Here is a 107,015-nt window from a genome sequence, read left to right as displayed (position 1 = left end):
GCGACAACCTCTATCTGAATTAAATCATTATACCTTGTGAATAGGTTTAATAATTTAAAACCAGAAAAAATCTGGTTAATAATAATATACGAGGGCACATTTGTTGAAGATCCAAAATAATCAAAGGCTGAAAATATGCAAGTTTTTATTCATTTCTTGCATGTTTTCGGCTTTTTTCTATTCAAAAAACATACTACCTTAAAAAGCAATTTTTATATGCTAAATACAATCTCTTCGATCTCTTGTTTTTATATGCAACCGTTATAGTGAATGCTAGGGTGCTATTTCCCTTTTTTTGGAGGGTGTGCAAAAACACCCTTAATGTACCTTTTCGGGGGGATGGGCAAAAAACCCCAAAATGTTTTATTTTTCTGTTATTTCACTCATTGACAAATAGAGATGCAGTAGCTTATTCTATATTTAATAAATTGAATAGTTCTCCTAAAGGGGAGTAGCTTTTACAGCAGAGTCGTCATTTCGGAGGAGTTTCTTCTCTCGGCTTTGTTGGCAACGATAATGTTGTTAGCAAGACCTTTACCTATTTGGTGAAGGTCTTTTATTGTTTTTTTAAAACCTTTACCATGTCGGGTAAAGGTTTTTTTAATGGTTAAGGATATTATAAAGTTCTTGTACTGTGGATAAGCGCTTTAACATCCAGCTCCAGCGCCTTATTCAGACTTATATGAACTTTCAATAATATGAATCTATTGAGAAATGGAGTTGAATAGAGGTGGATACAGACTTTGGTGCGTCATTTTGGTATGGAAAGCAAAATGAGATTGAATGAAGTTTGGTTATAAAAAGGAGAGAAACCTGAGGAGGGAAACATTAATTGGAACTATCACTTTTATTTGAATACGGTTGGGTATTGTTGTTATTAGTTGCTCTTGAAGGATTACTTGCAGCCGATAACGCACTTGTTTTGGCGATTATGGTTAAGCATCTTCCAGAAGAAGATAGGAAAAAGGCACTCTTCTATGGGTTGGCTGGAGCCTTTGTCTTCCGTTTTGCATCATTATTCATTATTTCCTTCCTTGTCGATGTGTGGCAAATACAGGCGCTTGGAGCGTTATACCTTCTATTCATTGCTATTAATCATATAGTAAGGAAACTCGTCTTTAAAAAGAAAGAAGAGAATGTGGAAGAAAAAGAGAAGAAAAAATCAGGTTTCTGGGGAACTGTTTTAAAGGTTGAACTAGCTGATATCGCGTTTGCTATTGACTCAATTCTTGCTGCGGTAGCCCTAGCAATGACTCTTCCGAATACAAATCTCCCACAAATTGGCGGAATGGATGGCGGGAAATTTCTCGTTATTTTTGCCGGCGGATTAATTGGTTTAATCATTATGCGTTTTGCTGCAAACTTGTTTGTTAAATTACTTCATTCTAGACCTGGTCTTGAAATTGCCGCATTTTCAATCGTTGGCTGGGTAGGGGTTAAGCTAGCTGTGTTAACGTTAGGACACCCTGATATTGGCATTCTGCCTTATGACTTTGCTCATTCTAAAGAGTGGAAACTATTTTTCTACACTGTTTTAATCGGTATAGCTGCAGCCGGCTGGTTCCTGACGAAAGGGAAGGAAGAAAAGCAAGAAAAGCAAGCTGGTTAATGAAGGAAAGGGACAGTTCCCTTGTCCCTTTCCTTCACGTTGACTTTTACCTCGTTAAGGATAATTTAATACAACACAACATCATTTGTGTTACGTTAAAACATTAGAACACCAATGAAAACGGCTGGTAATGCAACACAATTTATTGAAATGACCTACTTTTACATACAGCACAATTTAAACTTGGGCTAAAATGATCCAAAAATCCTTAGCGTGGTTTCTTTCCGTTTATCTTTACTATGAGAATCAGGAGTATTTAAAGTATTCTAAGAAGAAAAATTGAGCGAAAAGTTACTTTGAATACTTGATATCTTAACTCGATAAACAACGTATTCAAAGTATACAAGGTAGTGCTGTCTTGACAATGAGAAGGCATCAAATAACCTTGCTTGAGTAAACAGTGCTTTTCTTATGAGTTTGTTCCAGCCAAGAACGCCTTAAGGCGTTTTATATACCTTCAAGGTAACTATTATTACACATTAGGGCCATATTGTGAGAGGAACAGGAGGGGTGCTGTGAAACGAAATAAATCATCCATTGCTTTTCTTTGTATTATGTTATTTGCAACATATTTGGGATTGTTTGCTCAAAGTATAGCCTATTACTTAGCAAATCATTTATTTAATGCAACCCCCTTTAAAATGCTTAATATTGTGACCATAACAAGCGTTTTTTTTTTATATTTGTAGCAGGGATAATTTTATTGGATAGGAAACGATTTGGGCTAGAAGACTTCTCTGGTATATTACTAGCAAATGTCTTGATTGGTTTCTTCGTTTCGTGTTGGTCTTTGTTTGTTTTAGCTATGTGGTGGGGGTAATATACGATTCCGCAATCGGGCGCAATCCTGGAACAAGGAAATGCGCTCGTTTGTTAATTTTTTAGAAATTATCAATAATCAAATTGTCGTAAAGAAAATAAGAACTCACTTTCATTTATTTTTTTAATGTTATATTTACGTAATTGACTTTCAATTTTTTTCTGTTCATCATCTTTAGTGCTAAACAGATTAGCGAACTGATAAATACCTTCTGCTAAGATATTCACTAATCCAGCAGAACCTAATTCTAATCCTAACGTTTCATTATCTGAAAGTTGTGTTTTAGCTAACTCTTCCATTTGGGTTTTATATTCGCCTTTGATAGCAATATACGGTTCCTTATTATTAAGTGCTATTAGTAAATCTTCAGTATTAAAAACTTCAAATATAGCATTTTCGGTTTCTAATTTTAATAATTCATCAAGAACCATTCCTTCACTTTTATTTACTGTTTTAGCAATTGCTTGTATGGTTTTAACTGAATAACTGCTTACATTTTTTTTATTTACACTTGCGAGCATTTGCTGACTCAATCCAGTTTCTTTGAATACATCATACCTTTTCTTTTTGTTTCTTTGTAAATAAATATCTAAAAGGCTCATTTTTCTAACCCCTTCCATTTGATGAAATACATTTTGATAAATTTATTTTTACTAAATTATATTTTAGTATATGTGTAAAAAAATGTAAATCGTTTTCTGTTTTTTTGATCTAACTAATGTTTGAATTCAATACTAATCTTCAACAAAAGGGCGCTATTCCAAAGGAATTGGCGCTCATTTTCCATTTTAGGGCCAGGTTGTGGAGGGAATTATCTCTATTTAATTGGATATTTATGTTATGAGATAGTGAAGAAAGAAATACTCTTAAACTAACGATAGTGAAAGGAGAAATTTACGTAAATTATAAAAAATTAAAATATAAAGGGTGGGAGTAGAGTGTATAGGGAGAAAAATTTAAAACTGAAAGAAATATCAATTAGAATTGTTGCAATACTGATTTTAGGAATCATCATTTGGAATTTTATTTCTTACATTAGTGACACCTTTATGGGGCAAGAATATAGTCCTCTTATGCGCTTAATAAGTGCTCTACTCACAACTGTTTTAACTGTAACTATCGTACAATTGGCAATAAAATTTGACAAAATAACTTGGCGCCAACTTGGTCAATCAACTGTTAAAACAAATATTTTTTCATTTCTCCTTGGTATTTTTCTCTGGACAATACCTGCATCTATTGGATTTTTTATTTGTTTAATGCTTGGGTGGGTTGAAATAAAAGTTCATACTGATTTGAATTACCTATTACTTAGTATTTTGATTTTATTCATCACTGTATTTCTGATAGAAGCATTACCTGAAGAACTTATTTTTAGAGGATATATATATCGTTACTTAAATGCACAATTCCCCCATTGGGGTACAATCATTTTACAAGCATTGTTATTCTCATTATTTGCTTATTTTATAGGGGCAATGTATTCTGTAGAACAGATTCAATTTATCCCTGGTTTTGCAATTATTTTAGGTGTGATTAGAGCGATATCTGGAAGTATGTGGACATCAATTGGATTTCATGTGGTCTTTATGACTGCAACACAAATTTTAGGACCTATTCACGGACACTTTGATGTAAGTGGAATTTTCACACTTAAATTTTTTTCATTTATTTTGCTACCAAGTGCTGTTGGAGCGACTGTATTGTCATTTGTTTATTCAAACTATAAATGGAGTAGAAAAGAACCTTTAAATTAGAAGAAATAAGATGGATTTATTTTTGTGAAAATAGTTAGGGTGGAACGTTATTCACATATATTTAAACGAGGGCGTTAGTTCAAGAAGTTATTCCATAAAACGGGCGCTATCCCGGAACAAGGATTAGAGTTCATTTTTAGATTAATCTATCCAACCTTTGTGACATAGGAAATAATAAACTAAGACGCTAGAGTGGCTTATACAAGTTTATCATGGGGCATATGGAACACCATATTCACAATCATATCTTAATTGAAAATAAACGACTTATAAATTAGTTCTTATTCAAGTAAAGCTTACTTCAAGGCTGCTGACCATCAATTACTTTTTTAATCGCAGCCACTCATTAAGTTCCATCTTTTTGAATGGTTCATTTACATCTAACCTGAGTGGTGCAATAAGTTCAATTGAGTTGCCGTCAGGATCATTAAAATAAATAGCCGCATGAGCATGGGGGTTATTATCTAACACCAAAGGTTGTCTTTCTGGCTCAAATCCAAAGGCTTCTCTTACATCAATGTTTTTTGAAAGCAGCCATTCTCTTGCAGAAGAAATGTTTTCGAGATCAACTAAAAAAGCTATGTGGCGAATAGAAGGGTGGTAGGGAAGATTTACTTCTCCAGATTCCCATAAACCAATCCAACTTTTCCCTTTTTCAATCCACATAAAAGATACTTGTTCTCCATTGTGTGCCAAAGTAAGGCCTAACTTTTTGTAAAACTCTATAGAAACTTCCATATCACTGACAGGCAAATGTGCCTCATACAGTCCTTTAATCATTGTAACCACTCTCCTTTTAATAATTGAAGAATAACATATTTAGGAAAAAATTAGGATGACCTGCAGGAGTATTTTTACTACTACTTTGGAGGTAGATGGATTTGTTATTGCGCAGTACGAAGACACTACGTAGCTGCTTATTCAAGATAAGGCATGATTATGGAAAACATTTGAAAATGATTAAACTTTTTATAAAATCCAAGTTTAATTTTGCCGAAGAAGAATCCATTATGATCAAACTTTATCAAAACGGATGCTTTGTATGTATCGAAAAATATGGGTTTAAGAGGTGATTTTTCATCAAACTTTATTTCAAACCAGTACATCTCTTGTCAAGCCAGGTCGTTTTCCAATAGCAATTTCTTGAGCTTTTTTCGCACCCGGAATAGTTTTGCTTTAACCGTATTTTGGTTCATTTTTAGCATTTTAATGATTTCAAATTAAATACCCTTTTGTCGCTGAGAACAAAAGGGCATAGGATGCACATTAACTGCTGCAGCCTCCTCCACAGCTGGAGCAGCTCGATCCCCCCGAATCCCCCCCTGAATGATGATCAGAGGAACTGCTGCAAGCGAAGCCAGAACAAGATGATCCACTCCCGCTATGACTTGCTTTATAATATTCGCCGGGTAACAATTCACTCATATGATCCTGAAATTGATCTTCTTCATAAATAGAATAAAAAATGGCTGCTCCGAGAGCGTAATTATAAATTTGCGTTTCCGAAGTTGTACGAGGTATATCAACTGAATTTTTTCTAAGCTTAATATGATCTGATTGAGTGATTTCGAATTTCATTTTATTGATTAATCTTCTTTTTACTTCAAGCCAATCTTCACTTTTTCTAAAATATTTGCTGAGTAAATCTTCCTCTGATAGGTTTCTAAAATCGTCGAGGATCTCACGCTTAACAGGATTCTGCAAAAAAACTCCCCAAATTGATCGGCTGTTTGGTGTAGGTTCAAATAGGCTTAAATAAACCCAATCAAAAAACGCTCTTTCCCCAGGAATTGGCGTGCTGTCCATATTCGGAGTGTGGTGCAATATTTCGTGGTAGAACTCCTTTGAGAATTTCTCATATTCTCTTGTAAACATAAGCATCTCGTGCCAAATATCATCAACCCTTGCGCTGAACATTGGAACTGTTTTTAGTAAGCCATTCATAATAAAATATCGTTTCATTTCAAAAAATGTCCATTCAAACTCATGATCGGCCCATTTAGGGTGCTCCTTTAATACACGATTCTTCACATTATCAACGTATGAACTTGACAAAGCTTTATCTAAGGTTTGAACAATAGGCAGTTCACCCTCCATTTGGATGCCTAAATGGTCTGGGATAGGAAGATTTTTTAATCGTCGTTTCCGGTTTATGGGAGATAAAGCCATTTTAATTACTATTGTAACTACTATGAAAACAATGAATATGACAACTAAGAAACTAATAAAATCAAACATTCTCTCTCCCCCTTTTCTTTATTCAAATGATTATTGTTCAAATAATTAGAAAATCACTCTTTACAAATTTATACGTTTTAACCCCTATAAAGTTTCATCGAATCAGGATATGCCTGATCCGTTTCTATTAGTTGTTTTGCTTACATTTTTTGTTTGCGGCCTGGCCCTTATCTTTACGAAAAGTACACCTGTACAAATCCTCGAATATTGTGGTGGCGGGTTTTGGAGTTTATTAGGCTTCCTCGATGCAAATGATTTTAATTACTGGAACAGGGCATGTGATGGCTAGCAGTCCATTTTTCAAAAAACTATTAGGAGCATTAGCTAAAGTGCCAAAAACCTCTGGACAAGCTATTATTCTTGTAACAGTTGTAGCGCTTATAGCTTGCTGAATTAATTGGGGATTTGGATTGATTATCGGAGCATTTTTTGCTAGAGAGATTGCCGATAAAGTAAAGGGTGTCGATTACCGTTTATTAATCGCAAGTGCTTATAGTGGTTTTATCATTTGAAGCGGCGGCCTTTCAGGATCTGTTGCCCTCCGCTAAAAATTTGAACGTATCCTTGCCAAAAACTGCAATGGCGTTAGCATGGGGAGATGCATGGACAAATATGATCCAGCCATTCTATGCCCTGCCTGCCTTAGCAATTGCAGGATTAAAAGCAAAAGACATCATGGGTTATGAACTAGTTATCATGTTAATTACAGACGTGTTTATGTCAGCAGTGTTTTTATTTTTATAGCATAATGGAAAGCCGCATTCTTCAGTTAAAAATGCGGCTCGTTGTCTATGGATTAAGATTTTTCTTACCTTTTCTTGCTGTATTTGGAACTGCGTTAGTTACTGGGATTTTCTTTGCCTTTTTCAGCATTCATCATGAATGCACTATCTCGTCTGCCGACCGAGCAAGGGATTGCAGCCATGCAGTCAATTAACAGCTCAATACTCAACCAGTGGTTTGGCGTTAATAGCTTAGACTGAATAGGCCTCTCTATTAATACTCTATTTTGTCTTCTTTGTTTTTCCATCCCACAAACGGCCGCTTATCATCCGTTTTTATATGGATGAAAGGAATCTTCCGCTTTTCTTTAACCTGTGCGATTTCCTCATAGATAAATGCATCGTCAAATCCAATTTGTGCTGCCTCATGTTTGTTCATTGCATAATAAACTGCTTTCGGTCTAGCCCAATAAATCGCTCCAAGGCACATCGGACATGGCTCACAACTCGTATAAAGAATACATTGATCCAACTGAAATGTTCCAAGGTTTTTGCAGGCATCCCTGATAGCCATTACTTCCGCGTGAGCAGTTGGATCATTGTTTTTCGTTACTAAATTTACCCCTTGTCCAACAATGACTTCATCTTTTACAACAATTGCCGCAAACGGGCCGCCATCCTTTATCACATTTTCATACGCCAAATCAATCGCTTGAGTCATATATTGTTCGTGGTTCATGGTAGCCCTCCATTTATAAACATTGTCACACTCTATAACTTGAAAATTTTTTGTCCAGGATACAACTTTATTGTTTATAACAAGGTATCTCTATTCTAAAGGATATATATTTATAATAAACCATTTATTAACTGAAAAATCTTTTAAAACAAAAATAGAAAAAGAACTTTTTTCTTTCCTAACACAAAAACCTCTTTCGTAGCTCAAAAATCTGAATCCTTTTTTATTGCTAATCGTATGAACTTCTAACCTAGTGAAAGGACTGAGAAAATGAACAATCACGAAATTAGTTATAAATTATACGGAGACGATATGCAATTTGTAGAGGTTGAGCTTGATCCACAAGAAACCGTAATTGCGGAAGCGGGAAGCTTGATGATGATGGAGGATAACATCCAAATGGAAACTATTTTTGGGGATGGTTCTTCAAGTCAAGGAGGAATTATGGGGAAATTGTTCAGTGCGGGGAAACGAGTACTTACCGGGGAAAGCCTGTTCATGACTTCATTTACAAACGAGGGTCAAACGATAAAACATGTCTCATTTGCTGCACCGTATCCGGGGAAAATCATACCAGTTGATTTAAGTGAGTTAAACGGAAAATTAATCTGTCAAAAAGACTCATTCCTTGCAGCTGCAAAAGGAGTCTCTGTTGGGATTGAGTTCCAGAGAAAGCTTGGCACAGGATTCTTTGGCGGTGAGGGCTTTATTATGCAAAAGCTCGAAGGAGATGGAATGGCATTCGTCCATGCTGGGGGAACCTTACACAAAAAAGTGCTTATTTCCGGAGAAACCCTGCGCATCGATACAGGTTGTCTAGTTGCTATGACAGGGGATGTGGACTATAATATTGAGTTCGTTGGCGGTATAAAAACAGCATTATTTGGCGGAGAAGGGCTATTCTTTGCTACATTGCGCGGACCAGGGATGGTATGGATTCAGTCCCTTCCATTTAGCAGACTAGCAAGCCGTGTCTTCGCTGCTATGCCGGGAAAAGGCGGCTCTAAAGGCGAAGGCAGTATTGCCGGGGGTTTGTTTGATTTATTAGGCGGAGACGGAAAATAGTCATTCGAGCTAGTAACTATATTTAACTCGAATCGGTTGATGCTTTCATGCATTTTATCTTGATCTCCACAAGGGATTCAGGTGGATTTCAGTCGTTTTTTTAAATGAAAAATAGTCAACCTGAATATTCTGGCTGACTTCATACTACTTTGGGGGCCGGTAGTTGACGAATAAACACCGGCCTTATTTTAAAGGCAAACATTCTCTATGTTAATACCATATTGTTACAGCTTTTTTATATGCATCACTATTGGGGATCGCGTGTATTCCTTGGGCTTGAGCTTTGCGCGGGTCTAAGTCATATACCATTGGCGTATAACATGACCTTTGCCCCTTGTTAACAACCCCATTTCCCCCTGAGCTATTGCATGTATAGGCTTTCCCATCTGTGCTTCGAACAATTCTCGCGTCTGCTTCATGATTATATATTGCGGGCCTAGTAACCGTCACTTTCGCCCAAGCTGTTTTGCACTTAGTGCTGAATTTCAACTCTACATAAGAAACGGAATCAATCCATTTTTTATGCTTTGTTACAGCAGTGCTTGCACAACTATTGTAGTAGGGGCTTTTGCCATCATAAGAATGATTTTCTGCAGCTGCTTCGGTACTCCCAAATCCAAATGCACCAACCAAAGTTGACAAAGTCAGTATCATTGATAGACCAATTAGTTTAAGCTTTTTTTTCAAGGAATTCAACCTCTCTTCCCATATTTCAATATGAAAGCATGTAAATTAATACCAGCCGGTTTCCCCTGCTGTGTATGGCCAGAATCCTACTGCTTTTGCTTTTCGAGGATCTAGATCATATACCATCGGTGTATAACATGACGTTTGCCCTTTATTAATTTCTCCATTACCTCCAGGAGAGCTGCAACTAAATTGCTTATTATCTGTACTTCGGACAACTAATGCCGTTGCCTCTCCATTCGTTTTAGCTGGTCTGCTTAGAGTGATCTTTGCCCAGGCAGTTTTGCACATTGTACTAAATTTCAGCTCTAAATTTGCAGAAGCTCCGTCTCTATAAATTCTCACATTCTTCTTTGTGACGCCACTCGCAGCGCAGCTGTTATAGTAAGGGCTTTTGCCATCATAGGTGTGGTTTTCTGCTGAGGCCTTGCTCATGAAAAAACCAGGTGAGCCAAAAACACCAAAAAATGCCACAAAAACCAGTGAAATATACAAACCGATTCTCTTCATCTCAACTCATTCCTCTCACAAAAATTACCAAGCAACCTTAATGTTACAATTTTAATTTTATTTTGAAAGTGCAAAATTTCCTAAATATAAATCGGGTTCTTTAACACAGAACCTAAAGGTTTTAAGTAAAACACCAAAAAGCCAAACCCATACACACCAAGGGATTGACTTTTTGACTAGTTCCTCAAATTGGCTTATTAACTTTCCTTTTTATATGGTTGAATATAAAAACCTTTTTCTTTCAGCCATTCGGCGTAGAAAATATTATCAATGGCATAACCACGCTGTTTCATTTCGCTCTTCAATCATTCTTTATCCTGTTGAATTTCATCTAAGTTCTTGTCTCGGAGATTTCCTTCATCAATGAGCAGGTAGGATCTATCATTTGGTTCGGTCTGAATATTTAGATCTTTTTTAGTAACGGCGGTTTCATCAGATTTTTTTAACACGCTTAGCTGCCCACTGGTTTCTAAAACTGCAGTACTTACCTCTCTTAATGAAAAAATTCCCTTCATTCGCAGAAACGTACGAATTTGTTCCATCTCAAGCTTTGCCTTTTTCATTTCTTTTATATTTACTTCTCCGTTACTAATAATAATTGAAGTCCTCCCTTTTAAAGGGGTTCTCAATCTTTCAAACTTTTGAGTAAGTATTTCGACTATATAAATAAGGGAGCCCCATAATCATAGAGCATATAGAACGAACCATATACTAGTTTTCTCATCATAGAGACTTTCTTCAATTATTCCGCCCAAAATAAGTGCATAAACAAAATCAAAAGGGGTTACCTGTGACATTTCCTTTTTTCCAAGCACCCTCGTAATAATAACGATTCCTATTAAACCGACTATGAGTTTTATCGTAATAGAAAGAAGCATTCGACTCCTCCACCACCCTTAAGTTTAAGGGTGTATTTCCCTTTTTAAACTTGTTTCAATCAGTAATAGGGATGGAAAAAGGAGGAAACGGTTGTTAATTTACAATAAACGCTAGTTTAAAAACTAGGAAAATAAGAATTGATTGTTTCTCTTTTCGACACGTACCCGAATCCCATTTTGTGGTCGCAGGGTAATCGAAGGTTCTAGAACCACATCATGTTGATGATCAAGTTCAATATGAAACATTTGCATAATCGAAGCGAGCAATAACGTGGCCTCCATGATCGCAAAATTATTCCCAATACAAACTCGTGGGCCTGCACCAAAAGGAAAATAGACATAGGAGGGTAAGTTTTTTTCAAATTCACGGGACCAACGTTCGGGAACAAAAGAATCCGGATTTGTAAAATAATCCGGGTGTCGATGCATTACCCACTGACTTATAGCAACCTCACATCCAGCTGGTAAACAATATTCATCAATCCATACATCCTCAAGCGGTTCACGAGAAATAAGCCAAACGGGCGGATATAGACGCATCGATTCATTGATGATTGCTTTTGTATATGAAAGATGCGGAATATCGGATAAAGAAGGAAGCCTTCCTTGCAGGACATTTCTAAGCTCTGCAACTAGCTTCTTTTCTGTATCGGCATGTTGAGCAAGGAGATAGAGAGTCCACGATAAAACATTAGCCGTTGTTTCATGACCAGCAAGAAATAACGTCATCACTTCATCCCTTAATTGTGCAGGGGTCATCCCTTTCCCCTCATCATCTTGTGCTGTGATCAGCATAGAAAGAAGATCACCCCGATCCCGCTTCTCCTTTTTTCGATGCTCGATGATCTCATATATCACCTGATCCAATTGGCGAATGCTTTCCTTGAGTCGTTTATTTCCAGGAGTAGGCAGGGAGAAGGGGAGCCTTTCAAGTAACATACGAGTAATACTTGTATACTCATTGACGTATTCATGAAAAACTTGATCAAGTGCCTGACCCACTAGATTTGACCCCTTATATTGCGGATCCTGGATATCAATATCAAAAAGGGTTTTTGTGACAATTTCCATGGTACACTGCATCATCTCTTCATGGATATCAAGCAATTGGCCATTGTCCCAGTTATCAATCATTCTGCTCGCATATTGAGTCATTGTATCCGCATATTTCTCGATGCGATGTTGATGAAACGCGGGCTGCGATAATCTCCGTTGTCTCAACCAGAAATCTCCTTCACTCGTGACGAGACCATTGCCTAACACCATACTAAGGATTCGATCGCGATGATACCCTTTTGCAAATAACCGCTGTGAATTTTTAAGGACATACTGAATATCCTGTGGACGACTTAAAATATAAGTATCGCGATCTTTTTCTAACCGTACTCGAACAACGGGACCATACTTTTCTACACAAGTTTGAAAAAATTCATGTGGCTTTGAACCAACTTCCAACAAATTACCAATAAAGGGGATTTCTTTGGGTCCGGGGACTTTCTTTGTCAAGTTTCTTCACTCCTTTTCCATATGACTCATCATGTACGTACTCATCAAGATCTAAATGAATTCTTAGAGGAACTTCTTATTTTTTTACATTACAAATTTGCTTTTATCTATCGATATAATCCGGTAGAAATTAGGAAAGTATTTAGAGTACATATCTTATTGTTATATATTTAAGTACAGGGAAGTATTTTATAACAAAAACGGAGGCTGTGCGGAAAATGATAGATGTGTGGCTCTGACGTAAAGAAATCCCGACAAACACTGATTTATCGGTATTTGCCGAGTGATTTTACAATTCCGAGAACAAAAAATGTTCAGGGATTTGCTTATATTTTCCTAGCCGATACTAAAAGAAACATTGGCCTTCGCAGCTCATCCTTCATTTCAGAATTTGTTTTCAAAAGGTTTACATCGGGTTCCGGTTCAATTAGCTCTGTTATCTGAAAGCCGGACTTGATAAGGCTATTCACATAGGTTGTAAGTGTTTTATGGTATTTCAAAACTTCCTCACCTAAGAAATTGGTTTTGCGGATTCCTTCTTCAAAGTATTTATCAATCGGCCAATTCTTGCGATTGCCTTGTTCATCATAAGACCATTCCTGTTTTTCATTCGATGTAAAGACCGGATGTTCAACAGAAAAAATAAAAGCTCCCTTGCTCGACAAGCAATGATGAATTTTATGACAAATATCGCTAAATGATTTTATATAATGAAATGCCAAAGAGCTGAACACTACATCAAAAGTATTTGCTGGAAAATCAATATCTTCAATTGCCATATGAACATATTCTATAGAAGACGCTTTCGTATTTTTCTTGGCTTCATTGAGCATTCTTTCTGATATATCAACTCCTACTACAGACTTCGCACCTTGTTCGATTGCATATCGGCAATGCCAGCCGAAGCCGCATCCTAAATCCAAAACACGCTTATTCTTCAAATTTGGCAGCATCTTTTGAACTATATGCCATTCTCCTGCGGCTTTAAGACCTTCAATAGAACGAGGCATTTGGCTATATTGATTAAAAAAATTGATATTGTCGTATTTGTTTTCCTTCATGTCTTTTCTCCTTATATTTATAAAACGGTACTCACCTTCAAATAGAAAAAGACTGGGATCTACTATACCATTCGGATCTGCAATAAAATGGTCAGCAGACGTTGCCACATGATAAATTAACTCAGTCATATTCTTTTACTCCTTTTATAATGTAGTTTTGGGATTTCAGAAAATACATTCTTTGAGTTAACAGGAGTTTTTATTGTTCGACTATGTTCCTAGTTGTCTATCCGACTCTTTAATAAGTTAATACTTTAATTAGCTTATATATTCTAAACTAAAAAAACTCCTTATCCACTTCGGATAGGAGGCAGGAAGCACAGAAAAAGGACAGATAACCCCCTTTACGGTGTAGTCATCAACCTTTTTGTATTATAAAAGCCCGCACTAATCCTATCCAGAAAAATAAATTCATTCATTAAAATGAGTGTTTTTCTCGAAATGAGGATTAGTAGATCATTGGCCATGTCACCCTTTCATTTATCTAGCTCAAGATTATATGTTTAGTGCAAGGAATGTCAATAAAAATCTTTCCACGTTATGGTAATGAACTTGAGGTCTCTTTCGTATATAATTCCTCTCCTCGGTTTAAGCTAAATTTAAGAAAAGTAAGGAGCCTCTAAAAATGAACGAAATATTGGATCAATTAGATTTAAATTCAAAAGGACTATGGTTTCCGATCATTGTAAGTATTTTATTATTTATATCAGTTCTACTAATTCCTAAAAAAAATACTACTTGGAGAGAAATATATATAACGGTTGGTATTGTTGGATTTGCTACATGGCTAAGTGATTCTCTAGTCACTAGAGTATTTGACCTTATTGATTTAGGAGAACCGAAGATAACCGGACTAGGCGAAATACTCTGCTACACCCTTATACCAACTTCACTAGCAGCATTGTATTTAAATTATTTTACAAATAAAAATAAGTGGATATTGACAATACTATTCACCGTACTCTCCCTTTTAGTTGAATTTGGAATGCACTTCTCTGGGTATATGAAATACAATGGGTGGAATTTATATTATTCGATTTTATTTCTTCTTTTAACCTTTGGGTTTCTATTACCGCTTCACATCAGATTTATTAGAGGGAACTAATTACAATAGTGCAGTCCTCTTCGAAAATTTCGATATATCGATTATTCGACAAAAATTGAAAAAAACTGAATAAATGTACGGGTTTTTATCCTTTTTTATGAAACCACTAAAAAAGGATACCATATAAATTTTGAAACTAAGAAAAAAAGTAAATCCGCCTTTTGGGCGGACCTTTGAAGTGACTATTTAATGATTGTCGACCCTTGAAGTAATTCTGGCTTTGCCCCAAGAGCCAACAGAAATAATTTTGAGTCACTTACATTACGATGCCTTTTAATTGTTTCTTTTACTTCATTTATTTCAGGGTGATCTTTTAGTTTCTGAACTTCTTTTTGATAAAGGGATAAGATCGACTCTCTAATAAATTTTGGTCGATATTTCGTGAGATCCTCATCCATTAATAAGGATCCTACGTATCCATACTTGATTTGTAATTGTCTTGTCAGGCTAACAACATGAAGCAATAGTTCATATAACTCTGAGTGCTGTTGCTTTAATTCCTCTAGTCCTTCTTTTGCCTTGTATAATTCATTTAAATTAGCTAACATAGCGGACATTATATTAGCACCCCTTTTTCCCAAGGTTTCTCCAGGCCAATGATCTCTGTCAACTCTTTACTTTGTTTTCTTCGGATTCTACGGGTTTCGGCGCGTGCTTTTCCTGATTCATAAAGGAATTTCTCTTCTTCTGTTACAGGTACAATATCAGGAACTTTCATTGGTATTTTGTTTTCGTCTAAAGCTACAAAAGTTAGAAAAGCTGTCGCTGCCATACGACGTTCCCCTGTAATCATATCTTCGGCAATAACCTTACAAAAGACCTCCATTGATTTGTTTCCCGTGTAGGATACGAATGATTCTACACAAACAGAATCCGTTTGGTGGATCGGATATAAGAAGTCAATGGAATCAGTGGAGGCTGTCACACATTCTTTTACTCGGGCATGGCGACGTGCTGATAAGGTTGCATTGTTATCGAGTTTTTTCATCAAAACTCCGCCAAATAGTGTATTGTAATTGTTTAAATCGTTTATCATTACTTGATCGGTATTTACAATAAGGCTTTCTGAAGGATGCTTAGTTTTTATCATAAATTGATTCCCTTCCTTGTTTTTAGTTGTTTTCGATACAACAAGTGTAAGACCGTATTTACGATAAGTGAAATGGTTATTAATCATGAATATGATAGACGAAATCTATGCAACCGCTCACAGTTATGCTATACACGAATGAAATTTTCATAATTCTGTATGAAAAAAGCATCCCTATTCAGAGATGCTTTCCATCGTTAATCGGTCTTGTGTAAATTTCAGCCATTCTCTCGTGGCATACGATAAGTAATGATTTTTCCTCCAAATAATAGCCAGATCCCACTCGATCGTCGGCTTAACTACTTTAATGGTATGTACGTCTTCCTTTAAAAGCATAGATACACTGTGCGGCAATATGGATATCCCTAACTCAGCCGCGATCATTTTTCCAATGAAGTCCCATTGGGTGCTTTCGGAAATGACTTGAGGCAGGAAACCAGCCTCCTTACATGCACCCCTAATACGGTCGTTTAATGCGAAATCCTTGTTGAAAAGAATAAACTGTTCGTCCTTTAGTTCCTCAAGCTTGATTTGCTTTCTAGACGCAATTGAGTGGGAAGGTGGAACAACTACCCTTAATTCCTCCTTCATAAAAGAAAAATAGTGAAATTCTTCTTCCTCTGTTGGTAACACAGTAATGCCGACATCCAAATTATCCTTGTATATGTCATCTTCAATTTTCTTTGTCCCATTTTCCAATAGCTGAAATGTAATGCGAGGATACAACTGATGAAACTCTCCTAAAATTCGAATAAAATGATCTACATCCATAATCGGAGGCAAACCAATGCGAATATGCCCTTTTTGTAATCCTATTAAATCATCTAGTTCGGTTTGTAAGTTATCAAAAGCATGATCAATCTTTTGAGCTTGATCTAAAATGACCCTGCCCGCGTCTGTCAGCACGAGCTGTTTCCTAGAACGATCAAATAGCTCTACTCCGAGCTCAGACTCTAAGTTTTTAATCATTTTGCTAATGGTGGGCTGGGTCACAAACAAGTGATCCGCTGCCCGTGTAAAGCTGCTGAATCGCGAGACTTCTATAAAATACTTAAGGTGTCTTATGTCCATACTTTCACCATTCCTGTATTGAAAAGTTATCCTTCTATCTTATCTGTCACAGAATACTCTCACTATACCACATAGCATTAACTTAACAATAAAGGGACTTGTATTAAGCTAGTCTTTATTCTATGTTTGCCTATAAAGTCCAATTGATTAATAATCCACAATGGGCCAATCTGCCGCCAAATCCATATAATAGTATTTTATCACCAGATTTTATCTTTCCCTCGCGTACGCCCTTATCTAATCGAGTGGTCAGACCCCTTCTATTTCCACAGTAATAATGGTCCTAAAAAATAAAAGCAATCCTTATTTCAGGAAAGCGCTCTGGAAAATGGAATACAGAGCTATTACTAAATCAATACTATCATCCTTATATTAAGAACGAACTTGTTTCTCTAGTGCAGTTACTTTTTTATTGCTGGTAATGATACCTTTACTTCAGGAAATGGGGAAGACGGGAGGTCAAAAAGGGTGTCTGTTTTTCTTTTTAAATGTTTATCGAAAAAGTCTAGAGTATATGCATTAATGATGGTGTGCGCCTGACGTGGAGTCATTTGACGATTCCAAGAAAAAAATGGTGACAGCAAATACAGGTCAGTAAAACTCAGATGATCTATCTGGTCAATGATTACACTGTAACCACCGTTTTTCAGCAGATTGTTTTTGCGCATCAGAATTTCTTTGGCTATAAAGTTAAAATCCTCACGGGTCAACCCTATCTGCTCTAACTCTTCATCATTCGGTTCATCGGCGTTGTTAATATCTGCTGTTTTCACGTTCATCATGAGAAACGGCTGTTTAAGACCGTCTTTCAAATCTCCTTTTCCAAACAGCGTTCCATCCATATTCATCCCGGCTTTAAACCGCGAATCCGCTAGCAGCGTCTGTGCTGCGGCCGCCCCGCCGAAGGAGTGGCCAAACATGCCCACACTCGTAAGATTGATTTTCCCCTTCAAAATGCCATTCGGATCTTTGTCGTTTAGCTGCTCCATTTGGTCCAGCACAAAGATTGAATCTGGCACCCAGGTATCGGAGATGAGTTGATCCCAGCTCTCCCAATCGTTCAGCTCTGGTACGTTGTCGCTCAATAAAACAAGCTTTTTGTTAGGAAGCACAGTAGCTATAGAGTTATAGGAGTAATCGATACAAGCGATGATATAACCGTGACTGACTAGCTCCTCGACTTGTGACGTATTCGTATAGCGGGTACCCGGAAAACCGTGTGCAAACAGCAGCAGCGGATAGTTCGGCTGAGCTTGGGAAACTTTCGCTTTGATGCTGGCGTGAGTATTTAAGTTGCGAAGATAGTCTAGGAAAAAGCCAGGGATCCCGTACTCTTGTTGAACAGCCGTCTGCAAACCGGATATGTCTGGAATATAGGTTGATAGCTTTTCATCCCCGTCCGGTTCTGCTGGATACCAAATCTGCACCATCAGCTGCCTTTTGTCTGAAGGATCTTCGGTCAGCTTTTCCTCCCTTTCATCATCTATCCAATGGTAAGTGGCTGTTCCAATTGCATAAGGACCGCTTGGCTTGGCTGTTTCAAAAACAGGCAGTAACATAGGAAGCCCAATTGTAATAACAATGTATAACGCCCCAAGAATAACAACTGCAGCCTTTAAAGCGGGATGCCGTAACCTATGAGAATGACTTCGAAACTTTTTAACAGACCATAAAAACAAAAAAAACGTCAGCCCATAAGCAGGCACCATCTGCCAGCGGTAATGCTCAACGGCAAGCTGCAAAGCTAAGATAATCAGACCTGCTCCGCTCAATGCAAGGACCAGCTTTCTTGCCTTTCCCCTTTTCCATAGGAAAATAACAAGTATCAGTACATTGAGGCTGAGTAATAAAATTTCAAAGGTTCTCATCGGATTAGAGTTCTCTCCTTATACAACTGAATTTTTTGGAACAGTTTCTCTACCATTTCCTAGTTGCGTAAGATAGATCGTTGCTCATGTTGCGAAGATCTTGCGATTTACACGATCCTTAGTCAAAAAGTACTGTTAAAACTGTACAACATTTTCAATATATTTCCTGAATATTAACTTTTAATTACATTATTTTAAAATTGATGTAAATTTTAGGTATCGTTCATTTTAATGAAATTTTTATCCGTGTAGAATTAATCAAATTAATTTTTTAAATAGTATACAATTTGCTTTTGATAACTTTTACTCACGAGAAGGACTAAGAGGTATTCATGATGATCATAATTAGACCGCTTTGTGAAAACGGACAGCATACGACGGGGGTTATTACCTTAATCGCTTTCAAGGGTTTCTTGAGGCTTAATTAGATTGTCTGACCTCATTTATTAATATGGATTTGTTATTATTTTCTCGTCTGAGATTAAATCTATAAATACTTTTTCATCTGTTGATGAGGAACTTACTCTAGTAATGGAAAAGGAGTTTGCTTCAACAAAAAAATAATCTTTATTGTTAATTTGAAAATAAAAGTTTGTTGATGAGCTTATCGATTCGATTTCAGTCAATTCATCTTCCAAGCTTTCTACATTTATTTTACCTAATCCATTAGGATGATAACTGATTTCAGAAAGTAAAAATGGGTCTGTTTCTTTGTAATTATTTAATCGATAGGTTTCTACTTCTGCATCTTGATGCATGTACAATGACATAACTTGCTTAAACTTAATAAACGTTTTTAAAATCTCTTGTTCGTTAACACTCTCTAACTTTAGTGTAATGGTTTCTTTTAAGTAATTTATCTGTATATCACTAATGCTCCAAAATTCCGCATGCTCTCCTAATAAATTATTGATTTCTTCACATATTTCTTTTTTGTTTTGTGTCACTTGTCTCACCTTCTATTTTTTAAACTTTTACAGAAAAGGATCACCAAAGGAATTACCAAATATCTTCACCATAATGTTATCCTACTTTTTCTGCTGTCTACTTTGCAGTCTATGACAAGAACCCTGTCACTAGGCTTAATTCATCGAGTTGTTGCATGCAAGCTTTCTTAATTTACAAGGTCATTCTACGTCGATCACGCGACACATAAGGCGAATTTTTTTGTTGGTTAGCCATTCCCCTCCCCTCCTATGATTAGAGATTCAGGGGGGAGATCGCCTTCTCCTTTAAAAATGGGTACCCAATTCCAAGGGATTGGGTACCCTGTTATAACCCTTGCTTGTTCATCAAATCTTTGAATCAAAGCTTGATTAAACTGTTCTTGTTTTTAATTATGTTCTAATAAAGATTTGATCATTTCCTCTTGGCATTTAATTTTTTTTATATCAGATTGTACATTCGGTTCTTCAAGTTCTAATTCTTCTCTATTCAACCATTGTTGAACCATCTTATTCTTTTTAAAGTTTACCATCATAATAATAACAAATGCTGTTAAGGATAGTGTTAGACTTAGAATTCTCTTCATACTATTAGCCCATAAGCAGCATCTCCAGAAAGGAATTTCCCCTACCACTCCATTGCCCCCTTAAACAAGGAAACAAAGATTTATTCCTATATATTCCAACAAAAAACACCTAAAAGGTGACTCTCTTCATCTTGCATTCTTTACCCGATCAACATACTACTTAGCTTGTACTAATCCCAGATTTGTTTTTTCTCTAACAAACTTTATAATCTCTGTATCTGTTTTACGCTCATTAATCAAATTATTTATCTTGTTGTCTAGAGACACATTCTTTTGATCTGATAGATTCTTAAACTGTTGTCTTTCCAACTTTTTGACCTAACCATGCAAAACAAATATATACATTACTAAACCGATAGTAATTAACAATGATGTTATCTCAAATGTCATATCTCATCAGTACCTCCCTAGATTCTCAAGATCTATTTATTTGAGAAAAATATAAGTATTAAAGACCACAATCCTCTTTGACCTTCTTAAATCCTGATAATTCTGCTATTAAGAGACCTAAGGCCCCTACTATATCTCGCGATTAGCTTTTTTGAACCCTAGGGTTTTTATTTCTACAAAAAAAGGAGTATTAAATCTTTGCGATTCAACACTCCATTTGCTTTGATATTGGCCGAGCAGCCTCGTTCTTTATAATGCCTGCTTTTCATGAACCTTCATTTTTTCTTCAGTTTCTATATTTTTCTTCTGTGGAGAAAGGCGCAATTCTCCTTGAAGGCCTTTATACGTTGAATAACACATAATAAGCATTAACACCGCCAATGGTACGGCTGCTGCCACGAGTGAGGATTGCAAGCCTGACAGTCCTCCAGTCATAATCAGAACAACCGAGATCGCGGCAATAACAATTCCCCAAATGATTTTCGTCGGATGAGAAGGAAGCGGATTGCCATTTTCACTAATCATACCTAATACAAAAACAGCTGAGTTTGCAGAAGTAATAAAGAAAACGAGCACAAGTACCATCGCTAAAATACTTAAGAATGCAGACATCGGGAAATATTCAAAAAACTTAAACAAAGCAGATGTCACATCGGTTGAAACAGCGGTGGCAAGCGCCGTTTCCCCCATATTTTGAATGATATGAATGGCTGAACCACCCATTACAGCAAACCAGAGGAAAGAGCCAAGCACAGGGATAAATACGGCCCCCATCATAAATTCTTTAATCGTTCTGCCTTTTGATATTCTGGCTACGAAACTGCCGACAAGCGGAGCCCAGGCAATCCACCAGCCAAAATAAAACAACGTCCAGCTGGCAATCCAGGAACCATCGCTATAAGGCTCTGTCCTGAACGACATACTAACAAAGTTTTGAGCATAATCGCCCACTCCCTGAAAAAAGATCTTAAAAATCGTTTGTGTCGGTCCGAGAAAAAGAACAAAGCCCAATAAAGCAAAAGCGAGCAGCATGTTAAGGTTGGATAAATGTTTCATGGCTCCTTGCAGCCCTGAAACAGTAGAAGCTACATATATGAATGTTACCACAATGATAATAATCGCTTGGGTGTTCATATTCACTGGCAAACCCCAAAGAAAATTCATCCCACTATTGACTTGCAACGTTCCAAAGCCGAGTGACGTTGCAATTCCAATGACAATGGAGAGAATAACAATAACATCGATAGCCTTGCCGATAGGACCTCTGATTTTGTCCCCTATTAATGGATAAAAAACTGAACTCAATGAAGATGGGAGCTTTTTTCTAAACTGAAAGAATGCTAAGGAAACTCCTACAAGCGCATAACAAGCCCAAGCAGACACCCCCCAGTGCAGATAGACGAATTGCATGGCGAGCTTCGCTGATTCTTCTGAGGATGCTTTGCCAAATGGAGGATCAATATAATAGGATACAGGTTCTGCCACGCCCCAAAACACAAGGCTGATCCCGATAGATGAACTAAAAAGCATGCCAATCCACGTGGCTGTTTTATATTCAGGACGATCGGAATCGTCACCTAAACGGATATGCCCAAATTTCGATAGTCCCATATACATGCAGAATGCAAAGAAAATAAAGACGCTTCCGAGAATAAACCAGCCTAAATTATTATAAATAAAATGAAGCGATGAATTAGAAAAGGTTTCTAATTGTTTCGGCATAAATACTCCAATGCTTATTATGCCTAAGCTAATCGCTAATGATGTGTAAAAGACAGCTTTCTTGCTATTCACCCAATCACTCCTTATAAAATAGTTTCAAGCATGTTAAGAAATAACAGAAATACATGTAAGCGATTTCTTTTTTCTGAAGCAATATAGAAAGAAAATAACCTCAAGATAAGACCTTGAATCTAATACGAAATGACATACATTAAAACGGATATCGTATGAAGAAAGTGTTCTTCACACGATACTTATCAAATTCGTTATTTCACCGATACATCTTTAGATGAAATGATTGACGTAATAATATCCGTCACCCTGTTTCCCACTTCGAAAGTAGACGCTGTTCCATTCATATCGGGCGTCACAACTTGATCTTCTAGTAAAAGTTGCTCGATTGCCTCAAGAACAACTTTTCCATGCTCTTCATATCCGAAAAAGTCGAGCATTTGGCTAGCGGACCAAATCGATGCAAGCGGGTTGCCGATCCCTTTGCCTGCAATGTCAGGAGCTGATCCATGAATCGGCTCAAACATCGAAGGGAAGTTTCTTTCGGGATTAATATTCGCACCGGCAGCGAGGCCGATTCCACCAGCGATCGCCGCGCCCAGATCCGTTAAAATATCGCCGAACAAGTTCGATGTCACAACGACTTCAAAGCGTTTCGGATCTTTAATCATCAGCATCGCCGCAGCGTCGACGAGATAAGAAGCCGTTTCGACTTCAGGGTATTCTGCGCTCACTTCTTCAAATACTTGGTCCCAGAACACCATCGAGTAATTAAGGGCATTTGCTTTAGAAATGCTGGTCAGCGATCTGCCTTCTTTTTTCGCTGTTTCAAACGCATACCGAATGATGCGCTCCGTACCTTTACGGGAAAAAACGCCGTTTTGCAAAACGACCTCGTGTTCCTGACCTTTAAACAGCCATTCACCTGCGCCTGAATATTCGCCCTCACTGTTCTCGCGTATGAACAGCATATCAATATCCTCTCGTTTCACATCCACAAGCGGCAAGTGTGCACCTTTTAACAGCTTCACAGGACGAATATTAACATACTGGTCAAAGCTTTTGCGGATCTTTAATAATAAATCCCACAGTGAAATATGGTCAGGGACGCCGGGAAACCCGACTGCCCCTAAATAAATTGCGTCAAATTCTTTCAACTGCTCCATTCCATCATCATCCATCATCTTTCCGTTTTTTGTGTAAAATTCGCATCCCCATGGAAAGTAAGTGAAATCAAATTGAAAGCCAGAATCAAGTTCAGCCACTTTATTTAATACTTTAATCCCTTCATCAATAACCTCTGGACCAATGCCGTCGCCGGCGATAACTGCTACTTTAAAGTGTTTCACAATAATCTCCCTCGTTTTTTAGCTTTGGTTCCAAACGACCAATTTCATTTCAGTCATTTCTTCCACAGCGTATTTTATTCCTTCACGACCTGTCCCACTTTCTTTCACACCGCCGTAAGGCATTTGGTCGACACGATAGGTTGGCACATCGTTTATGATCACACCGCCCACATGCAATTCCTTTGAAGCGTACAAAGCATGTTTAACATTATTTGTGTAAATTCCGGCCTGTAATCCGAAGCGAGAGTTATTCACTTGCTCAATCGCTTCTTCAACTGAACTCACTTTATTCACGACGACAACTGGAGCAAATGCTTCCTGACAGGATACTTTTAAGAAATGATCCGCACCTGTAATAATTGTCGGCTCAAGAATGCCTTCCTGCAATTTGCCGCCTGCAGTGATCGTTGCTTTGCCTTCTTTCGTCTCTTCAATCCAGCCAAGTACACGTTCAGCTTCCCCTTTAGAAATTAAAGCGGAAATATATGTGTCGTGATTAAGAGGATCACCGATTTTCAGCTGCTTCGCCGCTTCGGTGAACTTTGTAACAAATTCTTCATACACTTCTTCATGTGCATACACGCGCTGAAGAGAAATACATACTTGCCCCTGGTTGGAGAAAGCACCCATGATGCAGCGGTCAATAATTTGATCGATGTCAATATCTTTGTCAATAATTAATGCCGAATTCGAACCGAGTTCAAGCGTCGTCTTTTTCAAGCCCGCCTTGTTGCGAATACCGATGCCGACACTCGGGCTGCCCGTGAATGTTACCATGCTTACGCGATCGTCTTCCACAATCGCTTCCCCGACCGTGCCGCCAGGACCAGTTACTACATTTAATGCACCTGCAGGAAGACCAGCTTCTTCAAAAATTTCCGCGATAAAGAGAGCAGACAGCGGAGTTTGTGACGCCGGCTTCAAGACAATTGTATTACCTGCTGCAATAGCTGGTCCGACTTTATGAGCGACAAGATTCATAGGGAAGTTAAACGGCGTAATCGCTCCAATAACCCCAATCGGCTCTCTTAACGTGTAACCGATTCGGCCGACGCCGCCTTCAGCTGCATCAAAAGGAATCGTTTCACCATGTATTCTTTTTGCTTCTTCGGCCGAAAACTTATACGTTTCAATCGTTCTTGCCACTTCTGCTTTTGCGAACATGATCGGCTTAGCGGATTCACGAGTGATAATTTCTGCTGCTTCGTCCGCTTTTTCTTTTAATAGCGCCCCAACCTTTTCCAAAATTTTTGCCCGCTCATACGCCGGCATTTTCGCCATTATTTCGCGTGCGTTGAAGGCAGCATCAATTGCCTGTACAGTCAGCTCTTTATCCGCCATCGCAATTTTAGCGATTTCTTCCCCGGAATAAGGAGAGTAAAGCGGGTCATATTTTGCTGTTTTTACTTTTTCTCCATTGATCATCAAAAACTGCTTCGTCGATTTTACTTCATTCACTAATTTACTCATTTAGGGCCTCCAATACCATTTCATGAAATTGTACGATCGCTTTTTCTGAAGATGAATATCTTCCTTTGTTAAATGCACGGGAGCGGAAACCGATTTGTTCTAACTCGACAAGTTCCACATCTTCCAGGCGTACTTGTTCAGCAAAAGTAACTAAGTCTTTTTCTTCCTGAGTCAAATTCTCATCACGGAAATAATAAGTGTAAACAATTAAAGTTGTTTCATGATCAATCGGCACCAATTGAATTGTCGCCATATTGCCGGGACCCGGATAAATGGTCAACATTAAGTTTGGCCACAGCCAGAAGAAAGACCCGCCTTGCATTTCTGCTTGATTTAAATCGACCGTCCCATAATTTTTATCTGGTTTAACAATTGATCCTTGAAGCGAATAATTTTCACATGTAATGATTTGATAATCATCCATGTCAAGTGCTGCAACAAAGCCTGGATGTGCTACATGGCAGTGGTCACACTCTAAATAATTGTCAATAAACGCTTTCCAGTTTGCTTTAATCACCCTTGATGTTTGGTTTGTTCTTTTTAACTCACTTAAAAACGAATATTTGCTCAAGCGGTCGAAGAAATCGCCGTAGGATTCTCTAAGCGGCTTTGCATGATCATCCAAGTTTACAAAGATTAAAGATTCCAAGATTTCCATGCGGACTGAGCGTAAACAAGCATCTTGTACACAAGCTGCATCTTCGCCGCTAAAGTTCGGCGCTTTGTTTAATTTTCCATCCAATTTGAACGTCCAGCCATGGTAGCTGCATTGTAAAATTTTCTTCTTGCCTGACTCATTTTTTTCAAGCTTTGTCGCACGATGCGGACAGACGTTATAAAAAGCGCGAATGACTTCATCCTGGCCGCGAGTCACAATAATCGGCTCGCCCGCAACTTCAGTCGTGAAGAAGGCACCTACTTTTTCCAATTGACTGACATGTCCCACTAGCTGCCAAGATTTAGAGAATACTAGATCCATTTCTTTTTCAAGTACTTTCGGATCTGTGTATTTGTCATATGTCAACGTTCTTTCAAATATCCGATTTGTTGCATTCTCTACTTTGTTATAAGTCATCATTCATTCTCCCCTTTAAAAAAATGATAATTGAGCAATTGCTGAAAGGCTAAAATTTTTTTTGGTAAACATCCTTATAATTATCCGGCTGCTCATTGAGTCATCCGGGTTGAACGGATTTGCATGTAAAAGGTTCAGCAGCCATTTTAATGGATCCTGTTGGACAACCGTCCATTGCATCCTCCAAATCCTCTTCCAGTTCGTCAGGGACTTCTATTATGCCTTTGTTGTCATCAAGGATGCCAAAAGCAATTCCTTCGTCATTGTAATCAAAAACTTCTGGCGCCGTTGCTCCACATGCCCCGCAAGCGATGCATGTTTCCTGGTCAACTATTGTAAATTTAGCCATGTGGATTCCTCCTGCGAATCATTAATATATGGAAACGCACAGGTCGACGAGCCTGTAAAGGCGAAGGCCTGGCATTCTTGGACCTGAGTTCATTCTTAATACATAAAATGGGTACTACAATGAAACACTTCGTTGCTGCCAATTTATCTTAATGTGTAAATTAAACGGCTGAGCCGCTTTTTTCTTTCTCTTCCATAATGCTTGTGCTGTGTAAAGGCTGAACTTTTGCACTCGGATCGATATATACTTTCGCATTGCTCACAGCTGTCGGTGCTTCGCCAAAACCGCTTGCAATTAGCTTCACTTTGCCTTCGTACGTGCAAATATCTCCTGCTGCGTATATACCCTCGATGTTCGTTTCCATTCTAGAGTCGACTTTGATGGAATTACTTTCGATTTCAAGACCCCAATCTTTAATTGGGCCGAGCGATGAAACAAATCCGTAATTGACAAGGACATCATCAACTTCAATTTCGATCGGTTCTCCGCTTTTCGCTTCTGTCACAATCACTTTTTCTATTTTTTCATCGCCGACCAATTGTGAAGGCACGTACGGCGTTAAAATTTCCACTTTTGACTGTTTCAACTGCTCAACACTATGCTCATGGGCTCGAAATTTGTCTCTTCGATGAATGATTGTCACTTTTTCAGCTATCGGTTCAAGCATGAGTGCCCAGTCAACCGCTGAATCACCACCGCCAAACACGACTACTTTTTTTCCGGTGAATTGATTTAAATCCTGTACGAAATAATGAAGGTTGACTTTTTCAAATTTGTCTTCTCCTTCAATTTTCATTTTTCGTGATTGGAATGCCCCGTTCCCAGCCGTGATAATAACCGCTTTCGTATAATGAGTTTCTTCGTTCGTTGTGATCGCAAATCTCCCGTCAGCTGTCCGAACGATGCTTTCCACCGATTGCTCGAGGCAAATTGTTGATTCAAACTGACTCATTTGTTCGATTAATTGATCAATGAGATCCTGTGCCCGTACTTTTGGGAATCCTGCAATATCATAAATAAATTTTTCTGGGTACAAAGCAGACAACTGTCCTCCGAGTTGAGGAAGACTTTCGATAATTTTCACCGACGCCTGGCGCATCCCAGCATAAAAAGCGGTAAACAGGCCAACTGGCCCTCCCCCGATTATAGTAATGTCAAATACCCTATCCCGTTTTTCCAAATTCATTCCTCCCTTGCTGTCTTTATTCCTAAAATCCAAATTTGCTAATGTTTCAAATAGTTCAGCAATTAACGACAGCTTTCTTTCTGCCTGTCAATTCTATATATGCAATTAGCGTGCCAATTTTTAAAAACAGCGTTAATATTGAATGTATGTCATTTTTTTGTGAAAACGCTGCCAATTTGAATTATAATTAACTCAATATGATAAAACATTAGTCAAAATTAACTCATTACCTTTTGAAATGAGAGGATGATTTTGTGAAAAGTCCAGATGCAACAGGAAATGTTGAGATGACGCTGCAAACTCTTTTAAAAATTCTCAATTATTCATCAGATGAAATTTTCGTCCTCGACGGCGAAAAGCGGATTCTTTACGTTAACCAGACATGTGAGCGCCATTATGGACTGAAGCCGACTGATGTCATTGGCAAATACAATGTCGAATTATTTGAAAAAGGTTACTGGAAACCGTCCATTGTGCCGGAAGTATATAAAAGAAAAAAGCCTTGCTACTTGAAGCAGCAAACTTATATTGGGGCTGAATTACTGACGTCAGCCATTCCAATCTTAAATGATGCGGGGGAAATCGAACTCGTCGTCATTACATCGACCCAATCACAAACATTTAAAATGATAAAAGCAAAAGAAACGGGAGATGAGTTAAAAACCACTCATGTTGAAGGTGAAACAGAGCAATTCATTACGAACAGCGGCAAAATCAACCGAATCTTAACCTTTTGCGAAAAAGTGGCACCAACTGATTCTACTATTTTAATTCAGGGAGAATCGGGAACAGGAAAGGGCGTGCTCGCCCACTACATCCACAGGATCAGCAAGCGGAAAAGCGGCCCGTTCTTGACGATTAACTGCGCAGCCATTCCAGAAGAGCTGCTTGAATCGGAGCTATTTGGTTATTCTAAAGGCGCATTTACCGGCGCAAGCAAATCAGGAAAAACAGGCTTGCTCGAAGCGGCAAATGGAGGCACCGTTTTTCTTGATGAAATCGGGGAAATGCCTCTTGCTTTACAAGCAAAGCTTTTACAAGTTATCCAGGATAAACAATTCATTCCCGTCGGCGGCAACGAAATGAAAAAAGTTGACATCCGCATCGTCGCCGCAACGAATCAAAACTTAATCGAAATGGTCAATGACAAAAGATTCAGGGAAGATTTATTTTACAGGCTGAATGTGATCGATATACACTTGCCGCCTCTACGTGAACGCAAAGAAGATATCATACCGCTCACGTACAATTTTTTAAATAAATTTAATCAAAAATACCATGAAAACAAAGTCATCTCGGAAGAATGCCTAAACATATTAATCTATTATTCATGGCCGGGCAATGTACGCCAGCTCGAAAATTTAATTGAACGGTTAGTCGTTATTAGCGACTCTATCATCAGCGTGGGCGATTTGCCGGATTTGATCACTGACAACGTTAAACAAATCACCCAACTCGCTCTCCCCACTTCACTTGATAAAGCGCTTGACGAAACAAAACGGATCTTAATTAGAAGATCTTACGAAACATACAAATCGTCCAGGAAGGTTGCAAAAGACCTCGACATCAGCCAGACGAAAGCCTCGAAACTGATCAGAGAATATTGCGAGGATTTGTTGAATGAAAGAAAATCTTGATCAGCAAAGAGCAAGACGCTAGTCCTTCGTCGACATGCACTCGGGCGAGCTGACCCTGGAGACTGCTCTTTAACCTCTGTGACAGATTCGCTAGGGACATCGAACAGATGGCGCTTTAGCTAGACACAAAAACTAATAAAAAGGACGGGGCAGTCCGAAAAGGGCAAATTCATAAAAAATTGAAAATAAAATGTTAATATATCAGAATTCTGAAACATGTAAAGGGGCTTCCAATAGCCGAATAATCGACTTATGGACAGCCCCGCCCGATTGTTCTTTTCTAAAAATCCCCAAAAGCTGAATAAAGACCCTCAAAGAAAAAGGAGGATAAAATGCAAACCAGTTTAACCTTTTCGCTAAGATAAAAAAATATGTCTCAGGAAGACAACAACGAAAATCCTGCTGTTTTCTCTACTCACATATTCTTTTTTAAAAAAGCTATTTGATCACTCGTTATCTTATCTCGAATACCTTCTCTATAAAAATCAAAATGGGCAACAGGATAGCTTTTTGTCTCACAATTAACCAGCTTAGCCACTAATTCTTTTGTAGTATCAGATGTAGTTTCTAAATCATGTTCTCCATAACATATTAAGACTGGAGCTTTAATGTTCGGTGCAGCATCACTTGGTTTATACTTCATCATCTCAAATAACGCTCGGGGGGCAATCTCATTCTTCCAGTTTTTGCTCGCCATAGCTTCGATTGTCTTATGAGCTTCAGAGCTGCTCATGACAGCTAACTCACCGATGTTACCAACCGCACGAATATAATAAGGATCTTTATGATATTTCTTTCTTATCAAATCCCTTATCATTGCCGCTAGTATTTTTATCGTAGTAATCGTTGATCGACCCTCTACTTTTCTAGGAAATCCGTTAAATGGAATCTGTGCTACAACTGCAGCAATCCTTGGATCTTGGGAAGCAGCCGAAATAACATGCCCCCCTCCTAGCAATGAACCCCATAATGCTATTCTTTCAGAATCCAAACCTTCATATTCTCGAGCATACTTAATAGCAGCATGGAAATCTTCAATCTGCCCCTGGATATCTACAACCTGCCTGGGAACGCCTTCACTTTCGCCAAAGCTTCTATAATCAAATGTCAGTACTAAAAATCTTCTGTGTTTGCAAGGATTGAAGAGGTATCTTGTGTACCACTAAAACCAACACCCTTAATAATGCATGGCAGTTTTCATTTTTTTCTGCAGGTAAATACAAGTGACCGACACACTTCACGCCATTAGATAAAAATGTTATGGTTTTGTTGATTTTTGTTTGGGGCATTTACTTCCCTCCACATATTTATTTCATAGGTATCATAGACCTGAAAACGAATTTGGCGGGCTGCTCCCATTTGTTGAATAACGGATTTTAGCCAAAATACTTAAACTAAGGCCATAATAGGTTTTGTGTCCATTTTTCTCCATCGTAGTTAAATTTTAGTCTAATATGCTTTCGTTCTTCATTCCCTTGCCAAAACTCAACCTCTTTGGCAACGACTCTGTACAATGTCCAAGAATTGGATACTGAAGCTGGATTTTCCTTTAACCTATTGAGCTGCTCAATTAAAGCTATGTCAAAATCACTTCTTTTTTCTAGGATAGAGCTTTGTTTGTCTAGTAGAGCAATTGCTCGTGCTACGATCCCTCTATTCAAAAAATCGTTAGTACTCCGTTCTTTCCCCATACCCATGACTTTTCCACGTACTCTCACTTGTCTTCCAATTAATGACCAATAAAAGGTTAAAGCTACATTTGGATTAACCTCTAATTGTTTTCCTTTCTTGCTTTTTGAACTTGATGCAAAATACCAGCCATTTTCGTCTATATCCTTTAAAATGAGAATACGTGCGTCAGGAAAGCCATAAGGATCTGTTGTGGAAAGAGTCATCGATTGAGGTTCGTGTTCTCCATTAGCAATTGCTGCTTGAAACCATTCTAAAAATAGTTCATGAGGGTATTCAAATCTTTTGTATGGGTTAAACGGTGGAAAAGGACCAACAAGGGTTTTGCGCTCTCCAATTAATTTGCTTGTGTCTTCCATATAGCCTCTCCAACTTTCTATTTAAATTGCCATTGAGCTAATTCAACAAACGTTTGTTTAAGAGTTGAAAAAATTCAATTCCTGCATGATCTTTTGCGGAATAAAAGAAAAGTGAAAGATTTTATTTAGCAGGTTTCCATTTATTATCACACAGCACTACTGATGTCTCGATTTGTCTTTCAGGTACGTTCCAATATTGATGCAGCAACTTTACCTTTTCTTCCTCAGGAACTACTTGAAAGCCATTCTTCATGTAAAAGTTAATTGCCCATTCAGCTGATTCCCACGTTCCAATCAGAATTGGTTTATTCGTCAAATGCATCAAATGAGACAGAAGCTTGGTCCCTATGCCGCTTTTCCGCTGGTTCGTTCTAACATAAGCGTGTCTGATTAAAGATACTTCCCCTTTATCCTGTATACCCATGACTCCGAGCAATTCATTGTTTTCATCAAATCCCCAAAATATAACTCCATCGTTCATTTCAAGTTTTAATTCTTCTAAAGACATGTACGGTTCATGATACCTATCCTGAGGAATAACTCCTTTATATGCCCGCGCAGCATCGTTGATAATCTGGTTGATTACCTCTGTATCCAGTTTATCGCACAATCTGATCATGATATAAAACTCCCCCTTCTCTTAAATAACAAAAGTTACTTCAAGCTTAATTGGTTTAAATCCCTACATTGTTTTCAGCAGTCAATTTGCCAATTGTTCCACCAGTATAGACCACTTTGTTTCCTCTAAATGCTAGCTGCTCCGAGAAACTATTCAATCTTTGCTTCCGAAAAAACTCTTCTTAGAATTACATCAACTGTCTCTTCTGGTGATAAGTTTGATGAATCAATCCACATACCTATCTTTGGGGTTTCTGTTTGCAAGACATTTTCAAGAGAAGGGATATCTATGGCACCATACCCTTTTTTCTGACGAGATGCTTCCCTAGCAGCGACAATTTCAGGACGAGGTGTTAAGACAATTACAAATAGGGGACGATTTTGAATATATTCAACCATTTCCTGCAGCATTGGTCCAATAATTACATCTTGTAAAACTACATTGAACCCTGATTGATAATACTCATCAGATACTTTAGCCGAAAGTTTATAACGCAGTCTTAATTGCTCTAACGCTTCAAGTGAAGGGGTGCCTGACATTTCGACTCTACCATTTACGATCATTTTTCTAAACACATCTCCACGAACATGGACACTTTTTTCCAAACGTTCTGATAGGAGTTGGGCAATTGTAGATTTACCTGCTGCCATTATCCCAGTGATTAAAAATATGCCCCTCTCATTTTTACTATTACTAGCAATCTGATTATTGTTTGTCATTCATTTATCTCCTATAATTGCAGTTTGCTATTAATTTTTAATTCTAGGAGGTTGATTCCTCTGCCTTTACCAGCATGCTCACCTGATACTAAGGATTTCTTGGCAGTTTTCCATGTGTGTTCATCAACTAACTTTTCAGATGATGAACAGGGGCTAGAGTCATAACTCTACCCCCGCAATTTAAAATCCTTAATAAATACTAACTGCATCAGATGGAAGACTTTGAACATGTTTTAAGTACTTTTTAACCCTTTCTGCTTCCTCATAACGATATTCAAAATTAAGCTTTTCAGACACATAGATTGCAGTTTGTTCAAAAATATCTGTCATACCAAAGAGTGCATTCCAACTATTCTCATAATCTCCGCTAGGGTATGTCATTAAAATCTTTCCCCACAATGGTTTATCTACATAGCGATCTAAATATTTTCCGTTTTTTCCAATAGATAGAGAAAAATTAGTATCTATTCCGACTTTCCATTCGACCATTTTTATTAGCATTGACCTAACCAAATTCAAATGATCATAAGCATAAAGAATTTCCCGCCTCCATAACCCCTTTGCTACATAAGTAGAAACCCACCAAAATTCATTGCAGCAATCTGCAAAGAATTCTGCAGAAGGTCTTTTTACCCAATATTCCTTGTCAGTAGGAGGCGGTATTAAAGGCAAGCTATTATCTTTATCCATTAAAATGACGGTTAGCCCATCCTCTTTGCAATATTCATCCTTTTCTTCAATCGGAGCAAGAATTAAATCAATTCTATTTCCATCTGTAAATAACATGAGATAAGAAAACCTTCCTCCCAGTTCAGCCGGGAACATCGCCATGTTTTCTGGCGTTTGCAGGATTATTCTATCTCCAAAAACATGAATCCAATTAGGGTCACTTATAAACGATTGCATATCATTGACAAGGTAAACGATATCATAATCTCTAAATGGATCTTTTGGAACATTGGGATTTACTCTTGAACCATTCATGCCAACAGCCCGAATCCTTTTATCTCTCATAGCTACATCTAAAACTAGATCCAATATTTCCTGCTCAGAACGCATTTTTCTACCTCCTATTTATTTTTATTTTGCGATAAAAATACTCATTACTTATTTAGGAGGTCCTCTAATAAAAATGGCTAAAAGTTATGTAAAATGCTCTAAAAACGTCACTGGAAATTACCTCCAGACCTTTTTCTTTATAATATGAAAATGAATCAAAAATTACAAGAATTTCTTATTGAATTATTTGGGTACCGTTTTTTAACGAAGATCGTTGCCTTACCTACTGTTGATCTATTAAAAAAACTCTCTTGTTATGAGCGGCCCAAAAAAGATCGAATTCTCGCCCTGCCCTGTTGGCTGCCATCAAGTTGAGTCTAATTCATAAAAAAAGCATAAAAAATCTACTCTATATGTAGACGTCTGTATGCTCCGGGAGCTACACCGTATTTCTTTTTAAATACCTTGTGAAAATAAGAATAAGTACCGAATCCACAGGTTTCGGCAATATGTTCGAGCGTCATCGTGGTGTAGTTCATCCGTTCGATTGCAACGGATAGCCGAATTTGCTGTGCGTATTCCATCATGGTTTTTCCAACACTTTTTTTAAAAAGGTGACTGGCTCGCGAGATGCTGAGGCCGGCATGCAAGGCAACCTCCTCAATCTTAAATACTTTCGTAGCATGTTCTTCAATGTATCGCATCATTCTCGTCACCGCATACGGGTGACTGAAGGAGAAGGTCGTTTCGTTGACGGCTCGCTCAAGAGATAAGCAGAGTGAGCGCAGCAAATAGTCAGTAAGCTCGGTATTTTCCTTGGACGATGGCCGGCGTTTTTCGATAATGATATGACGCCATAAGGCGAGCAGCTTTTCATCAAGGTCGATACGGGAGACAGCTGGCTTGGCTGAACGGCTCCACCATTCGTCAATCCAATCACCTTCGCAGCCTAAATAATAGTCACCGCTTTTTTGGTTCTCCCTGACCAGCAGTTCATAGTGGTCCCCTGGTTGAATCAACAGAAGATTTCCTTTCTCGAGCTCCATCTTTCTTCCTTTCACTACTACTTCACAGACCCCTTCTGTTTGGAGGCGGAAAAGATACCCCGGGAACCCAGATTTATGTTGGGAATGAAATCGTTGTGTGTGATATGAATAACTGCATAAAAAAATGTTCGTGCTCATGAGATCCCCCTGTTTTCGCAAAATAGCAAAATAGTAGATGTTTTAATTATATCGTTTATGTTCATTTGAAGGTATATCATATATGATGGAATCAAATCAGTAATATGAATGAAATTTGTAATTGTACTCGTGATAAAGAAACTGCATTCAACTAGAACTGATAAGTTGGTATCTATTTTTTTGTTAATCTGAGTAAGCGTTTTCAAATGAATGATATTAAATAAAAGAAATGGGGATGTAAGATGACAACAATTCCAGTAGCTTTACAAATGTATACGTTGCGTGAAGAAAGCCAGCAAGATTTTGCAGGTACATTGAAAAAAGTGGCAGAGCTTGGCTTCGATGGCGTTGAATTTGCGGGGTATGGCGGTTTATCAGCGCAAGAAGTGAGAGTGTTACTTGATGACCTTGGGTTAAAAGCCGCATCCAGCCATGTGCCGCTTGAACAATTAGAAAACAATTTGACGCAGGTTATTGAAGATCAGAAAATATTAGGGAGTAATTATGTGGTCTGTCCTTATTTAATGCCAGATCGCCGCAGTGAAAAAGATTACCAAGCGCTTATTTCTATATTAGATCAAGCAGGTGAAGCGTGCCGACGTGAAGGCATTACCCTTTGTTATCATAATCACGATTTTGAACTGGATCGCCTGGCTGACGGCAGAAAGGCTCTTGAATCCATTTTTGATGATACGAATGCAGACAATGTGAAAGCAGAGCTGGATATATACTGGCTGACAAAAGCAGGAGAGCATCCAGTCGAGTGGATCAACCGTTATCAAACTAGAACACCGCTCGTTCATTTGAAGGATATGACAACGGATGGAGAGCAATTTTTTGCGGAGCTTGGCACAGGCGGCGTTGATATTGAAGCCGTACTGAATATTGGAGAAGCAGCCGGTGTTCAGTGGTGGGTGGTCGAGCAGGATATGAGCCGTCGTACACCGTTCGAAAGTATTGAAATCAGTATCAACTACTTAAAAACAAAACTGCCGCATCTTGCAAATAAATAAAAGGGGCGTTAGCTATGGCATTGAAAGTAGGCGTTGTTGGCTGCGGGAATATTAGTGGCATTTATTTCGAGAACAGCCGCCGTTTTCCAGAGTTCGATATTGTTGCTTGCGCAGATTTGGACATTGCGAAAGCAGAAGAAGCCGCTGCAAAATACGGCATTGACCGCGTATTTACTGTAGAAGAAATGATGACTTCACCGGACATTGATATTGTACTAAATTTAACGATTCCTCACGCTCATGCAACGGTGGCGTTGCAGGCTATCAAACGAAATAAGCATGTATATTCAGAAAAACCGCTTGCCATTTCGTTTGAAGATGGAAAACGGGTTGTGGAGGCAGCACGCCTAAACCATGTCACAATCGGCTCGGCACCGGATACGTTTCTAGGAGGAAGCATTCAGCTTGCCGGTCAATTAATCGAAGCAGGAGTTATTGGAAGGCCAATCGGGGCGACAGCTTTTATGATGACACGCGGTCCGGAATCATGGCACCCAAATCCTGAATTTTTTTATCAGGCGGGTGGCGGTCCGATGTACGACATGGGTCCGTATTACATTACCGCTCTGGTCAGCTTAATGGGCCCGGTCAGCCGAATCACTGGTTCAGCTCGGATTACATTTCCGGAACGTACCATTACAAGCTCTGCGAAATACGGGGAGAAAATACCCGTTCAAGTACCGACACATGTGAATGGCATACTTGATTTCAAAAACGGGGCAACAGCAACGATTACAACAAGCTTTGACGTAACAGCTGCACGTACACCATTTATTGAAATATATGGGAAAGACGGCACAATCAGCTTGCCTGATCCAAATCATTTCAACCAGCCGCTTTTACTGAAACGGCATGATGAAGATGAATGGAAAGAAATGAAGCCTGCAGGAAACCCTCTTGATAACTTACGCGGCATCGGTCTTGCGGACATGGCGGAGGCGATTGAAACAGGAAAAACGCCGCGTGCAAATAGCAGGATGGCATTGCATGTACTCGAAATCATGCATGGTATTCACTGTTCATCCGAGCAGGGAAGCCATTATATGATGGAAAGCACGTGCGAAAAGCCTCCCTTATTAAATAAGGAACCTATTTAAAGACGGGGAGGAAATTAGATATGAGTACATTAAAAGTAGCAGTTTAATCGGCTGTGGAAGTATTTCAAAATATCGCATTTGCCGGAATATAAGGCAAATAAATAGGTAAACATTGCTGGAGTTTGTGACATTGACGTAGAACATGCTGAGAAAATGGCGGCACAGTAGGCGCTAAGGCATTTACTGATTATATGGAAGTTTAGGAGCTTGCTGACATCGATGCAATCAGCGTCTGCCTGCCAAACCCCATTAAAAATACTTAAACCATTTTTTGCACTTTTCATTTCTCCATTTGCATAGGCAACTTATAATATTATGAAAAATCGTTCGTTTCCCGTTCCTCAATCATATTTATTTAAACAGTTTTTATCTCCTTCATTTTTTAAATCTATATCTACTAAATTTTGTGGAGGCGCAGAAAGTTCTTGCAAGTGAGTAAATTATTTAAAATGACTATCTTTGTAGATTGAAAATAAGTGATTAGGTTTCTATAAACTAAAATTTCAACGATTCTTGTTCAACTTTTTGCATAAATGCATTCACCACATTATTATTGCTTTTTTGACTACCGAGCTTCAACATTGCTCTTCCTACAAAATTAACTCCTTTGTTTTGCCCTTCATAAATAAATTTCGTGTGTGTCTCATCGATTTTTAATAATGTAAAAGTAAGAGTAATTTCAAAAGCCTTTCCTAAAACAAAACTAATTTGCTTCAGCTTTTTGTCCTCAAAATCTTCAAACGCTAAAGTATCTACAATGTAGGTTTCCAAGCGCTTGCCTTCTCGATATTTTTGTTGATGCTTTGCACCCACTTCCTCTTCCTTTCCTTCAATTAATACATGCTCCTCCACCTTAGGCATGATTTTCTTGATATTTTTATCAAAAAATAAACTCCATACATCTTCAATATTAGTCTCAATCATCGTTTCTTCTTTCCAATGGATCACTCATTTTCCTCCTTCCCAGATGCAAGAAAATCATCAATCTCTTCAATTTTAAGACGAAGGTCTTCTATCTGGATCTGTATTTTATTTCTTTTTTGCATCAATAAATCTTCTAAATTTGAAAATGACTCTCCCTCCATCACAGAAATCATTTCTTGTATTGTAAAACCAAAACTTCTTAACTTCACTAAGAGAATAGCCAGAAAGTAACTTCCATCATCGTAATAGCGGTAGTTATTATTTGGATCAATGTAAGCAGGTTCGAGTAATTTAACTTCTGCATAATAACGCAAAGTGTCTTTACTTAATCCAGTCATCTCAGCAAAATCACTAATCTTGTACATTCTTCTCCTCCCACCTTTATAATAAACTGTGGGGTGCACTACAGGGTCAACATTTATTTTAACTCATTTATTTTTTATAAATGCGTTATATTGGCCTTACAAAAAGAAATTATATGGCCGTTTGCTGAAAAGGTAAGATTTTTATAAAGTGACAATAAAGTTATTAAATTTAAAGCCTCAAACACGCAAAACCCCGTTCTGATTTTTAAGACGGGGTTAAATAAAGTTGTTAAATTTTAATTTAAAACACTTCACTATACTTAAAAATATAACACTAAAATCGTTTAAATCTTACTAAGTACGTTTGATGCTGCCAGAACAGAAAAGGGATTACCTTTACAAAATGTTTGGGAAGATTAAACAATCTAGCAAGCCCTTTAAGGTAAAGTCAGTTATTTAAAAAAGCTTCTTCCCAGATTTTAAAATCAGTTCTCAATTCTGGTTATTTCATTAACATGCCCCTTCTTGAACAAGAAGGCGTTATACCTGAATCAGCTTAATTAATAAATTCATAAAGGTGACGTAGTGAGATGGTGACACCACTGCAGCAATGAGCTGTACGGCTGGCAAACTGGGGCTTTTGTTACAACGAACAAAAAGACAATTTTCCCCCTTAGTGTAGGAAAAATTGTCTTTTAAATTCAATAAAGTGTTTTAGCATGGGAATGTAATCATTTTTAAGATACCACTTTCACTGCATTTTCTTCATTGTCTTTTTCAAAAGTTTGTTCTACAATCGCCTCCATATCTGGCTCCTTCAAGAATAAGGTGCACAAGAAGCAAACAATCGCAGAACATGCAATTGTAATAAAGAAAGCCTTTGGACTAACAAAACTAAAAATGGTTAAAAATATCGTTGCACCAATATTCCCATAAGCTCCTACCATTCCCGCAACTTGTCCTGTCACTTTCTTTTTAACAAGCGGGACCATAGCATAGACAGCACCTTCACCTGCTTGAACGAAGAATGAGCAGCACATTGTAATTACGACTGCAAGCCATATAGGCCAACTAGAACCAATTTGTGCCATGGCAAAATATCCCATCGCCAAACCTAACATTAAAATGCTTAACGTCTTCTTTCGGCCAAATTTATCACTCAACCACCCACCACCTGGACGTGACATTAAGTTCATAAATGCAAAACTGCTTGCAATTAAACCAGCTTGGGCAATGCTTAATGTGAATGTTTGTTCGAAAAATAATGGGAGCATTGAAACAACAGCCAACTCAGAGCCAAATGTACAAAAATAAGCGAAGTCTAAAATGGCTACCTGCTTAAACGAATACTTCTCTTTTTCTGGAATGCCTTTTTTTAATGCTTTCTTGTTAACATCTATAATTTTTCGAATGTTTAGAATTAAAAGTCCGAGCAAAGCCGCAATAACGATATAAGCAACTCCATCACTAATGAAATTCAACTGCCACCCTAATCTATAAGTTAAAAACCCAAGGATTCCGTATACAGGTAACGTCATAATGATTAATCCAATCATGTCTTTATAACTCGTAACCTCTAATGCTCCACTTTTCTTAGGACGCTTATATTCAATTCCTTCAGGCGTGTCATTTACTATACGACTAAAGATAATACCGTAAATAAGAGAGATAAGACCTGTTAATCCAATTGCATATCTCCAGCCATCTTCACCACCAAAAATGATTGCTAATGTCGGTAAGACCATCGCGGCGGCGGCTGATCCAAAGTTACCCCAGCCTCCATAAATTCCTTCAGCGAAACCAACATGTTTAGGCGGGAACCATTCAGAGACAAGGCGAATCCCAACTACGAAACCGGCACCTATAATTGCAAGAAACATTCTTGAAATCATTAATTGGATAAATGAATTTGATAAGGCAAATGTAAAACACGGAATACTTAAAATAATCAATAATCCAGAATATACTTTTCTTGGACCAAACTTGTCAACAAGCATTCCAATTAATACACGAGCCGGAATTGTTAAAGCAACGTTTGCTACAGCCAAAATAGTTACCTCATCATTTGTGAGACCGAAAGTGCTTTTTAAAGTTGACATTAATGGAGCCATGTTAAACCATACGACAAAAGTAATGAAAAAAGCTAACGTTGTTAACATTAGAACATTTTTATTCCCCTTGTAATAGTTTGTTTCCATATTCTAACCACCTCTCCTTCATTGATACTATTATTTTTACATGAACAAACTATGTATTCATCAAACATGTTAAATAAACTAACATACCAAAAGGAGGGAGAATAGAATATTGTTAGAAAATCTAACATAAATGAAACGTTTACAACATTGACATAGCTAGTTTGGGTACCACAATCATTTTTGACATTAAACCAACGATGAGGAATTTTATATAAAGAAGAGAAATGCTTTTACCATTGTGCATTACGTCGATTTAAACTTTTTTATTTTTCTAACAACTTTACTAAAAAATATTGTAGCTTTGAAATAAAGCATACCTCTATCAAAGAAAAATGGGGCTTGAACAAGAAAAGTCCCCTTGGTATGATACAAGGTTTTCAATGTTGCACAACATAAGGACACTTAATGAAACCAAGGAATTGATCAAATTTTTGCACCTCTAATCTAATACCACCTCAGATACCTCTTTGACTGTCTTCTTTCGAAATAATAGGGAAATTATTTTTTAACTTTCTTCCTTTATATTCGTCATAGAGGTATATGAATCTGGGTTATACCAAGAAATTTCTTCAAGCCCCACATCTTTAGTTGTCTTTAGAATTTTGTTCTACAAACTCAAGTATTCTCTCATTAATCTCGTCCGGAAATTCCCCATTTATGGCGTGAGAAGCATTTGGCCAGTTTTCGATATCGATATCCTTGACATATTTCTTCCCTGTTTCTACTGCTTTTTCAGAATTATGCATTGTACTATTTTCAGCCATCAACGCGAGAACTGGGACATCGATATTTTTTAAGTCCTCTTTACTAAATTGATCAGGGGCTGGCACTTTAAGCTTATAATTACGCATACCCGATTCGATTAATTTAGCAATAGGTTCACTTTCATCTGCTTTTGCTCCACCGGAAATATAACTTAGCATCTTTTCTCTAATAGGCTTGGGTACAAGAGGGACAGAGGCTGGAATAGAGGCGAGAAGCATCTTTAAGGGTATTGGTTCAAATACAAAGACAGGGTCCAATAAACTAACTGAAGCGATATGCTCAGGATAATATCTTGCCAAATTCATTGTAGCCCATCCACCAATTGAAACACCCTTGACGTGCACTTTTTCTAAACCTAATCCGACAATTACTTCATTCAACCATTTCGCTTGTTCTTTTTGATTTTTAATCACTTTCGTTTGCACGCTCATACCAGGTTCACCAAGTAAATCGATCGTATAGACCGGTCTTTCCTTCATCAGCCCTTCCAAATTCGGTTCCCACATCGGGGTAGATGCAGACCGTCCCGGCAGTAAAAGAATTGGTTCCTTATGTTTGGTTTCTTCTTTTGCAAAATAATAAGCACGAACTGTACCATATTCAGTCTTTATATCAATCGTATCGTTAGGCTTTGGAAGAAGAACCATTGCTTCATCATAAGCGTTTTGAAAGTCTTTCTTTCCTTCCTCAGATGTAAAATGGCCAAGCGGGTTGTCATCTCTAAAAAAGAGGTATGCTCCATAGCATAAAATTGGTACCATTAAAATAATGAATATTATTTTTTTCATTCTATATTCTCCTTCTTACAATAAAATTGATGTGCTTTTTCAATAAAATCATCACAATAATCCATTAAAAATTTATCTTCTTTTGGCCATAAATCACTTTGATTTAACGATTTAGAATAAGCCTCTACCATATTTTGATTGTTATCTGTTGCGTGTTGAACAAACACATGCCATTTTTTACCGAGTTGGTAACCAGATTCACTTTCAGGATGAACTTGATTATGTTTTAGTGAGAACGCTTCTAAAAGTACCTTTTTCCATTTCCAATAGATATCAAAAACTTCAGCAGAATCTGGATACCTTTCATTAAACGCAGCGCTTGTCTCAGGATCAAACTCAATCGACATATAATCGAATATGGCCGTTTTATTCAAATTTAATGTTAATTTCATCATCGCTTCTAAATCGTAAGGACCATAAGTCTCCATTGTTGATAAAATTGCTTCTATGACGGCAATATTCGTTTTTATCTCCATCTCTTTTTTAAAGAGAATGTCTTTTTGCTGTTCTAAAATTTGTTTTAAATCATCTTGACTTTCATAGTTTAGGCAATGCTCTTTTATTTCTTTTAAAGACATACCTAACTTTTTGTAAAAAAGGATTTGTTGAAGTTTTACCAAGTCACCTTCAGTGTAGTACCTTAAATTGTTGACATCGTTTCGTTTAGCAACAAGTAATCCAATCTTGTCATAATACTGAATTGTCCTTATTGTCGCGCCGGAAACATCTGCTAATTCACCAACAGAATAAATAGCTCCTTTCATATCCTCACCTCCTATTTTGATTAAATCACGTGACGTAACGTCATATGCAAGGAATTATTTTTTTATTTTGGTATTCAATTAATTATGATACTTAAGTACCCATTAACAAGTTATAGACACTTTTAAAGAAGAGAATTTATTTACAAACCTTTTTGACGGATATAGGCAAAGAAAAAGATGCAAGGTTGTGGGAAATCCGTGTGAGAAATGGAGGATTACTTAGCTAGCATGCTTTCAGAAAACACACATGCTAATTTTATTGAACAGTAGAGGGGAATTAGAGAAAGATTAATTTAGAATATGGCCGTTTGCTGAACAAAAGAAAATCCTGCATATTAATACAGGATTTTTGATCAGACTTTTTTATGAATTATCTAAGCTTTATTATAAATGACCCGACTTTTCGTTTTAAATCTAAGTATGACGTTTTCCTATATAATGATATACGATTCAAATAGGTTTCAACTAACGGTATCAAGTTTGAATTAGCAAATCTTAGAAGAGGGATTAAGGATATCTTCAACCAAAAAAATCAGGCTGCCTCACTCCAAAAAATTTGGAACAATGGCAGCCTAAATGGTGTTTTTTATACGACATATTAGTTAAGTTCAAAGAACTTGATGCTTTTATTATGGATTTTTAAATTTTCCAGGTTCGTTACAAGATTCCTTAGTTTTCTTTGCTTGGCTCTTTGCTTGGCTCTTTGCTTGGCTCTTTGCTTGGCTCTTTGCTTGGTTGTTTGCTTGGCTCTTTGCTTGGTTCTTTGCTTGGTTCTTTGCTTGGCTCTTTGCTTGGTTCTTTGCTTGGTTCTTTGCTTGGCTCTTTGCTTGGCTCTTTGCTTGGTTCTTTGCTTGGCTCTTTGCTTGGTTCTTTGCTTGGCTCTTTGCTTGGCTCTTTGCTTGGCTCTTTGCTTGGCTCTTTGCTTGGCTCTTTGCTTGGTTCTTTGGCTGGTTCTTCAGCTTTTCCTGGACCTTTATCAGGCCCTTGTTCTTCACCTTCGCCTGCTCCCGGGCCTTCACCCGCTCCTGGGCCTTCACCTGCTCCTGGGCCTTCACCTGCTCCTGGACCCTCACCTGCTCCTGGGCCTTCGCCAGCTCCTGGACCTTCACCTGCTCCTGGACCTTCGCCTGCTCCCGGACCTTCACCTGCTCCTGGACCCTCACCTGCTCCTGGGCCTTCACCTGCTCCTGGACCCTCACCTGCTCCCGGACCTTCACCTGCTCCTGGACCCTCACCTGCTCCCGGGCCTTCACCTGCTCCTGGACCCTCACCTGCTCCCGGACCTTCACCTGCTCCTGGACCCTCACCTGCTCCCGGACCTTCACCTGCTCCTGGACCCTCACCTGCTCCTGGGCCTTCACCTGCTCCTGGACCCTCACCTGCTCCTGGGCCTTCACCTGCTCCTGGACCTTCACCTGCTCCTGGACCTTCACCTGCTCCTGGACCTTTTCCTTTTCCTGGGTCTTCGCCAGCTCCTGGACCCTTGCCTTTTCCACCAGGAGCCGAAGGGAACTTCAGATGTGAATAAGCATACATGATTGATTGAAACGTACGGCTATCTACTGAACCTGTACTACGTAATCCATTTTGTTTCTGAAAATATTTTACACCTTGAACAGTCGCCTTATCATAATGACCGTTAATTTTGCCTTCGTAACTACCAAGTGATTTTAACATTCCTTGAATGACATATACATCTGGTCCGCGGGCATCTTTGCCAACAGCAAAACCTACATTTGCCATCGATAGCAACAGCATAAGAGCTAGCACCAAAGTACCGATACCCTTTCCTAAATTCCATCCATTATTTGTTCCTTTTTTGGTAGAACGAATTATCGGATCCCATTTCTTCATTCAATACACCATCCTTTAAGCTAGTTTTACTTCGACAAACTTACTATTCCCAAATTTTTTTTATAATTACACAAAATATCAGTTAATTTCATAACAATCGTTTCTAAATAAAAACACAGATATCATAAACTCCCATTGCATTTATGTACGAACGAAAAAAACCAGATGAATGGTTTACAGTTGATGGGATCTTTAGCCTATGAAGTTGAAAATACGAATCATTACATTTTAAATAAAAGGAACAAAGACACCTTGGAGCTATCCATTGATGTAATGGATATAATGGGCAAAGTTAGAAATAAATAGGGAATAAAATATCCTTTTGTATAACTATGATTTATGTTTTAATCAAAACTAACCCTGTTACAGTCCCCTAATAATGACGTTCAATTTCAAACTTTCGATTACACATTTGTCATTTAATTTTTCTGAAAGCTATATCATTTCTGCGGGAGTATCCTTTTCACTAAAAGAATCAATTGTTACCTTCTAACTTTGGATAACAAATAAAATGCAAAAAAGGAACCATAAAACTGCATTTCCTGCAATTTTATGGTTCCTGTTATCATCATTGTGACTTAATCCATAAATCTGTATAAAGTTGATTAGCGTTTTTAAATAAATTGTTAACCAATTGTTGTTTTATACAAACGTTTGATTAAAAGGACATCTTATAGCGTTGGTTTATTAAATGAATAGTCGAACTCATAGAATTAAGTTGGTACTTGCTCTTCTCTTCTTTTAAAATTTATTTCATTTGTTTTGAATATCGTATTTACTAATACTAGGAGTTTCTGTACCAATTGGGATGACTATTAGATTGATAATTGCCACACTTTTCTCCTTGGGTAAGTTCACAATTGAAAACGTTCGATACAAAAATACAGTAATCATTTAGAATGAGTCCCAAAAATTTAAAAATCAAAATTATCTGGGTCTGGTCCTACTCGATGATTTTGGTTAAGAGAATTAATTTTTTTCATGTCCTCATTGGACAACTCAAAGTCGAAGAGGTCTGCATTTTCTACAATTCTGTGTTCCTTAATGGATTTTGGTATGATAACCACTTCGTTCTGCAAATGCCAGCGTAAAACGACCTGAGCAATTGATTTATTGTATTTTTTTGCTATTGATAAAAGCTCTTCATTATCGAATAACCCCCCTTGCATAAGAGGTGCCCATGCCTCAACCTGAATAGAATTTTCTTTTAAGAATTTTCTTAAATCCTTATGATTTAGGCGAGGGTGCAGCTCTACTTGATTTATCATCGGCATAATTTCTGCATTTTTCATCACCTCTTGTAAATGATGAACTTGGAAATTGCTCATTCCAATAGCTTTTACTCTTCCATCTTTGTACAATTTCTCAAGTGCTTTCCATGAGTCAACAAATTTCCCTTCAACTGGCCAATGAATTAGATATAAATCTAAGTAATCCAGTCCTAATTTTTTTAAACTATCTTCAAAAGCATTTAAAGTAGATTCATAACCTAAATCCGAATTCCATACTTTTGATGTAATAAATAAATCTTCTCGTTTGATTCCGGTTTCTGCAATCCCCTCTTTAATACCTTGCCCTACCCCTTCTTCATTTCCATAAATCGCTGCTGTATCAATACTGCGATAACCATTACGAATAGCAGCCTTCACGGAATCTACTACGATTTGACCGTTTTCAACCTGAAACACACCTAATCCAACCCATGGCATCTCAACACCGTTTGACAAGATTGCCTTATTATCCATTTTGTTTATCATTATTTTCATCTCCTGCTTTTTAATAGTTTTTCATATCCCTATAATCCCTCAATAGTTAAATGAAATTTACTGAGTAATTATTTAAATCTTTATACAAAATATTAGCTTCCCACATTTTTAGTTTGGCAGATGTACGATTTCTTCCAATTGCCATTTTGTTTATCTGATTAAACACACATTCCTCCTTCAGCTTGTTTCCGCTCTAAAGAAGAACTCCACAATGTAAGAAGGACAGCTCCTAATACCATTACACCACCAATCCAAGGTGTATGAATTAACCCGATAGAATCTACTATCAGTCCTCCAACAAAAGCACCTATTGCTATTCCGACGTTAAATGCAGCAATATTTAAAGCTGATGCGACATCTACAGTGGAAGGTACATATTTTTCAGCTAATTGAACGACATAAATTTGTAATCCTGGTACATTCATAAAGGCTAATAATCCTAAGAAGAAGATGGTAATTACACCCACAACTTTGAATGAAGCGGTGAACGATAAGATAACGAGTATAATGGCTTGAATTAAGAACATCCATAATAAAGCCTTTAATGGATTTTTATTAGCTGCTTTCCCGCCAATAGTATTTCCAATAGCTACTGCAACACCATATACAAGCAATATGACACTAACAGCACCTGGCGAGAATCCTGTGATATCTTCTAAAATTGGTGCAAGGTAGGTAAACGCTACAAAAGTACCGCCATATCCTAAAGCTGTAATCGCAAATGCTAAGAGTAATGGGCCGTTTGTTAAAATTTTGAAAGTATCACTAATTTTTGCTGGTGGTGCTTGTTTAAGGTTTTTAGGGACCAGAATTGCACTTGCCATAATAGCAATCACACCTAGAATGGCAACAGCCCAGAAGGTGGACCTCCATCCAAACGCTTGCCCAATAAATGTACCTAATGGAACACCTGTTACTGTAGCAACTGTTAATCCTGTAAACATAAAAGCGATGGCGCTGGCTCGTTTGTTTTCAGGTACGAGATCTGCTGCAATGGTTGAACCGATAGAGAAGAAAACCCCATGAGAAAATGCAGTAATGAATCTAGCAACTAGCAATAAGCCAAAACTTGTAGACATTGCAGCAACTGAGTTTCCGATAATAAATACAAGCATCAATAGCATTAATAATGATTTTCTGTTCATTCGGTTTGTTAAAGCAGTAAGGACCGGTGCTCCAACAGCCACACCCATTGCATAACCAGATATTAATAAACCAGCTAAAGTAATTGAAATGTTCAAATCACCAGCTAATGAAGAAAGTAATCCTACAGGTACAAATTCAGTCGTGCCAATCCCAAATGCACTAATGGCCAAAGCCATTAACGCTGGAATACCGCCTTGTTTCTCTTGAGTATTTATAGCAATGGAACTCATAGAAGAATCCTCCTTGTAAATTTCTTATGTTGGTCATGAATAGCGAAGCGTGATCAGGCGCCTTTCAAATTTTTCACTCGCTGCTACCACAAACAATATTATTAAACATACAAAACAGAAAAGATAGTACGTACTTAAAAGTAATGTAGGAACTTATTAGTACCTATGGTTATTTTCAACCTTTTATTCTCTGCTCGTGTATGTTATTATGAAATGAACATTACAAATTGAAAAGTACGCACTTTAAAGTAATGTAGGTACCTTAAAGTGCCTATAAGAAATAAAGGAGGAATAAATATGCCTTATAATATCCCTGTAGAAGCCACACTTGACGTTATCGGCGGAAAGTGGAAAGTCGTCATTATGTGTCACTTGATTAAAGGAGAAAAACGAACAAGTGAATTGAAAAAACTTATGCCTGGTATTACACAAAAAATGCTGACTCAGCAGCTTCGGGAACTTGAGGCAGATAGTGTGGTAAACCGCACCGTTTTTGATCAGGTTCCGCCGAAGGTCGTTTATTCTCTAACAGAGTATGGCTGGTCCCTGCGTCCGATTTTGGATGCCATGTGTAGTTGGGGAGAAGGGCATATCGCATTGACTGGGGAGGAAGCAGCAAATTAAATATCATAAGAAATACCCTACGTGTCTTTCTGAAGGTGTGAGGTCCGAGGTGGGAATTGATGAAATCAGCGAAAGAGCTGATTTTTTTTCTATAGTTCTTTAGGGTGCTCGCTTCATTTGGACCATATTTCAAACGATTTCTGTTTTTTATTCAATAACAGATAGCTTTTTGCTCTTGATCACCTACCGATCGTTTACTTATCTTCGATTTTTCCCCTTATATCTTCGAAATCTGAAATTTATCTACGAAATCGGCAGACTTATCTTCGAAAATTTCAAAATATCAATTATTCGACATAAATCATCAAAACTAAGCAGGGTACAGATTATATATATTGTTATTAAACCGCCAATAATGAGATAACATATAAATTCTGATATTAGAACGAAAAACGCAGAGCGATAGTCCTTTGACGACTTGACCCTGAAACCTAAGGGCCGATGGCGCTCGAAGCTGGACAATGATACCACTCTTTATCACGTTAATACTTTAATTAACTTAAACTTCCTTAACTGATAAAAAAACTCCAATGAATGTTGGAGTTTTAAATATGTATCACCCTTTATTTTTTTGACTTTTTACGATTTAGATATTGATCATACAAAACGATTTATAGGATGCACAAAATGAAGAGGACTCATTTGAATTTGACTTTGTCCATCCATATCCTGAATCAGCATTAACTAAGTTCTTCATTTTCTTCCATTCTATCAACTAAATCATCTAAAAAACTTGGACGAACGGTGCAATGTTCATGATATTTACATTACTATTTTAGGGGCAGCATCAATGGCAGGACCCTAAAATGGGCTTAAATGATAAGACATATGGCATTCCATATAAAGCTTGACAACATATAAATATATTAACTTCTAAAATTATGTTGAGCAGTTGAAAACCTAGATGGATTTGTTTCGAGAGAATCAGATGGGAACTTAGAAAGACCGCTTGATAGCTAATAGGTAAAAAAATGAAAGGAATGATGTCTTCTGGATTTAGTTATTTCATCAGCTACCCATCGCTCAGGATCAACCCTTTTACAACGCCTGTTTAATGCAAGAAAAGAAACGTTAATTTGGGGCGAAAATGGCGGGTGCTTAACCGATTTCTGTAAGATCCTTGATAATACCAGACGTCACGCTGGTTTTAAACATCGGAAGGCTTATTTTAATAATGGGGAAGATGCCAATCAGTGGATCGCCTGTATGACACCGCCGAAACATGAAGTAGACGCCGTAATGATTCAGACTGTGAGGAACTTCCATGAAGAATTATACATGAAAAACTACAACAATAAACATGATTTGATTGGTTACAAGGAAGTGAGATATGGAAAAAAGGAGTTAGAATTATTACGGAAATGCTATCCAAATTGTACCATTATACTTCTAGTAAGAAATCCGATCGATGTATGGAAAAGTCTTCCGAATATGAAAGGCTTGATAAAGACATATGGTTCACTTAAGGGATTTACAAGGGTATGGAATGTTCGTGTTAATAGCTATTTAGAACTTTGCGGATCTGATCCAAATATGCATTTCGTAAAGTACGAAGACATTGTCACTCAAAAAACCGGAACCATAAACTTTATTAAACAAGTCGGTCATTTGGAAGATAAAGATATAAACCCAGTATTATCTAAGAAAATCAATAGTACAAGTAAACCGCTGCCAGAGGATAAGATAAAGTTTATCATGAAGCAATGCGGACCTACTATGAAAAAAATAGGATATCTCCCTTAAAAGCAGATGAATGAATAAAAAAGGGGACATGGTTTACAGAATAGTTGTGTCATTTATTGCAGGACAACTTCACTACATTTTTATCTTTAAATCATCCCCTGATCTCTAAAAAAGATTTTAAGTCTTGTAAAAAACAATTTCCATGTCCACTGCCTTACCCTATTCAAATGCTTGATGTTTATCATACTGGAGGAATGGAAAGTGATTTCGATTGTTACCTGTACAAACAGGCATACACAGATGGACAACGTATTTCATAACTTTACTCACCAAGATTGGGAGGAAAAAGAGCTTATCGTGGTTTTAAACGGAGATGAGATGAATATCGAGGAATGGCGAAAGAAGGCCGAACAGTTTTCGAATGTAAACGTGTATCAGCTTCCCTCCGAGAATACATTAGGAGAATGTTTAAACTATGGTGTTACCAAATCCAACTATGATATTATCGCAAAATTTGATGATGATGATTACTATTCGCCCTATTATGTTCCCCAAGCGATGACTGTATTTCAGGAGAAACAGGCAGATATTGTAGGAAAGAAAAAGGTATTTACCTACTTTCAACAAAACCAAAAACTTGGTATTCGAAAGCAAGCAATATTACCAATAGCAGGGCCAACCATCATGTTTAGAAAAAAAGTCTTTCATCAGGTTCAATTTCCAAAAAGGAACATAGGCGAGGATAAGGGCTTTTTACAAGAAGCTGAAAAACAATTTGAGATTTATACAACGAATCCATATAACTATGTCTATATAAGGAGCACCCCAAAAAATCATACGTGGCAGGTATCCAATGAAAGACTTATGAAGAAATGTTTCAATCTAAAGGTAACGGATGATTATATTTCTCATACCACCCAACCACTCGGATGACAATAGCTGATACTCCCACAGCTAAAGCAGTGAGCTTCTGAATCCATTGCTTTCATCCAACCAGCAGCCAAAGTTCATACAAAAAAGTATGCTCGGCATTTAGGGTTAAACAGCATAGTAATCTTTCTTTTTGATGAAATCCAGCATGGTGTAAAGCTCTTTAAAAAAACTTGGTCATTAGAAACACCCCGTAATTAGTTGTTTGTCTAACCATTACGAGGCAATTCATTTTACAAGAGCACTGGCTTATCAGAGCTGTCTGTTTGTTGAATAACTTATCTTAAATTGTTATACCTTTAATTGGAAAAAGTCAATCTTTCTTTATTTGAGTGTAGGCACCTGAGTTTTAAAGGACTTTATTGTTTTTAATCCACTTTATTGTCCGTGAACAATTCGTTCTGGTACAGTCCCTTAATTTATTGAATCAAGTCTTGTATATAAAATTAAAGATTTAAGGCTGCTCACTTCTTTTACTAAAAACATGATTGAATGGAATCACTTAATCTTTAACTATTTTTGCTTTTCTCTTTTCGGTGCCTTATAACCCTTAGGCAGCTTTAATCCACGCTCCTTCATGACTTCACGGAGACGATCTGGGTAGTCGGTGATAATTCCGTCAACTCCATCGTCAATAAGCTTATTCATTGTTGGTATATCGTTGGTTGTCCAAGGGATGACCTTCATGCCGGAATTGTGCGCATCCTCCACCATGTCCTTTGTTACATATGGTTCGTAGTTCTCGTCAGTAATTTTGCCGTTTTGCGGGAAACCGTGAACAGGAGAGATTGCGTCGGCTCCAAAAGATTTGGCTGCCGCTACAAGATCTCCGTCGAAATCATCAATGTCGATTCCCCCCAACCACGGCGAAGCCCCCGGTTGGCCTGGCTGTAAGAATTGCGGGCCATTGGTCAGTGCAACGACAGGTAAACGCGGCTCTACCTCTTTCATGCGCATAAGCGATCCCCAGTCGAAGCTTTGAATGGATACGCGGTCAAGCATTCCTGCTTCGCGAACGTGGCGAGCAACGATTTGCACGAATTCTTCACGTGGAGCGGTCTCCCACGGTGCACCAGCCTCAACCTTCGTCTCAATGTTCATCCACACCTTCTTGGCTTTGTAGCGTTTCACAAGGTCGATAACCTCGCTCAGCAACGGCATTTTAGCGCCTGGGCTCGGCTGCTGCTCTGGGTACTCAGGCTTGGTATTTGTGCCACAGTCCATCATGCGGATCTGAGCAACATTGAGGTCCTTTATGTACTTGCCTACGTAAGGGAACTCTGGGTCACCAGCGAACGCTGGGCTCGTATCCTTACAATTTCTTCCCGAGATTTTGCGGTCATGCGTGACAACAGCCTGATTGTCCTCCGTGATTTGCACGTCAAGTTCAAGTGTGCTCACCCCCATTTCAAGCGCATGGGAAAACGATGCAATCGTCGACTCGACTGTGAGCCCCATTCCCCCTCGATGTGCCTGAAGGTCAAACATCTTCGGGCCGAAGCTCCTATTGTCAGCACGGTCCGACTCCTTATCAGCCAAAGCAGGCTGTGCTGAACCTATCATAAGTGCAGCAACCACTGCTGCTAAAACCTTTTTCTTTTTCATTTTCTCCACTCCCTTATAAAATCTAATACAAGGATAAGATTAGATAGGAAGTGTAAATCTTCATTTACGCAGATGTTAAGATAGAATAAAGAAAAAGATAATGGCAAGGAAGATGGAGTATTTCATAGAGAATGTTGTATATTTTTATAATCATTCAATAATATTCTATTCGTCTTAATAAGTAGGTTCCCTTTTTTATAAAAAGCAAAAAAATGCTTGGATAAACTTTCTACCCAAGCGTTTATTTAGATATTATTGCAGCAGCAGGATTGCGTCGGCAATCGGGCGTTCATCTGTTTGATCAGATGGCCTTGTGACTAATGTATCGTTAGCGGTCATCGCAGTAGATCCGCCGCCATCAAGATTGAGCGCATCCACTGCACCCAGCGATTTCATAATCCTTGCACTCTCTTCAAAATTCGCACCAACACTCCAGCCTGGGGCGCGTCCGTCAATTGTTACGAAAAGAAGATTTCCGTTTTCCTTAACTCCTGCAAGTGTTCTTGGATTGCGACGTTCCCCGAATCGGTAATAAAACTCAGGATTTTCTTCCCAGTGAAATCCTTCCTCTACAGCGTTAATGGCTAGTTTACGATTTTCTATTAAGCGGGGTCCTCCGTTGATAATTCCAGATGTTTGTTCCAATTTTAATGGTTTTCCATCAGCCTTAATTTTACTTTTAACCTGAATATTCATCCCTTCTTGTGCATGATCGCTAAGCCACTGGGCTGCCTCTTTCGTTCCTGCAAGTACTGAACCTTTACTCGGAATTTCTCCGCCGCGATTGTTGCGTAATTCAATGACATCACCAGACTCATTCAATACTACTTCAACACCGTCCCCAACTTCCGTCTTCTCCCCAAATGCTCGTGTAAATTGGATCAATTCACTATCATCTTTACAAGTATAATCATGCTTCGGTTCCTCAGTTATCGTGTCTCCACCTGTGCCGCCGCAGCCGCGAATCAATCCCGGCTTACGATTCACTCCATCAACTTCCCTTACTGCGCCGTTAGACGAAACAGCTATAATGGAAGAGGAAAATGAGGCGATGGCTGCATTTGTTTTTGAAGAAGGAAGAAGAAGACTCGAGCGGCCGTTAACTGCTTCACTAATGAGTTTTCCATTCACAACTGAAATACCAGCAAGATCGCCGGGTGTTCCATCATTGCTTCCGACTACAAAATATCCTCCATTTATTCCAGCTAATGCGTGGTTCCTTTCTGCCATTTTAGTTAAAGTTTCTTTTCCTTGCACTGTATCATTAGCTAACTTAGGCACAATTTTCCCTTTAAATTTATCTGGATCAACTTCAATCACATTAATCACCCACGGTCCTGTCGTCCTCTGACCATCTTCACCAGTAAAGACAACACGAAGGCCGGTATATCCATTATCAGATAATTTTTGCTGAAGAGCTACTGCATCTGCTTCCAATTGAAAAACACCAACACGGACAAGAAATCCGAGCGGCCCCTTTTCTTTGTCATCCATCGCTCTTTCAGTTACTCTATCAATACGAATTTCATTATATCCGTCATTTTTAAGTTTTTTCGCTAATGTTTTTGCCTGTTTGTACGTGTCAACGAAATCAACATCCACGGTAAAAAAGTCTTTATCTGATTGTTTTCCGCGAGTGATCTTAGTGTGAGTGACTCCTGGGGCTAATTTCACGGCTGTCCGGTATTCCTTTAAATTAGGTGTACCAAGAGGAAGAGCATTTTTCTCAACTTGCATTACCGAATGTTTCTTTGTCTCTGCATGAACCGGCAACTCTGAAACATTAAAAAGCAGAACAGAAGCTAGACTAATAGAGGCGATAGGTAAAATTGCTTTTTTCATAGATTTCCTCACTATTTCCACTCCTTCAGTACTCTAAGATTAATATAGTAAATTAAAATTAAAACGGATTTATTTTATTATCCTTTCTAAGCAATGACCAGACCTTTAGCAGAAACAGCTCGGACACTAAAACCTTCAAAAGCCTGTAATAATTGATTTTCATTATAAGATAGGGATATTAAGTAGATATTAATTATTTATTGCAACAGCAATAGAATTTTATGGATTTTTGTAAACTTTACACGGATTGTGTTGAATGGTTTGTTCTAATAACGAATGAAGTAACAGGTAAAAGCAAAAAATCCTGTTTATAATCAAACAGGATTTTGATCAAACTTTTTTAAATCCACATCATGTGAATAATTTTTGAGAAGTTTCTTATAAAATCTTCTCTAATTTATGAACATAGCATAAAAGGAACTATTTGTTCTTAATTGCTGCAATTTGAATTCGTTTATAATCAGCTTCCCATATGCCATCTTTATATAAATCGGGCTGAATCTTATTTTTTATTTTTCTGTAAATGTCCATTTTTTCTTCTTTAGAGAACTCAGGGAAAAAGTCATCAGCAAAACTGTCCAGCCAATGATTCAACCCCTTTTCTCCATCCGTTAATGGGGTAGGCCGATCAAAATGATGGGCATATGATACTTTAAATCCGTTCTTTTCAAGTAGAGTACTATATTCCCCTATACTTGGAAAATACCATGGGTTTCTTTTTGTTGCATGTATTCCATATTCTTGAGAAAGTACCTCTGTTATTCCCCGAATAACGGTTTGGACATTTCCTTTCCCACCAAATTCAGCAACAAAGCGGCCACCTGGATATAATGCTTGCTTAACCGATTCGATCACTTTCTCCGCTTGTTTCATCCAATGAAGGGAAGCATTCGAAAAAACTGCATCATATTTTTCATTGGTTCTAAATGTTTCTCCATCATCAATTATGAACGGGATTTGAGGATATTTTTCGCATGCCTTTTTAATCATTTCATCGGAGGAATCAATTCCCGTCACAATCGCACCAGACTTAGAAATTTCGTATGAAAGATCCCCCGTCCCACAGCCCAAATCAAGAATTTTCTCTCCTCTTTGCGGCTGAAGCAGCTCAACTACTCCTTTGCCAAAATGGGATACAAAGCTTAATTTTCCATCGTACAAATCGGCATTCCAAGCATTCACAGAACCCATGTTGTAACACTCCTTCATTTGGAAATATTTATAATTTTATATTTTTTATGATAATCTATAAAACAAAGATTCGTCTAAGATATATAATCTATTATATTAATAGCTGCAAGCTATGGAGGAATAGGATGGAAATGAGACTATTTGAGTATGCATTGGAAATATATAAAACAAAGAGTTTTACAAAAGCTGCTTCCCATCTTCACATTGCACAGCCATCTTTAAGTAAACAAATTGACAAATTGGAACAGGAACTCGATGTCTATTTGTTTCATCGAAAGCCTGGCTATCCAGTAGAACCAACTCCTGATGGTTTTGTGTTTGTTAAACAAGCTGAGAAGATCTTACAAATGCGTGATGACCTAAGACGAGAGATTCTTGAACGGAAAGAAGGAGTAAGAGGTGAATTAAAGATTGGCTCAACCGCTATTACTGGCGGACATATTTTGCCTCCACTTCTTAAAATCTATAAAGAACAATTTCCAAATGTATGTATTGAACTAATTGAAGAATCAACAGAAAAGCTATTAGACTTAACCGCGAGGGGGTTAGTTGATCTTTCTATCCTGTCACTACCAATAGAAGATTCCCGTTTACATACAAAAACAATGCTTACTGAGCCGCTTTATCTTGTATTACCAAATGAACAAAAACAATGGATGCCAGAAAAAGTAAAACAGATAATGTCTTCTTCTATATTAATCAAACAAAATACTTTGCCTATTGAGGATTTCGCCAATTGTCCATTTATTTTATTGAAACAAGGATATGGTTTTCGGCGTACAGTACTAGAATTATGTGCGCGAGGCGGATTTGGACCACAGATTGCCTATGAAACAAGCAGCATTGAAACAGCCCAATCCCTTGTCGAACATGGTCTCGGCCTTACAATTGTTCCCGAAATGGGTATTCACCGAAGTTCTTATCAAACCTCCCTTCACTATATGAAATTAGATTCAAACCCTACTCGTACATTAGTGTTTACCTATAAAAAGGAACGTTATCTAAGTATGAATGCAAGAGCTTTAATAGAAATCTATGAAAAACAAGCAAACTCAAGGTATTAAACTGTATCTGATAGTTTTCATTTGATCTTTTCTGTATAACATATACAACCTTGGTTTACATTCCATTGTTTGAAAAGCAGCATTCTTACGTTAAAAATTGGACTCCTTCAAAAAAGTTGTTTCAGGAGAGTCAATAGTAATGGCAACGGACCTTCTACTAACTGTAGGTAAAGGACAAGGTATGTTTGAAGTCGCTCATGCTTTTAAAATGAAAGATAAGCTACTAGAAGAACTTGTGTTAGAGAAGTTCGAAATTGAACGGGAATATTATAAAAGATATATGCGGAAAAATGTGCTCCCTTATTACTATTTTTTAAAAGAAGCACGGACTTGTTAGATACACTACCACTTGGAAAGGTGATCAATTTCCGATCCTAAATTTCATCAGATAAAGATACCATTCCGTTAACAAGACATCGTTTCCTGGTGAAATAATTAAAGAATAGGGTGCAAATGAAAATCTAAAGGATTAAGGGGAATAGAATGATCACTCTTGCTCTTTTCCAGGCTTTTCTTCCCGCTTTTTCTCATGCTTGAATTCTTGGCTTTAAGGACTTCTCTTTCTTTTATTTCTCGCTTTTAATCCTTGATATATCAGGCTTTCCCCCGCTTTTAATCAAACGATTGATTAAACCGAAGTCTTTAGAGAGTTAGCTTGTGAAAGCTTTCTTTCCCCTTCATTTAATAATGGTTTCTAATAGTAGAGTAAATTAATTTGTTTTATATTGTAACTTATATCATAGATTAAAATGATGACATCAAAACTTAAGGAGGAGAGTATGAAAGCAATTGTATGCACAAAATACGGTTCACCCGATGTTCTGGAACTCAAAGAGGTAGAAAAACCTACTCCCAAGGACAATGAAATACTGGTAAGTATTCATGCGACAACAGTAGCATCAGGTGACTTAAGAGTTCGGAGTTTCAATAGTCCAATCTTATACTGGATCCCGATGCGAATAATCTTAGGTCTCAGAAAACCAAGAATGCCTATACTTGGGGTGGAGTTAGCCGGGGAAATTGAAGCAATAGGCAAAGATGTAAAACGATTTAAGAAAGGTGACCAGGTTTTTGTATTAACTGGAATGAGGTTTGGCGCTTATGCCGAATACACATGTCTGCCTGAAGACGGAATGGTAGCAATAAAGCCGGACAATTTGACCTATGAGGAAGCTGCTGCCGTTCCTTTTGGGGGAACTTCAGCGTTGCATTTTCTTAGAAAAGGCAATATCCAGAATGGACAAAAAGTTCTTATCTATGGAGCTTCCGGGGCGGTAGGGACTTCCGCGGTACAGCTTGCCAAATACTTTGGGGCAGAAGTTACCGGGGTATGCAGTACCATAAATTTAGAATTGGTAAAATCTCTAGGAGCCGATCAGGTAATTGATTACACAAAAGAGGATTTTACAAAAAGAGGAGAGCTTTATGATATCATCTTTGATGCAGTTGGGAAAATCTCAAAAGCAAATTGCAAGAAAGCACTAACTCCGAAAGGGACTTACGTGTCAGTTGAAGGGCAGGGGGTGGCAAAGGAACGTATTGAAGATTTAATTTTCCTCAAAGAGCTCGTTGAGACAGGAAAGATAAAATCGGTCATAGATAGACGCTATCAGCTGGTACAAATCCCAGAGGCTCACAGATATGTAGAAAAAGGGCACAAAAAGGGAAATGTAGTTATAACTTTGGTTCATAATGAAAAAAACTAATAAAGCTTTGCACTCAACCGCTATTCTCTCCGGCTTACGCCATAAACTAATAATTCCACGCAAAAGACATAATGAAGCTTGATTTTTGCGTGGAAGTGAATGTTATTTTAAAACTTTAGCTGCCCATATTTCAATTTTTATTTCTGGTAACCCTAATTCAAAAATATAGCCTATCGTCATTGCTGGATATTCATGACCGAACTATTCCTTCCATTTGGTATATAAATAATCCCAATCAATTTTTTGTGTTGCCCAGATGTTTACTTTTATAATATTTTTAATAGTCAATTCTTCAGAATTTATTACTGATTTAATATTATTAAAAGTGTTGCTAATTTGTTCGTTCATATTTTCTGGAAACTTCCCATCCAATTCAGTTCCAATCTAACCAGTCAATTTCCTCAAAACTGAGTAATTAGTTCTTCATTTATTAAGTCCACGTATCTATCAAAATCAGGTTGTTCTTCTTCAAGCATTTTTAATACATGTTTTCCAATAATTTCTTCGGCTTGTTTGATATCTATACTTTGTCCGTCTTCAAAAGTATTTTCTCGTTTTCCATTCATAATTGTCTTTTTCGCTTTATTTAACCATGGGTACATCGTATTTACGACTGAACTATTCGATAAGAAATAACTCGCCGTATTTCCACCCAATAAAGTAATTTGCTCTGATATTTCATTACTATTTATCCATTTTAAAAATTCGATACTTTCATTTACGTTATTTGTTTTTTTCGTCACTCCCAAAATACCACCACCTAATAAAGGTGTATCTCCTGGTACATTTGCAATTCCGATTGAATCTTTAATATTACTTTGGGATACAACAGATAAGTGGTTCATAAACCCTATGACCATTGCAGACTTTCCATCTACAAAGTTTTTTACTTCTTCTCCCCACCAATTTGTATCTACAACTTTAGAATTTCGATAATTTTCATAAAGTAGTTTCATTGCATTTTTTGCAATGTCCTTATCTAGTTTTATTTCTGAATCATTAAGTAAGGATCCTTTAAGAGAGTAATATCGAAGTAAATATTCTGTAGCGATGGTGTTATCATTTCCAGTAATCATTGATGCCCCATGAACTCCTTTTAATAAATCAAAATCACTTTCATTAAAAAATTTCAAGATTTCATTATACGTATCAAAATTTGTTGGAATCTTTAATTCTGATTTTGTTTTCTCAAAATATTTACGTTTAACAATTTCATTTTCAAAGATATCCTTTCGATAAAATAACATTTGTATACTAATATCAAAAGGCAGAGCATAGGTTACATCATTAATATTGGCATAGTAGTCTTTTAAAAAATACGGTAAATTATCTATTACACGATCCAGGTTTGTATCTAAACCTTGTAAATATTTAAAGATCTTTTGACCATACCAAGATAACCCTACAACATCTAGACGAATAATGTCATAGATTTCCCATTTTTCAACATCTTTAATAATATCAAATATGTCATTAGTCTTTTTTATATCTAGATTTACACGGATATTTGTGTTCTTTTCGAAATGTGGAATGATTTTCTTAAGTGCTTTGGTTGCTGGTGATTCGATCGTTAACATGTTAATTTGCTTATCATATTTTCTATAATTTACAACCTTTTCTAAAAACCCAATATTTTGATATTTTTTTGAATGGCTTTTTTCCTTTAAATTAATATTAAGAATGATTTTCTTAACCACGTTTTCTCCTACATAGCCATAATCTTGAAAATAATAGAATATTTCATTGCTATATGAATTTTTAAAGGGTGCCAAAGCAATTAATTTAGGCAAAGGTTTGGTTGATCCGTAATGATAAGCCTTTATTAGCATGACTGCTTTAGAAACGTTTGTAGTAATGATCCAATCAAAAGACGTACTTTGCATCAAGTCGAATGCATTTTCGTACTCATGTGCCATATTTGAATGGGAAATTACTACGTTTTTATTATTTACTTGTTTTAAAAAAGTTGAAATAAAGTCATGTTCATTGGAATGTTTATCTTCATCTGTAAAAACACCAATCGTATTCACATTCAACTGATTGATATACTCTGCAATGTCCATACCTGCTTGTTTGAAATCAAACGAGATAAACTCTAAAGCATTTTTCGTATGACGGTTTAAAAAAACAATATCACTTTTATTAATAGAAAGATGATTATAGTACTCATTAGCATCATCTAAAGAAGAAACTGTAATGATCCCTGAAGGTCGTTCTCTTATGATTTCTTTTATAATTTCCAATTCTTTGATTGGGTTATCATACGTGCAATACAATTTAATTTGATAATCTCTTGTAGCCGCTTCCCTTAAAGCACTTTCATAAAATGCAGCATACTCACCTAAAGAGATAGTTGGTAAAATCATAATAATGGTTTGACTTTTACCTGAACGTAATAATTTGGCATTATTATTGAGGTTGTATCCTAATTCTTCAGCAACCTTCAGAACAAGTTCCATTTTTTTCGAGCTAACATTTCCTTTGCCATTTAATACATTAGAAACTGTTCCGTGTGAGACACCAGCTGCTTTAGCAATATCTAATATTGTTACCATCTTTTCCACTCCTAGAAAAACAAAAAGGTTCTTCTATTTTAACAAATAATAACTATTAGCTTAGTAATATTTAATAATAATCTACATGAACTTAACAATTCCATCCTTTTAGAATTGTTAATAGGTCATCATAAGCCCCTTTGTTCGAAATTACCCAATCGCCATGATCTAAATAATGTAATTCACGACCATCAAAATGAGAAACCTTCATACCTAATTCTTTGGCAAAAACAAGTTGGGCTGCTAAATCCCAAGGCCCAGCTTTCGATGTAGCAAATGCTGCAAACTTACCGGTAATGACATGGATGCTATCAATGCCTCCACAACCAAAATAACGAATATCAAAGGATTCCTCTGCCAATCTTCCAAAACATTCTTTCCCATACCAATCTCGAACATCTGCTGAAATAAGCCCTTCCTGTAATGAAATCTCTTCTGGCATTGGTAATTTTTGATTATTTAAAAAGGCCCCTTTATTTTCAATGGCATAATATAAATCATCATTCATTACATCAAAAATATAGCCTAATTTTCCGATGTCATTTTCGTAATAAGCAATTAAAACACAAAAATGGTCTAGTTGTTTTACAAGGTTTGCGGTCCCATCAATCGGATCAATGATCCATACATGCTTTCTATTATCACTTATTTTTAATTCTGGAGATTCTTCTCCGACAATAAAATGTGTTGGATAGGTTTCTGTAATTTTTCGAACAAGAAAATCTTGAACTTTTTTATCTATATTTGTCACAAGGTCTTTGCGATTTATTTTTGTTTCAATCATTAAATCATCTGATAATGAACCTTTTATAATTGGAACAATTTCGTTTAACCATTCCAAAATTTGAGTATGCATTTTTTGTAATTTGTCCATATTGTACCTTCTTTTCCGATGGCGAAAACATTTACCATTTTTTATTATTTTTTTAGTTTTTCTCTATAGGTATATAAATGATTGGGCCAATCCGTTTGGATGATGTCAGCCTTTTTTTCTACGAGTATTTTCCAACCGAATTCTGGACCTTTAATAATGGAAACATCATCATCAAATTCTGCAAATAAATTCGTGTTATCATGAAGGCGAATGGCATTAATCCATATTAATAAATCTTTCTCTTTGATTTTGTTGATTGTTTCATCTTGAAACAATGGACTATCTTGATTTTCTGCAATGAATTCCATACCTATCAAATTAATATTTTCATACGCTTCAACTTCTTTTATGTCTGATAGCTCGAAAATGATCGGCATGTAGGAATACTTCACTGGATGAGCATCTAGAATATCCAAATAGCTTTTTTGAACTGGAGATTTCAATAGTAATTGCTCTTTCATATTAAACTGATCAAGAAAAGGAAGAAATGTATCCCAATAATCCCAAGAACGATCTAAATTTATGAGCATATCTCCTCTAAATGTATTTAATACGTCTTTCAATTTCTCCACTTTTAAATTGATAGAAATACCCCAATTATTTCTATAATGGAGTGAGTCAATCTCGGCTGAATCCATTGTTTTTATATCACGATCTTGACCTAAAAGTCTTTTTTCATCTCCATCATGAAAAACATAAAATTCTCCATCTGTTGAACGAATAATATCCATTTCCAACATATCTGCGCCGGATTGTGATGCAGCATAAAAAGAGGGGATCGTATTTTCTACAATATTTCCCATACTGCTCCCTTTATGAACGGTGATTAAAAAAGGATTGTTATCTAATTTATCTTTGATGATATTCATATGAAACCTCTCTTATAAAATATTTTTCTTTTTACTACCTCTCCCATAAACAAAGTAAATAACGATTGCAGAAATAACCATTAAAATAACTGAGTAAACAAAATTCATTGCCTTCGCATCAATCGAAGCTGTTGGATCTGTGTTATTTCGAATCACAATACCAAGAGGTTGATACAATGGATGATATAAAAACACGGTTAAATCATAATCTGCTAATAAACTATTAAAGTTTAATGCCAGTATAGCTAACGTTGTCGGTAAAACAATTGGTAGAATCACACGAATAAATGTATAGAAGGAACCTGCGCCTAAATTTTTAGCAGCATCCTCAAGCGAGCTGTCAAATGAGTAATAAGCCGCCTTCAAAATCCGCAATGTAAAAGGAATTTTTTCAATCACATAAGCAATTAACAACAAGCTTAAAGTTCCTGTCAAAACTATATCCCCTATAATTGGTAATGGTTTATCAAAGGTGATAATTAATCCTAAAGCCATTAATATACCTGGTATTAACCACGGAATATGGAATAAATACTCTAAAGTAGTTGTTAATTTATTGTTATATCTGTGGATTAAACGCGCGATAAATAACATCGCTCCTACGACAATAAGGGCTGCTAACCCAGAATAGATCATGCTTATTACAAAGGGTTCATATGCTGATGCATCAGTTAAGATTTTTCCGTAATTTTCTAACGTAAAATGATCCCATGAAAGTGTTCCAGTACTGATGCTATACGTATCTGTAAAGGAGAAAATGATAACCGCAGCTATTGGCAATACATAGATCGCAAAAATGACATATGCAAAGAAGTGGACAATAAAATTGACAGTCTTATTTTCTATTTTTTGCTTCACTATTTTCGTTTTCACTTTTGAAACCGACATATAAAAGCCTTTTTTCTCAGCTCTCGTTATAAAATAAAGTAAAACAATTTGGGAAATCCCTAAAAAAATCGCTAACAATGCAGCAAGATCTCTGGAACTCATACTATTAGCAAATGTTAATATCATTGGACTAATCGTTTGAAAGTTTTCTCCGCCTACAATTAACGGAGCAGAGAACGCACCTATGCCTGTGGCAAATAACAAAACCGATAATGTTGTTAATACTGGTTTTAACACAGGAAGAACAATTTTGGTGAGAATTTCCCCAGAGGGAGCTCCCATATTTTTTGCTGCTTCCACCGTTTGATAATCAATGCTTTTAATGGCATTCGAAAGAAAAATGATATGATTTGTCGTACAAGCAAACGTCATCACAAACACAACTGCCGGATAACCGATAAACCAATCCGGATTCATGTTTGGAAAGATTTTCACAAGTAATTTCGTTAAAAATCCTGTATTTCCATAAATAAATTGATATCCAGCTACTAAAATGAGTCCTCCATAGATCATAGTCGTAAAATAACCGAGTCTTAAGACTTTGGCACCTTTGATATCAAAATAATCTGTGACTAGCACTAGAAAAATCCCAACGATGTTGACAGTGAAGACTAATGTAATCCCTAATAGAAAGCTATTAGCTAAACTTTTCATTGCTCTTTCAGATGAAAGTAATTTTTGAAACGGCTCTAATGAAAAGGCACCCTCTGCAAAAAATGTTGTATAAAGAATATTTACATTTGGGAGAATGAGAAAGGTTGTAATAAACCAAGTGAGAATAATCCCGACAAGCCAAAGATAGAGTTTATTTTGAATATGAGTGTTTATAAATTTATTCATTATGATTCTCCTAATATTGAAGTATGTCTTTTGGATTTATAAACAATGTTACTTCGTCGCCCTCAGAATATTGAAAATTCCCATCTTCTTTCTCGATATTGATTAGAGAAGAACCCATTACCTCATATTTATATTGAGAGTATGTGCCATAAAATTCTTTCGCCACTACTTTTGCGTCAAGTGCTACAGATTGGTTATCACGATCTAGTATTTTTGTTTTTATCTTTTCTGATCTGATATAATATTTTTTTGCTAAATCTAATTTAATCCCTGATTTTTTTGAAATTTCATCTATTACTTCTTTGCTGATAGAATTTGCCTCACCGATGAAATTACAGACAAACTCTGTTTTTGACTGATTGTAGATTTCCTCTGGTATACCAACTTGCTCTACAACCCCATTATTAAAAACAGCCACGCGATCTGACAATGTTAAGGCTTCTTCTTGATCATGCGTCACATAAACCGTGGTAATCCCTTGTTCCATTTGCAATTTTTTCAGTTCTTTTCTTAATTGTTTTCGCAGCTTTGCGTCCAAGTTTGACAAAGGTTCATCTAAAACAATGATTTTTGGAGAAAGCGCCAATGCTCGCGCAATCGCTACACGTTGTTGTTGTCCACCTGATAATTCAGATACATTTTTCTTCAGCTTATCTTCTTTTAAATCGACAACATTAGCAATTTCATCTACACGCCTTTTAATCTCTTCTTTTTTATATTTTTGAACTTTTAATCCAAAGGCAATGTTTTCATACACGGTCATAGTTGGAAAAAGTGCATAGCTTTGAAAAACCATTCCAATTTGTCGTTTTTCAATTGGAGAATGTGTAATATCCTCGCCATCGACAATAATCCTTCCATTTGCAGGTGTTATAAATCCTACTAATGTTCGTAATGTCGTTGTTTTCCCACAACCAGACGGTCCTAAAAATGTAAAAAATTCTCCTTCTTTTATATCTAGATTTAAATTTTGTATCGCTACAAAATCGTCAAATTTTACTTGTATATCTTGAAAACGAATCAAATGATAACCTCCTTATCATGAAAACCGCCAAATCCCATCTGGCTTTGACAGTTTTAACCGTTTTTCTTACTAGGGGAAGTAAGAAAAGAACGTTTTTCAAATTCAAGTTGCCCACCTAAAAGACAGGACTGAACGGTAGGAAGTATGAATAAATCTTCGGCTCAGTTCTGCCTTGATTAACCATAGGCTAATAGAGGCGCTTTTGCTTTTATTAGAATATCTCTAATTCAATTTTTTCTACCCAATCGTCAATATGTTCAGATATGAACGTGTAATCCAGTTCTTGAACTGTTGTGATTTCACCAATTTGTTTCATTCTATCTGTTGCTTTTTCAACTGCTTTTGTATTGACAGGTAAAGATCCAAATTGTTCAGCCCAAGCACCTTGAACTTCTGCACTTCCAAACCAGTTAATAAAATCTTCTGCTGCTGCAGTATCTTGATCTTTTCCTTTATTAATAATTCCTACTTGCTCAACGATCGTTGGTACACCAATTGGCGGTGAAACAACCCCAGCTTCAAAACCAAATTCCTTTTCTATACCAGGTAAACCACTTGAAAATGTGAATGATATTGGAACTTTTCCAGAAGCAAGGTTTGCGTTAACATCTTCACCTTCTGGGGCTTTATATCCATTGTTAAAGAACGTTTTAATATCTTTCCAGCCTTCTTCAGATATACCTAAATCACCATTCTTATCCACATGTCTCATTAACATTCCATAGACAACTGCTCGATTAGTAGCTCCGCCTAAATCACCTGGAACATGGTATTTCCCTTTAAATTTTTCATTTTCAATTAAATCTGTCCAATCTTTAGGAGCTGTTTCTTTTGTATAAACATCTTTGTTATATAACATAATAATTCTTTGCTCTACAAGTGGATGATAGAAATTATCTTTTTCACTTGCACCTTCTGGAATTTCATTCATCCATGTTGGTTTAAACGGAATTAGTAAATCATTTGCTTTTAATGATTCAAAGTCCATTTGAGTTAAACCAAAAACAACATCAGCTAAAGGATTATTCTTTTCAGAAACTAAACGGTTAAATAGATCTCCACCACCTGCTTCAACTAGTTCAAGCTCAAAGCCTGCTTCAGCAGCTTTTTCTTTTAACCAATCTCCACGTCCATTTGATAAAGAGTTTGAATAAACAACAAGAGATTTTTTTTCGTCTTTTGTTTCTGTTGCTGTGTTTTTTTCTGTTGATTTATTACCTATACAACCTGCTAAAATACTTACTACCAACATGAATGACATAACTAGTAGAAATGTTTTTTTTGCTTTCATTGTTATTCTCCTTTTATAAGTTCACTTGTTTTTTATGCCGAAAAATTCAATCATATTGGAAAATGATTTATTGCATCTCATTACTGCTTTTCATTTTTATTGTATCCTCCTTTAATTTTTTGGAACGTGTCAATTTCTATTACGATTTCATTATATTTGGGCAATAAATGACCGTCAATACGATTTACTGTTGTTTAACACTGCCTTTACAAGGGTTTACAAACTTTATAGTTTTGATTGCAATTTAGTAATTATGGTAAAATAACAAAAAGCACCGTTCGTTTAGTAATTCAACTAAATCGAATTTCCTTGTTTGTCTTTACACAAAAAAGGATGCCTCAAAACTAGGCATTCCTAGGTTTGAGGCATCCTACTAAAATATATTTTTTTACAATATATTTTTATTAAACATTTAGAAATTTGAATTAACTAGGATGTTACTTTTGCAAATCCACCTGGTAATAACTAGGTGAAGGGGTATCTTGTAAGTCGAGAATGAGTGATTAACATTCAGAGCATTTAACTTACTAATGTATAAAAATAAAATTGAAGGAAAACTACTAGAAAATCCTCTAGTAAATGAATTAATTTGGATCCAACTTAAGAAGGAAAGCCCTGGTTTTAAGGGGAATTTTGGATTAAATACATAAATATCCATAGTTATATTATTAACATCAATTTTTAGCATTTTAGAGTTTACTATCCCTTATGATACGGTTCACCGTAGCCTCTCTAACAGCTAATTTTAAAAAAGAACCTTCAATACAAAGATAGATCAAAGGTTCTGTGTTTTATTTCCAATGATATTCTATTATTTACTCAATTCCTTAAGTGAATTTTTATTTTGTCTCTGTTTTTTTCAATCATTGCCTTTTAAATCTCTTTATCATAAAAACGATTGTCCATGAATGAAAAATGTTGCTTAAACTTTAATACCTTGGTTTTTATATCCAAAGAATTAACTAAAAACCAGCTCTTTTTCGCTTAGACCAAGCGCCTGCGCTGTTGAAGTATGAATTTCATGCAGTAGGTCTGGGTTTTCCATTAGGGACAGGCCATATGAAGGAATCATTTCTTTGATTTTCCGTTCCCACTCTTTCATATGTTGCGGGAAGCATTTTTTGATTACTTCAAGCATAACGTGAACGGCAGTAGAAGCACCCGGAGAAGCGCCTAGTAATGCTGCGATTGAGCCATCAGCGGCAGTAATCACTTCCGTCCCAAATTGAAGCGTTCCTTTGCCGCCAGCTTCAGTATCTTTGATAACTTGCACACGTTGGCCCGCTACTACTAAATCCCAATCCTCGCTTTTAGCGTTCGGGATAAACTCTCGTAACTCTTCCATGCGTTGTTCTTTCGATAACATAACTTGCTCGATCAGGTATTTTGTCAATGCCATGTTTTTTGCACCTGCCGACAACATCGTGACGAGATTATCCGGTTTTACGGAAGTTACCAAATCAAACATTGAACCCGTTTTTAAGAACTTTGGTGAGAAACCGGCAAATGGTCCAAATAGCAACGATTTTTTACCCGCGATATATCTTGTGTCAAGATGCGGCACAGACATTGGCGGAGCACCAACCTTAGCTTTGCCATATACTTTTGCATGATGCTGCCGTGCAACATCCGGATTATTACACACCATAAATATTCCGCTTACCGGAAATCCTCCAATATGTTTTCCTTCAGGAATACCGGATTTTTGCAGTAAATGCAGGCTTCCTCCCCCGCCTCCGATAAAGACGAATTTTGCAGTATGGCGTTCGACAGTACCGCTATCCAAATTCCGCACTTTCAATTCCCACAAGCCGCCTGTAGTACGTTTAATATCATGAACACTATGTTTGTAGTTTATATCGACATTTTTACTCTCTAAGTGGTCAAATAACATGCTCGTTAAAGCACCGAAATTGACATCAGTTCCAGAGTCGATTTTTGTTGCCGCTACAGGTTCATTCGGTGCGCGGTCTTGCATAATAAGTGGAAGCCACTCCACCAGTTTTTCCGGGTCATCAGAAAATTCCATTCCTTGGAATAGGGGATTGTTTGACAGCGCTTCAAAACGTTTCTTTAAAAACGTTACATTTTGTTCCCCTTGTACTAAACTCATATGAGGCAACGGCATGATAAAGTCCTGTGGATGATGTATCAGCTTGTTGTTTACAAGATAAGACCAAAACTGCATTGAAACCTGAAACTGTTCATTAATTTTTATAGCTTTACTAATATCTACAGATCCATCCGGTTTTTCGGTCGTGTAGTTAAGCTCACACAATGCCGCATGCCCCGTTCCCGCATTATTCCATTCGTTAGAGCTTTCCTCACCGGCGTTTGCGAGCTTCTCAAACACTGTAATTTCCAATTCCGGTACTAATTCTTTTAAGAGTGTCCCTAAAGTCGCACTCATGATTCCGGCGCCAATTAAAATAACGTCTGTTTTCGTGTCTCTGCTGCTCATTTTTACCCAACCTTTTCCCCTAAAATTTGCAGAAAAGATGCAGGCGTCACAACAAGCTAAGGCGTTACCTAGTCACACACCTTTTCTGTCTCAATAATAACCATATCATAGTGCATTACAATTATTAATAGATTACAATCTCTACTATTATATGATAATTCTAAGTTTTTTAAAAGCTAGTAAAAAGTAAGAAGTCCGTCCACAAGGCCTAAGAACACACAAAACCAAAGCCTTAACCCAGCTTCTTGCAGGGGATAAGGCTTTGGTTTGCCGTTACCATTGAACCGCCACTCTCTAATTTTCGGCTTTACTTATCAAAGCACAATGTACCATATATTGCTAAATAATTCACCGAACCATCAGACTTTTGTTATTCATCAACTGTGACTTCATTTTGAACTTTTAAGGGGTTGTTTTGTACAATATCTTTTCCACCAAAACCATGTACGAGAATTACTCTCTATCAAACAGGGCTGCCCCAGAAATACCTGGGTTTGTCATCTCATAAGGATTTAAAATAAGATCAAGTTCTTCCTCTGTTAACACATCATACTGCAGACATAGTTCACGTACGGACTTACCTTCTATAATTGCTTCCCTTGCGATACGTGCTGCAACTTCATACCCAATATGCGGATTAACAGCCGTAATAATCCCTACGCTTTTTTCCACATACTCTTTTAGAAGGTCTTCATTTGCTTCAATACCTGCCAGACAGTAGTTTGTAAATGCACGGAAGGCATTGTTCATAATACTGATGGATTGAAGCATGTTAAAGACAAGCACGGGCTCCATTACATTTAGTTCCAGCTGTCCTGCTTCAGAGGCCAGGCAAATTGTATGGTCATTGCCAATGACCTGGAACGCTACTTGATTGATCATTTCAGGCATAACCGGATTAACTTTTCCCGGCATAATGGATGAGCCTGGCTGACGGGACGGCAAGCTAATTTCCGCAAGGCCCGCACGAGGACCTGAGGCCATTAAACGTAAGTCATTCGCGATTTTAGACATATTCATCACACATACTTTTAACGCAGCAGAGACTTCTGTATAGGCATCTGTATTTTGTGTCGCATCAACAAGATGCTCCGCCCCAACAAGCGGAAGGCCGCTAATATCCGCCAAATGCTTAACCACACTTTCGATGTAGCGCGGGTCTGCATTTAAACCTGTTCCCACCGCTGTTGCCCCCATGTTCACTTCATATAAATGCTGGCGCGATTGTTGAATACGCTTGATATCACGCTTCAACACACGGCTGTATGCTTCAAACTCCTGACCAAGACGGATCGGTACGGCATCTTGAAGGTGTGTCCGCCCCATTTTAATCACGTGATCGAATTGTTGTGCTTTTTTCTTTAAGACATCAAGCATATACTGCATCGTATTTAACAATTTTTCGAGTAAATAAAGAGTGGCGATATGAATCGCGGTCGGGAACACATCGTTTGTTGATTGTGACATGTTCACATGGCTGTTTGGACTTAATTGAAGAACATAGTCCCCTTTTTCTTTTCCAAGCAATTCAAGTGCACGGTTAGCAATGACTTCGTTCGCATTCATATTCATTGATGTACCTGCACCCCCCTGGATTGGATCTACGATAAAATGATCATGCCATTTTCCTTCGATCACTTCGTCTGCTGCCTGAACGATCACTTTACCAAGTCCTTCGTACAAACGTTTCGTATCCATATTTGCTAAAGCTGCTGCTTTTTTCACGATTGCCAACGCTTTAATTAAATCTTCATGAATACGATAGCCTGTAATCGGAAAGTTTTCGACCGCACGCAATGTTTGGATACCATAGTATGCATGTACAGGTATTTCTTTTGATCCTAAGAAATCTTTTTCGATGCGTACGTTATGACTTATATTGATTGTTGACAAGGTGTTTCCTCCTTTATTTACAGGGAAGTTTATGCTACGTCTGACTGTTTAAATGAATCAACGTAATGGCTTGCTTTTTCTTGGTCAAATTCACCTTCCCACTTTGACATGACAATCGCTGCTAATGAGTTCCCCACGACATTAACCGCTGTTCGCACCATATCTAAAATACGGTCGATACCAGCAATAAACGCAACCCCTTCCAGTGGCAATCCCATAGAACCAAGTGTTGTTAAAACGACAACAAATGACGCACCCGGAACGCCGGCCATTCCTTTTGACGTTAACATTAAGACTAGTAATAACGTAATCTGTTGTGTAATTGATAGATTAATCCCATACATTTGGGCCACGAAAAGTGACGCAAGTGCTTGATAAATCGATGAACCATCTAAATTAAACGTATAGCCTGTTGGAATAACAAAAGAAGTGATGGATTTCGGACAGCCGAATTTCTCCATTTTTTCCATAAGCCTTGGTAATACAGCCTCTGAACTTGCCGTTGTATAGGCCAAAATCAGTTCGTCTTTTAACACTTTTATGAGAACAAATATGCTTGTCCCGGACATTTTTGCAATAATTCCTAGAACGACGAACACAAAAAATACCATCGTCACATAAACAGCAAGCACTAATTTCCCTAAAGGAATTAATGTTGCAATACCAAATTGAGCAACAGTTACACCGATCAGGGCAAACACACCAAACGGAGCAAACTTCATTACTTGGTTTGTCACCCAAAACATTGCTTCTAATACACCTTCAAAAAAGCCTAGGACAGGTTTTCCTTTTTCTCCTGTTGCCGCAACTCCGAGACCAAAAATCACAGAGAAGAAAATAATCGGCAATAAGTCACCCTGGGCCATGGAATCAAATATGTTTTCCGGTACAATATGGACAATCGTTTCTGCAAAGCCCTCGCTTTCAGCTGATTTCGTCGTTTCTTCATATTTTGACATATCACTTTTTTCAAGATTGCTAGTATCTAAACCAGATCCTGGGTGGAACAAGTTTGCCGCCAGTAACCCAATAGCAATGGCAAACGTGGTCACAATCTCAAAATAAAGAATGGTCTTCCCGCCCAATTTTCCTAGTTTTTTAATATCGCCAACTCCTGCTATTGAGACGACTAATGCAGAAATGACAATCGGGACAACAATCATCTTAATTAAATGAATAAAAATGTCGCCAATCGGCACCATAATGGCCATGACTGTTTCATTACCGTGAAATACAGCTCCGACCACGATACCTAGAATAAGTGCAACAAAAATTTGTGCAGCTAAGCCAAACTTTTTCATTTAAACTCCTCCTTATGTCAGTTGTTTTTTGTTACCGCTTTCATTAATACGATTATCCTTAGTTTATAATCAGACCTACTAAAACCCACTAAAACCTACTGAAACCTACATGGGCAAATGGGAAAATAAAAAATCTCAGTCAAACCCTTCCCTCTTTTTCACCATTACAGTACAATGTGTTATGTTTTTATAATGTGATTGGGGGGACCGGCTTGAAAGACCGTATATGGATTTTACTATTGATGATGATAGCGGTGCCTCTAGCGGGTGAATTCAAGTTTTATCCATTCGACGATACGTTTAGAGTCAGTTTTGGGACGCCTGTCTTTTTCTTGTTTTTGCTGTGGGGAAGGAGGATTCATCCGAATATTGCAGGCATTTTCACGGGGGTGAGTGTGTTTGTTTTTCGTTATTTACTGGATGTTGGAATAAGAGATATATCTGTTGAAGAAGCGGTGTACCTTCATTTTCCCGCCTTTTTCTATTACGTCATGTACGCGTTCGGATTTCATTGGACGAGATTGAACGAACGGCACGATCAGCCGTTTATGATCGGGCTTTTAGGGGTAATGATCGAGCTATTTGCAACATTATCGGAAATGGCGATCCGTTCTTTCCTGGCATATCAGGACATATCCTTGCTTGCCACCCGACAACTCGTTTTCATCGCCTTTATTCGAAGCTTTTTCGTTCTCGGCTTTTTTAATATTTTCAAGCTGAGAGAAGCAAAATTCGCGGAAGAAGAGCAGCGAAGGCAAAAGGAGCAGATGCTGCTTTTCATTTCAAATTTGTATGAAGAATCGGTTCAATTGAAGAAAACGATGCAAAATGCGGAAGAAATCACGCGTATGTGTTATGATTTTTATCGCCGGTTAAAATCAGGTGAGAAAGGCGGTCGTGATGCGCAAACGGCGCTGCAGATTGCCGGTCTCGTGCATGAGATCAAAAAAGATAACCAGCGGATTTATGCGGGGTTGTCGGAACTTATGTCTTCCGAAAATCTGCAGGATTATATGAATATCGAACAGCTCGGTAACATCATGATTGTGTCCAATAGAAGATATGCAGAGTCCCTTCGCAAAGATGTTTCATTTTCTTTGCATGTAGAAGGGGATCATCCACCCTATCATGTCTATATGGTATTATCATTAATTAATAATTTGTTGGCAAATAGCGTGGAAGCCATTAAAGAAGAGGGATACGTATCACTGCATGTGAATAGGAATGATCAATTCGTGGAGTTTTGCGTCAGTGACAATGGCCCCGGCATTGCACCGAAGCTGAAAGAAGTCATTTTTACAGAAGGCTTTACAACGAAATTTGATGCGGCGGGAAACCCTTCGACGGGTATCGGTTTATCGTATGTGAAACAAACTGTTGAAAAATGGGGAGGACATATCCGGCTTATGGATAACGATAAAGAAACCGCATTCATTGTAGAACTTCCGATGAATGCGTTGATTGAAGGAGGGTTAGCGAAATGAATTATTTCATTATAGATGACGATCCTGCCATTCGAGCAATGCTGACAGATATAATTGAAGATGAAGATTTAGGAAACGTGGTGGGAGAAGCAGAGGACGGATCCTTAGTGGATAATGGCTTGTTGTCTTTAAAAAAAGCAAACGTTGTCTTAATTGATTTGCTCATGCCAATAAGGGACGGAATTGAAACGATCCGAGCTCTTGCTGATGGATTTCAAGGAAAGTTTGTGATGATTTCGCAGGTAGAAGCGAAGGAACTGATTGGAGAGGCGTATACTTTAGGGGCGGAATACTACATTGCAAAACCACTGAACCATCTTGAAATTGCCGGCATATTAAAAAAAGTCAACGAGCGGGTGCTGTTGGAACAATCGATCCGGGGCATTCAAGAATCGTTGAACATATTTACAGGCCGCCCGCAGCCTCCGTTCGTGTCCTCCTCTCATACAAAAAATATTATGGAGGCCGGTCGTTCCTTAATTTCCGATTTAGGCATGATTGGGGAAGGGGGAAGTGAGGATTTACTAAAAATTTTAGGATTCCTCCAAAATGAAAACCAAAGACTCGGTTCTGCCTACGCGTTTCCATCTTTAAAGGAAATTTTTGCAGGCATCGCTGCTGAAAAGCTGAGAGATCAAGCGAAAGAGGCCGAAATCCAGAAAGAAATGAAAGCTTCTGAGCAGCGTGTCCGCCGCGCTCTATACCAGGCGCTCATTCATATCGCTTCATTAGGATTGACAGATTATACGAATCCAAAATTCGAAACCTATTCTTCCACATTTTTTGATTTCGCGGAAGTCCGTAAGAAAATGCTGGAGCTAGAAGACAAAAGCGAAAAAGCAAGCAACCAGAGCCGCATTAACATGAAAAAGTTTATCCAAGCGTTGTATATGGAAGCGAGACAGCTGGTGGAATAATAAACGATAGAAAGTGAATCTTCAATCAGTGGGGTTTCCACCCTCTGATTGTTAGCAGGCCCGTGGGATGTGGGTCACTCAGGCGTTCCCACCGGACGTGGCGGTCTTAGTCTGAGTTCCTTTGTTCGGGTTCTTATGGGCAGTTGCCCCCCACCTAAGCCACTTTGTTTCCTCTAGCTTTGAGGCACGGGTATAAAAGTGAACTATATTTTGATCGAACTTTTTTATAAACGGTTCAACTTTTAAACGATCAAACTTTATTTCAAATCGTCACCTAGTTCTTCTGCAATTAAAATCGTTTCTCCATGAGGTAATAAAGGAAACTGCTAACGAATATTGATAACATCATCAGAAAATTCAGATAAATAAAAGTATTTTTTGCAGGGTCTGATAAAAATTCATGTTGTCTCACAGTTTTTATTCCTCTTAATCTTGTAGATCTTCCTCTAGAAGAAACACCTTGAATTCTTAACTATGGTTTATATTCGAAGCCATTACCTGTCCCTCGACCTTCTTTTATCCACTTTTCAATTTCAGATGTTCTTTTCCTTTTCGCCATAAAAAACACCGCTTTAGATCATCATATCCAAAGGGGAAAAACGGTACAACTTTATTACAAACGGTCAAACTTTATTTTAAATCCACAAAACTGTTAAATACAAATAAAGTTGTTTACTTATAGTATAAATTCAACAATCAGATCCAATTTTTATGACAAAAAAAGTTGTTTACTAAATCGTTTTTTATTCATCTGACGCACCAATTTGTGGAACAAAATAATAAAAAACAAAAGCCGCCTTAAGGCGAGGGAGTTTTGCACATCTAAATGCTGTATTCTATTTTTAAATGTCTTGCCTAATTTTGAAGAAGTTCAATTGGTCCATGATCGTCACAGTGACCATTGTGCACATAATGCAACCTTCCGTTTACTAAATAATCCATGTGATCGCCGTGGGGAATTAATTCATGCCCACAGTCTTCATCATGATTACATTCGCAAGTAATTGACTTGCATGTATCTGGATTTGTAGTACTTACTGGTATCTTACACTCATCCCAATGTCCCTCATGTTCACGATGAAGATGGCCATTATGAACATAATCAATATGATCATCATGCTTAATTTTGGTATGTCCACATGCCATACTGTGCTGGTGCTTGTGTTCTCCCTTATGAATTGAATGTGTCATGACAAAAATTCCTCCTTAGTGTATTTTCTTTAAGTATTCCCTCATTTGGGAGGAATGTTTCATGAAAAAGGGTTGTTTTAAATTAATACATACAATTTACCGAGCTAAATTTGGTTTTTTAGCAAACTTTTTTTTGGAGAACCCCATGAACGGAATTAAATTGAAGGAGATTTACCCACAAATAACTTTCGTCGATCATAGGCAAAGAGAATCATCACCACACCTAAGATAGCACATATCTGATACATAGTTGAGTATGAAAATAAGTCAGCTATCGGCCCCATTATAACACCACCAAGTGATACACCTAAATCAGCCATTGCGATAAATAACCCGAGTAGCACATTGCGATTCAACTGAGGTAGGACAAAACTTAAATACGTTGTTAATGTTGGGTAGAGAAGCGCCTGAGCTACTCCCATTAAAACAGCACCAACATAGAAAAATACTGATCCCCCGGTTATGGAATAGCTTACACATTGTGCACCCAATGCTAAAAGAAGCATGGTCCCCATCATAAAGTTTGAATGCCATTTGCCATCGGAAGGGATCCTTTTTCTTAGGGTAAACCGAGAAATTACAACAGTTGCCGCCATAAGCATCAGATAAATTCCAGCGTTTCCGTTCTTCATCTGTTCAGCATAAAGAGGTATGAAGACAGTAATTGCTCCAAATACAATTGAACCAACTAACATCAATACACTACATTTAAATAAATGTGGATTTTTCACTAACTGACCAAATGAATTAAACATATTTACACCCTGCTCAGCATTTTTTGTAATAGGCTGGGCTTCAGCTTTATCCATTTTGGCACTATAGCCAAACACCCCCGTAAAAATGGCAATTGCTATCATTACAATTGCAAAGTATTCCATTCCCCCTTGCCAGATGCCTAATGCCAATAAAGGTCCAATAATGCCTGGTATATACGAAAATAAGGAATAAAGTGAAATTCCCTGAGAACGGTCTTTCTCTGGCAGTGCATCAATAATGCCAATCTGTAAGGCCATTGAAAAGAAAGCTGTTGATACCCCTTGTAACATACGAGCAACTAGGTAACCGCCTAGCCCAGTTACCGTATATAAGATTAAAGCGAAACCATTAATAATAAGAATAATACGCAACACTTTTATCGACCCATGCTTTTGAATGATTTGACCTGCCCATGGTCTAAAAAACATGGTTGTAAACAAATATGCCCCCATAATCAAACCTATCGTTGTATTGGTGGCTCCTAATGCTCCCCCTTGCAAAGGGATAATGACAATGAGTATAGCATTGGCACTGAAATAAAGAAGCACTAACAGATACAAACGTAGAAAAGGCCAAGACATAGCTCCACTCACAGTTCTTTCCTCCAACTCTTTACAAAATCTGTTAATTTAAGTAGATGGTTAAAACGTTATCAACGATTGTAATAGCTTTCTTGCATAAACAGACTGAACATCCTTTAATTGTTCAATTCCCACTATTTCTTCAATTTGACCATCCCTAAAGATGATAATTCTATCGCAAATATAGGCAGCAGCCTGTAGATCATGCGTGATAAAAATATAACTCATATTGTAGATTCTTTTTAATTCCTTAAGTAATTCAAGAACTTGTGTTTGAACGGATACATCTAACGAACTGATTGCTTCATCTAATATGATACATTTTGGTTCAGTTGAAATAGCCCTTGCAATACACACTCTTTGAACCTCTCCCCCTGATAACACATGAGGATATTTGTTTCGATAAGAAGCAGGTAATCCAACTTGATTTAACAGGTTTACAACCTTGTCTTTATTTTCTTTTCTACTCTTGTTCTGAATTTTCATTGGTTCCAAGATTGCATCCTCAACCGTATAGAACGGATTAATGGAAGATTTATAGTCTTGAAAAACAGCGCTTATGCTGCCTAGTCTTACTTTTCTATCTACTACATTCTCTCCATCAAATAAAACCATTCCACTATCAGGTTTTTCAATACCTAATAACAAACGTCCTAACGTGGATTTGCCACTTCCACTTTCTCCGATAATACCAAGACATTCTCCATTCTCACATTCAAAACTAACACCCTTTAGAACGTTCTGTCTCTCTGAAGAAAATAATCCACCTTTTTTGTAGTTTTTTAAAACATTATCGACCTTCAGCAACTAGCAGCCCTCCCCCATTACTTTCTTGAAATGACTACTCAGCGCGAGTCTAGTGGATACTAAATATTTTGTGTACTCATGTTGCGCCTCTTTGAAAATTGCTTCGGTTTTCCCTCTTTCTATAATTTCTCCATCCTTCATCACCATGACATCATCTGCAATTTTCCTTACAACACCCAGATCATGAGAAATAAAGATCATCGAACAACCCATTCTTTCTCGCAACCTAATAAATTGTTCCACTACTTCATATTGCGAGATGGTATCTAGTGCTGTGGTCGGTTCATCCGCAATGATAATCTCCGGTTCTAAGACAAGAGCCAATGCTATCATAACTCGTTGCAGCATTCCCCCTGATAACTGATGAGGGTATTTGTTCATTATATCTGCCGGGTTTTTCAGCATGACACTTTCCATGGCACCTGTCATTCTTCGTGCGATTTCGTTTCTACTCCAATTGAAGTGTTCAGCAAGTGTTTCTCTTAAATGAACACCTACCACACAAGAAGGATCGAATGCACTCATCCCATTTTGTAAAATCATGCAAAGATTTCTTCCCCTTTTCTTTCTCATCTCTTTTGTAGAAAGTTTGCTAATGTTTTCGCCTTTAAAAAGTATATCTCCTGATTGGTTAAGATTGGACCTGTTTAACCTCATGATCGCCCTACAAGTAACTGACTTTCCACTTCCACTTTCTCCCACAATAGCAAGACAGCTCCCTGCCTTTAAATGAAATGTACTACCTTGAATAATTTCTTTTCCAGAATTGTTATCCCACACCTTTAAATTTTCGACTTCCAATATATTCATCATTTAATTAGCCACCTCTTGTTCTTGAACCTTTATTTTTGAAAGTGGTAAATTACTTTTATGCTTGCTTTTTGATTTTACTAGTTTAGGGTCTAGAGCAACTTGAAGCGAATCAGATAAAAAATTGAATGCCGATACTACAATAACAATGGCTAAACCGGGAGCTAACATTAACTCTGGTCTCGTAAACATTACTTCCCTTGCTTCATTTAACATCATCCCCCATTCAGCATTTGGGGCCTGAATTCCTAAGCCTAAAAATGAAAAACCTGAGATTTGCAAAATCATCGATCCAATAGAGCCACTAGAAATTACTGCAATATCAGAAAAGGTAACGGGAACAATGTGCTTACAAATTATTTTTATATCACTAATACCTGATGCTTTAGAGAACTTCACATAATCTAATTGAGCATACTGCATGACAGAAGTTCTGATGACGCGGGCAAACCATGCCCATTTTATCAAGGCAAATGCAATGAGAATGTTTTCAAGACCCACACCTAAAACCCCAATAATCGCTAGCGCCATAACGTATCCTGGAAAAGATAACATCGTGTCACATATTCTCATAATGACCGCATCGACTTTCCCTCGAAAATAGCCAGCTAGAAAACCTAAGATAGCACCAATTAAAACAGATATTAACAGAACAACAAATACCCATAATACACTTGGTCGAATTCCATAGATGATTCTGGATAAAATACATCTCCCTAGATGATCATTACCTAATAAGTATTCCCACGAAGGTGAAGCATATCGAAGACTCATATTGACTTCATTAGGGGCAGATGGCGCAAATAATGGCGCGAAAATACCAACAATAACTGTGACAACAATGATCAATAAAGAAATCGTACCTATTTTATCTTTACTTAAGTTTTTCAATATTCTCATTTAAAGATCATTCCTTAACTTAGGATTCATCGCAGCATTTATAATGTCGGAGATCGTATTAAACAAAACAAAGGCTGCTGCTAATATAAGAACGTAGGCCTGTATGATAGGAAAATCTCTGCTTAGAATTGCTTTAACACTTAGAGTCCCTAAGCCTGGCCATGCAAAAACGTTTTCTATAACGACTGTGCTTCCCAATATGATGGGTATAGACATACCAAAGATCGAAATGGCAACCTGTAATGAATTTCTTAGTATATGCTTAGTGATTTTCATTTCTGATAACCCTGAGGCTCTTCCATATAAAACGTAATCCTCATTTAAATTGTTTAACATAGATGTTCTAACATTTCTAAAATAAATACCAGCATAACTGATCGTGATGACAATAACCGGTAAGATATAACTTTTATACGATACCATCCCACTTGTTGGTAAAAAATCTAATTTAACCGATATGTACCAAATCATAATAGATGCCAGCCAGTATGACGGCATTGCTGTTAAGAAAAACGAAAATCCTCTTACCGATTTATCAATTATTTTCCCTTCATTCAACGCACAAATTACACCTAGTAATATAGACATAAAGATAATGGAAACCGATGAAACTAACGTTAACTTGAATGTATTAAAAAATGCTGGGACTAGTAGTGACCACACTGGTTTCCCATTAATATATGATTCTCCAAAATCCAACTGTAAGGTTGCATAAAGCCAGTCAAAGTATTGTAAAATAAACGGCTTATCCATCCCAAGCTGCTCTTTTGTTTGTTCTAATAATTCTTCTGTTATCTGTGGGACACCTTGAGCTTGTAACACCACCTCAGCTGGGTCTAAAGGCGAAAGATTAATTAAGATAAAGGTCAAAAACGAAATGGTTAAAAGTAAGGGTACTGTAATTAGTACTCTCCTAATGATGTAACTTCCCATAGGTATTCTCCTTTCCATTGAAATATCAAGACTTTAAACGTTTATACTTCCTCAAAAATAAAAAGGGGAAAAATCTCCTTTTATTTATATTTCTATTTAAAGTTCATCAACTCAAATGGCAGCTCAAATTGAGTTTGCTTAAATGATATTCCGCTTAAATTCTTCGGGGCTACTACAGTTACACTTCCATTTGAAATAGGAATAAAAATCGCTTCTTCATGAACAATCGTCAGAATATCAGCGTACAATGATTTTCTAGTTTGCTCATCTGTAGATATCATAACTTGTTCAATCTTCTTGTATAGTTCATCTGCTTTATCAATGCCTTTTGTCGTGTGCAAATAAGAAGCTTCAGATGTAAAAGCAGCAATTGTACTTTGTGGGTCATACGCTAGACCCCAAGTTTGATTGAATAATAAATCATAGTCACCAGTTGATCTTCTATTAGCGATTGAAGTTGACTCTTCACCAATAATCTCCAGTTGAAGACCAATCTCTTTTAATGAAGCCTGAATAAATTCAGCCTGTGTTTTTTGAGAAGACGAATTGCTATCATAATAGAGCTCCATGGCTAATTTTTTTCCATCTTTGGTTCTAACTTCATTACCATTCTCTAATTTCCATCCATTTTTTTCTAGAATCTCCTTGGCTTTTTCTACATCATAGCCTCTCTTCTTTAAGTCGACATCTGCATAATTTACGTTAGGTGAAAATAGTGTGTGAGCCACTGATTCTGTGCCATTAAAAATATCTTTACTAATGGTTTCTCTATCAATCGAGTACCAAATGGCTTCACGAACAGCTGTTTCACTTATTGGATTATCAGCTTTACTGCTATTTGCTACAATCATTTTGGTGTTCATTGGTTCACTTCTTACAAGTTGATAGTCTCCGGAATCGACTAATTGATTCATTGCTTCGACATTGAGACTATCTGCGCCACGATCATCTGTAAATACAAAGTTGACTTCTCCTTTTTGTAAAGCTAACAATGTCGTTTCCCCAGCTGGAAGTACTTTAGACGTAATCTTTTTAATTTTAGGTGACCCATTCCAATAGTCTTCATTTGCTTCAAACGTTGCGTACTCATCCGTTTTATGTTCAGTCAAAATATATGGTCCTGTACCGTTAAAACCATTTACACCATCCTTTGTTTCCCCGTTTTTAAAATCTTTAGGTGATATGAATACATACGGTCTGGTCATCGACAATTCAACCAAAGTTGGATAGTATGCTTCTGACAATACTAATTCAACCGTATGCTCATCTACTGCATTCACACTTTCTATTTTTGTCGATAACTTAATCCAGGCATGCTTTTCTGCATTATTCTGTACAGCTTCAATATTTTTCTTCACTGCCTCTGCGTTAAACGGCTCACCATCATGAAATTTCACATCTTTTCTTAAATAGAAAGTGTATACTTTTCCATCTTCTGAAACTTTCCACGACTCAGCGAGTAAAGGCTTAATTCCGTCTTCAGTGTTCTCAACTAATGATTCATATACCATCCCTTGTGCTGGCATGGAACCTGTGTAAAGATGAGGATTCATATCATTGATGTCTTTAGCTGATGTATAAATTAATTCGTTTTCACTTTTAGCTGCATCATCTTCCTTTTTTTCACTAGTAGAATTTTCTGCAGAGCAGGCAACTAGAATAGATATAACCAAAAATATCAGACCCACTAACTTACATTTTTTAATTAACAATCTACTTCTCTCCCTTTAGTCATACTTAATTTTAATTTACTTTATTAAAACAATGTCTCTACCATAAAACGAAATAATTACTATTTACATAGTATATTAAACTATTAGTTTAAGACAAGTTCTATTTCAATTGCTTTGTTCCTATACTTTTTCCTATTTCACTACAAATCATATTCAGGTCTTCGTCAAAACTTTGTACTACAAATCCATCAGATAACAATTCGTTTTCATGAGATTGAGCAACCTCTACAATTTTACTCTCATATGTTTTAATGAATTTATCTATTGTTGGACATTCTGAGTCTAAATATCTTGCGATTCCTTGTATTATTTTTATGCGATAATAATCTTCTTTAGGCATCCTTGGAATATCCAAAAACCCTTCTCTATTGACAAACATTTTCCTAATTGGAACAGCAGAAAAATCGAAATATCTTCCATTCTCATCTGGTTCTGAAAAAGGATCCATTAATAGTGAGGTATAACGTATATATAACAAGTACTCTTGATGAATAGTTTCTAAGTGATTAAAACTTTCTATATCTTGACGGGATAAGCTTTCCAACCTTACTGGATAATTATCGTCTGTCATAAATTTAAGTAAATTTATACTTTTTATATTTATTTCCTCTAAAACATTCATTATTTCTTTCCATTGGGATAACATATCACGAATTAAATATTGCGTAATAGGTCCTTCAGGATAAATTTTATATACGTATTTCTTGTTATTTACATCTCCGAAAATCGCATTTAATGAGAAGTCATTCATAAACAAAGGTGGATGTACGTATAAAGAAATATTTCTTGTTTCCGCCTCAAGTGGAGAATCCATGACATCTAGCTCAATACCTAATTGCTCATAAACTTTAGATAGTATTTCAATATTTTTAGACGAATGGTGCGTCGAGCCTATGTATACCTTTTTCTTGACTGCCGTTGTTAAAACATGATGAGATGGTCTATCATCCATCCATCGGGTATCCCCAAGGTATGTAGAAAAACTAATAATTTCTGCATCAGAATGAAGTTGGTTCATATAATTTCTTATTAAGCTGTTGGATCCGAAGGTCGGAGACATTAAAACAATACACTTTACTTGTTTTAAGAGCTGATTGCTGATTTTTTCCAATACTTCAACATAGGCATCCGTTGTTACAGAGAAAATAAGAGTATCCCATTCGCCCGTAATGGTTTCATATCCATTAAAAAGGTGATCGATGAAGCATTCACCTTCCATGGCTTGATGTTTTTCATTTTGAACACTTACACGGCTAAGCTGATTATTTTGCTGGATGGACTCAAAAAAACTTTCTGATCGAACAGATGCTCTCCCCGCAATTCCTACGGAGCAATTCCGCTGTTTTTTTAACAATAAAGCAAGTTGAATAGATGTCGGTCCAGTTCCTAATAGTAAGACACGTTTAAAATCGGCCATAAACTCCTCCCTTTCTTACAGTCAAGCAATCTATGCTTTTTTATATAAAGCGATATCAAACACATTGTCTGGACGCAAGATATGCTCAACTACCTCCCATTTTTGTTCATTTACTTTCCTTAATGGATAGTTAAATAAAGATTTCAGTTGATTACCATATCTCATCGCCACCTCCACTCTTTTGTTCGTCAGTGTATGTAGTTGGTCCAATATGTCGTATTTACTTTCAACCGTTGAGCTAAAGATGATATGCGTCGCATCTTTTGTAAAATCAAGTTTCTCCACAAGCACTTTTTCCAAACGAATATTTAAACCTCTTCCTAGTTTCTCCACTACGTTTTGTCCAAGTTCAATAGCCTCAGCATCAATATCTATGCCAACAACCTCTGCCCCTGTACACTTAGCAATCAATATAGGTGTCATTGGAAATGCACCTGATCCGACTAGTAACACTTTGGAGTCAGAAGTAACTTGAAAGCTGCCAAATTCTTCTTCAATACATGACTCGATATTTTTAAAATAATCGGTTATTTCAGCTTCTCCATTCTGTAACTTTAATGCACGATATTTTTCCATGATAGCCACACATAGGGCTGATTTCTTTCTCAAGTCCACCACAAGTTGCTTCAAATCACTGGATTTTTGCTGTTCTAGTCGTTCCCACGTTTCTTTGTTCTCTTTATTTGTTATAAAGTTTGAATAAGCATCTATCAAACTCTCTAACTTCGAACAATTATTCACGGTATGATCATAGGATACTGCCAAATTGTGAAATTTCTGTGAGAACTCCTTTAATGAGACTTTAAACTGTTCTGCTGCATTCATCTCAAGTTTCTCTAGAATATGCACTTCTTTCACCCCGCAAAGTATGATAGCTAAACATGTACAAAAGCTTTACCTTGTGCAACTATTCCAACGGTACCTTCAATTTTAAGACTTTGTAACTTTTCTTTATTCCAATCCGCCACAACTTGAATAGTGCCACCTGGCTGTTTTGCTTGCGCTGAAACCCTCCCTTTTTTCTTCCAAGCCAAATAGGCTCCTAAAGAGGCAGTACCTGAACCACACCCTCTTTCCCAAATCATAGTATCTAGATCTGGGACATAAATAAGAGGGGCCAATTCATCAGATTCTGGTTTATATAACAAAATTCCAATCAAATTAGCCTCTAAAGTTACTCCTAGTAATTTTGCTAATGTTTGTGCTTTTTCTCTCACCGCTTTATTAAATTGTTCAACTTCTATCACAATGTGAATAAACTCGCGGTATCTAACGATAAAAATCTCCAAATCGCTTCCATCATATGTTATGACTCTCTGTTCAATCTTTTTAGGAATAGGCATCGTGACTTGACAGTAGTATTCATCAATCTTTTTTATCACCCGGCACATGACTAATTCGTCTGTACCAGAAACTTCTAATACTATTTCCTCCGAATCATTCTGCCTTAGCCCTTTATTAGATGCAATATATCCCGCCAGTGCCATACAAGCATTACCACAAAATTCCCCGCCAGCCATTTTTAAGTGTGCAGCCACTTCCTTTTTTGTCGATTTTTCTATAAACCCTACTTGTTCAGCATTCACGCTATCATATGACATAAGTTTTGAAGCAATGTTCGTGTACTCTTCAAATGGATGAATCGTTTTAACAAGAATCGTCATATTTTGTGTTGGATTACATTTTATAAAATCAATTTCCAGTTTCATCATAACTACCCTCAGTACTTATATTTTTTATTTAAACTTTTTTTGCTTTATAGAGTATCATCCCCGATAATCGTAATTATTACGATTTATAAATTTCTAAATAGATTATAGCATGATGCTGGATAGTGTCAATTCTTATTCTATTTGCTAAACTGGATTCATTCACTTCTTGATAAGTACCAATTAGAGACAATTCTTGTTTCAATTTATTTATCACATCACTAATTAATTCTTCTTTTAAATCACTTACTATACGGTTTGTTTTCCAACCTTTAAATCGATGTACACGACCTGAAGAGGGAACATTTTGAATCGTCAACCATGGTTTGTAACTTGCTAATTCACCTTTTCCACGTCCTTCAGCGTAGTAACGAGCGATTTTTTCTTCTGTCCAACCATTTGTGCGCTTTGACATAGGAAACCTCCATTATTTGAATAGAAAAAAGCTGCTATTATGATTAGCTCATAACAACAGCTTCAGTAAACATCTTTTTTACCAAATAAAGTACTTTTTTTCTATAAAAACAAAACCTGTAGCTTTATAAAAAAGTCTGATTAATAATACTCGTCAACCGTTGATTTATCGCTACATCAGTAATACGTTTTTTTGAAAAAAGATTGATCAAAATAAGCTTTTTCATCTCATGCAAATACATGATTTTATAAAAAAGTTTGAACAAAAAAATTAACTAAACCCTTATAAATCAAGGGGTAAGTCCAAAATATTGTGTTGTTTTTATCAAACTTTGTGTACCAATCATTTCAACAATTTCTGAAACAGTTGCATCCTTTGGAAGTTCAAAATCCTCTTCAATAGCATTTTTCTTTTTAAATGTATCTTCTCTACATAATTACCCGATCATTATTCTGTTACAATACGAATGAAAATTAACTCTTATACCAGGAACATTTAATGATACTAGAAATGAAATTTTTTAGGAGCTGATTACATTGAACAATACAGAACTTTTTTCTACGATTCAAGAAGCCTCTAGACGATCAGGATTAACCACTCATACACTACGTTATTATGAAAAAATCGGGCTTCTTCATGAAATCCAACGTGACAAAAGAGGTAAGCGCTTTTACTCCGAGGAAGACATGAGATGGATCATTTTTCTGCTTCGCTTGCGGGAGACGGGAATGTCTATTCAGCAGATGCTTCGTTATTCTGATCTTCGACGTGAGGGGGAATCAACGGTAATAGAGCGACGGAAAATACTTGAGGAGCATCAAGTCCTAGTTAGAGCGAAAATTGCAGCTTTACAGGAAAATTCCGAAGTACTGAAGGAGAAAATCGAATTGTACAAAAAACTCGAATCGGGATTATCCTAAACAGAAAAAATATCTTGACTTCAAGCGCGCTCTAACAACTAGAGTAGATTTATGAGTTGGTATCTACTTAGGAGAGGTGGAGTTGAAATGACAGAAGCAGCCAGTAAAAAGTTTTTTGAAGAATTAGGTAGTAATGATGCGGAAGAAGCTCTTCAATCAGTGGATGAAAATGTAATCTTTATTGCTATGAGAAAGGAATCGTCTGATCAGGTTCTTTTTTATTTGCTACCCCAATTTATATTAGGGGTCAGTATGCCAAGTTAAAGGGGAAGATTAAAATGGATACACAGGGAAATATACAGTTATTACCGGAGCAAGCTCTGGTATAGGTTACGCGACAGCTAAGGCTTTCGCAAAACGCAAGAAAAATATCATACTTGTTGCTCGCCGTGAAAACAATCTGAACGACCCGAAAAGGGAAATCTTGCAGGAAATTCCTGAGCTGGATATTGTGATAAAAGCAGTCGATGTTTCCATTAGTCAAAACGCTCATCAACTCTATAAAGAGTTAAATTCATATCAAATCGAAACATGGATTAATAATGCAGGTTTCGGTAGCTATGAAAGTGTGTCCGGTCAAGACTTGGAAAAGATTGAAACAATGCTGCGCCTAAACGTGGAAGTCCTAACTATCTTTTCGTCCTTGTATGTACGTGATTATAAAGACGTGGATGGTACACAATTAATCAATATATCTTCAGCTGGTGGATACACAATCGTGCCAACGGCCGTTACCTACTGTGCTTCCAAGATTTTTGTCAGTGTATTTACCGAGGGATTGGCCCATGAACTGAAAGCCGCCAATGCAAACTTACAAGCTAAAGTTTTGGCACCAGCGGCAACCAAAACAGAATTTGGAAAAGTGGCAAACAATACGAGCGAGTATGACTATGACAAAATTTTTAGTACATACCATACAAGTACTGCTTTTCAAAAAAGTGATACCGTTTGTAAAAAAGTGCGATTAAAATAAACCTTCTTTTTCCTGAGAAAATTGATCAATCAAGCACCGTTATGAGTTTACTAATCTATAAACAGCAGTTCCCACCTTCTACCTTACAATTTTCCCCTTCCTCTGCCTGAGCATCTAAATAATGTACTTGAATATTCGAACTGACAGTCCGTAATAATTTGCAATTATTACGGACATAGGTGAATAATTCTTCTTTCTGTTCTTTTGTTAAATCACCTTTAGTGGCAACATGAAACGTAACAGCAGAAATATGTCCCGTTTCATCGACCGTATCTTCTGCTGTCATTTGAATATCTTGTAAATCCATCTTATTTTCTCGTGCATATCTTGTCATTGTATATGCTGAGCATGATGATAGACTCGTTAGCCATACTTCAAATGGACGAAAGCCAACGTCTTCTCCCCCAAGATTCGTATCTACATCCATGACTAAGCTTCTCGTCTGCGCTTTTACAAGATGTTGCAATGTTGATATCCGACGTAATTCGATTTTCATTTCTATTCCCCATTTCTCTTTTCTTATTTATTTTCATTCGTACTTACTAATTCATTGGCACGTAGCGTCCGTTCATATAAGAAGTCAACTAAATGAACAGCCTGCATTTGATTTGAGAGGTTTTCCTTTTCAATTCCTAACTTCATTTGAAGCAAGCAGCCTGGGTTACTCGTGATGAGGTAATGTGCCTCTGTATTTTTGACATTTTCCATTTTTCGATCAAGGATTTTTGAAGCCATATCAGGCTGAACTAAATTATAAATACCTGCAGAGCCACAACAGCGGTCCGAGTCTGGAAGCTCAATAAACTCGACATTTGCAATACTGTTCATGAGTTGGCGCGGTGCCTGCACCGAACGCATCACATTTCGTAAATGGCAGGAATCCTGATACGTGACCTTAACTTGCGGTGGGGATTCTTCTCCTTTTGGCTCTGCTGAAAACGAAGGAACCCTTCCAATGTCCATTAAAATCTGACTAACATCCTTTACTCGGTTCGCAAACCATTTCGCGTTGTCAGTCCAATCAGGCTCTTCATGCAGTAAATGATCATACTCTACAAGCAAAGCACCGCAACCACCAGCGTTTGATACGATATAATCAACATTCGCTTCCTGAAAAGCTTTTATGTTTTTCTTCGCCATTTCTTTTGCTATATTTAGTTCTCCACTGTGGGCATGAAGAGCGCCACAACAGTTTTGTGTTGGTGGAATCACGACCTCAAAACCTGCCTCCGAAAGAAGATTGACCGTATTCATGTTCGTCTCTGTAAACAAAACATCCATAATACAGCCACGAAACATACCAACCCGGGCAATTTTTTCCCCTTTTGCTGGGATGAGCGTTTCGCCTAATTTCTCAACCACTCCTTTAAACGAAGCGTCAGGTAAGATTTGTTCCATTTGACTCGTTTGTTTATCAAAAAGCTTTAAAATATTTAGTTTTCTAATAAGCCATCTTAAGCCTGATTTTTGATATATTTTTAATGCTAATCCGATGAAACGCATTCTTTTTTGAGAAGGAAACAAGTGCTTAAACATAAGCGGTCGTAAGAATTTCACCCAACCCCGCCACTCCTCTTGTTGTGCGATCGCATCTCTCGTTTGCTCAATTAATTGTCCATATTTCACATCGGCTGGGCAAACAGGTTCACAGGCACGGCAGCCGAGACATAAACTCATCTGTTCTTTAAACTCCTCGTCTGGGTCCATCAGCCCATCGACAACCGCTTTCATTAGGGCAATTCTTCCTCGAGGAGAAGCTGCTTCATACCCCGTTTCCTTAAACGTTGGACAAGCTGGCTGGCAGAATCCACAGCGCATGCAATTCGTTAACTCATCATAGTTTAATGTTTGTTGCATTTTTTCTGTAAGGGCTTGATGTTTCGGATCGATTGTTTTTAGGTCTGATTTAGCTAAAGGTGCTGTCATGAACTTCTCCTTCCTTTATCTCTTCAGGCCAAATTTTTCCTGGATTTAAAATATTGTCTGGGTCGAATGCTCGTTTGATTCCTTTCATAATCTCGATACCAATCCGACCGACCTTCCATTCCAAGTAAGGAGCTTTAATTAATCCAACACCATGCTCTCCTGTTATCGTCCCCCCTAAATCGATCGCCGCACGAAAGATTTCTTCATACGCCATTTCAACCCGATGAAATTCCTCCTTGTCTCTTGCATCCGTTGCACAAGTTGGGTGAAGGTTGCCGTCTCCTGCATGACCGAACGTACATATTTGTAAGTTATATTTCTCGGCTATTTGATTAATTTGTGTCACCATCTCTGCAATTTTAGAACGCGGTACAGTCGCATCTTCCTGATACGTCGTTGGACGAATTCGTGCGATCGTTGATAAGGCTCCTCTTCTCGCTTGCATTAGTTTCGTTGCTTCTTCGTCACTTTGAGCAATTTTGACGTCGACTGCGCCCTCTTGTTTACAAATGTTAATAATTTCCTTAATATCCTTTTCGACAACGGAAAGGTCCATACCATCTTGCTCGATTAAGAGGATCGCGTCCATATCCGTAGGGAGACCAAGCTTGTTGTATTCCTCCACTACCCGAAGTGTTGCGTTATCAATAAATTCAAGCGTTGCTGGAATAATCCGGTTTCCAACAATTTTAGAAACCGTTCTTGCAGCTGCATAAATATCCTCATACATCGCAATCATCGTTCTCTTCACCTTTGGAGCAGGTAGTAGCTTAACCGTGGCTTCTGTTATAATGGCAAGTGTTCCTTCTGACCCAACAAGCAGTTTCGTAAGGTCGTAGCCCGCTACGTCTTTGTATAGTTTTCCTCCCGTTCGGATGATTTCACCTGATGGAAGAACAGCCTCTAATCCAATCACGTAATCTCTTGTCGTCCCATATTTTAGTCCCCGTAGCCCACCTGCATTTTCCATAATATTACCGCCCATCGTTGAAATCGACATACTCCCTGGATCCGGTGGGTAGAACAAGCCTAGCTTCTCAACTTCCTTATGAAAATTGCTCGTAATCAAGCCAGGCTGGATGATCGCTGTAAGGTTATCTGTGTCAATTTCAAGTAACTGGTTCATGCGATTGGTGACCATGACAATTCCGCCTTTTACCGGTACCGTGCCACCGCATAAATTACTCCCAGCCCCGCGCCCAACAATGGGAATCAGATGTTCTGAAGCGACTTTTAACACAGCAGACACTTCCGCAGTGGAGCCAGGAAATAACACGGCATCAGGAATTTCCTGATAAATAGGCGTAGCATCATAGGAATGACTAATTAGCGCCTCTTGGTTGTCTTTGAAATGCTCTTCTCCAACAATTGCAATCAACTTGTTACGAGCACTAGTATCTAGCATTGGAACTCACCCAAATTCCACGAAGGATTTTCGATTTTTTTTAATTGTTGTTTTATTGTCAGCATGTAATTGTCCTCCTCTTCATCGCCCACCACATTACCCCTCTAACGTTGCAATGGGATTATCGGGATACGTAATCCAATCACTCCAACTTCCTGAATACAATCTCACATTCGTAAATCCTGCTTCTTTTAAAGCTAAAACGTTTGGACACGCGGTTACACCTGATCCGCAGTAGACGATGATTTCGTCTGCCTGTTCTAATTCTGAAAAACGTTCTCTTTGTTGCTCTACTGTCTTCCAGTCCCCTGTTTCATTCAAACTATCCTTCCAAAAAAAGTTTAACGCTCCTGGAATGTGACCTGCTTTAAAATCAATCGGCTCTTCTATACCACGATAACGATTTGGTTCTCGTGAATCGATTAACATAACCCCAGACGTATTCATTTTTTCTTTCACTTCTGCCATGCTTTTGACCATCTCTTCTTGAATCACCGGAAGATATTGACATGCTGTAACAGCCGGTATTTCAGCAGTAACAGGAAATCCGCTCTCCGTCCACTTAGAGAAGCCACCATCCATGACAACCGTCTTTGGATGCCCCAAAAATTGCATTAACCACCAAAAACGTGAAGCCATTGCGCCTCCTTGGTCGTCATAGGCAATAACTGTTACGTTTTCATCAATGCCCAGACTACCGATTTTGTTAGCGAACGTTTCCGCATCTGGAAGAGGGTGACGTCCCCCATGCTCGCTAATCACTCCTGATAAGTCTTCCTCTAGATGAACATAAAGAGCACCAGGGATATGACTTTCATTGTATGCTTGTTGACCAGCTACTAAATCTCCTAAAACAAAACGACAATCGATGATCTGGACATCTGGTTTATCCACCTGCTCCCTTACCCAATCAATACTCACGACTTGCCCCATTAAAACCACTCCTTTTCCTTTTATAGTAGAGGTAGCAATAGCTCCATTTCAGCTATGCATTTTGCTTATTCTTTAGAGTAGACAACCCTTCCTTTTGCCAATGGACAATTCCACCATTTAGGTTTAACACGTTTTTTATTCCATTTGCTTGGAGAATACTTGCTGCAATATTAGAACGAATTCCTGTACGACACTGTGTTAAAATCGGTTTGTCTGTAGGTAGTTCATCCAATCGTTCCGCTAACGTTCCTAACATGATTAGCTGGGAATGAGGAATAAAACCTTCCTTTAATTCCGAAACCTGACGAACATCTAGTACATGTACTTCACCCTTCTCAACCTTTACTCTTATGTCAGAAGGCGTTACATCCTCATAGGATTCAAGCACAAATAAATCACTAGAATGAACCACTTGACTATCCATATAACCTGCTATTTGGTCAATTCCTACCGAATTAAGAGCATGTAAAATGTTCTCTAACTCGGAAGTGTCACAAATAAGATAAAGAGGGCGCTCATAATCAACGAGCCAGCCAGCCCAATTTGGAAAGGATTTATAATAGGGAATATTAATCGTATGTTCGATATGCTTTTTTTGAAATTCACTTGACTGACGCGTATCAATGATTTGTAGATTTTGATTAAGTAACTCTATCATTTTTTGAGCTGATTTGATTTCCTGTGGCTTTTTTAAGTCCTTTAATAAAGCCGGGCCTTTTCTATTTACCTCTTTCATCACCTTAAAATAGGTTGGTGGTTCTGGCTGGTCAGCTAGCAGCTCTTTGCAAAAAGCATCCTCATCCGTTATCGAAAGGGCCCAATTAAACGCTTTCTCATAACCAACAGTTGAAGAAGGCACGGCGCCAAGTGCCTTTCCACATGCACTGCCTGCACCATGCGCTGGCCATACTTGCAAATAGTCTGGCAATTGTTTAAAAGTAGCAAGCGAATTAAACATTGCCTTCGCATTTGCTAACGTAGACCCTTCCTGACCAAGTGCCGATTCAAGAAGATCTGGGCGCCCAATGTCACCGACAAAAACAAAGTCTCCTGAAAAAATCCCCATCGGTAAATCGGCATTTCCACCACGATCCGTTAATAAGAGCGAGATACTTTCAGGCGTATGACCTGGTGTGTGCATGACCTCAAAAATTAAATAACCGATGTTAAATTGGTCTCCGTTAAAGAGAAGCTCGTGTTCAATTCGCTCAACATACTGATAACCCCACTCCTCGCCACCTTCTCCCGAAAGATACAATTTTGCTTGATGAACTTCTCCTAATTCCCTTGCGCCTGACACATAATCAGCATGAATATGTGTTTCAACAGCTGCTTTAATCTGCATGCCTTCTTTTTTAGCAACTTCAAAATATGGTTCTAAATCTCGAGCTGGATCAACGATGATGGCTTCGCCCGTTTTTTGGCAACCTACTAAGTAGGAAGCGTGCGCCAACTTTTCATTGTAAAAATAGCGTAATAACATGGTTTCCTCCCTTCCCTATCGTCTATATCTCAAAATCAATGACGAGTAAGTCTTCTAAACCGATTTCCATTAAAAATGCGACAGCCTCCTGATGCTTTGGATGAGGACCGTAATGTTTTAGGGCCTGTTTGTCATTAAGTCGAACAGAAAGCCCAATCTCATACCCTTTGTTTCGATCAGAGAAATTATGATTACAGTGTAAGTCAACAATCCCTGAAATCTCATTTTTAAGCGTTCTAAGCTTTTCAATTGCTAGATTTTTTTGTTCATCTGTTGTTTGATGATTAAATTTAAACGTGACAAAATGTTCTACCACTTAGCACCCTCCTACAAACTCCTTTTCGTAACTCCTACTTTCACTATACTTTCTTTAAAATAGTAAGTGAAATTGAAATCTTTTAAATTTTGCATAAATTATTCTTATAGAGGCTGTTCAAAAAGGAGTGTTTTTCCTTTTTTGAACAGTCTTGAAGCAATGAGCGCAGTCGCTACATTTTTTAAAAGTCTTATGGTGAGTAAGTTTAACACCATTAGACGCGTAGCGAACGGAGCCATTGCCTTGCTCTTGAGGTACTATTTGAACACGCTTTTATAGATAATCGAGTAACGCTAAGCCGACATGAATAAGTAGCATAATAATCGCAATCACCCAAACCTCTTTAAGTAGCGCTAACGTTTCTGATTGAAAGCTTAATCCTAAACTTCCTCCGATTAAAACGGGGATAAGTCGCCTTACTTTTAGTGGTTCCGAATTGTTTTTTATAAAAAAGCTTTAAAATAAAAGGAAAAATAGCTAAAACGATGAGCAGTCTCATGACATGCAATAGGGCAACAATCGGTGAATTTAAATCTAACACTTGGGCAATTGTCGACATTTCTGCAATTCCACCGGGAGCTGTTGCTAAAAAAACGGTTTGTCGCTCCATACTTGTAAATAAGCTTAAAACAACATAGCCTACTCCAAATGTCATGACAAAAACGCCAACCGTAATAATAACTAAACAACCAAGTAACCTCTTAATTTCATTTGTATCCAGTTTTGAAAACGTAAGTCCCAGCATTAAGCCTAATGCGAGCTGCACGATAAAGGACAAAAAGCTCGATGGCTCCAACGTTAAAAAACTCATATACTTCCCGAATCCCTACAGCCAGCATTGCTCCTATCAAAGTGCCAGCAGGAATGCGTAGTCGATTTCATACATAACCACCTATCCCTCCTAGTAGAAGAAAAAGAAAAAATTGTAAAATGACCATGTTAATGCCTTCTTCCTAGATGATTAATGATGTTTAGCCCATACATCCCCCCATTAAAAGCTCAAAAATAATTACTCTTCTTTAGTTACTGAAAAAGGAAAAAGTTGAGTAATATCACTTATGTTTTCTAAATCTCTTAGTTGTTGATAACTGGTGTTCGCTTCAGAAGTAAATTCCTCCCTACTTAAACAATCGAAAAACTTCTCCTTTAAATCCGTCTGACTAAGTGGTTGCTTTGAAGACCCCTTTGCATGAAAGATGGTCTCTTTGTATGCTTTTTCGTTTGTATGAATGATTAATTCAATGTAGCCAATATCTCCTACTGGTCGATTTTCTTTTATCGTTTCATCTTCGCTTAAAAAGACCTTTTTTAGTAATTCTTGGATTACGGCACGGTTAACCATTTCATCCGTAAACGACTGCACAGACAGTTTTTGATCTTGTAGCATCGCTGCAATGACATATTCTAAACTAAATTTTCCCTCTACCCCACTCTTTGGTCGGTTGTAAATGAGCGGAACGTATGAACCAACTGCAGCAACACACTCAATCCTCTCAATGTCTTCTAGCTTAAATTGGTTCGTTTGAGAAAGAATGAGTGCGGCGTCGGCAAAACGATGCGTCGCATAACAACAAGGATATCTTTTTACATTAAATCCAGGATCAATGAGACTCCACGGCTTCCCTAAATCCTCTCCCCAGAACTCCTTGACCTCTTCGTCGGTAAAAAGGTCAAAGACTCCTGTTTTAGGGGTAAACGTATCCTCGCATGCCGTAAATCCTCTTTTAACAAGTTGTGCCGCTTCGATGCCATTTTTTGCACAATAGCCAATGTGGAAGGGCTTTGTCATCGTTCCAAAATTTAGCTTTAATCCTGACATCATAGAAGTAGCTAAACCAAATACCTGTTTAAACTCGGCTTGAGTAAAAGAATACAATTTTCCAATAGCTGAAGCGACTCCGATAACCCCCAATGTGGCGGTTGGGTGCCACCCTTTCACAACGTGAGATGGGTTTACGTAACTTCCTAGTTTCGTCATGATTTCTACGCCCACGCTAAAAGCTGTTATTAATTCTTTTCCTGTTTTCTTTTCTGCTTCAGCAACTGCTAGGATAGCAGAATAAATCGGAATGCTCGGGTGTCCTCGAAGCCCTGAATGAACATCATCAAAATCAATGGCATGGCCCATGACTCCATTAACTAAAGCAGCTAAACTCTCAGATGTTTTTAATTCATATCCTAAAATTGTTGCGCTTGTCTTCATCGATTGATCCTTCACCCAGTCAATAAGGAGATCCGCTACCGGTTCTTTATAACCTGTAAAAATCACCCCATGCGTATCGATAATCGCATTCTTTGTATTTTCAATTACCTGTGCTGGTAAATCCTCATATTCGGTTGAGGCACAAAACTCGCATAAGCGGTTAACGAACATTACTGTCACCTCCCTTTTCCTATCTAAATCAATACGTTAAATCATTTTGTTTTTTTTCAATCTTAAATACCTTTTTGATGATGGGAAAGATTAGCACAAAAATCGTTAATAGCATGAACACAAGTGCAATCGGTCGCGTAAAAAAAATCGAGAAATCATTGTGCGAAAGTAAAAGCGACTGCCGGTAATTCGTTTCGAGCATCCCGCCGAGAACGAGTGCAAGTACAATCGGGGCTAACGGGAAATGAAACTTTTTCAAAAAATAACCGAGAACACCTAGCAAGAGCATCAAGCCTACTTCAAAATAACTATAGTTAATCATGTACACACCGATAAAACAGAGAGCGGCAATTAACGGGGCTAAATATGGCTTTACAACTTCTATCAACCACGCAAACCCTGGGACAAATGCTGTGTTCAAAATTAAAAGTAGGACATTGGCAAGCATAAGACCGGCAATCGTTGCCCAAATAATATCTCCTGATTTTTCAATCATTAAGGGACCTGGTTGTAGACCCAACATAATTAATGCCCCTAACAAAATCGCGCCTGTACCTGAGCCTGGAATCCCCATTGAAAACAAAGGAATGAGCGCTCCGCCAATTGAAGCATTATTTGCTGATTCAGGACCACTTAACCCTTGATCTTTTCCCTTTCCAAATTGTTCAGGGGTTTTGGAAAGCTTTTTTTCCGTTGAATAACTAAGGAACGTTGCAACGGTTGCACCAGCACCAGGTAATGTACCTACAAAAAAACCAGTTAAAGCACCTCTTACAATACTCCAGCCGTTACTAATGATTTGTTTAATAGTTGGAAAGAGTTCTTTAAAGGGAATTTTTCGAGCGATATCTGAAGAATCACCATCGCCACTTCGTTTACCTTTTGATTCGATATTAACCAACACCTCTGAAATTCCGAATATCCCGACAGCGACAACAACTAGCTCAATTCCATCCCATAACCCTAGTAATCCAAAAGTTAACCGCTGTGACCCCTGAATCGCATCCATTCCAACCATTGAAAGTAATAACCCGAGTCCCATCGCAATTAAACCTTTCAGTAAACTTTGGTCACCTAAGCCACTTGTCGCAAGCAAGGCAAATAAAATCAAAGCAAAGTATTCTGGTGAACTAAAAATGAGCGCCCAATCCGCAACAAGAGGGGTTAAAAACACCAAACCCATAAAGCCGATCATTCCGCCGATAAAAGAAGCAATCGCACTCAATGCAAGCGCGTACCCTGCTTTTCCTTTTTTCGTCATCGGGTATCCATCGAAAGCCGTCACGACAGCAGATGCTTCTCCCGGAACATTTACTAAAATCGATGACATCCGACCACCGTACATCGTCCCTTGATAAATCCCCATTAATAAGACGAGTGCCTCTAACGTATCTAATGAAAAGCATAAAGGAAGAAGCAAAGCAACCCCAGCTGTTGGACCCAACCCTGGGAGAGCCCCAACTAAGGTTCCAAGCGTTACACCGACTAAACACCACATAATGACCTGAGGATTTAGTAAACTGACAAAGCCTTCCATCAAAAACTGTAGTTCCATTCTGCTTACACCTCCTATCCAAATATGCCTTTTGGTAAATTAAGATTTAATGCAAACTCAAAAATGAGGTAAATGCTTACCGATGTGGAAATACTAAAAATAGCTGACCTCAGCCATGATAATTTTTCAATAAATACAAGGGTTACTAATAGAAAAAGTCCCGTTGTTACAGTCACTCCTAAATATTCCCCTAGAAAAATGGCTAGAGCCATCGCAACAACTAAAAAGAGTTGTTTTGAAACGATTGACCTAGGATTCACTTTTTTCTCTTGAACTGGTTTTTCTTTCTTCATTTTTCGAATGAGTGAAACAATATAACATAACGTTAATAGTAGAATGAGGACCGTTAAGATTCTTGGAAAAAAACCTGAAGCTAGCAATCCATTAGGTAACATAAATGGAAGGGTCATCGATTGTAAAAAAAACAAAAAAATAAATAGAAAAAAAAACATCGCAAAAATAAGTTCCTTCTTCATAAAATTCCTCCTTTTACAAAAGTACAGATAGAGACGTGTTCTTCCTGTTGCTGTAAAAAGGAAGGAGAAGGTTATTCATAAACGGTTCGCTTAAAATACCCCTGACTTCCCTTTCAATGTTCTAGCTATCTATTTTCTTCTATTCTCTTAATATAAGCTCCAAAACTTTCCCCTTCTGTTTTAAGAAAGTCTAAATACGCTTCCGAGTCCTTAAACGTAGCTTGAAGCATTTCTTGCTCTAGATATTCCTGCCATTCTGGAGTTGTCTCGATTTTACTCATAACATCCTCCCAGTATTGAACAACTTCTTCAGGAACATCCTTACCCATCCAAATACCACGAGCTTTGTCATGAACAATATTAATTCCAAGCTCTACTAAAGTCGGCGTATCAGGAAATTGTTCTAATCGCTCAGGTGATAAGACAGCTAAAACTTTCATATTTCCTACTTCCGCTTGGTCAACAATGCCTTTAGAAGCACTTAATAGTGCCACATCCGTATGCTCGCCGACAATGGACGTAATGACTTCTGAAAGTCCACCAGTTGGGATAGTGTTTAAGTCGCCTAACTCAATGTCACTACCGATTTCTTCAAAAATCGTATACCATCTATAAGGTTCAGCACTATCTAAAGCGCCAGGTATTGAAATCGAAACCGAAGCTGGATCTTTCTCAATCGCTTCAATCACTTCTTCAGCTGTCTCGTAAGGTGAATTTTTCCCAACGACCATTGCAACAGTTCCTGTAGAAGCTTGTGCGACTGGTATAAAATCGTCATATCCCGCATCGAATGAACCATTAACAAGCGGTATACCCATTTCAGGCACAATCATGATTTGGTGATCATCATCTGACTCCTTTTGCATTTTTATAAACGCATTCACTCCACTTGCTCCAGGTAAATTCTCAACTTGAAAGGTTTGGTCAACAATGCCGTTATTATTTAACGCTTGAATCATCACCCTTGCCATTGTATCCGTCCCGCCCCCTGGGGCATACCCAACCAAAATGTTAATATCCTCTTTCGGGTAATCCAATGCAGCTTCTTCTTTGGTCGTGCCAGTATCTTGAGAAGATGAACAGGCAGCAACTAGAAGCAATAGCGAAATCATGACAATCAACACCTTAACAATTGGAAATGGTCTCATCTAAGTTCCTCCTTTATTTTTAAAACAGTAATAAGAGTACAAATTCACACCACAGAAAGCGCTTTCAAACAGTTTAAAAAAAATTTACGACTTTTCTATCTGTTTTCTTCTCTAATTGTGAACCGTTTCATCAGACTGCTGTTTTACTTCTAACCACCCAGATTGTTCAGCTTTTTCAACGACCTGATCGACAATCAAAGGAGCAGAACCTAAATAAGTCATTGGGTCAAGGAGGTGTTCTAGCTCTTCGATGGCAATCGCTTCTCGAACTTGTTCATTTTCGAGTAACACGTCCCGGAAGGGTCTCCCTTCCTCCACTGCCTTCATACAAATTTCGTAAACAACGTGATGAGCTGTTTGCTTACCTAAAGGTTCTCCTAAAGCAAACATCACCCTTTCTGACATCATCAAGCCACCCATCAAGTTAAGATTTTTTTCCATACTGGTTGGTTTCACAACAAGCCCCGAGAGAACCGCCTTTGCCGTCGATAATTGGAACGAAAGATAGATACAGCTTTCAGAAACGAGAATCCATTCTCCACGCCATGCCATTAATTCTCGTTCGTGTTCAACAATCATCGATTCTTGCGCCATTGCAACATTATAACGTATTGGTTTTGCTAATGATGCTAGTGATTCAAATGCTGAAGGGTTTCGTTTATGAGGCATTGTCGATGAACCAACCTTCCCATCAGTGAATGGTTCCTCTAATTCATCAATCTCTGTCCGCATCAAGTTATAGAATTCGTTCCCCATTTTTGCAAGCGTTGCACTTATCATCCCAAGAATACTAATATATTCAGCGACCCGATCTCGCGAGGAGTGCCAGCAAATATCTGGTGCTGCGAGCCCAAGCATCTCTAGTGAACGGCGCTCAACAGCCTGACCAAGTGGCCCAAATGATGCGAAGGTTCCAACCGCTCCGCTCAATACACCAGTAAAAACTCTCGCCTCGGATTCTCGTAATCGATCAAGGTGTCGAATCACCTCATTCAGAAGAACGGATAATTTAAAGCCAAACGTGGTCGGTATCCCTTGGACGCCATGTGTTCGACCTGCCATCGGTGTTTCGCGATGTTCACGTGCAAGGCGTGCAAGTTCACTTGCAACTTCTTGAAGTTCTCGAACAATTACCTGATGTGCTTCCTTCAGTTGAAGTATCACGCCGGTATCAATCACATCTTGTGTCGTTACACCGTAATGAACATATTCACCGTATCCAGGTCCACACACATTTTGCAAGGCATTGACTGTCGGGGTCAATGCGTGCCTAACTTTTTGTACCTCTACAGCAATTTCTTCAAGATTCAGAAATTCAACTTTCGCTTTTTCTGAAATGACTTTTGCAGCGTCTTCCGGGATAAGCCTTTCCTCCGCCTCTGAAAGAGCGAGAGCCGCTTCAACATCCAAATGTTTTTGTGTCCGATTTTCCTCTGACCAAACGTTCCGCATTTCCTCCGTTCCAAATACATTTCGAGTCATAAGCATATCAATAATATGTGATGCCATAAAAACTCCTTTCTTTCGTTCAATCGAATTTTTAGATTGTTCTTACAACTCAACTATACAAGGTGACCCAAGTGATGTGAAATCCAAATTTTTTTAATATTCCATAAATAATTTTAATGAAAGAGAACTTTCTCTCTTTTTAAACCTTTCGATTTCCTAAATATGAACTCTCTTTCTTTTATCATCAAAGTTCTACAAAACCAGATTCTCTTCGCCCTTTTCACTGTTTCTAAGTGCTGGTTTTTCATTTTTCTCTTCGAACTAGTTTCTTTGGCTTTTTCTAACCCTTGAAATAAGTAGTTAAATCAATTAAGATTTTATTATTCTAAATATTTTTTTATTTTAGATTGCTAGGGGGGATACCGTTGAACGAGATCGAGTGTGAAATGCTCCAATATTTATTTGAAGAACGAAATATGACCAAGGCTGCTGAACGCTTGTACATTACCCAGCCTGCACTTACATATCGCCTACAACAAATCGAAAAAGAATACGGGGTTCAGGTTATTAACAAAAATGGTAAGTCTTTCAACTTTACGCCAGAGGGTGAGCATTTAGTAGCCTATGCCCAAAAAACATTGCTCGACATTCGAAAAACAAAAAACTATATTCTCAATCTTAGCAAGGAAGTCCAGGGTACTTTAAGGATTGGGGCCAACAAAATCTACGCGCGTTACACCCTTCCACCTATCTTAAAAAGCTTTAAGGAAGCGTATCCAAAAGTCGATATTCAGCTTCAAACTGGTTTTAGCTTTGAAGCGCTTGAACGCTTACAAAACGAAGAAGTTTACGTTGGTTTAATTCGCGGCAACTATGAATGGTTTGACGAAAAATATTTGTTAAATGAAGAAAACATTTGCCTAATTTCAAAGGAAAAGCTCAATATTGACGACCTTCCAAAACTTCCAAGAATCTATTACAATATCGATGCAAAGCTACCCATTAAATCAAAAGACTATAATTTCCTCCCGATTGATAAAACCATTGCAAATTGGTGGTATGAACGCTTCAGTTCCCCACCATTGAATACGATGCATGTAGACAGTTATGAAACGTGTAAAGAAATGGTGAAGTTTGATTTAGGGTATGCCATTGTCCCACGTGCATACGTAAATGAAAGTGATGAATTATATTGCTTAGATTTGAACTTAAAGGATGGACAGAATATTAAAGTAAAGACATGGATGTTCTACCGAAGCTCATCTTTACGATTGACAATCGTCGACAAGTTTGTTGAACACTTAATAGAGCAAAATGGTCAGTTTCCAAAATTATAGTTCAAACTTTATACATCTATAACTGCTTGTTATTCGATCACGAAAGGTGTAAATCACACCTTTTGTGACACCCTCATTTTTTGTCTGTATGAAGTCTGTTTTTTCTCCTTAAAATGGCAAAATCCCCCACCAAATATTTACAACTGTTGCCAAGATGAGCGTTGCGAGTACCCATTGCAACGATTTTGTCTTCATTTTTTTGCTTATTTTCACGCCTAAAGGGGTCGCTACCAAACTTGCGATAACCATAATAAGGGATGGAATAAGTAGCATGTGACCACCTAATAGTTTTCCTGCGGTTGAACCGATTGATGAAATAAAGGTAATCGCAAACGAGGAGGCGATCGCAACACGAGTCGGAATTTTCAACAAAACAAGCATCACAGGGATCGTAATAAATCCACCGGCTGCACCGACAATTCCTGAAAATCCCCCAATAACAAAAGCGGCCGCTGCGGCAAGTGTTTTATTAAAAACGATTTCGTTAAAATTAATTTCTTCATTGGTTTTTTTCGGTAAAAAAATCATAATTGCGGCTATGAGCGCTATCATGGCATAAACAAGATTAATCGTCGCATTTTCTAAAAACTTTGAGCCGTAACCCCCGATAAAGCTACCAATGATCATCGCTCCGCCCATCGTAATCACTAAAGCCCTATTAATATAGCCTCCCTTTCGAAAAGCAAACATTCCAACTAACGTAGCAAAAAATACTTGAACAGCGTTTATTGCAGATACTTCTTGAGCAGTGAATGAAACAAACCCAAGCAGTGCCGGAATATACAATAGCATCGGATACTTAATAATTGAGCCACCAATACCAACCATTCCTGAAATAATCGAGCCGATAACTCCAATTAAGAAAAGCAGAATGATATAACTTACGTCCATTTCAGGTTATCCTTTCCCCATCTAGATTTCTTCTCGAAAAGGTTCTCAGACTGCTTTTTCTACTTTTACTAAACAGGTGTGATACGTAATATTATCACCCCACTCTGTTGGTCGTTCACTCGTTAATACATTGACAGCGCCAACAACCTCTCCCTCCTCAGAAAGAGCATAATAACCATTATCCAAGCTAACGGCGCCACTTACAATTTGATCCGTCACTCGTACCTGAGCCCGTACAGCTCCTCTATGATTGCTAATTCGTACCCATTCCTTATTCCCGACATTAAACGTGTTGGCATCATCTGGGTGCATCGCTAGCATAGGTGGGGATTCGATTTCGCTTAAAATAGAATTGGTTGTTTTAGCTTGCTTTGGACAGAGAAGTTGTAATGGAAACTCTGCTCGCTGGGGGTCTTCTACACCTTCAGGATTTTTTTGATAGACTGCACAAACTGGTAATCCTCTATCCGCTAAATAAGGCGAGCTTATTTGAATTTTTCCGCTAGGTGTCGGGAACGGTACTCCCTCTTCGACTTGTTTTTTAAACGGAATTGATAGGGGATTCGGTAGCTCATAAATCCCGCTCCGCTGAAATTCTTCAAAATCTGGTACACCAAACTGGTCTGCAAAATGCCTTAACCAGCCTTCTTCACCTTTATTATCGAACTCCTCTCCTTTTCCGAACTGGTCAGCAAGCGCCCGTAATATCTCAAAATCAGAACGGACACCCGAAGGCGGTTCGACTACCTTCTGCTGATAGAGAATAAAGTTCCCATGACCTGCCCACGGGGTTTGAATGTCATTTCGCTCCATGAACGTAGTCGCCGGAAGAACGAGATCGGCTTGACGGGCTGTTAAGGTAAGAAATTGCTCGTGAACGACAAAGAAATCTAATTTTCTCATTGCTTCTATCGTCCGATTGATATTAGATGTTTGATGAACTAAGTTCCCTCCGACACAGTACCCCATATGAATATCTGTTGGAAATCCACCTGCTACCCCTTGTGCAATCGCTTCAGGCCAATTAGTGATTCGTACGGACACATCAACTGGATTTTCTGGTACAGGTAATCCAAAACCATGTGGACCGATTCCATACCCACATCCTCCTGAATTTCCTCCCATTTTCCCAACATTTCCTGTCATCGTTGCTAATGTCGCTGTTGCACGGGTAAAATGCTCTCCTTGGGCACTTCGTTGCGCGCCACGGCCTGATTGCATCGTCGCCGGTTTCGTTGTCGCATAAAGTCGTGCCAATTCAATGATCTTTTCCTCAGGAACACCAGAAATCTCACTAGCCCAAATAGGTGTTTTCGTAACGCCATCCTCTTCTCCCTGAACATTCGATCGAAACGATTCAAATCCAACCGTAAATTGATTCACAAAGTCTCGATCCCAAAGATCCTCCTTGATCATCACAAACGCCATCGCTAACAATACTGCGACATCTGTACCTGGTTTGATCGGGATCCACTCATCTGCTAATCTTGTCGTTTCCGTTTTTCTTGGGTCAATGCAAATGATTTTGATCCCTTTACGACGCGCTTGCTGAAGATAAGAAATAAAATCTGAACCAAACTTCGTAACGGCTGGATTATGCCCCCATAATAAAATAAGCTTCGAGTTTAGTAAATCAGAATACTCATGAGCGGTATGTTTTGTGCCAAAAACTTCATTTGAAGCTGTTTCAGCAGCACCAAAGCTATAGCTTCCTTTCACTTCAAGTCTGCCGCCTAGTAGATTTAAAAACCGTCCCGTCATTTTCCTACATTCATGCAGCACAGCTGAAACAGCACCTGTTCGTGAAAGGTCAATGATTGAACCAGCACCATGTTTAGCCAGTGTCTCACCTAAATGATAGGTAATGATTTTAATTGCTTCTTCCCAAGAGATAGGCTTGAACTGACCTTGGCCCCGCTCGCCAACTCGTAGTAATGGAGTAGTCAGTCGTTCAGGATGGTAAAGCCTTTTTAAATAACTAAGCCCTCGACCACATGGAACGATGTTTAACTTTTTATTGAGCGCTTTTCTCCCCGAAATAGAAATTGCCTTTCCGTTTTCAACCTTGACCTCTAACGGGCATTTCCCCCCACAATCATGGGCACAGGAAGTATAATGAACCTGTGATTGCATAGATTCAACCCCTTTTCAATGACTAATAGTTTAAACCTCTAAACTCGAATAAATTTTTTAAATATTCCAATATCATTTTCACTATACTCTCAACCATATCGATTGTAAAATTAATAAATTTAATCAAAGTCATAAATGAATTTTTTGGATACGTTACTAAACCGTTTAGACAAAGCAATATTTAGGCAATTAGCTAAAGCTGGGGTATCTCCAAGATACCCCTATATCTTCCATGGAAAATAAAGAGGTAGAAATAACTGATTATCGAGGTGGATCAATAATAAACAAAGACAAGGAACAGGCAAGAGAAACTAAAATTATATTTACTCTAACAAAGAAAGAAGCCTAAAAGGGTGAATTAGTTTGAGGTGATCTCTATGAAGCTTTTTCTTATCATGTAACTTTGGAGAAGGTTATTCAAATGCATCTGATCCACTTTATTAAAGAGTATAAAAAAGGAAATTTACCCAACGCAGTTGCAGACATAGTGAAGTATTGCAGGAAGATTTTTCCCGATGATTAAGACAATAGTCTTTTTTTTGAAACTTAATATAATTTTACACACTCAAAACTATAAAAGTTTATTTAATTATACTAATTAGAAGGCTTTCAACTTCTACAGATAGCCTTCTCGATTCCCCAAAATATACTACTTCCTCAAAATCTTAATTCCCTTAAACTCTCTCGATCAACTTCAAGTGAATAAAATCAGCTCAATTTGCAATTATGTAAGAGAACCACTTATAGGCTTGATGACAGGGTGTAGTGTTTAAATAATATGTTATTTATGTAGCTTTGAAAGAAAGTTTGATCAAAAATCCCTCTCAAATCCTAATAGTATGGCAAAATAAAAGAATCCATTTTGAAAAAAGATTGATCAAAATGGATTCCTCTTTTTAGAAATTTTTTATAAAAAAGTTTGATCATTTGTGCGTCTGATCTTCCGCAATTGCGCCGTTCATTGAATAAAAAAAATGATAACCCCCACTGAATCAAAATAAGATTTTTTGCCTTCATCCCTTAACTTTAGAAGTGAAGGACTTCTGCTAAATGAAATTAAATAAACGAGAGTAATCATAATGGATTTTTAGTAAAACAGTCAATCTATAGTAAGTCCGTGATCAAGTTTCAAAGTAATGGATTAGCTAATTTATTAACATATATGAGAGAAGAAGGGGCTGCAGGAGTACGTCTGTCCACCTATTATATTAAAATCAACTGTACAAGAATCGCCCACTTGCTTCCCACCCTAAACCTGAACGGTCAAGATTTCTTGTTTTTCCTTGAATTCTTCATTTATGCTTTCTATACATTTTTCAAATTGTGGTTGTTCTTCTGTTAATAGTTTTAGTATATGTTTTCCAATGATTTCTTCTGTATGTTTTAAATCGATACACTGGCATTTTCAAAAACAGTCTCTCGTTTTCCATTCATGATGGTTGTTCTTTTCTTCGTCCTCTTTAGATGTGCTTTAAGGCAGAAACCTAAGAACTCTGATGAGTTCTTCTTTAAGTTGACAACCTTCGATTTTTCTTC

93 protein-coding genes and 5 pseudogenes are annotated in these 107,015 nt (G+C 37.7%); 21 read left to right on the top strand and 77 right to left on the bottom strand.

Annotation, left to right across the window (positions count from 1 at the left end):
* The first annotated feature begins 832 nt into the window (after window positions 1-832).
* Window positions 833-1,609, top strand: a complete 777-nt coding sequence (locus IC621_RS16705; protein WP_191159483.1) for a TerC family protein — start codon at window positions 833-835, stop codon at window positions 1,607-1,609.
* Between the two features lie 891 nt (window positions 1,610-2,500).
* On the opposite strand, the gene IC621_RS16700 is transcribed toward IC621_RS16705, so the two are convergent.
* Complete coding sequence (locus IC621_RS16700) at window positions 2,501-3,031, bottom strand: XRE family transcriptional regulator (protein ID WP_191159481.1); 531 nt, start codon at window positions 3,029-3,031, stop codon at window positions 2,501-2,503.
* A gap of 336 nt (window positions 3,032-3,367) precedes the next feature.
* Between IC621_RS16700 and IC621_RS27055 the strand changes: the two genes are divergently transcribed.
* Complete coding sequence (locus tag IC621_RS27055) at window positions 3,368-4,186, top strand: CPBP family intramembrane glutamic endopeptidase (RefSeq protein WP_191159479.1); 819 nt, start codon at window positions 3,368-3,370, stop codon at window positions 4,184-4,186.
* 321 nt (window positions 4,187-4,507) lie between these two features.
* Here IC621_RS27055 and IC621_RS16690 read toward each other — a convergent pair whose 3' ends face one another.
* Entirely contained in the window at window positions 4,508-4,966 is a 459-nt protein-coding gene (locus tag IC621_RS16690) for a VOC family protein (protein WP_191159477.1), read from the bottom strand.
* Between the two features lie 486 nt (window positions 4,967-5,452).
* Window positions 5,453-6,424, bottom strand: coding sequence for a glycine-rich domain-containing protein (locus IC621_RS16685; protein ID WP_191159475.1), 972 nt, complete (start codon window positions 6,422-6,424; stop codon window positions 5,453-5,455).
* Window positions 6,425-6,533: 109 nt separating this feature from the next.
* Between IC621_RS16685 and IC621_RS27200 the strand changes: the two are divergent.
* A pseudogene (locus IC621_RS27200) lies at window positions 6,534-6,933 on the top strand (TIGR00366 family protein); the annotation flags it as partial.
* Between the two features lie 70 nt (window positions 6,934-7,003).
* On the top strand, window positions 7,004-7,168 hold the full coding sequence (locus IC621_RS27195; protein ID WP_396653051.1) for a TIGR00366 family protein: 165 nt from the start codon (window positions 7,004-7,006) through the stop codon (window positions 7,166-7,168).
* A gap of 252 nt (window positions 7,169-7,420) precedes the next feature.
* On the opposite strand, the gene IC621_RS16675 is transcribed toward IC621_RS27195, so the two are convergent.
* Window positions 7,421-7,885 (bottom strand): nucleoside deaminase, encoded by a 465-nt coding sequence (locus IC621_RS16675; RefSeq protein ID WP_191159473.1) that lies wholly within the window; start codon window positions 7,883-7,885, stop codon window positions 7,421-7,423.
* Between the two features lie 270 nt (window positions 7,886-8,155).
* Here IC621_RS16675 and IC621_RS16670 point away from each other — a divergent pair, with 270 nt between their 5' ends.
* Window positions 8,156-8,950, top strand: a complete 795-nt coding sequence (locus IC621_RS16670; RefSeq protein WP_191159471.1) for a TIGR00266 family protein — start codon at window positions 8,156-8,158, stop codon at window positions 8,948-8,950.
* 210 nt (window positions 8,951-9,160) lie between these two features.
* On the opposite strand, the gene IC621_RS16665 is transcribed toward IC621_RS16670, so the two are convergent.
* The 6 genes from IC621_RS16665 to IC621_RS16645 all read right to left on the bottom strand — a co-directional run bounded on the left by IC621_RS16665 (window position 9,161) and on the right by IC621_RS16645 (window position 13,592).
* On the bottom strand, window positions 9,161-9,604 hold the full coding sequence (locus tag IC621_RS16665) for a DUF2690 domain-containing protein (RefSeq protein ID WP_191159508.1): 444 nt from the start codon (window positions 9,602-9,604) through the stop codon (window positions 9,161-9,163).
* A gap of 78 nt (window positions 9,605-9,682) precedes the next feature.
* Window positions 9,683-10,072: a DUF2690 domain-containing protein gene (locus IC621_RS16660; protein WP_224752601.1), complete on the bottom strand. Its 390-nt coding sequence runs from the start codon at window positions 10,070-10,072 to the stop codon at window positions 9,683-9,685.
* Window positions 10,073-10,452: 380 nt separating this feature from the next.
* Complete coding sequence (locus tag IC621_RS26560) at window positions 10,453-10,800, bottom strand: DUF421 domain-containing protein (protein ID WP_396653049.1); 348 nt, start codon at window positions 10,798-10,800, stop codon at window positions 10,453-10,455.
* A gap of 30 nt (window positions 10,801-10,830) precedes the next feature.
* Entirely contained in the window at window positions 10,831-11,025 is a 195-nt protein-coding gene (locus IC621_RS26555) for a DUF421 domain-containing protein (protein WP_224752593.1), read from the bottom strand.
* Between the two features lie 123 nt (window positions 11,026-11,148).
* Window positions 11,149-12,531 (bottom strand): cytochrome P450, encoded by a 1,383-nt coding sequence (locus tag IC621_RS16650; protein ID WP_191159467.1) that lies wholly within the window; start codon window positions 12,529-12,531, stop codon window positions 11,149-11,151.
* A 326-nt stretch (window positions 12,532-12,857) separates the two neighbouring features.
* Entirely contained in the window at window positions 12,858-13,592 is a 735-nt protein-coding gene (locus tag IC621_RS16645; protein WP_191159506.1) for a class I SAM-dependent methyltransferase, read from the bottom strand.
* A gap of 625 nt (window positions 13,593-14,217) precedes the next feature.
* Here IC621_RS16645 and IC621_RS16640 point away from each other — a divergent pair.
* On the top strand, window positions 14,218-14,697 hold the full coding sequence (locus tag IC621_RS16640; RefSeq protein ID WP_191159465.1) for a hypothetical protein: 480 nt from the start codon (window positions 14,218-14,220) through the stop codon (window positions 14,695-14,697).
* 182 nt (window positions 14,698-14,879) lie between these two features.
* Here IC621_RS16640 and IC621_RS16635 read toward each other — a convergent pair whose 3' ends face one another.
* The 12 genes from IC621_RS16635 to IC621_RS16580 all read right to left on the bottom strand — a co-directional run bounded on the left by IC621_RS16635 (window position 14,880) and on the right by IC621_RS16580 (window position 27,804).
* Window positions 14,880-15,254 (bottom strand): hypothetical protein, encoded by a 375-nt coding sequence (locus tag IC621_RS16635; protein WP_191159463.1) that lies wholly within the window; start codon window positions 15,252-15,254, stop codon window positions 14,880-14,882.
* Window positions 15,254-15,787 (bottom strand): acyl-CoA thioesterase, encoded by a 534-nt coding sequence (locus tag IC621_RS16630; protein WP_191159461.1) that lies wholly within the window; start codon window positions 15,785-15,787, stop codon window positions 15,254-15,256. Before IC621_RS16630 ends, IC621_RS16635 begins: the two co-directional genes overlap by 1 nt.
* Before the next feature lie 174 nt (window positions 15,788-15,961).
* Window positions 15,962-16,858 carry a cidABC operon transcriptional activator CidR gene (gene cidR / locus IC621_RS16625; protein WP_191159459.1) on the bottom strand — a complete coding sequence of 299 codons (897 nt, stop codon included), beginning with the start codon at window positions 16,856-16,858 and terminating at the stop codon, window positions 15,962-15,964.
* A 401-nt stretch (window positions 16,859-17,259) separates the two neighbouring features.
* Window positions 17,260-18,726: an alpha/beta hydrolase family protein gene (locus tag IC621_RS16620; protein WP_191159457.1), complete on the bottom strand. Its 1,467-nt coding sequence runs from the start codon at window positions 18,724-18,726 to the stop codon at window positions 17,260-17,262.
* Window positions 18,727-19,172: 446 nt separating this feature from the next.
* Window positions 19,173-19,673: a YxiG family protein gene (locus tag IC621_RS16615; RefSeq protein WP_191159455.1), complete on the bottom strand. Its 501-nt coding sequence runs from the start codon at window positions 19,671-19,673 to the stop codon at window positions 19,173-19,175.
* A gap of 386 nt (window positions 19,674-20,059) precedes the next feature.
* Window positions 20,060-20,305 (bottom strand): hypothetical protein, encoded by a 246-nt coding sequence (locus IC621_RS16610; protein ID WP_191159453.1) that lies wholly within the window; start codon window positions 20,303-20,305, stop codon window positions 20,060-20,062.
* Window positions 20,306-20,896: 591 nt separating this feature from the next.
* Window positions 20,897-22,441, bottom strand: coding sequence for a BCCT family transporter (locus IC621_RS16605; protein WP_191159451.1), 1,545 nt, complete (start codon window positions 22,439-22,441; stop codon window positions 20,897-20,899).
* 194 nt (window positions 22,442-22,635) lie between these two features.
* The gene (locus IC621_RS16600; RefSeq protein WP_318153067.1) at window positions 22,636-23,730 is read right to left on the bottom strand and encodes a tartrate dehydrogenase; all 1,095 of its coding nucleotides are present in this window, start codon (window positions 23,728-23,730) and stop codon (window positions 22,636-22,638) included.
* A gap of 18 nt (window positions 23,731-23,748) precedes the next feature.
* Entirely contained in the window at window positions 23,749-25,200 is a 1,452-nt protein-coding gene (locus IC621_RS16595; protein WP_191159449.1) for an aldehyde dehydrogenase family protein, read from the bottom strand.
* A complete protein-coding gene (locus IC621_RS16590; protein ID WP_191159502.1) occupies window positions 25,193-26,275 on the bottom strand; it encodes an aromatic ring-hydroxylating oxygenase subunit alpha in 1,083 nt (360 codons plus the stop codon). The genes IC621_RS16595 and IC621_RS16590 overlap by 8 nt, the downstream gene beginning before the upstream one ends.
* Window positions 26,276-26,375: 100 nt before the next feature.
* Window positions 26,376-26,624 carry a ferredoxin gene (locus IC621_RS16585; RefSeq protein ID WP_191159447.1) on the bottom strand — a complete coding sequence of 83 codons (249 nt, stop codon included), beginning with the start codon at window positions 26,622-26,624 and terminating at the stop codon, window positions 26,376-26,378.
* Between the two features lie 160 nt (window positions 26,625-26,784).
* On the bottom strand, window positions 26,785-27,804 hold the full coding sequence (locus tag IC621_RS16580) for an NAD(P)/FAD-dependent oxidoreductase (RefSeq protein ID WP_191159445.1): 1,020 nt from the start codon (window positions 27,802-27,804) through the stop codon (window positions 26,785-26,787).
* A gap of 260 nt (window positions 27,805-28,064) precedes the next feature.
* Here IC621_RS16580 and IC621_RS16575 point away from each other — a divergent pair, with 260 nt between their 5' ends.
* Window positions 28,065-29,447 carry a sigma-54 interaction domain-containing protein gene (locus IC621_RS16575; RefSeq protein ID WP_318153066.1) on the top strand — a complete coding sequence of 461 codons (1,383 nt, stop codon included), beginning with the start codon at window positions 28,065-28,067 and terminating at the stop codon, window positions 29,445-29,447.
* A gap of 415 nt (window positions 29,448-29,862) precedes the next feature.
* On the opposite strand, the gene IC621_RS16570 is transcribed toward IC621_RS16575, so the two are convergent.
* The 7 genes from IC621_RS16570 to IC621_RS16540 form a co-directional block, all read right to left on the bottom strand.
* The gene (locus IC621_RS16570; RefSeq protein ID WP_191159498.1) at window positions 29,863-30,558 is read right to left on the bottom strand and encodes an alpha/beta hydrolase; all 696 of its coding nucleotides are present in this window, start codon (window positions 30,556-30,558) and stop codon (window positions 29,863-29,865) included.
* On the bottom strand, window positions 30,548-30,736 hold the full coding sequence (locus IC621_RS16565; protein ID WP_191159443.1) for a hypothetical protein: 189 nt from the start codon (window positions 30,734-30,736) through the stop codon (window positions 30,548-30,550). Before IC621_RS16565 ends, IC621_RS16570 begins: the two co-directional genes overlap by 11 nt.
* Window positions 30,737-30,841: 105 nt before the next feature.
* Entirely contained in the window at window positions 30,842-31,495 is a 654-nt protein-coding gene (locus IC621_RS16560; RefSeq protein ID WP_191159442.1) for a pyridoxine/pyridoxamine 5'-phosphate oxidase, read from the bottom strand.
* 121 nt (window positions 31,496-31,616) lie between these two features.
* A complete protein-coding gene (locus IC621_RS16555) occupies window positions 31,617-32,114 on the bottom strand; it encodes a GNAT family N-acetyltransferase (protein WP_191159440.1) in 498 nt (165 codons plus the stop codon).
* A gap of 149 nt (window positions 32,115-32,263) precedes the next feature.
* Window positions 32,264-32,833 (bottom strand): AAA family ATPase, encoded by a 570-nt coding sequence (locus IC621_RS16550; protein WP_191159438.1) that lies wholly within the window; start codon window positions 32,831-32,833, stop codon window positions 32,264-32,266.
* Window positions 32,834-33,022: 189 nt separating this feature from the next.
* Complete coding sequence (locus tag IC621_RS16545) at window positions 33,023-33,892, bottom strand: aminoglycoside 6-adenylyltransferase (RefSeq protein ID WP_191159436.1); 870 nt, start codon at window positions 33,890-33,892, stop codon at window positions 33,023-33,025.
* Between the two features lie 344 nt (window positions 33,893-34,236).
* Window positions 34,237-35,016: a helix-turn-helix domain-containing protein gene (locus IC621_RS16540; RefSeq protein ID WP_191159434.1), complete on the bottom strand. Its 780-nt coding sequence runs from the start codon at window positions 35,014-35,016 to the stop codon at window positions 34,237-34,239.
* Window positions 35,017-35,258: 242 nt separating this feature from the next.
* Between IC621_RS16540 and IC621_RS16535 the strand changes: the two genes are divergently transcribed.
* Together IC621_RS16535 and IC621_RS16530 are read left to right on the top strand one after the other, a co-directional pair.
* Window positions 35,259-36,029, top strand: a complete 771-nt coding sequence (locus IC621_RS16535; protein WP_191159432.1) for a sugar phosphate isomerase/epimerase family protein — start codon at window positions 35,259-35,261, stop codon at window positions 36,027-36,029.
* Window positions 36,030-36,043: 14 nt separating this feature from the next.
* The gene (locus IC621_RS16530) at window positions 36,044-37,126 is read left to right on the top strand and encodes a Gfo/Idh/MocA family protein (RefSeq protein WP_191159430.1); all 1,083 of its coding nucleotides are present in this window, start codon (window positions 36,044-36,046) and stop codon (window positions 37,124-37,126) included.
* Window positions 37,127-37,621: 495 nt separating this feature from the next.
* Here the strand turns inward: IC621_RS16530 and IC621_RS16525 are convergent, their stop codons facing one another.
* The 9 genes from IC621_RS16525 to IC621_RS16485 all read right to left on the bottom strand — a co-directional run bounded on the left by IC621_RS16525 (window position 37,622) and on the right by IC621_RS16485 (window position 47,866).
* Entirely contained in the window at window positions 37,622-38,074 is a 453-nt protein-coding gene (locus IC621_RS16525; RefSeq protein WP_191159429.1) for an SRPBCC family protein, read from the bottom strand.
* Complete coding sequence (locus tag IC621_RS16520) at window positions 38,071-38,415, bottom strand: MerR family transcriptional regulator (RefSeq protein WP_191159428.1); 345 nt, start codon at window positions 38,413-38,415, stop codon at window positions 38,071-38,073. The genes IC621_RS16525 and IC621_RS16520 overlap by 4 nt, the downstream gene beginning before the upstream one ends.
* Before the next feature lie 677 nt (window positions 38,416-39,092).
* On the bottom strand, window positions 39,093-40,553 hold the full coding sequence (locus IC621_RS16515) for a NarK family nitrate/nitrite MFS transporter (protein ID WP_191159427.1): 1,461 nt from the start codon (window positions 40,551-40,553) through the stop codon (window positions 39,093-39,095).
* Between the two features lie 584 nt (window positions 40,554-41,137).
* The gene (locus IC621_RS16510) at window positions 41,138-42,079 is read right to left on the bottom strand and encodes an alpha/beta fold hydrolase (RefSeq protein WP_191159496.1); all 942 of its coding nucleotides are present in this window, start codon (window positions 42,077-42,079) and stop codon (window positions 41,138-41,140) included.
* A gap of 23 nt (window positions 42,080-42,102) precedes the next feature.
* Window positions 42,103-42,870, bottom strand: coding sequence for a MerR family transcriptional regulator (locus IC621_RS16505; RefSeq protein WP_191159426.1), 768 nt, complete (start codon window positions 42,868-42,870; stop codon window positions 42,103-42,105).
* 669 nt (window positions 42,871-43,539) lie between these two features.
* Window positions 43,540-44,724, bottom strand: a complete 1,185-nt coding sequence (locus IC621_RS16500) for a peptidoglycan-binding domain-containing protein (RefSeq protein WP_191159425.1) — start codon at window positions 44,722-44,724, stop codon at window positions 43,540-43,542.
* 753 nt (window positions 44,725-45,477) lie between these two features.
* Window positions 45,478-45,618, bottom strand: coding sequence for a hypothetical protein (locus IC621_RS16495; protein ID WP_191159424.1), 141 nt, complete (start codon window positions 45,616-45,618; stop codon window positions 45,478-45,480).
* A 20-nt stretch (window positions 45,619-45,638) separates the two neighbouring features.
* Window positions 45,639-46,481 (bottom strand): aldo/keto reductase, encoded by an 843-nt coding sequence (locus IC621_RS16490; RefSeq protein ID WP_191159423.1) that lies wholly within the window; start codon window positions 46,479-46,481, stop codon window positions 45,639-45,641.
* 167 nt (window positions 46,482-46,648) lie between these two features.
* Window positions 46,649-47,866 carry an MFS transporter gene (locus IC621_RS16485; RefSeq protein WP_191159422.1) on the bottom strand — a complete coding sequence of 406 codons (1,218 nt, stop codon included), beginning with the start codon at window positions 47,864-47,866 and terminating at the stop codon, window positions 46,649-46,651.
* 297 nt (window positions 47,867-48,163) lie between these two features.
* On the opposite strand from IC621_RS16485, the gene IC621_RS16480 reads away from it, so the two are divergent.
* The 3 genes from IC621_RS16480 (at window position 48,164) to IC621_RS16470 (ending at window position 51,106) form a co-directional block, all read left to right on the top strand.
* The gene (locus IC621_RS16480; RefSeq protein ID WP_191159421.1) at window positions 48,164-48,490 is read left to right on the top strand and encodes a winged helix-turn-helix transcriptional regulator; all 327 of its coding nucleotides are present in this window, start codon (window positions 48,164-48,166) and stop codon (window positions 48,488-48,490) included.
* Between the two features lie 990 nt (window positions 48,491-49,480).
* Window positions 49,481-50,233 carry a sulfotransferase gene (locus IC621_RS16475; RefSeq protein WP_191159494.1) on the top strand — a complete coding sequence of 251 codons (753 nt, stop codon included), beginning with the start codon at window positions 49,481-49,483 and terminating at the stop codon, window positions 50,231-50,233.
* 201 nt (window positions 50,234-50,434) lie between these two features.
* Window positions 50,435-51,106 carry a glycosyltransferase gene (locus IC621_RS16470; RefSeq protein WP_191159420.1) on the top strand — a complete coding sequence of 224 codons (672 nt, stop codon included), beginning with the start codon at window positions 50,435-50,437 and terminating at the stop codon, window positions 51,104-51,106.
* Window positions 51,107-51,616: 510 nt separating this feature from the next.
* Here the strand turns inward: IC621_RS16470 and IC621_RS16465 are convergent.
* The 3 genes from IC621_RS16465 to IC621_RS16455 form a co-directional block, all read right to left on the bottom strand.
* Window positions 51,617-52,708 (bottom strand): glycerophosphodiester phosphodiesterase, encoded by a 1,092-nt coding sequence (locus IC621_RS16465; RefSeq protein WP_191159419.1) that lies wholly within the window; start codon window positions 52,706-52,708, stop codon window positions 51,617-51,619.
* A gap of 252 nt (window positions 52,709-52,960) precedes the next feature.
* Entirely contained in the window at window positions 52,961-54,562 is a 1,602-nt protein-coding gene (locus IC621_RS27050) for a phosphodiester glycosidase family protein (RefSeq protein WP_191159418.1), read from the bottom strand.
* A 408-nt stretch (window positions 54,563-54,970) separates the two neighbouring features.
* Entirely contained in the window at window positions 54,971-55,741 is a 771-nt protein-coding gene (locus IC621_RS16455; protein WP_191159417.1) for a class I SAM-dependent methyltransferase, read from the bottom strand.
* A gap of 125 nt (window positions 55,742-55,866) precedes the next feature.
* On the opposite strand from IC621_RS16455, the gene IC621_RS16450 reads away from it, so the two are divergent.
* The 3 genes and pseudogenes from IC621_RS16450 to IC621_RS16440 all read left to right on the top strand — a co-directional run bounded on the left by IC621_RS16450 (window position 55,867) and on the right by IC621_RS16440 (window position 58,511).
* A complete protein-coding gene (locus tag IC621_RS16450; protein WP_191159416.1) occupies window positions 55,867-56,805 on the top strand; it encodes a LysR family transcriptional regulator in 939 nt (312 codons plus the stop codon).
* Window positions 56,806-56,902: 97 nt separating this feature from the next.
* Window positions 56,903-57,082 (top strand): annotated as a pseudogene (locus IC621_RS16445) (hypothetical protein); the annotation flags it as partial.
* Window positions 57,083-57,584: 502 nt separating this feature from the next.
* Window positions 57,585-58,511: an NAD(P)-dependent alcohol dehydrogenase gene (locus IC621_RS16440; protein WP_191159415.1), complete on the top strand. Its 927-nt coding sequence runs from the start codon at window positions 57,585-57,587 to the stop codon at window positions 58,509-58,511.
* Window positions 58,512-58,613: 102 nt separating this feature from the next.
* Here the strand turns inward: IC621_RS16440 and IC621_RS26545 are convergent.
* From IC621_RS26545 to IC621_RS16395, 10 genes and pseudogenes are all read right to left on the bottom strand, one after another.
* A pseudogene (locus tag IC621_RS26545) lies at window positions 58,614-58,895 on the bottom strand (RidA family protein); the annotation flags it as partial.
* Window positions 58,896-58,912: 17 nt separating this feature from the next.
* Entirely contained in the window at window positions 58,913-61,066 is a 2,154-nt protein-coding gene (locus IC621_RS16435) for an extracellular solute-binding protein (RefSeq protein ID WP_191159414.1), read from the bottom strand.
* Between the two features lie 91 nt (window positions 61,067-61,157).
* A complete protein-coding gene (locus IC621_RS16430) occupies window positions 61,158-61,940 on the bottom strand; it encodes an inositol monophosphatase family protein (protein ID WP_191159413.1) in 783 nt (260 codons plus the stop codon).
* Between the two features lie 44 nt (window positions 61,941-61,984).
* Entirely contained in the window at window positions 61,985-62,809 is an 825-nt protein-coding gene (locus IC621_RS16425; RefSeq protein ID WP_191159412.1) for a glycerophosphodiester phosphodiesterase family protein, read from the bottom strand.
* Between the two features lie 12 nt (window positions 62,810-62,821).
* Entirely contained in the window at window positions 62,822-64,537 is a 1,716-nt protein-coding gene (locus IC621_RS16420; RefSeq protein WP_191159411.1) for an ABC transporter permease, read from the bottom strand.
* Window positions 64,538-64,547: 10 nt separating this feature from the next.
* Window positions 64,548-65,561 (bottom strand): ABC transporter ATP-binding protein, encoded by a 1,014-nt coding sequence (locus IC621_RS16415; protein ID WP_191159410.1) that lies wholly within the window; start codon window positions 65,559-65,561, stop codon window positions 64,548-64,550.
* Between the two features lie 211 nt (window positions 65,562-65,772).
* The gene (locus IC621_RS16410; RefSeq protein WP_191159409.1) at window positions 65,773-66,852 is read right to left on the bottom strand and encodes an extracellular solute-binding protein; all 1,080 of its coding nucleotides are present in this window, start codon (window positions 66,850-66,852) and stop codon (window positions 65,773-65,775) included.
* A gap of 958 nt (window positions 66,853-67,810) precedes the next feature.
* Window positions 67,811-69,313 (bottom strand): malate:quinone oxidoreductase, encoded by a 1,503-nt coding sequence (locus tag IC621_RS16405; protein WP_191159408.1) that lies wholly within the window; start codon window positions 69,311-69,313, stop codon window positions 67,811-67,813.
* Between the two features lie 453 nt (window positions 69,314-69,766).
* Window positions 69,767-71,197 carry an aspartate ammonia-lyase gene (aspA, locus tag IC621_RS16400; protein ID WP_191159492.1) on the bottom strand — a complete coding sequence of 477 codons (1,431 nt, stop codon included), beginning with the start codon at window positions 71,195-71,197 and terminating at the stop codon, window positions 69,767-69,769.
* A gap of 38 nt (window positions 71,198-71,235) precedes the next feature.
* Window positions 71,236-72,507, bottom strand: coding sequence for a cation:dicarboxylate symporter family transporter (locus tag IC621_RS16395; protein WP_191159407.1), 1,272 nt, complete (start codon window positions 72,505-72,507; stop codon window positions 71,236-71,238).
* Between the two features lie 212 nt (window positions 72,508-72,719).
* Between IC621_RS16395 and IC621_RS16390 the strand changes: the two genes are divergently transcribed.
* Window positions 72,720-73,991, top strand: coding sequence for a sensor histidine kinase (locus IC621_RS16390; RefSeq protein WP_191159406.1), 1,272 nt, complete (start codon window positions 72,720-72,722; stop codon window positions 73,989-73,991).
* Complete coding sequence (locus IC621_RS16385; RefSeq protein WP_191159405.1) at window positions 73,988-74,908, top strand: response regulator; 921 nt, start codon at window positions 73,988-73,990, stop codon at window positions 74,906-74,908. The genes IC621_RS16390 and IC621_RS16385 overlap by 4 nt, the downstream gene beginning before the upstream one ends.
* A 329-nt stretch (window positions 74,909-75,237) precedes the next feature.
* On the opposite strand, the pseudogene IC621_RS27045 reads toward IC621_RS16385, so the two are convergent.
* The 12 genes and pseudogenes from IC621_RS27045 to IC621_RS16330 form a co-directional block, all read right to left on the bottom strand.
* A pseudogene (locus IC621_RS27045) lies at window positions 75,238-75,467 on the bottom strand (hypothetical protein); the annotation flags it as partial.
* A gap of 296 nt (window positions 75,468-75,763) precedes the next feature.
* Window positions 75,764-76,099, bottom strand: coding sequence for a hypothetical protein (locus IC621_RS16380; protein ID WP_191159404.1), 336 nt, complete (start codon window positions 76,097-76,099; stop codon window positions 75,764-75,766).
* 155 nt (window positions 76,100-76,254) lie between these two features.
* The gene (cntE, locus tag IC621_RS16375; protein WP_191159403.1) at window positions 76,255-77,448 is read right to left on the bottom strand and encodes a staphylopine family metallophore export MFS transporter CntE; all 1,194 of its coding nucleotides are present in this window, start codon (window positions 77,446-77,448) and stop codon (window positions 76,255-76,257) included.
* 48 nt (window positions 77,449-77,496) lie between these two features.
* Window positions 77,497-78,243, bottom strand: a complete 747-nt coding sequence (locus tag IC621_RS16370) for an ABC transporter ATP-binding protein (protein ID WP_191159402.1) — start codon at window positions 78,241-78,243, stop codon at window positions 77,497-77,499.
* Window positions 78,244-79,053, bottom strand: a complete 810-nt coding sequence (gene cntD / locus IC621_RS16365; RefSeq protein WP_191159490.1) for a staphylopine uptake ABC transporter ATP-binding protein CntD — start codon at window positions 79,051-79,053, stop codon at window positions 78,244-78,246. It lies immediately after the preceding gene.
* 3 nt (window positions 79,054-79,056) lie between these two features.
* Entirely contained in the window at window positions 79,057-79,953 is an 897-nt protein-coding gene (gene cntC / locus IC621_RS16360) for a staphylopine uptake ABC transporter permease subunit CntC (RefSeq protein WP_191159401.1), read from the bottom strand.
* On the bottom strand, window positions 79,954-80,886 hold the full coding sequence (gene opp1B / locus IC621_RS16355) for a nickel/cobalt ABC transporter permease (RefSeq protein WP_191159400.1): 933 nt from the start codon (window positions 80,884-80,886) through the stop codon (window positions 79,954-79,956). It lies immediately after the preceding gene.
* A gap of 92 nt (window positions 80,887-80,978) precedes the next feature.
* Entirely contained in the window at window positions 80,979-82,592 is a 1,614-nt protein-coding gene (gene cntA / locus IC621_RS16350) for a staphylopine-dependent metal ABC transporter substrate-binding lipoprotein (protein WP_191159488.1), read from the bottom strand.
* 127 nt (window positions 82,593-82,719) lie between these two features.
* Window positions 82,720-84,036: an opine metallophore biosynthesis dehydrogenase gene (locus tag IC621_RS16345; protein ID WP_191159399.1), complete on the bottom strand. Its 1,317-nt coding sequence runs from the start codon at window positions 84,034-84,036 to the stop codon at window positions 82,720-82,722.
* A 30-nt stretch (window positions 84,037-84,066) separates the two neighbouring features.
* Window positions 84,067-84,861 (bottom strand): methyltransferase domain-containing protein, encoded by a 795-nt coding sequence (locus IC621_RS16340; protein ID WP_191159487.1) that lies wholly within the window; start codon window positions 84,859-84,861, stop codon window positions 84,067-84,069.
* A gap of 50 nt (window positions 84,862-84,911) precedes the next feature.
* On the bottom strand, window positions 84,912-85,745 hold the full coding sequence (locus IC621_RS16335; protein ID WP_191159398.1) for a diaminopimelate epimerase: 834 nt from the start codon (window positions 85,743-85,745) through the stop codon (window positions 84,912-84,914).
* A gap of 79 nt (window positions 85,746-85,824) precedes the next feature.
* Entirely contained in the window at window positions 85,825-86,160 is a 336-nt protein-coding gene (locus tag IC621_RS16330) for a hypothetical protein (RefSeq protein WP_224752589.1), read from the bottom strand.
* Between the two features lie 536 nt (window positions 86,161-86,696).
* Between IC621_RS16330 and IC621_RS16325 the strand changes: the two genes are divergently transcribed.
* From IC621_RS16325 to IC621_RS16315, 3 genes and pseudogenes are all read left to right on the top strand, one after another.
* Window positions 86,697-87,080 carry a MerR family transcriptional regulator gene (locus IC621_RS16325; RefSeq protein WP_191159397.1) on the top strand — a complete coding sequence of 128 codons (384 nt, stop codon included), beginning with the start codon at window positions 86,697-86,699 and terminating at the stop codon, window positions 87,078-87,080.
* A gap of 87 nt (window positions 87,081-87,167) precedes the next feature.
* Window positions 87,168-87,344 carry a hypothetical protein gene (locus tag IC621_RS16320; protein WP_191159396.1) on the top strand — a complete coding sequence of 59 codons (177 nt, stop codon included), beginning with the start codon at window positions 87,168-87,170 and terminating at the stop codon, window positions 87,342-87,344.
* 40 nt (window positions 87,345-87,384) lie between these two features.
* A pseudogene (locus IC621_RS16315) lies at window positions 87,385-88,002 on the top strand (SDR family NAD(P)-dependent oxidoreductase); the annotation flags it as partial.
* Between the two features lie 106 nt (window positions 88,003-88,108).
* On the opposite strand, the gene IC621_RS16310 reads toward IC621_RS16315, so the two are convergent.
* From IC621_RS16310 to purB, 12 genes are all read right to left on the bottom strand, one after another.
* A complete protein-coding gene (locus tag IC621_RS16310; RefSeq protein WP_191159395.1) occupies window positions 88,109-88,549 on the bottom strand; it encodes an OsmC family protein in 441 nt (146 codons plus the stop codon).
* A 23-nt stretch (window positions 88,550-88,572) separates the two neighbouring features.
* The gene (locus IC621_RS16305; protein ID WP_191159394.1) at window positions 88,573-89,979 is read right to left on the bottom strand and encodes a (Fe-S)-binding protein; all 1,407 of its coding nucleotides are present in this window, start codon (window positions 89,977-89,979) and stop codon (window positions 88,573-88,575) included.
* Window positions 89,960-91,384, bottom strand: coding sequence for an FAD-binding oxidoreductase (locus IC621_RS16300; protein WP_191159393.1), 1,425 nt, complete (start codon window positions 91,382-91,384; stop codon window positions 89,960-89,962). The genes IC621_RS16305 and IC621_RS16300 overlap by 20 nt, the downstream gene beginning before the upstream one ends.
* 96 nt (window positions 91,385-91,480) lie before the next feature.
* A complete protein-coding gene (locus tag IC621_RS16295) occupies window positions 91,481-92,317 on the bottom strand; it encodes a sulfurtransferase (RefSeq protein ID WP_191159392.1) in 837 nt (278 codons plus the stop codon).
* Between the two features lie 52 nt (window positions 92,318-92,369).
* Window positions 92,370-93,800: an MBL fold metallo-hydrolase gene (locus IC621_RS16290; protein WP_191159391.1), complete on the bottom strand. Its 1,431-nt coding sequence runs from the start codon at window positions 93,798-93,800 to the stop codon at window positions 92,370-92,372.
* Between the two features lie 22 nt (window positions 93,801-93,822).
* The gene (locus IC621_RS16285; protein ID WP_191159390.1) at window positions 93,823-94,116 is read right to left on the bottom strand and encodes a Dabb family protein; all 294 of its coding nucleotides are present in this window, start codon (window positions 94,114-94,116) and stop codon (window positions 93,823-93,825) included.
* Between the two features lie 343 nt (window positions 94,117-94,459).
* The gene (locus IC621_RS16280; protein ID WP_191159389.1) at window positions 94,460-94,927 is read right to left on the bottom strand and encodes an AbrB family transcriptional regulator; all 468 of its coding nucleotides are present in this window, start codon (window positions 94,925-94,927) and stop codon (window positions 94,460-94,462) included.
* A 198-nt stretch (window positions 94,928-95,125) separates the two neighbouring features.
* Window positions 95,126-96,490 (bottom strand): MmgE/PrpD family protein, encoded by a 1,365-nt coding sequence (locus IC621_RS16275; RefSeq protein WP_191159388.1) that lies wholly within the window; start codon window positions 96,488-96,490, stop codon window positions 95,126-95,128.
* Between the two features lie 28 nt (window positions 96,491-96,518).
* Window positions 96,519-98,045: a tripartite tricarboxylate transporter permease gene (locus IC621_RS16270; RefSeq protein WP_191159387.1), complete on the bottom strand. Its 1,527-nt coding sequence runs from the start codon at window positions 98,043-98,045 to the stop codon at window positions 96,519-96,521.
* A 14-nt stretch (window positions 98,046-98,059) separates the two neighbouring features.
* Window positions 98,060-98,521: a tripartite tricarboxylate transporter TctB family protein gene (locus IC621_RS16265; RefSeq protein ID WP_191159386.1), complete on the bottom strand. Its 462-nt coding sequence runs from the start codon at window positions 98,519-98,521 to the stop codon at window positions 98,060-98,062.
* A 125-nt stretch (window positions 98,522-98,646) separates the two neighbouring features.
* Window positions 98,647-99,669 carry a Bug family tripartite tricarboxylate transporter substrate binding protein gene (locus tag IC621_RS16260; RefSeq protein WP_191159385.1) on the bottom strand — a complete coding sequence of 341 codons (1,023 nt, stop codon included), beginning with the start codon at window positions 99,667-99,669 and terminating at the stop codon, window positions 98,647-98,649.
* Between the two features lie 111 nt (window positions 99,670-99,780).
* On the bottom strand, window positions 99,781-101,178 hold the full coding sequence (purB, locus tag IC621_RS16255) for an adenylosuccinate lyase (RefSeq protein WP_191159384.1): 1,398 nt from the start codon (window positions 101,176-101,178) through the stop codon (window positions 99,781-99,783).
* A 365-nt stretch (window positions 101,179-101,543) separates the two neighbouring features.
* On the opposite strand from purB, the gene IC621_RS16250 reads away from it, so the two are divergent.
* Window positions 101,544-102,455 (top strand): LysR family transcriptional regulator, encoded by a 912-nt coding sequence (locus IC621_RS16250; RefSeq protein ID WP_191159383.1) that lies wholly within the window; start codon window positions 101,544-101,546, stop codon window positions 102,453-102,455.
* Window positions 102,456-102,563: 108 nt separating this feature from the next.
* Here the strand turns inward: IC621_RS16250 and IC621_RS16245 are convergent, their stop codons facing one another.
* Window positions 102,564-103,346, bottom strand: coding sequence for a sulfite exporter TauE/SafE family protein (locus tag IC621_RS16245; RefSeq protein ID WP_191159382.1), 783 nt, complete (start codon window positions 103,344-103,346; stop codon window positions 102,564-102,566).
* Between the two features lie 45 nt (window positions 103,347-103,391).
* The gene (locus tag IC621_RS16240; protein ID WP_191159381.1) at window positions 103,392-105,479 is read right to left on the bottom strand and encodes a molybdopterin-containing oxidoreductase family protein; all 2,088 of its coding nucleotides are present in this window, start codon (window positions 105,477-105,479) and stop codon (window positions 103,392-103,394) included.
* Between the last annotated feature and the right edge of the window lie 1,536 nt (window positions 105,480-107,015).

Origin of the sequence: Metabacillus arenae, assembly GCF_014773385.1 — a bacterium.
In the GTDB taxonomy this organism is placed as follows: domain Bacteria; phylum Bacillota; class Bacilli; order Bacillales; family Bacillaceae; genus Metabacillus_D; species Metabacillus_D arenae.
Note: the sequence above shows the minus strand (reverse complement) of the source record. Positions and strands in the feature narration are given on the sequence as shown.

Excerpts from the sequence above, each read along its gene's own strand:
- IC621_RS16380 (WP_191159404.1), bottom strand. The coding sequence starts at position 76,099 with ATGACACATTCAATTCATAAGGGAGAACACAAGCACCAGCACAGTATG.
- IC621_RS16690 (WP_191159477.1), bottom strand. The coding sequence starts at position 4,966 with ATGATTAAAGGACTGTATGAGGCACATTTGCCTGTCAGTGATATGGAA.
- purB (WP_191159384.1), bottom strand. The coding sequence starts at position 101,178 with ATGGCATCACATATTATTGATATGCTTATGACTCGAAATGTATTTGGA.
- IC621_RS16630 (WP_191159461.1), bottom strand. The coding sequence starts at position 15,787 with ATGATAAAAACTAAGCATCCTTCAGAAAGCCTTATTGTAAATACCGAT.
- IC621_RS16540 (WP_191159434.1), bottom strand. The coding sequence starts at position 35,016 with ATGAGCACGAACATTTTTTTATGCAGTTATTCATATCACACACAACGA.
- IC621_RS16700 (WP_191159481.1), bottom strand. The coding sequence starts at position 3,031 with ATGAGCCTTTTAGATATTTATTTACAAAGAAACAAAAAGAAAAGGTAT.
- IC621_RS16440 (WP_191159415.1), top strand. The coding sequence starts at position 57,585 with ATGAAAGCAATTGTATGCACAAAATACGGTTCACCCGATGTTCTGGAA.
- IC621_RS16345 (WP_191159399.1), bottom strand. The coding sequence starts at position 84,036 with ATGGCCGATTTTAAACGTGTCTTACTATTAGGAACTGGACCGACATCT.
- IC621_RS16270 (WP_191159387.1), bottom strand. The coding sequence starts at position 98,045 with ATGGAACTACAGTTTTTGATGGAAGGCTTTGTCAGTTTACTAAATCCT.
- IC621_RS16555 (WP_191159440.1), bottom strand. The coding sequence starts at position 32,114 with ATGATCAGATTGTGCGATAAACTGGATACAGAGGTAATCAACCAGATT.
- IC621_RS16495 (WP_191159424.1), bottom strand. The coding sequence starts at position 45,618 with ATGATTACTGTATTTTTGTATCGAACGTTTTCAATTGTGAACTTACCC.
- IC621_RS16485 (WP_191159422.1), bottom strand. The coding sequence starts at position 47,866 with ATGAGTTCCATTGCTATAAATACTCAAGAGAAACAAGGCGGTATTCCA.
- IC621_RS16510 (WP_191159496.1), bottom strand. The coding sequence starts at position 42,079 with ATGGTACCAATTTTATGCTATGGAGCATACCTCTTTTTTAGAGATGAC.
- IC621_RS16330 (WP_224752589.1), bottom strand. The coding sequence starts at position 86,160 with ATGTCAAAGCGCACAAATGGTTGGACAGAAGAAAAAATCGCTCGTTAC.
- IC621_RS16480 (WP_191159421.1), top strand. The coding sequence starts at position 48,164 with ATGCCTTATAATATCCCTGTAGAAGCCACACTTGACGTTATCGGCGGA.
- IC621_RS16640 (WP_191159465.1), top strand. The coding sequence starts at position 14,218 with ATGAACGAAATATTGGATCAATTAGATTTAAATTCAAAAGGACTATGG.
- IC621_RS16675 (WP_191159473.1), bottom strand. The coding sequence starts at position 7,885 with ATGAACCACGAACAATATATGACTCAAGCGATTGATTTGGCGTATGAA.
- IC621_RS16395 (WP_191159407.1), bottom strand. The coding sequence starts at position 72,507 with ATGAAAAAGTTTGGCTTAGCTGCACAAATTTTTGTTGCACTTATTCTA.
- IC621_RS16405 (WP_191159408.1), bottom strand. The coding sequence starts at position 69,313 with ATGAGCAGCAGAGACACGAAAACAGACGTTATTTTAATTGGCGCCGGA.
- IC621_RS16520 (WP_191159428.1), bottom strand. The coding sequence starts at position 38,415 with ATGTACAAGATTAGTGATTTTGCTGAGATGACTGGATTAAGTAAAGAC.
- opp1B (WP_191159400.1), bottom strand. The coding sequence starts at position 80,886 with ATGGGAAGTTACATCATTAGGAGAGTACTAATTACAGTACCCTTACTT.
- IC621_RS16420 (WP_191159411.1), bottom strand. The coding sequence starts at position 64,537 with ATGAATAAATTTATAAACACTCATATTCAAAATAAACTCTATCTTTGG.
- cntC (WP_191159401.1), bottom strand. The coding sequence starts at position 79,953 with ATGAGAATATTGAAAAACTTAAGTAAAGATAAAATAGGTACGATTTCT.
- IC621_RS16335 (WP_191159398.1), bottom strand. The coding sequence starts at position 85,745 with ATGAAACTGGAAATTGATTTTATAAAATGTAATCCAACACAAAATATG.
- cidR (WP_191159459.1), bottom strand. The coding sequence starts at position 16,858 with ATGGACATAAGACACCTTAAGTATTTTATAGAAGTCTCGCGATTCAGC.
- IC621_RS16435 (WP_191159414.1), bottom strand. The coding sequence starts at position 61,066 with ATGGTAACAATATTAGATATTGCTAAAGCAGCTGGTGTCTCACACGGA.
- IC621_RS27195 (WP_396653051.1), top strand. The coding sequence starts at position 7,004 with ATGGCGTTAGCATGGGGAGATGCATGGACAAATATGATCCAGCCATTC.
- IC621_RS16635 (WP_191159463.1), bottom strand. The coding sequence starts at position 15,254 with ATGTCCGCTATGTTAGCTAATTTAAATGAATTATACAAGGCAAAAGAA.
- IC621_RS16515 (WP_191159427.1), bottom strand. The coding sequence starts at position 40,553 with ATGGAAACAAACTATTACAAGGGGAATAAAAATGTTCTAATGTTAACA.
- IC621_RS16595 (WP_191159449.1), bottom strand. The coding sequence starts at position 25,200 with ATGAGTAAATTAGTGAATGAAGTAAAATCGACGAAGCAGTTTTTGATG.
- IC621_RS26555 (WP_224752593.1), bottom strand. The coding sequence starts at position 11,025 with ATGCTTCTTTCTATTACGATAAAACTCATAGTCGGTTTAATAGGAATC.
- cntD (WP_191159490.1), bottom strand. The coding sequence starts at position 79,053 with ATGAATATATTGGAAGTCGAAAATTTAAAGGTGTGGGATAACAATTCT.
- IC621_RS16660 (WP_224752601.1), bottom strand. The coding sequence starts at position 10,072 with ATGAGCAAGGCCTCAGCAGAAAACCACACCTATGATGGCAAAAGCCCT.
- IC621_RS16310 (WP_191159395.1), bottom strand. The coding sequence starts at position 88,549 with ATGAAAATCGAATTACGTCGGATATCAACATTGCAACATCTTGTAAAA.
- IC621_RS16490 (WP_191159423.1), bottom strand. The coding sequence starts at position 46,481 with ATGATAAACAAAATGGATAATAAGGCAATCTTGTCAAACGGTGTTGAG.
- IC621_RS16535 (WP_191159432.1), top strand. The coding sequence starts at position 35,259 with ATGACAACAATTCCAGTAGCTTTACAAATGTATACGTTGCGTGAAGAA.
- IC621_RS16385 (WP_191159405.1), top strand. The coding sequence starts at position 73,988 with ATGAATTATTTCATTATAGATGACGATCCTGCCATTCGAGCAATGCTG.
- IC621_RS16560 (WP_191159442.1), bottom strand. The coding sequence starts at position 31,495 with ATGGAAGACACAAGCAAATTAATTGGAGAGCGCAAAACCCTTGTTGGT.
- IC621_RS16290 (WP_191159391.1), bottom strand. The coding sequence starts at position 93,800 with ATGTTATTACGCTATTTTTACAATGAAAAGTTGGCGCACGCTTCCTAC.
- IC621_RS16430 (WP_191159413.1), bottom strand. The coding sequence starts at position 61,940 with ATGGACAAATTACAAAAAATGCATACTCAAATTTTGGAATGGTTAAAC.
- IC621_RS16280 (WP_191159389.1), bottom strand. The coding sequence starts at position 94,927 with ATGAGTTTTTTAACGTTGGAGCCATCGAGCTTTTTGTCCTTTATCGTG.
- IC621_RS16545 (WP_191159436.1), bottom strand. The coding sequence starts at position 33,892 with ATGCGTTCTGAGCAGGAAATATTGGATCTAGTTTTAGATGTAGCTATG.
- IC621_RS16645 (WP_191159506.1), bottom strand. The coding sequence starts at position 13,592 with ATGAAGGAAAACAAATACGACAATATCAATTTTTTTAATCAATATAGC.
- IC621_RS16410 (WP_191159409.1), bottom strand. The coding sequence starts at position 66,852 with ATGAAAGCAAAAAAAACATTTCTACTAGTTATGTCATTCATGTTGGTA.
- IC621_RS16565 (WP_191159443.1), bottom strand. The coding sequence starts at position 30,736 with ATGCCCCAAACAAAAATCAACAAAACCATAACATTTTTATCTAATGGC.
- IC621_RS16500 (WP_191159425.1), bottom strand. The coding sequence starts at position 44,724 with ATGAAGAAATGGGATCCGATAATTCGTTCTACCAAAAAAGGAACAAAT.
- IC621_RS16530 (WP_191159430.1), top strand. The coding sequence starts at position 36,044 with ATGGCATTGAAAGTAGGCGTTGTTGGCTGCGGGAATATTAGTGGCATT.
- IC621_RS16295 (WP_191159392.1), bottom strand. The coding sequence starts at position 92,317 with ATGGGGCAAGTCGTGAGTATTGATTGGGTAAGGGAGCAGGTGGATAAA.
- IC621_RS16245 (WP_191159382.1), bottom strand. The coding sequence starts at position 103,346 with ATGGACGTAAGTTATATCATTCTGCTTTTCTTAATTGGAGTTATCGGC.
- IC621_RS16465 (WP_191159419.1), bottom strand. The coding sequence starts at position 52,708 with ATGAAAAAGAAAAAGGTTTTAGCAGCAGTGGTTGCTGCACTTATGATA.
- IC621_RS16455 (WP_191159417.1), bottom strand. The coding sequence starts at position 55,741 with ATGGGTTCTGTGAATGCTTGGAATGCCGATTTGTACGATGGAAAATTA.
- IC621_RS16305 (WP_191159394.1), bottom strand. The coding sequence starts at position 89,979 with ATGACAGCACCTTTAGCTAAATCAGACCTAAAAACAATCGATCCGAAA.
- IC621_RS16590 (WP_191159502.1), bottom strand. The coding sequence starts at position 26,275 with ATGACTTATAACAAAGTAGAGAATGCAACAAATCGGATATTTGAAAGA.
- IC621_RS16550 (WP_191159438.1), bottom strand. The coding sequence starts at position 32,833 with ATGACAAACAATAATCAGATTGCTAGTAATAGTAAAAATGAGAGGGGC.
- IC621_RS16340 (WP_191159487.1), bottom strand. The coding sequence starts at position 84,861 with ATGAATGCAGCAGAACAGTTTAAAGTCTCATTAAAGGAGTTCTCACAG.
- IC621_RS16260 (WP_191159385.1), bottom strand. The coding sequence starts at position 99,669 with ATGAGACCATTTCCAATTGTTAAGGTGTTGATTGTCATGATTTCGCTA.
- IC621_RS16670 (WP_191159471.1), top strand. The coding sequence starts at position 8,156 with ATGAACAATCACGAAATTAGTTATAAATTATACGGAGACGATATGCAA.
- IC621_RS16585 (WP_191159447.1), bottom strand. The coding sequence starts at position 26,624 with ATGGCTAAATTTACAATAGTTGACCAGGAAACATGCATCGCTTGCGGG.
- IC621_RS16300 (WP_191159393.1), bottom strand. The coding sequence starts at position 91,384 with ATGCTAGATACTAGTGCTCGTAACAAGTTGATTGCAATTGTTGGAGAA.
- IC621_RS16620 (WP_191159457.1), bottom strand. The coding sequence starts at position 18,726 with ATGAGAACCTTTGAAATTTTATTACTCAGCCTCAATGTACTGATACTT.
- IC621_RS16265 (WP_191159386.1), bottom strand. The coding sequence starts at position 98,521 with ATGAAGAAGGAACTTATTTTTGCGATGTTTTTTTTTCTATTTATTTTT.
- IC621_RS16320 (WP_191159396.1), top strand. The coding sequence starts at position 87,168 with ATGACAGAAGCAGCCAGTAAAAAGTTTTTTGAAGAATTAGGTAGTAAT.
- IC621_RS16665 (WP_191159508.1), bottom strand. The coding sequence starts at position 9,604 with ATGATACTGACTTTGTCAACTTTGGTTGGTGCATTTGGATTTGGGAGT.
- IC621_RS16450 (WP_191159416.1), top strand. The coding sequence starts at position 55,867 with ATGGAAATGAGACTATTTGAGTATGCATTGGAAATATATAAAACAAAG.
- IC621_RS16275 (WP_191159388.1), bottom strand. The coding sequence starts at position 96,490 with ATGTTCGTTAACCGCTTATGCGAGTTTTGTGCCTCAACCGAATATGAG.
- IC621_RS16505 (WP_191159426.1), bottom strand. The coding sequence starts at position 42,870 with ATGAAAGGAGCTATTTATTCTGTTGGTGAATTAGCAGATGTTTCCGGC.
- IC621_RS16240 (WP_191159381.1), bottom strand. The coding sequence starts at position 105,479 with ATGCAATCACAGGTTCATTATACTTCCTGTGCCCATGATTGTGGGGGG.
- IC621_RS16425 (WP_191159412.1), bottom strand. The coding sequence starts at position 62,809 with ATGAATATCATCAAAGATAAATTAGATAACAATCCTTTTTTAATCACC.
- IC621_RS16685 (WP_191159475.1), bottom strand. The coding sequence starts at position 6,424 with ATGTTTGATTTTATTAGTTTCTTAGTTGTCATATTCATTGTTTTCATA.